At 61.6% G+C, this 115,343-nt stretch carries 93 protein-coding genes, 2 tRNA genes and 9 pseudogenes (2 of these 104 cut by a window edge); 72 read left to right on the forward strand and 32 right to left on the reverse strand.

The features are described from left to right. On the forward strand, window positions 1-79 hold the 3' portion of the coding sequence (locus BM438_RS46660) for a hypothetical protein (RefSeq protein ID WP_266210658.1). Its footprint begins 53 nt before the window's first position; the window shows 79 of its 132 coding nt (coding positions 54-132); its start codon lies beyond the left edge, outside the window; its stop codon occupies window positions 77-79. A 50-nt stretch (window positions 80-129) separates the two neighbouring features. On the opposite strand, the gene serB is transcribed toward BM438_RS46660, so the two are convergent. After that, window positions 130-969, reverse strand: coding sequence for a phosphoserine phosphatase SerB (gene serB / locus BM438_RS02085; RefSeq protein WP_093632778.1), 840 nt, complete (start codon window positions 967-969; stop codon window positions 130-132). A 393-nt stretch (window positions 970-1,362) separates the two neighbouring features. On the opposite strand from serB, the gene BM438_RS02090 reads away from it, so the two are divergent. The 4 genes from BM438_RS02090 (at window position 1,363) to BM438_RS02105 (ending at window position 7,160) form a co-directional block, all read left to right on the forward strand. Beyond that, window positions 1,363-2,619, forward strand: a complete 1,257-nt coding sequence (locus tag BM438_RS02090; RefSeq protein WP_093632664.1) for a cytochrome P450 — start codon at window positions 1,363-1,365, stop codon at window positions 2,617-2,619. Between the two features lie 224 nt (window positions 2,620-2,843). Continuing rightward, a complete protein-coding gene (ku, locus tag BM438_RS02095) occupies window positions 2,844-3,842 on the forward strand; it encodes a non-homologous end joining protein Ku (protein ID WP_093632665.1) in 999 nt (332 codons plus the stop codon). A gap of 55 nt (window positions 3,843-3,897) precedes the next feature. Continuing rightward, the gene (ligD, locus tag BM438_RS02100) at window positions 3,898-6,813 is read left to right on the forward strand and encodes a DNA ligase D (protein WP_093632666.1); all 2,916 of its coding nucleotides are present in this window, start codon (window positions 3,898-3,900) and stop codon (window positions 6,811-6,813) included. A 44-nt stretch (window positions 6,814-6,857) separates the two neighbouring features. Further along, window positions 6,858-7,160, forward strand: coding sequence for a hypothetical protein (locus BM438_RS02105; protein WP_093632667.1), 303 nt, complete (start codon window positions 6,858-6,860; stop codon window positions 7,158-7,160). Between the two features lie 121 nt (window positions 7,161-7,281). Here the strand turns inward: BM438_RS02105 and BM438_RS02110 are convergent, their stop codons facing one another. Beyond that, window positions 7,282-8,289: a LysR family transcriptional regulator gene (locus tag BM438_RS02110; RefSeq protein WP_093632668.1), complete on the reverse strand. Its 1,008-nt coding sequence runs from the start codon at window positions 8,287-8,289 to the stop codon at window positions 7,282-7,284. 163 nt (window positions 8,290-8,452) lie between these two features. Here BM438_RS02110 and BM438_RS02115 point away from each other — a divergent pair, with 163 nt between their 5' ends. Both BM438_RS02115 and BM438_RS02120 read left to right on the forward strand, forming a co-directional pair. Then, window positions 8,453-9,469, forward strand: coding sequence for a zinc-binding alcohol dehydrogenase family protein (locus BM438_RS02115; RefSeq protein WP_093632669.1), 1,017 nt, complete (start codon window positions 8,453-8,455; stop codon window positions 9,467-9,469). Between the two features lie 289 nt (window positions 9,470-9,758). Then, window positions 9,759-10,322 (forward strand): DUF6013 family protein, encoded by a 564-nt coding sequence (locus tag BM438_RS02120; protein ID WP_093632670.1) that lies wholly within the window; start codon window positions 9,759-9,761, stop codon window positions 10,320-10,322. A 110-nt stretch (window positions 10,323-10,432) separates the two neighbouring features. Here the strand turns inward: BM438_RS02120 and BM438_RS02125 are convergent, their stop codons facing one another. Beyond that, on the reverse strand, window positions 10,433-11,239 hold the full coding sequence (locus tag BM438_RS02125) for an ABC transporter permease (protein WP_093632671.1): 807 nt from the start codon (window positions 11,237-11,239) through the stop codon (window positions 10,433-10,435). Then, window positions 11,236-11,946: an ABC transporter ATP-binding protein gene (locus BM438_RS02130; RefSeq protein ID WP_093632779.1), complete on the reverse strand. Its 711-nt coding sequence runs from the start codon at window positions 11,944-11,946 to the stop codon at window positions 11,236-11,238. The genes BM438_RS02125 and BM438_RS02130 overlap by 4 nt, the downstream gene beginning before the upstream one ends. Window positions 11,947-12,132: 186 nt before the next feature. On the opposite strand from BM438_RS02130, the gene BM438_RS02135 reads away from it, so the two are divergent. After that, complete coding sequence (locus tag BM438_RS02135) at window positions 12,133-14,571, forward strand: AsmA family protein (protein WP_093632672.1); 2,439 nt, start codon at window positions 12,133-12,135, stop codon at window positions 14,569-14,571. Between the two features lie 138 nt (window positions 14,572-14,709). On the opposite strand, the gene BM438_RS02140 is transcribed toward BM438_RS02135, so the two are convergent. Further along, on the reverse strand, window positions 14,710-15,204 hold the full coding sequence (locus BM438_RS02140; RefSeq protein ID WP_028196609.1) for a hypothetical protein: 495 nt from the start codon (window positions 15,202-15,204) through the stop codon (window positions 14,710-14,712). Between the two features lie 397 nt (window positions 15,205-15,601). On the opposite strand from BM438_RS02140, the gene BM438_RS02145 reads away from it, so the two are divergent. From BM438_RS02145 to BM438_RS02155, 3 genes are all read left to right on the forward strand, one after another. Then, the gene (locus BM438_RS02145; RefSeq protein WP_093632673.1) at window positions 15,602-17,212 is read left to right on the forward strand and encodes a sensor histidine kinase; all 1,611 of its coding nucleotides are present in this window, start codon (window positions 15,602-15,604) and stop codon (window positions 17,210-17,212) included. A gap of 78 nt (window positions 17,213-17,290) precedes the next feature. Next, on the forward strand, window positions 17,291-17,770 hold the full coding sequence (locus BM438_RS02150; protein WP_054039505.1) for a response regulator: 480 nt from the start codon (window positions 17,291-17,293) through the stop codon (window positions 17,768-17,770). A gap of 79 nt (window positions 17,771-17,849) precedes the next feature. Further along, on the forward strand, window positions 17,850-19,841 hold the full coding sequence (locus BM438_RS02155; protein WP_093632674.1) for a hybrid sensor histidine kinase/response regulator: 1,992 nt from the start codon (window positions 17,850-17,852) through the stop codon (window positions 19,839-19,841). 171 nt (window positions 19,842-20,012) lie between these two features. On the opposite strand, the gene mscL is transcribed toward BM438_RS02155, so the two are convergent. The 4 genes from mscL to mfd form a co-directional block, all read right to left on the reverse strand. Further along, on the reverse strand, window positions 20,013-20,462 hold the full coding sequence (gene mscL, locus BM438_RS02160) for a large conductance mechanosensitive channel protein MscL (protein ID WP_054039506.1): 450 nt from the start codon (window positions 20,460-20,462) through the stop codon (window positions 20,013-20,015). 87 nt (window positions 20,463-20,549) lie between these two features. After that, window positions 20,550-21,584, reverse strand: coding sequence for a pyridoxal-phosphate dependent enzyme (locus BM438_RS02165; RefSeq protein WP_093632675.1), 1,035 nt, complete (start codon window positions 21,582-21,584; stop codon window positions 20,550-20,552). A 55-nt stretch (window positions 21,585-21,639) separates the two neighbouring features. Continuing rightward, a complete protein-coding gene (gene argE, locus BM438_RS02170; RefSeq protein ID WP_093632676.1) occupies window positions 21,640-22,878 on the reverse strand; it encodes an acetylornithine deacetylase in 1,239 nt (412 codons plus the stop codon). A 212-nt stretch (window positions 22,879-23,090) separates the two neighbouring features. Then, window positions 23,091-26,573, reverse strand: coding sequence for a transcription-repair coupling factor (mfd, locus tag BM438_RS02175; protein WP_093632677.1), 3,483 nt, complete (start codon window positions 26,571-26,573; stop codon window positions 23,091-23,093). Window positions 26,574-26,694: 121 nt separating this feature from the next. On the opposite strand from mfd, the gene ispD reads away from it, so the two are divergent. Together ispD and ispF are read left to right on the forward strand one after the other, a co-directional pair. Beyond that, window positions 26,695-27,411, forward strand: coding sequence for a 2-C-methyl-D-erythritol 4-phosphate cytidylyltransferase (gene ispD / locus BM438_RS02180; protein ID WP_093632678.1), 717 nt, complete (start codon window positions 26,695-26,697; stop codon window positions 27,409-27,411). A 46-nt stretch (window positions 27,412-27,457) separates the two neighbouring features. Then, window positions 27,458-27,937 carry a 2-C-methyl-D-erythritol 2,4-cyclodiphosphate synthase gene (ispF, locus tag BM438_RS02185; RefSeq protein ID WP_093632679.1) on the forward strand — a complete coding sequence of 160 codons (480 nt, stop codon included), beginning with the start codon at window positions 27,458-27,460 and terminating at the stop codon, window positions 27,935-27,937. Between the two features lie 120 nt (window positions 27,938-28,057). Here ispF and BM438_RS02190 read toward each other — a convergent pair whose 3' ends face one another. The 3 genes from BM438_RS02190 to ompR all read right to left on the reverse strand — a co-directional run bounded on the left by BM438_RS02190 (window position 28,058) and on the right by ompR (window position 31,070). After that, complete coding sequence (locus BM438_RS02190; RefSeq protein WP_093632680.1) at window positions 28,058-28,606, reverse strand: peroxiredoxin; 549 nt, start codon at window positions 28,604-28,606, stop codon at window positions 28,058-28,060. 186 nt (window positions 28,607-28,792) lie between these two features. Further along, window positions 28,793-30,142 (reverse strand): ATP-binding protein, encoded by a 1,350-nt coding sequence (locus BM438_RS02195; RefSeq protein ID WP_093632681.1) that lies wholly within the window; start codon window positions 30,140-30,142, stop codon window positions 28,793-28,795. A gap of 193 nt (window positions 30,143-30,335) precedes the next feature. Further along, entirely contained in the window at window positions 30,336-31,070 is a 735-nt protein-coding gene (gene ompR / locus BM438_RS02200; protein WP_006048917.1) for an osmolarity response regulator transcription factor OmpR, read from the reverse strand. Between the two features lie 229 nt (window positions 31,071-31,299). Between ompR and BM438_RS46065 the strand changes: the two genes are divergently transcribed. From BM438_RS46065 to BM438_RS02215, 3 genes are all read left to right on the forward strand, one after another. After that, on the forward strand, window positions 31,300-31,632 hold the full coding sequence (locus BM438_RS46065) for a hypothetical protein (RefSeq protein ID WP_093632682.1): 333 nt from the start codon (window positions 31,300-31,302) through the stop codon (window positions 31,630-31,632). Window positions 31,633-31,826: 194 nt separating this feature from the next. Next, window positions 31,827-33,467, forward strand: coding sequence for a DUF1800 domain-containing protein (locus tag BM438_RS02210; protein ID WP_244179218.1), 1,641 nt, complete (start codon window positions 31,827-31,829; stop codon window positions 33,465-33,467). A 127-nt stretch (window positions 33,468-33,594) separates the two neighbouring features. Continuing rightward, on the forward strand, window positions 33,595-34,812 hold the full coding sequence (locus BM438_RS02215; RefSeq protein ID WP_093632683.1) for a DUF1501 domain-containing protein: 1,218 nt from the start codon (window positions 33,595-33,597) through the stop codon (window positions 34,810-34,812). Between the two features lie 53 nt (window positions 34,813-34,865). Here the strand turns inward: BM438_RS02215 and BM438_RS02220 are convergent, their stop codons facing one another. Continuing rightward, window positions 34,866-35,690, reverse strand: a complete 825-nt coding sequence (locus BM438_RS02220) for a squalene/phytoene synthase family protein (protein WP_093632684.1) — start codon at window positions 35,688-35,690, stop codon at window positions 34,866-34,868. Window positions 35,691-35,909: 219 nt separating this feature from the next. Here BM438_RS02220 and BM438_RS02225 point away from each other — a divergent pair. After that, window positions 35,910-35,996: transfer RNA gene (locus tag BM438_RS02225), tRNA-Leu, on the forward strand. Between the two features lie 97 nt (window positions 35,997-36,093). On the opposite strand, the gene BM438_RS02230 is transcribed toward BM438_RS02225, so the two are convergent. Beyond that, the gene (locus tag BM438_RS02230) at window positions 36,094-36,387 is read right to left on the reverse strand and encodes a hypothetical protein (protein ID WP_093632685.1); all 294 of its coding nucleotides are present in this window, start codon (window positions 36,385-36,387) and stop codon (window positions 36,094-36,096) included. A gap of 514 nt (window positions 36,388-36,901) precedes the next feature. Between BM438_RS02230 and BM438_RS02235 the strand changes: the two genes are divergently transcribed. Beyond that, on the forward strand, window positions 36,902-40,318 hold the full coding sequence (locus tag BM438_RS02235; protein ID WP_093632686.1) for a DUF2339 domain-containing protein: 3,417 nt from the start codon (window positions 36,902-36,904) through the stop codon (window positions 40,316-40,318). Then, window positions 40,315-41,841 (forward strand): DUF3999 domain-containing protein, encoded by a 1,527-nt coding sequence (locus BM438_RS02240; RefSeq protein ID WP_093632687.1) that lies wholly within the window; start codon window positions 40,315-40,317, stop codon window positions 41,839-41,841. Before BM438_RS02235 ends, BM438_RS02240 begins: the two co-directional genes overlap by 4 nt. Window positions 41,842-42,001: 160 nt before the next feature. On the opposite strand, the gene BM438_RS02245 is transcribed toward BM438_RS02240, so the two are convergent. After that, window positions 42,002-42,454, reverse strand: a complete 453-nt coding sequence (locus BM438_RS02245) for a MarR family winged helix-turn-helix transcriptional regulator (protein WP_093632688.1) — start codon at window positions 42,452-42,454, stop codon at window positions 42,002-42,004. 64 nt (window positions 42,455-42,518) lie between these two features. Next, the gene (locus tag BM438_RS02250) at window positions 42,519-43,664 is read right to left on the reverse strand and encodes a glycerate kinase (protein ID WP_093632689.1); all 1,146 of its coding nucleotides are present in this window, start codon (window positions 43,662-43,664) and stop codon (window positions 42,519-42,521) included. 575 nt (window positions 43,665-44,239) lie between these two features. Here BM438_RS02250 and tig point away from each other — a divergent pair. The 8 genes from tig (at window position 44,240) to BM438_RS02290 (ending at window position 53,332) form a co-directional block, all read left to right on the forward strand. Further along, on the forward strand, window positions 44,240-45,586 hold the full coding sequence (gene tig / locus BM438_RS02255) for a trigger factor (RefSeq protein ID WP_093632690.1): 1,347 nt from the start codon (window positions 44,240-44,242) through the stop codon (window positions 45,584-45,586). Between the two features lie 206 nt (window positions 45,587-45,792). After that, window positions 45,793-46,446 (forward strand): ATP-dependent Clp endopeptidase proteolytic subunit ClpP, encoded by a 654-nt coding sequence (gene clpP, locus BM438_RS02260; protein WP_007182010.1) that lies wholly within the window; start codon window positions 45,793-45,795, stop codon window positions 46,444-46,446. A gap of 197 nt (window positions 46,447-46,643) precedes the next feature. After that, the gene (clpX, locus tag BM438_RS02265; RefSeq protein WP_007182009.1) at window positions 46,644-47,915 is read left to right on the forward strand and encodes an ATP-dependent Clp protease ATP-binding subunit ClpX; all 1,272 of its coding nucleotides are present in this window, start codon (window positions 46,644-46,646) and stop codon (window positions 47,913-47,915) included. 202 nt (window positions 47,916-48,117) lie between these two features. Then, the gene (gene lon, locus BM438_RS02270; RefSeq protein ID WP_054039529.1) at window positions 48,118-50,544 is read left to right on the forward strand and encodes an endopeptidase La; all 2,427 of its coding nucleotides are present in this window, start codon (window positions 48,118-48,120) and stop codon (window positions 50,542-50,544) included. A 252-nt stretch (window positions 50,545-50,796) separates the two neighbouring features. Further along, a complete protein-coding gene (locus BM438_RS02275) occupies window positions 50,797-51,159 on the forward strand; it encodes an HU family DNA-binding protein (RefSeq protein WP_266210673.1) in 363 nt (120 codons plus the stop codon). Window positions 51,160-51,303: 144 nt separating this feature from the next. Beyond that, window positions 51,304-51,379 (forward strand) — tRNA-Val (locus BM438_RS02280). A 205-nt stretch (window positions 51,380-51,584) separates the two neighbouring features. Next, window positions 51,585-52,925 carry a tyrosine-type recombinase/integrase gene (locus tag BM438_RS02285; RefSeq protein WP_167378283.1) on the forward strand — a complete coding sequence of 447 codons (1,341 nt, stop codon included), beginning with the start codon at window positions 51,585-51,587 and terminating at the stop codon, window positions 52,923-52,925. Between the two features lie 206 nt (window positions 52,926-53,131). Continuing rightward, entirely contained in the window at window positions 53,132-53,332 is a 201-nt protein-coding gene (locus BM438_RS02290) for a hypothetical protein (protein WP_093632692.1), read from the forward strand. A gap of 954 nt (window positions 53,333-54,286) precedes the next feature. Here BM438_RS02290 and BM438_RS02300 read toward each other — a convergent pair. Next, entirely contained in the window at window positions 54,287-55,099 is an 813-nt protein-coding gene (locus BM438_RS02300; protein WP_093632694.1) for an RraA family protein, read from the reverse strand. Between the two features lie 162 nt (window positions 55,100-55,261). On the opposite strand from BM438_RS02300, the gene BM438_RS02305 reads away from it, so the two are divergent. From BM438_RS02305 to BM438_RS02335, 7 genes are all read left to right on the forward strand, one after another. Beyond that, on the forward strand, window positions 55,262-56,860 hold the full coding sequence (locus BM438_RS02305; protein WP_093632781.1) for an IclR family transcriptional regulator domain-containing protein: 1,599 nt from the start codon (window positions 55,262-55,264) through the stop codon (window positions 56,858-56,860). Between the two features lie 30 nt (window positions 56,861-56,890). Next, the gene (locus tag BM438_RS02310; protein WP_093632695.1) at window positions 56,891-57,787 is read left to right on the forward strand and encodes an aldose epimerase family protein; all 897 of its coding nucleotides are present in this window, start codon (window positions 56,891-56,893) and stop codon (window positions 57,785-57,787) included. A gap of 179 nt (window positions 57,788-57,966) precedes the next feature. Then, window positions 57,967-58,455: a nuclear transport factor 2 family protein gene (locus BM438_RS02315; RefSeq protein ID WP_093632696.1), complete on the forward strand. Its 489-nt coding sequence runs from the start codon at window positions 57,967-57,969 to the stop codon at window positions 58,453-58,455. Window positions 58,456-58,460: 5 nt separating this feature from the next. Next, window positions 58,461-59,906: an aldehyde dehydrogenase (NADP(+)) gene (locus tag BM438_RS02320; protein WP_093632782.1), complete on the forward strand. Its 1,446-nt coding sequence runs from the start codon at window positions 58,461-58,463 to the stop codon at window positions 59,904-59,906. Further along, a complete protein-coding gene (locus BM438_RS02325) occupies window positions 59,903-60,196 on the forward strand; it encodes a Dabb family protein (protein ID WP_093632697.1) in 294 nt (97 codons plus the stop codon). Before BM438_RS02320 ends, BM438_RS02325 begins: the two co-directional genes overlap by 4 nt. Window positions 60,197-60,215: 19 nt before the next feature. Next, window positions 60,216-61,016, forward strand: coding sequence for an NAD-dependent epimerase/dehydratase family protein (locus tag BM438_RS02330; RefSeq protein ID WP_093632698.1), 801 nt, complete (start codon window positions 60,216-60,218; stop codon window positions 61,014-61,016). After that, entirely contained in the window at window positions 61,013-62,110 is a 1,098-nt protein-coding gene (locus tag BM438_RS02335; RefSeq protein ID WP_093632699.1) for a mandelate racemase/muconate lactonizing enzyme family protein, read from the forward strand. The genes BM438_RS02330 and BM438_RS02335 overlap by 4 nt, the downstream gene beginning before the upstream one ends. Window positions 62,111-62,183: 73 nt before the next feature. Here the strand turns inward: BM438_RS02335 and BM438_RS02340 are convergent, their stop codons facing one another. The 3 genes from BM438_RS02340 to BM438_RS02350 form a co-directional block, all read right to left on the reverse strand. Next, window positions 62,184-63,149 (reverse strand): alpha/beta hydrolase, encoded by a 966-nt coding sequence (locus BM438_RS02340; protein ID WP_167378284.1) that lies wholly within the window; start codon window positions 63,147-63,149, stop codon window positions 62,184-62,186. 71 nt (window positions 63,150-63,220) lie between these two features. Continuing rightward, window positions 63,221-64,507, reverse strand: coding sequence for an MFS transporter (locus tag BM438_RS02345; protein WP_093632701.1), 1,287 nt, complete (start codon window positions 64,505-64,507; stop codon window positions 63,221-63,223). Between the two features lie 192 nt (window positions 64,508-64,699). Beyond that, window positions 64,700-65,863, reverse strand: coding sequence for a porin (locus BM438_RS02350; protein ID WP_093632702.1), 1,164 nt, complete (start codon window positions 65,861-65,863; stop codon window positions 64,700-64,702). Window positions 65,864-66,199: 336 nt separating this feature from the next. Here BM438_RS02350 and BM438_RS02355 point away from each other — a divergent pair. The 4 genes and pseudogenes from BM438_RS02355 to dsdC all read left to right on the forward strand — a co-directional run. Then, a pseudogene (locus BM438_RS02355) lies at window positions 66,200-66,454 on the forward strand (ABC transporter substrate-binding protein); the annotation flags it as partial. A gap of 160 nt (window positions 66,455-66,614) precedes the next feature. After that, window positions 66,615-67,049, forward strand: a pseudogene (locus BM438_RS02360) (LysR substrate-binding domain-containing protein); the annotation flags it as partial. Between the two features lie 775 nt (window positions 67,050-67,824). Then, window positions 67,825-69,177, forward strand: a complete 1,353-nt coding sequence (gene dsdA, locus BM438_RS02365) for a D-serine ammonia-lyase (RefSeq protein WP_093632703.1) — start codon at window positions 67,825-67,827, stop codon at window positions 69,175-69,177. 96 nt (window positions 69,178-69,273) lie between these two features. Then, window positions 69,274-70,209, forward strand: coding sequence for a DNA-binding transcriptional regulator DsdC (gene dsdC / locus BM438_RS02370; protein WP_093632704.1), 936 nt, complete (start codon window positions 69,274-69,276; stop codon window positions 70,207-70,209). A 181-nt stretch (window positions 70,210-70,390) separates the two neighbouring features. On the opposite strand, the gene BM438_RS02375 is transcribed toward dsdC, so the two are convergent. The 3 genes from BM438_RS02375 to BM438_RS02385 form a co-directional block, all read right to left on the reverse strand. Then, on the reverse strand, window positions 70,391-71,890 hold the full coding sequence (locus tag BM438_RS02375) for an aldehyde dehydrogenase (RefSeq protein WP_093632705.1): 1,500 nt from the start codon (window positions 71,888-71,890) through the stop codon (window positions 70,391-70,393). 28 nt (window positions 71,891-71,918) lie between these two features. Next, window positions 71,919-72,830 carry a dihydrodipicolinate synthase family protein gene (locus tag BM438_RS02380; protein ID WP_093632706.1) on the reverse strand — a complete coding sequence of 304 codons (912 nt, stop codon included), beginning with the start codon at window positions 72,828-72,830 and terminating at the stop codon, window positions 71,919-71,921. Window positions 72,831-73,276: 446 nt separating this feature from the next. Further along, the gene (locus BM438_RS02385; protein WP_093632783.1) at window positions 73,277-74,182 is read right to left on the reverse strand and encodes a LysR family transcriptional regulator; all 906 of its coding nucleotides are present in this window, start codon (window positions 74,180-74,182) and stop codon (window positions 73,277-73,279) included. A gap of 280 nt (window positions 74,183-74,462) precedes the next feature. Between BM438_RS02385 and BM438_RS02390 the strand changes: the two genes are divergently transcribed. From BM438_RS02390 to BM438_RS02445, 12 genes are all read left to right on the forward strand, one after another. Beyond that, window positions 74,463-75,416 carry a 3-hydroxyacyl-CoA dehydrogenase gene (locus BM438_RS02390; RefSeq protein ID WP_244179219.1) on the forward strand — a complete coding sequence of 318 codons (954 nt, stop codon included), beginning with the start codon at window positions 74,463-74,465 and terminating at the stop codon, window positions 75,414-75,416. Window positions 75,417-75,484: 68 nt separating this feature from the next. Beyond that, window positions 75,485-76,774, forward strand: a complete 1,290-nt coding sequence (locus BM438_RS02395) for an NAD(P)/FAD-dependent oxidoreductase (RefSeq protein WP_093632707.1) — start codon at window positions 75,485-75,487, stop codon at window positions 76,772-76,774. A 32-nt stretch (window positions 76,775-76,806) separates the two neighbouring features. Beyond that, on the forward strand, window positions 76,807-77,838 hold the full coding sequence (locus BM438_RS02400) for a proline racemase family protein (RefSeq protein ID WP_093632708.1): 1,032 nt from the start codon (window positions 76,807-76,809) through the stop codon (window positions 77,836-77,838). 35 nt (window positions 77,839-77,873) lie between these two features. After that, complete coding sequence (locus tag BM438_RS02405; protein WP_244179220.1) at window positions 77,874-78,401, forward strand: cupin domain-containing protein; 528 nt, start codon at window positions 77,874-77,876, stop codon at window positions 78,399-78,401. Further along, on the forward strand, window positions 78,398-79,177 hold the full coding sequence (locus BM438_RS02410; RefSeq protein WP_093632709.1) for an alpha/beta fold hydrolase: 780 nt from the start codon (window positions 78,398-78,400) through the stop codon (window positions 79,175-79,177). Before BM438_RS02405 ends, BM438_RS02410 begins: the two co-directional genes overlap by 4 nt. Further along, on the forward strand, window positions 79,174-79,983 hold the full coding sequence (locus tag BM438_RS02415; protein WP_093632710.1) for an aspartate dehydrogenase: 810 nt from the start codon (window positions 79,174-79,176) through the stop codon (window positions 79,981-79,983). Before BM438_RS02410 ends, BM438_RS02415 begins: the two co-directional genes overlap by 4 nt. Window positions 79,984-80,275: 292 nt before the next feature. Then, complete coding sequence (locus BM438_RS02420; RefSeq protein WP_093632711.1) at window positions 80,276-81,226, forward strand: branched-chain amino acid ABC transporter permease; 951 nt, start codon at window positions 80,276-80,278, stop codon at window positions 81,224-81,226. A 17-nt stretch (window positions 81,227-81,243) separates the two neighbouring features. Continuing rightward, complete coding sequence (locus tag BM438_RS02425) at window positions 81,244-82,413, forward strand: branched-chain amino acid ABC transporter permease (RefSeq protein WP_093632712.1); 1,170 nt, start codon at window positions 81,244-81,246, stop codon at window positions 82,411-82,413. A gap of 17 nt (window positions 82,414-82,430) precedes the next feature. Then, window positions 82,431-83,204 carry an ABC transporter ATP-binding protein gene (locus BM438_RS02430; protein WP_093632713.1) on the forward strand — a complete coding sequence of 258 codons (774 nt, stop codon included), beginning with the start codon at window positions 82,431-82,433 and terminating at the stop codon, window positions 83,202-83,204. Window positions 83,205-83,221: 17 nt separating this feature from the next. Further along, entirely contained in the window at window positions 83,222-83,926 is a 705-nt protein-coding gene (locus BM438_RS02435) for an ABC transporter ATP-binding protein (RefSeq protein ID WP_093632786.1), read from the forward strand. Between the two features lie 97 nt (window positions 83,927-84,023). After that, a complete protein-coding gene (locus BM438_RS02440; protein ID WP_093632714.1) occupies window positions 84,024-85,175 on the forward strand; it encodes a branched-chain amino acid ABC transporter substrate-binding protein in 1,152 nt (383 codons plus the stop codon). 52 nt (window positions 85,176-85,227) lie between these two features. Beyond that, entirely contained in the window at window positions 85,228-86,382 is a 1,155-nt protein-coding gene (locus BM438_RS02445) for a porin (protein WP_093632715.1), read from the forward strand. A gap of 187 nt (window positions 86,383-86,569) precedes the next feature. On the opposite strand, the gene BM438_RS02450 is transcribed toward BM438_RS02445, so the two are convergent. Then, a protein-coding gene (locus BM438_RS02450; RefSeq protein ID WP_093632787.1) for an IS3 family transposase occupies window positions 86,570-87,780 on the reverse strand; the annotation gives its coding sequence in 2 pieces (ribosomal slippage) (window positions 86,570-87,462 and window positions 87,462-87,780; 1,212 coding nt in all). A gap of 413 nt (window positions 87,781-88,193) precedes the next feature. Between BM438_RS02450 and BM438_RS02455 the strand changes: the two genes are divergently transcribed. The 7 genes from BM438_RS02455 (at window position 88,194) to BM438_RS02485 (ending at window position 96,393) form a co-directional block, all read left to right on the forward strand. Then, window positions 88,194-89,642: a site-specific integrase gene (locus tag BM438_RS02455; RefSeq protein WP_093632716.1), complete on the forward strand. Its 1,449-nt coding sequence runs from the start codon at window positions 88,194-88,196 to the stop codon at window positions 89,640-89,642. Then, window positions 89,639-91,096, forward strand: coding sequence for an integrase (locus BM438_RS02460; protein ID WP_244179221.1), 1,458 nt, complete (start codon window positions 89,639-89,641; stop codon window positions 91,094-91,096). Before BM438_RS02455 ends, BM438_RS02460 begins: the two co-directional genes overlap by 4 nt. A gap of 176 nt (window positions 91,097-91,272) precedes the next feature. Beyond that, complete coding sequence (gene istA / locus BM438_RS02465; RefSeq protein ID WP_093632717.1) at window positions 91,273-92,796, forward strand: IS21 family transposase; 1,524 nt, start codon at window positions 91,273-91,275, stop codon at window positions 92,794-92,796. Between the two features lie 8 nt (window positions 92,797-92,804). Further along, window positions 92,805-93,593 (forward strand): IS21-like element helper ATPase IstB, encoded by a 789-nt coding sequence (gene istB, locus BM438_RS02470; protein WP_091794129.1) that lies wholly within the window; start codon window positions 92,805-92,807, stop codon window positions 93,591-93,593. 105 nt (window positions 93,594-93,698) lie between these two features. Continuing rightward, window positions 93,699-94,148 (forward strand): hypothetical protein, encoded by a 450-nt coding sequence (locus tag BM438_RS02475; protein ID WP_244179222.1) that lies wholly within the window; start codon window positions 93,699-93,701, stop codon window positions 94,146-94,148. After that, window positions 94,145-96,034 carry an integrase gene (locus BM438_RS02480; RefSeq protein WP_093632718.1) on the forward strand — a complete coding sequence of 630 codons (1,890 nt, stop codon included), beginning with the start codon at window positions 94,145-94,147 and terminating at the stop codon, window positions 96,032-96,034. The genes BM438_RS02475 and BM438_RS02480 overlap by 4 nt, the downstream gene beginning before the upstream one ends. Continuing rightward, window positions 96,031-96,393, forward strand: coding sequence for a hypothetical protein (locus BM438_RS02485; protein WP_093632719.1), 363 nt, complete (start codon window positions 96,031-96,033; stop codon window positions 96,391-96,393). Before BM438_RS02480 ends, BM438_RS02485 begins: the two co-directional genes overlap by 4 nt. A 389-nt stretch (window positions 96,394-96,782) precedes the next feature. Here the strand turns inward: BM438_RS02485 and BM438_RS44595 are convergent. Further along, window positions 96,783-96,890, reverse strand: a pseudogene (locus BM438_RS44595) (transposase domain-containing protein); the annotation flags it as partial. Between the two features lie 116 nt (window positions 96,891-97,006). On the opposite strand from BM438_RS44595, the pseudogene BM438_RS46915 reads away from it, so the two are divergent. The 9 genes and pseudogenes from BM438_RS46915 to BM438_RS02525 all read left to right on the forward strand — a co-directional run. Continuing rightward, a pseudogene (locus tag BM438_RS46915) lies at window positions 97,007-97,153 on the forward strand (helix-turn-helix domain-containing protein); the annotation flags it as partial. Between the two features lie 618 nt (window positions 97,154-97,771). Continuing rightward, window positions 97,772-98,041, forward strand: coding sequence for a type II toxin-antitoxin system Phd/YefM family antitoxin (locus BM438_RS02500; RefSeq protein ID WP_093632721.1), 270 nt, complete (start codon window positions 97,772-97,774; stop codon window positions 98,039-98,041). Then, window positions 98,038-98,426, forward strand: a pseudogene (locus tag BM438_RS02505) (type II toxin-antitoxin system VapC family toxin). Before BM438_RS02500 ends, BM438_RS02505 begins: the two are co-directional and overlap by 4 nt. A 241-nt stretch (window positions 98,427-98,667) precedes the next feature. Beyond that, on the forward strand, window positions 98,668-98,874 hold the full coding sequence (locus tag BM438_RS46665; RefSeq protein ID WP_279630519.1) for a phage integrase family protein: 207 nt from the start codon (window positions 98,668-98,670) through the stop codon (window positions 98,872-98,874). Between the two features lie 108 nt (window positions 98,875-98,982). Continuing rightward, entirely contained in the window at window positions 98,983-99,960 is a 978-nt protein-coding gene (locus BM438_RS46670; protein ID WP_279630524.1) for a hypothetical protein, read from the forward strand. A gap of 127 nt (window positions 99,961-100,087) precedes the next feature. Continuing rightward, window positions 100,088-100,324, forward strand: a complete 237-nt coding sequence (locus BM438_RS46675; RefSeq protein WP_279630521.1) for a tyrosine-type recombinase/integrase — start codon at window positions 100,088-100,090, stop codon at window positions 100,322-100,324. A gap of 456 nt (window positions 100,325-100,780) precedes the next feature. Further along, window positions 100,781-101,056, forward strand: a complete 276-nt coding sequence (locus BM438_RS02515) for a plasmid mobilization protein (protein ID WP_093632722.1) — start codon at window positions 100,781-100,783, stop codon at window positions 101,054-101,056. After that, complete coding sequence (locus tag BM438_RS02520) at window positions 101,056-101,250, forward strand: hypothetical protein (protein ID WP_093632723.1); 195 nt, start codon at window positions 101,056-101,058, stop codon at window positions 101,248-101,250. Before BM438_RS02515 ends, BM438_RS02520 begins: the two co-directional genes overlap by 1 nt. Before the next feature lie 9 nt (window positions 101,251-101,259). Next, window positions 101,260-101,595 carry a hypothetical protein gene (locus BM438_RS02525; RefSeq protein WP_093632724.1) on the forward strand — a complete coding sequence of 112 codons (336 nt, stop codon included), beginning with the start codon at window positions 101,260-101,262 and terminating at the stop codon, window positions 101,593-101,595. Here BM438_RS02525 and BM438_RS02530 read toward each other — a convergent pair. The 6 genes and pseudogenes from BM438_RS02530 to BM438_RS02550 form a co-directional block, all read right to left on the reverse strand. Continuing rightward, window positions 101,584-101,964, reverse strand: a complete 381-nt coding sequence (locus tag BM438_RS02530; RefSeq protein WP_093632725.1) for a hypothetical protein — start codon at window positions 101,962-101,964, stop codon at window positions 101,584-101,586. The genes BM438_RS02525 and BM438_RS02530 overlap by 12 nt on opposite strands. 271 nt (window positions 101,965-102,235) lie before the next feature. Further along, window positions 102,236-102,631: a hypothetical protein gene (locus BM438_RS02535; protein ID WP_093632726.1), complete on the reverse strand. Its 396-nt coding sequence runs from the start codon at window positions 102,629-102,631 to the stop codon at window positions 102,236-102,238. Next, window positions 102,612-102,890 carry a hypothetical protein gene (locus BM438_RS02540; RefSeq protein ID WP_093632727.1) on the reverse strand — a complete coding sequence of 93 codons (279 nt, stop codon included), beginning with the start codon at window positions 102,888-102,890 and terminating at the stop codon, window positions 102,612-102,614. The genes BM438_RS02535 and BM438_RS02540 overlap by 20 nt, the downstream gene beginning before the upstream one ends. 312 nt (window positions 102,891-103,202) lie before the next feature. Then, the gene (locus tag BM438_RS02545) at window positions 103,203-103,580 is read right to left on the reverse strand and encodes a helix-turn-helix domain-containing protein (RefSeq protein ID WP_093632728.1); all 378 of its coding nucleotides are present in this window, start codon (window positions 103,578-103,580) and stop codon (window positions 103,203-103,205) included. Window positions 103,581-103,585: 5 nt separating this feature from the next. Next, window positions 103,586-103,723 (reverse strand): annotated as a pseudogene (locus BM438_RS45830) (type II toxin-antitoxin system HigB family toxin); the annotation flags it as partial. A 70-nt stretch (window positions 103,724-103,793) separates the two neighbouring features. Next, window positions 103,794-104,300 (reverse strand): annotated as a pseudogene (locus BM438_RS02550) (LysR family transcriptional regulator); the annotation flags it as partial. A gap of 218 nt (window positions 104,301-104,518) precedes the next feature. Between BM438_RS02550 and BM438_RS02560 the strand changes: the two are divergent. The 3 genes and pseudogenes from BM438_RS02560 to BM438_RS02570 all read left to right on the forward strand — a co-directional run bounded on the left by BM438_RS02560 (window position 104,519) and on the right by BM438_RS02570 (window position 107,949). Beyond that, window positions 104,519-105,883: a 2-hydroxycarboxylate transporter family protein gene (locus BM438_RS02560; protein ID WP_244179223.1), complete on the forward strand. Its 1,365-nt coding sequence runs from the start codon at window positions 104,519-104,521 to the stop codon at window positions 105,881-105,883. Window positions 105,884-105,921: 38 nt separating this feature from the next. Then, entirely contained in the window at window positions 105,922-107,100 is a 1,179-nt protein-coding gene (locus tag BM438_RS02565) for a CaiB/BaiF CoA transferase family protein (protein ID WP_093632731.1), read from the forward strand. Between the two features lie 11 nt (window positions 107,101-107,111). Beyond that, window positions 107,112-107,949: pseudogene (locus tag BM438_RS02570) on the forward strand (HpcH/HpaI aldolase/citrate lyase family protein). 326 nt (window positions 107,950-108,275) lie between these two features. Here BM438_RS02570 and BM438_RS02575 read toward each other — a convergent pair. Continuing rightward, window positions 108,276-108,701 (reverse strand): hypothetical protein, encoded by a 426-nt coding sequence (locus tag BM438_RS02575; protein WP_244179224.1) that lies wholly within the window; start codon window positions 108,699-108,701, stop codon window positions 108,276-108,278. Window positions 108,702-109,002: 301 nt separating this feature from the next. Here BM438_RS02575 and BM438_RS02580 point away from each other — a divergent pair, with 301 nt between their 5' ends. The 3 genes and pseudogenes from BM438_RS02580 to BM438_RS02585 all read left to right on the forward strand — a co-directional run. After that, entirely contained in the window at window positions 109,003-114,453 is a 5,451-nt protein-coding gene (locus BM438_RS02580) for an AAA family ATPase (RefSeq protein ID WP_093632733.1), read from the forward strand. Continuing rightward, window positions 114,437-114,583, forward strand: a pseudogene (locus BM438_RS44600) (IS256 family transposase); the annotation flags it as partial. The gene BM438_RS02580 and the pseudogene BM438_RS44600, both read left to right, overlap by 17 nt. A gap of 374 nt (window positions 114,584-114,957) precedes the next feature. Continuing rightward, on the forward strand, window positions 114,958-115,343 hold the start of the coding sequence (locus BM438_RS02585) for a sigma-54-dependent Fis family transcriptional regulator (protein WP_093632734.1). Its footprint extends 757 nt past the window's final position; 386 of the gene's 1,143 nt are visible here — the first part of the coding sequence; it begins with the start codon at window positions 114,958-114,960; the stop codon falls past the right edge of the window.

Here is a 115,343-nt window from a genome sequence, read left to right on the forward strand (position 1 = left end):
GAAGTGGGCTAACGTTGTGAACGGCACCGTTGCGGTCAGCGTGTTAGGCGTGTTCCTGATCAGCTATCTCAACAAATAATGCTCTTGTCAGCGCTGGCCGCCATCGCATCGGCCAGCGCAAACCCGGCTTCAGAACAGGCGCAGCAAACCATCCAGCCCAACGTGGTTGAACGCCACACTGGCTGCTTCGCGCACTACCGGCTTCGCACGGAACGCTACCGAAAGTCCGGCAGCCGCCATCATTTTCAGATCGTTCGACCCATCGCCCATCGCAATCGCGCGGGTTGACTCGATGCCCAGTTGGGCGCATGTCTCGCGCAACGTGCGTGCTTTCACGTCGGCGTTGACGATCTCGCCGATTACCTTGCCGGTCAACTTTCCATCCACGATTTCGAGCGTGTTCGCGTGCGTGAAATCGAGGCCGAGCCGGGCTTTCAGTTTTTCGGTAAAGAACGTGAATCCGCCCGACACCAGCAGCGTTTTCAATCCGGCCGCTTTCGCGCCGGCCAGCATTCGTTCGGCGCCCGGCGAGAGTTGCAGCCGCTCTTCATAAACGCGTTCGAGCGCGCCGGCGTCGAGCCCCTTGAGCAGTGCCACGCGGCGAGTCAGGCTCTCATTGAAGTCCTTGATTTCGCCGCGCATCGACGCTTCTGTGATCGCGGCGACTTCCGCTTTCAATCCGCAGAAGTCGGCGATTTCGTCGATGCATTCGATCGTGATCAGCGTCGAATCCATGTCCATCGCGACGAGGCCGAAATCACGCAACTGGCGGCCGGGTTCGACAAACGCGTAGTCCAGTTGATGCGTGCTGCAATAGACCTCAAGGTCGCCGCGCTGCGCAACGTTCGCGTCGGCGATACGAATCGCGTTCGCGTCGATAACATTGGCGCGTGAGCCGCGCGCAAGCGCGACGAGCGTTTTGTGGTGGTCGGCGGAAAGAGGCGCGGTGCTTTGGATGACGAGGTTCATGGACGACGCATTGAAGCAGAAAAGGGCGGCCGCGCGAGGCGCGCGGAAAATTCCGTCATTGTAACGGTTCGGCGGCATGCGGCCCGCAGGGGCAGCCGACAAAGGGCGACAGGTATCCGCGGGCGGCACTCGAGCCGACGGGCGGCAATTGGCCAATAGACAAACAAACGACCGGCCAGGAGGCCCATCGCCTGGCGCATCGCGTATCCATTCGGGCAATCCACCGTGCAACGATCAGGCGCCCGCGTCATACTGGCGCTTCGAACGACGCCTCGCAGCCTATCGAACCCGCCAAGCCCGTCGCGCCCAAAAGGCGCGCAGCACACCCGCACGTGGCTAGCCTCGGCAAGGTATCGGCACCCATGACGAGGCGCACTACCACGGAGACAAGCAATGCCCCCTGCGACAGTCAGCGACGCGTCCGCCCTCGCACGCGATTTCGATCTGCGGCAACTGAGCGCCGCGTTCTATGCCGACCCATACCCGGTCTACCACGCGCTGCGCACCCATGAACCGATCAAACGCATGCCGGACGGCTCGCTGTTTCTGACGCGTTTTCGCGACGTGCAGGCGGTCTATCGCGACCCGAAAACTTTCAGTTCCGACAAGACCGTCGAATTCAAACCGAAGTACGGCGACTCGCCGCTCTACACCCACCACACCACCAGTCTCGTCTTCAACGATCCGCCGCGTCACACGCGGGTGCGCAAACTGATCGCCGGCGCGCTGACGGCGCGCGCGATCGCGGCCATGGAGCCGGGGCTGATCCGCCTCGTCGATGGTTTGCTCGATGCAGCCGCCGCGCGTGGCCGGATCGATCTGATCGGCGAGTTCGCGTCGGCGATTCCGGTCGAGATCATCGGCAATCTGCTGGATGTGCCGCACGCTGAGCGCGAGCCGTTGCGCGACTGGTCGCTGGCGATACTCGGCGCGCTGGAGCCGTCGCTGAGCGAGGCGCAGCTCGAACGGGGCAACCGTGCGGTCAGCGAGTTTGTCGACTATCTGCGCGATCTGGTGGCACGGCGCAGGCGCGAGCCTGGCGATCCGCAACATGACGTGCTGACACGCCTGATTCAGGGCGAACAAGGCGAACAGGGCGGCGAGCAATTGTCGGAAGCGGAACTGCTGCAAAACTGCATCTTCATCCTGAACGCCGGTCATGAGACCACCACGAATCTGATCGGCAACGGTCTCGTTACGCTCACCGGCTGGCCGGAGCAGCGCGCCGCGTTGCTGCGCGAACCGTCGCTGATAGAGTCGGCGGTCGAAGAGTGTTTGCGGTTCGAGAGCTCGAATCAGCTGGGTAACCGGATGGCCACCGTCGACACGGAGATCGGCGGCGTCGCGGTGGCGCGCGGTACGCCCGTCACGCTGTGCATCGGCGCGGCCAATCGCGACCCCGAGCAGTTCGCGGAGCCGGATCGCTTCGACATCCGCCGTGATCCGAACCGGCATCTGGCGTTCGGCTTCGGCATTCACCAATGCGCGGGGTTGTCGCTCGCGCGACTCGAAGCGCGTATCGCCATTGGGCGCTTCGTGCAGCGCTTCCCGGCGTATCGGCTCGACGGCGGGCCAACGCGCGGCGGACGGGTGCGGTTTCGCGGCTTCGCTGCGGTCCCGATCGAACTTGAACCGGCAAGCGGTGGTTGAAGATCGGCGCTTGCCGAGCACCGTTAGACGAGCCGACAAGCGCCGTATCTTTTGCCGACATGACGCAAGACTTACAGCCGATGCCGGCGGCAACCTGCACGGCGCCAAGGCGGCAATAGCGCCCAGAACCGTGGCAGCCACCGCCGTGCCGCGCGAGCGAAAGCGCGCAAAACCGTGGCACGCTTGCTGCTTCACCAAAGGTCTCAGGCCTTGGGGAGCGCACGATGGCACACATGATCTGGAAGGGCGCAATCAGCTTTGGCCTCGTCCACGTTCCGGTGCAGTTGTATCCGGCGACGCAGTCAGAGAAAGTCGGCTTCAATCTGCTGGACAAGCGCTCGATCGATCCGATCGGCTATAAGCAGATCAACAAGCGCACCGGCAAGGAGGTGGCGCGCGAGAACATCGTGCGCGGTTTCGAGTACGAAAAGGACAAGTACGTCGTCCTCTCCGACGACGAGATTCGGGCGGCCAATCCCGAGTCGACCCAGACGGTCGATATCCTCGCCTTCATCGACGCACCCGACATTTCGTTTCTCTATCTCGACACGCCATACTTCCTGACGCCTGACCGCAAGGGCGAAAAGGTGTACGCGCTGCTGCGCGAAGCGATGAAAGCGTCGGGCAAGATCGGCGTGGCGAGTGTCGTGCTGCACAACAAGCAGCATCTCGCGGCACTTATTCCGGTCGGGCCGATGCTGGCGTTGAACACGTTGCGCTGGGCCGTCGAGGTGCGCGACTTCGACGAATTCAAATTGCCGCCGGAAGGAATGAAGGCGGCCGGCGTGACCACGCGCGAACTCGACATGGCGAAAAAGCTGATCAACGACATGAGTGACAAGTGGGATCCATCGCAGTATCACGACACCTTCCACGATGACATCATGGCGCTGGTCGACCGAAAGATTCGCGCGGGTAAGACCGAGGAAATCACCGAGGTCGAGGCGCCGCGCGAATCGCGTCAATCTGCCGACATCCTCGATCTGTCCGATCTGCTCAAGCGCAGCCTCGGTCGCGGCAAAGGCAAGCCGGCGGCGGGCGCGCGCAAGCATGCCGCGGACGATGACGAGGAGGGCGACGATGCCGAAGCCGAAGCAGCCGCGCCAGCCCGCAAGAAGCCGCGTGCAGTGCGCTCGGCGGCCACGGGCCGCAGCGGTGGCAAGACCAGTGGCGCCAGCGCCAAGTCAGCCCCGGCTGCACGCAAACGGCGTGCGGCCGCCTGATCGCTCGCTTGATCGATAACACCGCACCAGCTCGATCCACGACGAGTTCATCTCCATGAACGACAGGCTCGATCTCTACAGCCGCAAGCGCCGCTTCGGCGAAACGCCGGAGCCATCGGGCACGGCTGCGCGGAAGAAAGCCGGCCGCAAGAGCGCCGCGCGCATCTCGAACGAGGCGCTGTCATACGTGATTCAGGAGCACGACGCGCGGCGCTTGCATTACGACTTCCGCCTCGAACTGAACGGCACGTTATTGTCGTGGGCGGTGCCCAAGGGGCCGAGCCTCGACCCGTCGGTGAAGCGGCTCGCGGTGCATGTCGAAGATCATCCTGTCGAATACGGCTCTTTCGAAGGTGAGATCCCGCCTGGCAACTACGGCGCGGGAACCGTGATCGTGTGGGATCGCGGGACGTGGGACCCTGTCGGCGGCGCGGCGGAGGCGGAGGAATCGTACAAGGCGGGCAAGCTTAAATTCCGGCTTTTTGGTGAAAAGCTGCACGGTGGCTGGACGCTGGTGCGCAGCCATATGCGCGGCAGTGGCGACAAGGAGCAGTGGCTGCTGATCAAGGAGCGCGACGCGGAAGCACGCGATCAGAACGACTACGACGTCCTGAAGGAGTGCCCTGGCAGCGTACTGGAGGGCAGTGGGTCGGCGGGCAAGCGCGCAAAGGCCACGAGAACCGCGACAAAAACGGCTGCGAGCGAGTTCACACGCCAGAGCGCAAGCAAGACCGGAGCGAGGACTGCAATCAGGGCCGCCAGGACTGCAAACGTCGCCAGTGCCAAAGCAACAGTATCGAACTCGAACATCACTGGCAGGAACCGCGCGAAAGCCAGCTCTTCAAGCCGTCCCGACCCGAAAAAAACCGACATCGTGTCGACCCGCAGCATACAGTCACTGCGCGAGCTTGCCGCATCGCCCTCGATTGAAGGCGCGGTCAAGGCCGCGTTGCCCGCCACCTTCAAGCCGCAACTGGCTACGCTCGTCGACGCCGCGCCACCCGGCGATGAATGGGCATACGAAATCAAGTTCGACGGCTATCGCGTGTTGACCCGTATCGATCGAAACGCAAAGACCCGTACGCTCAAGGTGTTCACGCGCGCAGGCAACGACTGGACCGCGAAGTTCGGCAAGCAGGTGAAGGCGTTCGAACGACTCGACATCGAAAGCGCCTGGCTCGACGGCGAAGCGGTGGTGCTAGACGACAACGGCGTACCGAGTTTTCAGGCGCTGCAAAACGCATTCGACGCGGACCGCCCGCAGGACATCGTCATCTATCTGTTCGACGTGCCGTTCCTTAACGGCTACGACTTGCGAGGCGTGCCACTCGAACAACGCCGCGCGATTCTGCGCGCGTTGCTGGAAGGCACGGATGGGCACGACGACAGCGTACTGCGCTTCTCGAACGACTTCGCGTTCAGCGCCGACGATCTGCTGAAGAGCGCGTGCGACATGGCGCTCGAAGGCATCATTGGCAAACGGCGCGATAGCGGTTACACCTCGGGGCGTTCATCCGCATGGATCAAATTGAAATGCCGACGCCGCCAGGAATTCGTGATCGGCGGCTATTCAGAGCCGGCGGGTAGCCGTGCGGCGTTCGGTGCGTTGTTGCTTGGCATCTACGACGACAAAGGCAAACTGCAATACGCCGGCCGCGTCGGCACGGGCTTCGACGCGGCGTTGCTGCGCTCGCTCAAGAAGGAACTCGACGCGCACGCCACCAGCCGCATGCCGTTCGCCAGCACACCGCGCGAGCGCAGCCGAACGCCGGTGCATTGGGTCGAACCGGTGCTTGTCTGCGAATGCAATTTCGCTGAATGGACGAGCGAGGGCATCGTGCGGCAGGCGTCGTTCGTGAGTCTGCGCAATGACAAACCGGCGCGGCAGGTCGTCAGGGAAGCATCCCGTAAAGGAGCCGATGTGCAGGAGCAAACCGATACCGCATCCGACACCGTGGCGAAGAAGCGCACGACGAAAAAGAACGCTGCGAGTGCCGCATCCGAGTCCGCTAAAAAAGGTGCAGCGAAGACGCCCGCAACAAAAACCACCGCAGCGAAATCAAAAACCGCAGCAACGCCAGCCGAAGTCGCCGGCGTCCGCGTATCCCATCCCGACCGTGTCATCGATAAAAGCACCGGCACCCGCAAAATCGATCTCGTGCGCTACTACGAATCGGTCGCCGACTGGATGCTGCCGCATCTGCAGGACCGGCCGGTGTCGCTGGTGCGCGCGCCCGAGGACATCGGCGGCGAGCTGTTTTTCCAGAAGCACAGTCAGAAACTGTCGATCCCCAACGTCACGCAGCATCCCGGACTCGATCCTGGTCATCCACCGCTGATTACCGTCGATACCCTCAAGGCGCTGGTCGGCGCCGCACAGATGGGCACGATCGAATTTCACACGTGGAATGCCGTGGTGTCGAACATCGAAAAACCCGATCGCATGGTGTTCGATCTCGACCCGGACGCATCGCTCGGTTGGGAGCGGATGATCGAGGCCGCGCAACTGACGCGCTCGCTGCTCGAAGAACTCGGCCTGACCTCGTTCTGCAAGACGAGCGGCGGCAAGGGGTTCCATGTGGTGGTGCCGCTCGCTAAGCATGCCGGCTGGGACGAGGTGAAGACGTTTTCGCAAGCCGTCGCGCAGCGTATGGCGACGACGTTGCCCAAGTACTTCAGCGCGAAGATGGGCGCCCAGAATCGCAAGCAGAAGATCTTTGTCGATTACCTCCGCAACAACCGCGGCTCGAGTACGGTGGCCGCATTCTCGGCACGCGCCCGACCGGGGCTGGGCGTTTCAGTGCCGCTCTCGTGGGATGAAGTCGCCACCACCACGAACGGCGATCAATGGACCATCGAAAACGTACATGAGCGTCTCGCAGACCTCAAGCGCGACCCGTGGGCGAACTACGCAAAGACACGTCAACGCATCACCGCAGCGATGAGAAAGCGTCTGGATGAAGCGGAGTGACCGCGCCCCAGCCGACCTGATTCAATCTGAAAAAGGAGCAAACCATGAAGACCTCAGCGCAATCGTCCGACGGCGAGAAGCAGGCCGACCCGCATGCAAAGATGACTCCGCGTTCACGCGAGGAAGCGTCGGCGCCGCTGCCGCATGAAACCGATCAGGACCCGGAATCGCAACATGAAGACGCTCCGCGTCGTGTCGGCAAGCAGGCGCATCGCGACATCGAGCGCGGACTGAAGGACACGGACCGCCGCGGCGGTGACGAGTATCAGCAAAAGACGCAGAACGATGCGCACGTGGACGTCAACTCCGATGGCAAAGCAAGTGGTGGCAGGCCCAGCAAGCGCTGATGTTAGGTGCGCGCTGAGCCGCGTAAAACGTTGCGTCGTGCTGGTCCGGCGTGTCCGCAATGAGCCGTCGCGGCCGCACTTTGAACCGAATCCTATGCGCTCGCACCGAGGCCATCGGTGATCACTCAGCGCTTTGGTGCGGCCCAGCGTTTGGCCCACCGGCCCACCCCGGCTCCACATCCCAATAAGGCGGATCGCCGAAATGCGCGACAAGGAACTCAATAAACGCGACCGTCTTCGGCGGCACGAACGCACGGCTTGGATAGACCGCCCAGATCGCCACTTGCTCCGCGAGCGGATAGGTGTCGAGCACGCTGACCAGTTCGCCGCTGCGCAGATACGGCGCCACGTCCCAGGTCGACTTGAGCGCGATGCCGAAACCGGCCAGCAAGGCGTCGCGAATCACTTCGCCGTTGTCGACCACGAGGCGTCCGCTCACGCGCACCGTAAGCGGTCCGGCGGGCGTCACGAATGCCCAGTCGCGCTGGTCCGACAGGATGATGCATTCGTGCTGGGCGAGGTCCGAAGGATGGTGCGGCGCCCCACGCGCGGCGAGGTAAGCGGGCGCCGCGCATAGCACGCGGCGGTTGACGGCGAGGCGCCGCGCCACCAGCGACGAATCCTTGAGCACGCCGACACGGATCGCCACGTCGATACCCGCATCGACCAGATCGACCATCTGATCCGTCAGACGCAGATCGACGCTCACGCCGGGATAGCGGCGCAGAAATTCGCTGATTACTGGCGATACATGCTGCCGCCCGAACGACGATGGCATCGACACCCGCAAGCGCCCCTGCGGCTCGGCCTGCGCGCGGCCCACCGAGGCGCGCGCGGCATCGGCTGCGTCGAGCAGCGCCTGAGCGCGTGTCATGAACACTTCGCCGTCCTGCGTGAGACTGATGCGACGGGTGGTCCGATGCAGCAGCCGCGCGCCAAGGAGCCTTTCGAGCTGCGCGATACGCGAACTCGCCACCGCCGCCGACAGGCCGAATTCGCGGCCGGCCGCCGACACGTTGGCGAGCAGGGCGGCCCGCACGAACAGGGCGACGTCTAGCAGATCGAGTCGTTCCCGTTCGCCGGACGAGGGCTTGACGGCGGGTTCCACGGGGTCGGCAGGATGGTTCATTCTTCTGAAATTCAAAAAGATGTTTCAGTCATTATGATGCTTTTATGAGAATAAGAACCGCCTTAGGATGACGGCAATGCGATCGAATAGTCCTGCACGGCGCGAGGCGCTGTCGGCACCGATCACCGGTTTCTCAACCTCATCAGAAAGAACAGGAGCTGTGATGAAAGCTGTAGGTCTCCATCGTTACTTGCCGATCGATCATGCCGAGTCGCTGGTCGATGTCGAAATTCCCAAACCCGAAGCCGCCGGCCGTGACCTGCTGGTGAAGGTGGAAGCCATCTCGGTCAATCCGGTCGACACCAAGGTGCGCGCCCCGAAAGACACCGTCGAGAAAGCGCCGCGGGTGCTCGGCTGGGACGCCGCCGGCACGGTAGTGGCGGTTGGCCCCGACGTCACGCTGTTCAAAGTTGGCGACCCGGTTTTCTATGCGGGCAGCATCACCCGGCCGGGCGCGAATAGCGAGTTCCATCTGGTCGACGAACGCATTGCCGGGCGCAAGCCGGCGTCGCTCGATTTCACACACGCGGCCGCTTTGCCGTTGACCGCGATCACGGCGTGGGAAGCACTCTTCGACCGCCTCGGCGTGTCACCGCAAGGCGCGGATGAAGGCCGCACGGTGCTGATCATCGGCGGGGCGGGCGGGGTGGGTTCGATCGGCATTCAGCTGGCCAAGCAACTCGCGAAACTCAAAGTGATCGCGACTGCCTCGCGCCCTGAATCGGCGAAGTGGGCGACGGAGTTGGGCGCGGATCATATCGTCGATCACTTCGACCATATGCCCGCGCAATTGAAAAAGCTCGGGATCGACCAGGTCGATTACGTGCTGATCTTCAACGATACCGACAATAATTTCCCGGCAGCCGCTGAAGTGGTCAAGCCGCAGGGCGGCATCTGCACGATCGTCGAAAACAGCCAGCCGGTGCCTGTCGAACTGCTGAAGGCGAAAAGCGCCGCGTTCCACTGGGAGTTCATGTTCACGCGTTCGATGTTCGGCACGCCGGACATGATCGAGCAGCACAAGCTGCTCACCGAGGTGGCGCGTCTCGTCGATGCAGGCACGTTGCGCACGACGGTCGGCCAGAATCTCGGCACGATCAACGCCGACAATCTGCGCCGTGCGCATCGACTGCTCGAAGAGGGGCGCGCGATCGGCAAGCTGGTGCTGACGGGCTTCTAGCCAGAGCTGGGGTTGGCGTTCCTGTCACGTCGCACGCGCAGAAAACGCCTCAACGCAAGCGGGGTAACACCCGATTCGTATGAAGCGCGCGCAACGCCGCTTGGCGGTAGACTGGTGGGGCATCATGCTAAAACAGTTGCGCGTCTCGCAGCTCGTCTGGCAGGGCCTCAGCCACGTGTTTACCAGGTGCTACCAGGTATTAACTCGGCGTGAATCAGGCTCCAGTCAGGCAGTGCATTGGCAGTAGCGCTAGAGCGGGCGCGCAGCGGTACAACAACGAGGTGACAGTATGAGCTCAAGCTTCAAACTCTCCGCCGTTTCAGTTGTTGCTTCTCTCGCATGCGCGCTCGCGCCCGGCATGCTCGTGACGACAGCTCACGCAGCCACGCCGATCACAGTGACGTCGCAGTCCGCCCTCGACGGTCCGATCCGCTATACGGTCCGTGTCACGTCGAAGCAGTTCGGCAATTCACAGGAAACGCGTACGATCCGCTCCGGCGAATCAGACGACTTCACGTGGAAGACGGTGCCCCCAGGCGGCCCCGTGCCCGCGACGGATAGCTGCCCGAATTACTCGTCGCTGCCAACCGATACCAACGGCGCGATGATTCGCCAGACGCAGATCCGTTTTGCGCCGGTCGTCGGCAGTGACGGCACCGCGTCAGTGCAATTGAGCTTCCAGGCGCAGACCCCGCATGGCGTCAAGACGGTGACGAGCGGTGGCAAAACGCTCAAGTGTCCGAACAGCGTGGCCGTCAGCCAGATTCTGCGTTTTACGATGCCGACCAACGGCAGCACGAAAACGTTGACGCTTAGTGACGGCACCGAAGTGGCGGTCACCGCGAAACGCTGAAGGCCACGCGTGAGGTCTGCGCGATGAGCGCAGACCTCACGCGCGCGGCCGATGAGGCAAACCGCGAACGGGCGACGCCAGCCGCGTCGCCCCGTGTACTGTTTGCCCCATCAACGCTGCGCCGCGGGCCGCTCCACCAGCCGCGCCGACAGAAACCGGTGCTCCGCCGAGAAGAGCCGCCGATACGTGAGCAGCACCGCGCCCACCGTCCCCAGGGCTGAGGCCGCGGCGATCAGGAACATGATCACGATCTGATAACGCACTGCCTGCAACGGCGACTGACCGGCCAGCACCTGCCCGGTCATCATGCCGGGCAAACTCACCACGCCGACCACGGCCATCTGATTCAAGGTGGGCATCATGCCCGCGCGCACCGCCTGGCGCGCCGGCGCCTGCGCCGCTTCCCAACGGGTCGCGCCGAGTGCGAGCGCCATATCCACACGGTCGCGCCGCGCGGTCAGTTCCTCGGTCATCCGTTCGATGCCGAGCGACACGCCGGTGAGCGTATTGCCGAGGATCATGCCGAGAATCGGAATCGCGTACTGCGGCTCGTACCATGGATGAATGCGGATCACGACGAAGAGTCCGACCGCGGCCACCAGCCACGAACTGACCCAGATCGACAGCACGCTGTCCGCACGCTGCCCGGCGTAGGTGCGGCTGCCGCGCTGTGCGCCCGCGAAGCCGGCGATCAGCGTCATCAAGACCATCAAGGGCAGCACCACGAACCAGTGGTCATAGCGAAACACCCAGCCGAGCACATAGCCGATCGCGAGCAATTGCACGACGGTGCGTACCGCCGCCCACGCGAGCTTGCGTTCGAGATCGAGCTTGAGCGCCACCGACACGGCACCGTTCACCACGATCAGCAATGCGGCGATCGCGACGTCCCAGAGACTCAGATTTTGCAATGTCATTGGCCGAGCTCCTGGTGCGCGGGCGTCACGGGGGATTCGTCGAGCACGCCGGCGCGCATCGTGAGGTGCCGCTCGCTCATGCGCGCGGCTTGCGCGGGATCGTGCGACACCCACATCGACGCATGCCGGCCGGGTTCGGCCGCGAACCACGCGTGCACCAAAGCCTCGATCGCGTGCGACGACTCCGGATCGAGCGAAGCGGTGGGTTCATCGAGCAGCAGCACTTCAGGCGCGAGTTGCAGAACGCGAATCAGCGCGGTGATCTGCGCTTCTCCGCCGGACAACTCGCTCGCGCGCTTGTCGAGAAAATCGTCGCCGCGGCCGGCCTGAGCGGCGAGGCCTGCAGCACGTGCGCGATCGAAGCGCACGTCGCGATAGGTCCGCAATTCGAACGGGTAACGTAGGTTGTCTTCGACGCTGCCGTCGAGCAGCGCGGGTCGCTGCCGGATATACGCGACGTTGCGCCGGTAACGCGGAATGGCGGCGCGCTCGACCGCCGCGCCGTGCCACATGATGCGTCCCGCATCGAGCGGATCGAGCAGGGCGAGGGCGCGCAGAAACACGCTCTTGCCCGAACCTGACGGCCCGGTGACCGCGACGCGGTCGCCGGCGCAAAGGGCGAAGGTCGTCGGCTGCAGCAGCGTTTGTCCGCGCAATGCATCGCGCCGGGCGATGCCTTCAGCGAAGACGAAGGGAACATCTGACATGAGTTGGATCGTGGTGGATTTTTTCGTGGATTCGGAGGCCGCCATGACATTTCCTTACGTTTCCATGGCCGGGAGACCTGTGCCGGCGCTGTGCGGCATGATAAAACGACCCCTATTAGACAATACCACCGGGCACGATACGTGCTGGTCCCCATGCACAACGAAGAAAAAAGACGGAGCTTTTCAATGGCAGTGTCGAGCACGATTGGAAGACGGATAGGAAAAATCATCGCATGGTTGCTGGCGATCATCGTCATTCTGATTGTCGCCCTGGCAATCTTCATCCTGACCTTTGACTGGAACCGGGCGCGCCCCTACATCGACGACAAAGTGACGCAGGCGATCGGCCGGCCGTTCGCGATCAACGGCGATCTGAAAGTAGGCTGGCAGCATCCAGTCGGCGAAACCGGCTGGCGGGGCTGGGTGCCCTGGCCGCGTTTCTCAGCGGCCAATATCACGGTAGGCAATCCCGACTGGGCCAAACAGCCGCACTTCGCGACGCTGGACGAAATCGACTTCCAGGTCAAGGTGCTGCCGCTGCTCGCGCATGACATCGTGATTCCCGCGATCAACCTTGTGAATCCTTCCGTCGACCTCGAACGACTGCTCGACGGGCGCAACAACTGGACCTTCAAACTGGCGTCTTCCAGCGGCCCTTCCGAATGGAAGCTCGATCTGCACGACATCGCCTTTGCCAAAGGCAATATCGCGCTGTCGGATCAGCAGCAGAAGGTCGAGATGCAGATGGCCATCGATACGCTCGGCCAGCCGATTCCGATCGGCGAAGTGATGAAGCAGCAGGAGACGGCGTCGCGCAGCGCATCGGCGGAGGCGGTCGGTAAAGCGGGTGCGAGCAAGCTGACGGCACAGGCTAACGCGCAGGCTGCATCGGAAGCGGCGGCAGCGTCCGCGGCGGCGGCTTCCGGTGCTTCGTCGACCGATATCAACGCGTCGGGCGCGCTGATTGCCGGCGGAGCGAGCGAGGGCGCAAGCGGCGCCGCCGTAGCCTCGGCGCCGAACGCCAGCGAGGCAGGCGGGGCAATCGGCGCAAAGCCGACGATCCCGCCGTACGCGATCGGTTGGACCGTCAAGGGCACCTACAACAAGACGCCGGTTTCCGGCAGCGGCAAGGTGGGCGGCGTGCTGGCGTTGCAGGACGCGAACCGGCCGTTCCCGGTCCAGGCCGACGTGAAGGCCGGCGATCTGCGCGTCGGCCTCGTGGGCACGATTACCGATCCGGCGCATCTTGCCGCGGTCGATCTGCGTCTCTGGCTGCAAGGCAACAGCCTGGCGCGGCTGTATTCGCTGACGGGCGTGACCTTGCCCGACACGCCGCCGTATGCCACCGAAGGGCGCCTGGTCGGCCAGTTCAAGCCCGGCGCCAACGTCTTCAAGTATGAAAATTTTACAGGCCGGGTGGGTGGCAGCGATCTGAATGGCTCGCTGACCTACACGGCGCGTGAGCCGCGTCCGCTGTTGCAGGGCGAACTGGTGTCGCATCTGCTGCAATTCGCCGATCTGGCGCCGGTCATCGGCGCGGATTCGAAGGCCAGCAAGGCCAAACGCGGCGATGCGACCGCGCAGCCCGCCAACAAGGTCCTGCCGGTCGAAGAATTCCGCACCGATCGCTGGAAGGCGATCGACGCCGACGTAAAGTTCACGGGGCGCCGCATCGTCAAGGACGCCAATCTGCCGATTACTGACCTGTACACGCACGTCGTGATGACCGACGGCGTGCTGTCGCTCGAACCGCTGAAGTTCGGCGTGGCGGGTGGCTCGCTGTCATCGGATATTCATCTGGACGGCAGCACGACGCCGCTAAAGGGCCGCTTCGCGACCTCAGCGCGGCATCTGAAGCTCAAGCAGCTGTTCCCGGACTTCAAGACGATGCAGAACGCGCTCGGCGAAGTCAACGGCGACGCCGCGCTCACCGCGACCGGAAATTCGCCGGCGGCATTGGCGGCGACGTCGAACGGCGAGGTGAAAGCCTTGATCACCGACGGCACGGTAAGCCGCCTGCTGATGGAAGCCGCGGGTCTGAACGTGGCGAACGTGGTCTATGAAAAGCTGTTCGGCAATCGCGACGTGAAGATCAACTGCGCGGCGGCGGATTTTGTTGCGACGAACGGTGTACTGGATTCGCGTGTGTTCGCGCTCGACACGGACGACGCGGTCATCAATATCGACGGCAACGTGAATCTGCGCGACGAATCGATGGATCTTGGCGTGCATCCGCATACCAAGGGTTTCCGGGTGTTTTCGCTGCGCTCGCCGCTGTATGTGAAGGGGACGTTCAAAGACCCGCACGTAGGCGTGAATGCCACCGCGCTGGCGCTGCGAGGGGGCGCCGTGATCGGGCTCGGGTTGATCAATCCGTTTGCGGCGCTGATTCCGCTGCTGGCGCCTAGCAATAACAAACCGCTGCCGTGCGGGGAGTTGCTGGCGCAGGTTCGTCAGGCGCCGACCGCGCCCGCGCCGGGTATGAAGCAAGCGCCCAAGCCCGCCATTTCCCTCGACGGCGCGCCGGTGAACAAGTCTTCCGCAGGCGCTTCCTCACCGGCTGCGGGCGACAGGAAGCCTGCGGTCACGTCGCCGCCCACGGGAGCTGAATACAAGGGGAGTTAATGTTTTCTGCTGCGTCGGCGGACTGGTGGAGTTGGTTCTTCGGGTCCGGCCTTGCCTTTATTTTCTTGTGGCTGATTAGCGTTCCCCCAATACGGAGCGAACACTAATCAGTCGCAACAGGCAAAGGAAAGAAAAGAATTACCGTAGCGAGCGCGGAGCAGCATCTCCCGCCGCGTCCTGCCTGCGAACCCCTCGCCGGGCGCCGCCAACGCGGGTGGCGCCAAACTCCGTCAGAATCTTGCCGCGGGCTCGGCTGGCAAAGACCAGGAACCCGAATCCGTCGGCTTCATACCAATACCCGCCGTTCTCGAGACCATCGAGCGGCTGTTCCAATGCATTGGTAATGGATTCGATACAGCGCCGCCGCAATTCGGCGGGCGCGGGATAGGGCGGCTGGGCGCCGCGGACGCTGCACAGAAGAACGTCGAGGCCGGGCAGCACATGCGCATAGAGCACCGGCTCGTCCTGTGCGCGAGCGCGCGCAATTTTGGTGTCGAGCTGACCGAACGGCTTGAAATGCCGTAGTACCGCGAGGAACGACTCATCGCCGTCCACCTTCGCGCGTCTACGCTTTTTCGGGAAGGACATAAAAATTCGCCTGAAAAAGAATTGCAAGAAACGCAGCGTCCTCATGCGACAACTCCCGGCTTCGCGCGCCGCACGTCGATCTTTTATAGCATACGACAAGGCCGGATTCACGATGATTCGGCTTCTACGCCGTTCTCACCGCCTCCCGCACGAATCATGCCGAACCGCCTCGCCGCGCGCTTTCGCTTCCCAGCACATCTGTCTCCATCATAGACGCACGCGCCGCCGAAAAAACAACTCGTATCAATAAAAAAGTCATTTTTATGTGGGCGAGCGCATCTAGCCGCTACGTTGAAATATCTCACATTCACGTCGATAATGGCCCGTCCGGCTGCACCGCGGCGTGCTGGCCAGTCCTGCACCGCAACGGCCCGCCCGCATGCCGAGGCGAGGCGCATGGTCCGTGCGTACTGCCGTGGCTTGAACGACCCTTCGGGCGAACATGAAACTATTCACCAAGGGTCTGCTGCTGATTGCAGTGCCGAGCGCGGTCGAGCTGGCGCTTCTGGGCGTCGTCTTCGATACCCAGGAGCAAACAGCGCAGGCCGCGCGGTGGGTCAGCAACAGCAAGCAGATCCTTTATCAGTCGTCGGCCATTGTCGATCCGCTGCTGCGTCAGGCCGCGCGGGTCCGCACGGGTATGGTCGTCGGCGATCCGTCGTTTGTCGACCGCCATACTGTATGGGTCGATCTCGGCGACCGCCTGTCGAATCTGGAAACGCTGGTGGCCGATACGCCGCAACAGGTCACGCGTGTGCGCAAGATGCAACAGGCGATCGACGCGTATCGCATGCAGGCCACTGAGATCTCGCAGGCGCTGCGTGCCGGACACAACCTGAATTCGTTTGCCGCGCAGGACACGGGCGCGCTGCCCCAGCAGATCGCACTGTTTCGCGATCAGCTTACCGAGTTCGGCAACGAGGCTTCGCGGCTCGACACCGAGCGCGGCGCGGCCCTGGCACGGCGCCGCGAACGCCAGCAATATGCGCTGATCGCCGCGGTGTTGGGCTCGATGCTGATCTGGGCGGCCACTGCGGTCGTGTTCGCGCGCAGTATTGGCCGGCGGCTGGAGGTATTGACCGGCAATGCCGAGCGCCTGGGCAGTGGGCGGCAGCTTGCGGCGCCGCTCTCCGGCAGCGACGAAATTGCCGCGCTCGACGCCGTGCTGCATCAGACGGGTGAACGCCTGCGCGAGGCCGAAGGCGAGCAGGCCAAGCTGAAAGTGCGGCTCGAGGCGCGCGCGCGGGAACTGGCAGGCGTCAACGAGGAGCTGCGTCAGGAGACGCAAGACAACGAAATGTTCATCTACAGCGTGTCGCACGATTTGCGCTCGCCGCTGGTGAATCTGCAAGGATTTTCGAAAGAATTGCAGGTGTCGTGCGACGATCTCGACAGCCTCGTCGAGGCGGCCAAACTGCCGGAAGCCGAACATCGGCGTATGACGCATATTCTTGACGGCGACGTGCGCGAGTCTCTGCAATATCTACGCACCGCGGTGACGCGGGCGGCGGCGATCATCGACGCGCTGTTGCGGATTTCACGCGCCGGGCGGCTCGAATATCAGTGGCAGCGGGTGAGCGTCGGGCGGGTGGTGGGCAAAGTGGTCGATGCATTGCAAGGCGCCATCAGCCAGCGCGGTACGGTGGTGACCGTGCGCGAGTTGCCGCCTGCATGGGGCGACCCGGGTGCGATCGAGCAGATTTTCGGCAACCTGATCGGTAACGCGCTCAATTATCTCGACCCGGCGCGCAACGGGCGCATCGAGATCGGCGCGCTGGAGCCGGAACCGGTCGACGAAACCGAGCCGCGCGCGTTGCGCACGCGCACCTATTATGTACGAGACAACGGACTCGGGATTCCGGCGGCGTATATGTCGAAGGTATTCAGGGCGTTTCAGCGCCTGCATGGCGACGTTGCGACCGGAGACGGCATCGGCCTCGCGGTGGTGCGGCGTATGGTAGAACGGCATGGCGGCCGCGTTTGGGTCGAGTCGGCCGAAGGTGCGGGATCGACTTTTTTTGTCGTGTTACCAGAACAGCCTGCACGCAATTGAACCGCGACCGGCGCGAGAGAAAACGGTGGGGATAGTTAAAAGCATGATGCAAAAACGGATTGTCAGTACGGAGGGCATATGAGTCACGGGGAAACGGTCAGTATCGTGCTGATCGAAGATGACGACGGCCACGCCACGCTGGTCGAGCGCAATCTGCGCCGCGCCGGTATTTCGAATGGTTTCGTGCGCTTTCGCGACGGCCAGCAGGCCCTTGATTATTTCTTTGGCCCTGCGCCGGCGGACCCCGCTGCCAGTCCTTACCCACCTCGCGAAGATCTGACGAATTTCGTCGTGCTGCTCGATCTGAAAATGCCGCGCGTGGATGGCTTCGAGGTGCTGCGGCGTCTGAAGGATTCGCCACAGACAGCCGCGGTGCCGGTGATCGTGCTGACCACGACCGACGATCCGCGCGAAATCGCGCGCTGTTACGAACTCGGCTGCAACGTCTATATCACCAAGCCGGTCGAATATGATGCGTTCATCGAAGCGGTGCGCCGTCTGGGCTTCTTCCTGCAGGTGGTCAAACTGCCCTCGGGCCACCGTCTGGCCGCGCCGTGACAGAAGATTCACATGAAGGCGCTCCCAAAGCGACCCATGACAAGACAGCCACACCAGACCTAGCCAGAGAAGACTCCGCATGACCGAAGACGTGTCCACGCAGCCTGCCGCGTATGTGCTGGTCGTCGATGACGACGAAGGCATCCTGCGGCTCGCGCGCAAGTCGCTCGAACGCGCCGGCTGCCGGGTTGCCATCTGCGCGCAGGTCGAAGCGGCCCGCGCGCGTCTCGCCGCGGGTGCGCCCGACCTGCTCGTGCTCGACTACCAGCTCAGCGGGCCGGAGACCGGCCTCGATTTCTTTCGCCGCCTGCGTGCGGAAGGCGTGCGGATCCCCGCCATCCTCGTGACCGGTTTTACTGACGAATCGCGTGTGATCGAAGCCTTGCGCGCGGGCGTATCCGACGTTGTGCCGAAATCCGGCGACTACCTCGATTACCTGCCCGAGGCGGTGGAGCGGGTGCTTTCCCAGGTGCGTTTGCAGAAGGCCTCGGACGAAGCCTTGCTGCTGCGCGATCGCGAACAGCATTACCGAACCTTGTCAGAGGCGTTGCCGCACCTCGTGCTGACCTGCAACGCCGCGGGCGATTGCGATTTCCTCTCGAAGCAGTGGTTCGACTACACCGGGCTGGCGGAAAGCAGTTCGCATGGTCTCGCGTGGCTCGAAGCGGTGCATCCCGACGATCGCGAAGAGATTCGCCGCACCTGGCTCAAAGCGGTGACGGGCGGCGCCGGTGACTATCGGCACGAACTGCGGATTCGGCGCCACGACGGCGCCTATCGCTGGTTCGACATCCGCGCGGTCGCCATGCGCGACGCCGAAGGCAACGTCAGCAAGTGGTTCGGCAGTTGCACGGACATTCATCCGCAGCGCGAGGCGATCGAGGAACGCGAACGGCTGCTCGCCTCGGAGCAGGCCGCCCGCCAGATCGCCGAAGAAGCCAATCGTGCGAAAGACCGCTTCCTCGCCATGCTGTCGCACGAATTGCGCACACCGCTCACGCCTGTTCTGGCAGGGGCTAGCGTGCTGGAGATGATCCCGGGTCTGCCCGATCAGGCGCGTGCGAGCGTGCGCATGATTCGCCGCAATGTCGAACTCGAAGCGCGCCTGATCGACGACCTGCTCGATCTCACGCGCGTGGCGAACGGCAAGCTGCGTTTGTCGCTTGAAACCGTCGACGTGCACGAAGTGATCGACAGCGTGCTCGAACTGTTTCGCAGCGAGATCCAGGTCAAGCAGCAGGACGTGCACGTCTGCACGAATGCGCAGCACCATTACGTGCTCGCCGACCGCGCGCGGCTGCAACAGATGCTGTGGAACCTGATTCGCAACGCCGCCAAGTTCACGCCGGACGGCGGCCATATCTACGTGCGCACGCACGATGAACGCATGCATGTGCAGATCTCGGTCGAGGATACGGGCATCGGCATCGAGCCCGAGCAGATCGGCAAACTGTTCAACGCGTTCGAGCAGGGCAACCAGAACATGACGCGGCAATTCGGCGGCCTGGGTCTCGGTCTCGCGATCACGAAGGCCCTGACCGACGTGCACGGCGGCACGGTGGTCGCACAGAGCCCGGGCGCACACTGCGGCGCGACTTTCACGATCACGCTGCCGACCGCCGCCGCGCCTGAGGAGCTCACGCCCGTTGCAGCGCCTGATGAGGTGCGTCATCACGCCCAGCTGACCATTCTGCTGATCGAAGACCACGTGGATACCGCCGAGGTGATGGCGCAGCTGATTCGCAGCCTGGGTCACGACGTGACCATGGTGGGCCGTGTGGACGATGCGCTCGCCGCCACCCAGTCGCAGACGTTCGATCTGGTGATCAGCGACGTGGGCTTGCCCGATGGCACGGGCCTCGATTTCGTCAAAGCGTTCCGCGAGCGTTCGGATGCGCCGGCAGTCGCGTTGACCGGCTTCGGTACTGACGACGATGTGCGCCGTTGCCTGAGCGCCGGCTTTACTTCGCATCTGACCAAGCCTGTCAATTTCGGACAGCTCGAGACGATGATCGAAAGCGCGGTGAATCAGAAGGCAGAAAAGAACGAAGGGGACGAAAAGAACGCTTAGTGTATTCGCCACGTCAACTCGACGCAGGTGGCGTAATCTGCGCGCGGTATGAAAAAGGCCTGTAGCGATTTCCTCGCGACAGGCCTTATTTATTTGCGCCGCTTAATGTGTCGACGCGAACGTTTAACGTGGTTCAGGTTGATCCAACTTGGGTGACTTAACTCCAGCGGCTCAACGCGGCGACGAGCTCTTCAGCGAATCGCGGATTTCACGCAGCAGCACGACTTCTTCCGGCGTTGGCGCCGGTTCTGCCGGCGCGGCTTCAGCCGGCTTGCGCAGATTATTGATGAACTTGACCATCAGGAAAATGATGAACGCGAGGATCACGAAGTTGATGGCCACGGTGATAAACGAGCCATAACCGAACACTGCCACGCCTGCCGTCTGCAAGTCTTTGTACGACTCGGGACTGCCTTTGAAGCTGGCGGGAATATCGCCGAGGCGAACGAACTTGTTGGAGAAATCGAGGCCGCCAGTGGCAACGCCGACAACCGGCATGATCAGGTCTTTAACAATTGAATTGACGATGGTGGAAAATGCGCCGCCGATAATCACCCCGACGGCGAGATCCATTACGTTGCCTTTGAGGGCAAATTCCTTGAATTCCTTGATCATGCTCATATACGTTCCTCCCAGAAGTCGATTATCGAATCATACCAATCTGAGAAGGATAGGCTAGTCTTTTGGCACGGAAAGGAAGGATTGCGTTTATTCTGGAAACTGTGACTGGCTATGACGCGCCCGTTCGATATGCGCAGCAAAACTGACCGGATCGGTATTGGTGCCGCACAGCAGCACGCCCACGCGTTTGCCTTGCAGCGTTTCGCGCAGCGGTCCGAGCAGTGCCGCCGTAGCGGCGGCGCAGGCGGGTTCGACAGCTAGCTTCAGTTGTCCGAACAAGGTCAGCATCGCCGCGCGCAACTGGTCGTCGGATACGGTGACGAGCTGGTCGATATGGCGACGGCACAACTCGTAGCTGTATTCCTCGGTATGCGGCGATGCCAATGAATCGGCGATGGTGTGCATATGGCCCATCTTGACCGTGTGATTGGCGGCAAAGCTTTTGCCCATCACATCCGAACCTTCCGGTTCGACACCGTACAGGTGCACCCGCGGATTCGCGAGCCGCATGGCGGTGGCCACGCCGGCAGCGAGACCGCCACCGCCGATCGGCACGATCACCGCTTCGAGGTCGGGCGTTTGCGTGGCCCATTCATAGCCGAGCGTGGCTGAGCCGAGCACGGTGCGATAGCCGTTGAACGGATGCACGAAATAACGGCCTTCCTCCGCCTCGATACGGCGCACAAGCTCGAAGGCTTCGGCGAGGTTTTCCGCGAAGACGATGTCGGCGTGATATTGCCGGCACAAGGCGACGCGTGCCGGATTGGCGGCGCGAAACAGCACGACCTTCGCGCTAACGCCGAGACGCATGGCGGCGTACGCGACCGCCACCGCATGATTGCCGCCCGACACACAGGTGACGCCCGCACTGCGTTGCGCTTCGTCGAGCGCGAGCAGGTTAGTGAACGCGCCGCGCGCCTTGAAGCTGCCACCCGCCTGCAGCAACTCGAACTTGAAGTTCACCACCGTGCCTTCCAGCGACGGAAAATCGAGCCGGTCGAACACCGGCGTTCGCGTTACCCACGGCGTCAACGCAAAATGCTGTGTGGCGATGTTGTCGAGAGTGGGGATCGGCTCGCCGTTGATCGTGTGGTCGGTGTGCTGCGGTGTGGCGGTTGACATGGCGTGGGCGTGTTTTTCCTCGATATGGCTAAGACCGTTTTTACCGCGCTCAGTTTCAGTGCGCGTGCGCTTCCACCGACATGCTGTGGATGAATTTTTGCAGGAAGCGCTCGCATGCCACGAGCTGATCCAGCGCGACGAATTCGTTGGCTTTGTGCGCCTGCTGGATGTCGCCGGGACCGCACACAATGCTCGGAATGCCCGCCAGCGAGAACAGTCCCGCCTCAGTGCCGTACGCGACCTTGCGCTTGTCCTGGTCAGCGGTCAGCGCGCGCACGAGTTGCGTGATCGCGGCTTGTTCAGACGAATCGAGGCCGGGCGCCGCGGCAATCTTTGTGATCTCGATGGCGGCAGATGGATGCTCGCGCAACATTTTCGGCAGCAGCGTTTCGCGTGCGTATTGATCGATGCGCTCGAAGATCGGTTCGGGATCGAGCGTGGGCAGATTGCGGAATTCGAACTGGAACTTGCATTCGGCGGGCACGGTATTGATCGCGTTGCCGCCGATGATCGTGCTGGTTTGCGCGGTGGTGAAGGGCACGTCGTATAGTTCGTCGAACGGGCCTTGTGCGCGGAATTGATCGGCCATATCCCGGATGTAGCAGATCAGGCGCGCGGCGTATTCGATCGCGTTCAAGCCCTTCGGTGTGAGCGACGAATGCGCGGCCTGGCCGCGCACGCAGCACTGATACGCGTTGATGCCTTTGTGCGCCACGATCGGGCGCATGCTGGTCGGCTCGCCGACGATGCAACCGTCCGGCTTCACGCCACGCTTCATCAGATCGGCAATCAGGAGCGGCGCGCCGGCACAGCCCACTTCCTCGTCAAACGACAACGCGAAGTGAATCGGCCTCGCGAGCCTGGTGCGCTGCATCTCGGGCACGAGTGCGAGCGCCGCGCCGATGAAGCCTTTCATGTCGCAGGTGCCGCGGCCGTACAGCTTATCGCCGCGAATTTCCGGTTTGAACGGATCGCTGTCCCATTGCTGACCGTCTACGGGCACAACATCTGTATGGCCCGACAGCACCACGCCGCCGTTGGTCTCGCCGTCGTGTGCGGGAATCGTTGCGAACAGATTCGCCCATTTGCCGCTTTCGTCGTGGGTGAGCGTGGCTTCGATGCCGACTGCGCGCAATTCGTCGCGTACGGTTTCGATCAGGCCGAGATTCGGATTGCGGCTCACCGTGTCCATCGACACGAGACGGGTCACCCACGGAAGCGAGGCAGGCAACGAGGAATTCGATTCAGAGGCGGGCGTTTGCGAGGACTGCGCTGTTTCAGCGACGTGAGACATAACAAGACTCCGGCATTTGAGTCTTTCGATCATACCCAAAAAAAACGCACCCGTATGCTGCGGCGCGCATTTGCGCACCGCAGCATAAACAAAAAAACGGCTAGACGTACCCCGTTTTTTTAATGGTGCCGCCGTTGGTTCCGTTGGCGGCGCCGGTGTTGACACCGGTGTTGCCGCGACACCGGCGTGCGGGTACGCAACGGTGCGCAGCCTTAGCGCGCGGCAGCCGTGGCCGCTGTGCCGCGGCTGGGCGTGCCGAGTGCGCGCAAGGTTTCTTTCACCGTCGCTACACGCACGGCCAGATCCGGGCTGCGCGTTTCAATGCGCAGCTTGTCCTGGCCCGCGAGCTTGATGTGTTTGTGTTTCTGCACCATCTCGATGATCCGCATCGCGTCGATCGGCGGATTGGGGATGAACTGCAAGCCGATCACCGTTTCGCCTGCATCGATCTTCGAAATGCCCAAGGGTTTCGCCGCCAACCGCAGGCGATGCGTCTCGACAAGCGCATGCGCTTGCGGCGGCAACTTGCCGAAGCGGTCGATCAACTCCTCCTGAATGCTGTCGATCGAATCGTTGTGTTCGCAATTAGCGAGGCGCTTGTAGAGCGACAGGCGTTCCTGCACATCGCCGCAATAGTCCGCCGGCAGAATCGCGGGGGCGTGCAGATTGATCTCGGTGGTCGCCGCGAGCGGCGCCGTGAGGTCCGGTTCCTTGCCTTCCTTGAGCGCCTTCACGGCGTCGTTCAGCATGTCGGTGTAAAGCTGGAATCCGATCTCCTGAATCTCGCCCGATTGCTTGTCGCCGAGCACTTCACCCGTACCGCGAATTTCGAGGTCGTGCATCGCGAGATAGAAGCCCGAACCGAGTTCCTCCATCTGCTGGATCGCTTCGAGGCGGCGCTGCGCCTGCTTGGTCAGTCCTTGCGGGTCATGCACCAGCAGATACGAATACGCCTGGTGATGCGAGCGGCCCACGCGGCCACGCAGCTGATGCAATTGCGCGAGACCGAACTTGTCGGCGCGGTGAATCAGAATCGTGTTGGCGCTCGGCACGTCGATACCGGTTTCGATAATCGTCGTGCACAGCAGAACATTCGCGCGTTGCGCAACGAAGTCACGCATCACGCGTTCGAGTTCGCGCTCATGCATCTGTCCGTGCGCAACGGCGATACGTGCTTCCGGCACGAGTGCTTCCAGCATCTGCCGGCGATTCTCGATCGTTTCGACTTCGTTGTGCAGGAAGTACACCTGACCGCCACGCTTCAACTCGCGCAACATCGCTTCGCGAATCACGCTGTCTTCTTCGCGACGCACGAAGGTTTTGATCGCGAGGCGCTTTTGCGGCGCGGTGGCAATCACGGAGAAATCGCGCAGGCCTTCGAGCGCCATGCCGAGCGTACGGGGGATCGGCGTCGCAGTCAGCGTGAGCACGTCGACTTCGGCGCGCAACGCTTTCAAAGCCTCTTTCTGACGCACGCCGAAACGGTGTTCCTCGTCGATGATCACGAGCCCCAGCCGCTTGAACTGCACATCCGACGACAGCAGCTTGTGCGTGCCGATCACGATATCGACCGTGCCTTCGTTGATCTGCTGGATCGCCGCGTTGACTTCCTTGGTCGACTTGAAGCGCGACAATTCGGCGATCCGCACCGGCCAGTCGGAGAAGCGATCGCTAAAGGTTTGCGTGTGCTGTTCGGCGAGCAGCGTGGTGGGCGAGAGCAGCGCAACCTGTTTGCCGCCCATCACTGCGATGAACGCCGCGCGCAAGGCCACCTCGGTCTTGCCGAAGCCGACGTCGCCGCACACGAGGCGGTCCATCGGTTTGCCGCTCGTCATGTCGCCGATCACCGCAGCAATCGCGGCGGCCTGGTCCGGCGTTTCTTCGAAGCCGAAGCTCTCGGCGAACTTCACATAGTCTCTCGGTTCGAGCGCGAATGCATGGCCTTCGCGCAGGGCGCGGCGAGCGTACAGGTTCAGCAACTCGGCCGCGGTGTCGCGGATCTGCTGCGCGGCTCTTCGCTTGGCCTTTTCCCACTGGCCTGAGCCGAGCGAATGCAAGGGCGCGCTTTCCGGATCCGCGCCGCTGTAACGCGAGATCACGTGCAATTGCGCGACCGGCACGTAAAGCTTGCTGTCGCCCGCGTATTCGAGATGCAGGAACTCGGTTTCGCCTTCGCCGAGATCCATCGTGACGAGGCCCATATAGCGGCCGATGCCGTGCTGCGAATGCACGACCGGATCGCCGAGCTTCAGCTCGGACAGATCCCGCACCATCGAATCGACGTTGCTCGCCTGCTCCTGACGGCGGCGCCCGGTGCGGCGCGCGAGCGGGCCGTAAAGTTCGGTCTCGGTGATGATCGCGATGCCGTCGATAGGCACCGCAAAACCGTTCGCCAAAGGCGCGACGCCTAGCGAAAAACGTTCGTCGCTCGTGAGCCAGTCCTGGAAGCTGTCGCTCGATACGGGCCTGAGGTGATTGTCGGCCAGCAGTTGCAAGAGCGTTTCACGACGGCCCGCCGATTCCGTCGCGAACAGCACGCGGTTCGGCGTGGTCTCGAGATAGGTGCGCAAGGCCGAGACCGGATCTTCCGCGTGACGGTCGATCGCCAGATCCGGCAGCGGGGTCGACCAGCCGCCGCCCGCATTGGCGGGCAAGGCGAGCCGCGCGAACGGCTTGGCGAACGCAAAGAAATCCTCGTCCGAGAGGAACAGACGCTGCGGCTCCAGAATCGGCCGGTCGCGATCGTGCGACAGGAAGTTGTAGCGCTGTTTGGTGTCGTTGGTGAAGCGCCGGATCGCCGCGTCCAGATCGCCGACGAACGCCAGTTGCGCGCCTTCGGGCAGGTAGTGGAACAGCGTCGCCGTTTCTTCGAAGAAGAGCGGCAAATAATATTCGATGCCCGCCGACGGCACGCCGTTGCCGATGTCCTTGTAAATCGACGCGCGGCTCGGATCGCCCTCGAAGGTCTCGCGCCAGCGGCTGCGGAAAGCCGTGCGCGCTGCTTCGTCGAAGGGGAATTCGCGGCCGGGCAACAGACGCACGTCCTTCACCGGATAGAGGCTGCGCTGGGTGTCCGGGTCGAACGCGCGGATCGAATCGACCTGGTCGTCGAACAGGTCGATCCGGTACGGCAGGGGCGAGCCCATCGGGTAGAGGTCCAGCAGCGAGCCGCGCACGCAGTATTCGCCCGGACGCACCACCTGGCTCACGTGCTCGTAGCCGGCGAGCGTCAACTGCGCTTTCAGCTTGGCCTCGTCGAGACGTTCGCCTTGCGAGAAGGAGAACGTGTAGCCCGCCATGAATGAGGCGGGCGGCATCCGGTACAACGCGGTGGTAGCCGGCACCAGCAGGATGTCGCAGCGGCCTTCGCCCAGATCGTGCAGCGTGGCGAGGCGTTCCGAGACCAGATCCTGGTGGGGCGAAAAGGTATCGTAAGGCAGCGTTTCCCAGTCGGGCAGCAAACGCACGCGTGCCTCGGGCGCAAAAAAGCTGATTTCCTGCGCCAGCCGCTGCGCGTCGACGGCGCTTTCGCAGACGACCGCCAGGAGCGGCACCTTCTCGTGGTAGGCGAGATGGTAGCGGGCGATCAGCAGCGCGTCGGACGAGCCGTGCGTGCCGTCGAAGGCGAAACGCTGGCCGGCTTTGACGAGCGCGACGGGCGGGGAGTACTGCGATGATGCGGCGATGTCTGGCATAGAAGAGAAAAAGCGGCCTCGGGCTCACACGTGATCGGCAAGTTTACGCGTGTCGGGGCGTAGATGCGAAGGACCTATTATAAAATCCGTCCTTTACTTTGACCTCGCGGCATCCGCACTCGTGACTTCCCGTCTATTTGCCCTGATTCCGTGCGCTGGCACCGGCAGCCGTTCCGGCGCCGCGATGCCCAAACAATATCGCACTGTCGCCGGTCGCGACATGTTGCATTACTCGCTGGCGGCTTTCGACGCCTGCAGCGAGTTTGCGCAAACCCTTGTCGTGATTGCCCCCGACGACCAGCACTTCGACGCCCGCCGCTTCAGCGGCTTGCGTTTCGCCGTGCGCCGCGCCGGTGGGGCGTCGCGCCAGGCGTCGGTGCTGAACGGGCTGCACGCGCTGGCCGAATTCGGCGCGCGCGACGACGACTGGGTGCTGGTGCACGACGCCGCCCGGCCGGGCATCACGCCTGGCTTGATCCGCACGCTGATCGGCGCGCTGAAGGACGACCCGGTGGGCGGCATCATGGCCTTGCCGGTGGCGGACACCTTGAAGCGGATCGACCCAGCCTCGTCGGACGGGCGGATTGCCCGCACCGAGGCGCGCGATGGCCTGTGGCAAGCGCAAACGCCGCAGATGTTCCGCATCGGCATGTTGCGCGAGGCGATTTTGCGCGCGCAAGCGGACGGCCACGATTTGACCGACGAAGCAAGCGCGATCGAGTGGCTGGGGCACGCGCCCCGCCTGGTGCAGGGGAGTTTGCGCAACTTCAAGGTCACTTATCCGGAAGACTTCGATCTGGCCGAGGCGATTTTGTGCCGACCGTCTTCGGCTTCCTGAATGGATAAATCAGATTTTAATCAATGGGCTTGAGGACTTGACGCATATGGATTTCAGAATTGGGCAGGGTTATGACGTGCATGCGCTGGTGCCGGGACGTCCGCTGATTATCGGCGGCGTGACGATTCCTTATGAGCGCGGGCTGCTCGGGCATTCGGATGCGGATGTGCTGTTGCATGCGATTACCGATGCTATTTTCGGCGCGGCCGCGATGGGCGATATTGGGCGGCATTTCTCCGATACGGATGCGAAGTTCGCTGGTGCGGATAGCCGGGTTTTATTGCGGGAGTGTTTTGCGCGCGTTAAAGCTGCCGGGTTTTCCATTGCCAATGTGGATAGCAGCGTGGTTGCTCAGGCGCCCAAGCTGGCGCCGCATATCGAAGGGATGCGGGCTAATATCGCTGCGGATCTTAACCTGCCGGTCGAGCGGGTTAATGTTAAAGCCAAGACTAATGAGAAGCTGGGCTACCTCGGACGAGGCGAGGGCATTGAAGCGCAGGCGGTGGTTTTGTTAATCAAGAATTGATATTGGATTTTGGTTTTGGTGTTTGCGGTGCATCCACAAAAACCATGAGCGCGCAGCGAAAAAACTTAATCCCGCTGCGCGCGAAAAAAACCTGTCCATCTTCAGCAGCAATACGCGGCTTTACAGCGTTGCACCGCCGATCGGGCGATTGCACGGGCACTCTTCGTTCGTTTGAAGAGCGTCGAGAATACGCAGCACTTCTGTCGGGTTGCGGCCGACATTCAGGTTGTTCACGGAAACGTGTTGAATCGTATTGTCCGGATCGACGATGAACGTTGCGCGCAGCGCCACGCCGGCTTCCTGGTCGCGCACACCGAGCTGGTCGATCAACTCACCCTTCACGTCACCAAACGAATAGTGGTTTAGCCTGCTCAGCTCCTTTAGCTCGCGGCGCCAGGCCAGCTTGACGAATTCATTGTCCACACTGCCGCCGAGCAGTACGGCATCGCGCTCTTCGAAGTCCTTGACCAGCTTGTCGAACTCGACGATTTCGGTCGGGCACACGAACGTGAAGTCTTTCGGATAGAAGTAGATGATTTTCCACTTGCCCGGAAACGACTGCTCCGTGATCTCTTCGAACGCGGACACGCCATTTTCTTCATGATTGTTGAAGCCCGGCTTGGCCGCAGTGACGGTGAACGCTTCGACTTTATCGCCAACGGTTTTCATGCAAGAGCTCCTTCGTGAGATTGGAAAGCAGCATGTTCGACGCTATCAGCTCGTCGTAACAGGCACGTTGCACGTTTTCGAGTATGGCCCTATGAGGTTATGCGCTCAATAGTGTTTGGCTAGCGCCTTGGAGCGATATGACTCAACGCGGTCGACCGTCTCACGGGCTGCGCGACGCCCAGCCGGTCAGGCGCCTTTTGCGAGCGGAAACTCGATTGTGACCTCGAGGCCCGGACCTGGTGTGCGGTTGCGCAGACGCAGCGCGCCGCGATAACGGCCTACCAGCCGCTGCACGATGGCCATGCCGAGGCCCGTGCCGTTCGCCTGGGTGCGCGCGGAATTCACGCGATAGAACGGTCGCGTGACAAGCGCCAATTGGTCTTCAGGAATTCCTGGCCCTTCGTCGACCACGGACAACTCGACCCGCGAGTGCGATACCCGGGTTTCCAGAATCACGTGCGGTATGCCGTCGCCGTCGCTCAAACCGTACTTGCGCGCGTTTTCCAGCAGATTGCCCACCACGCGCCGCATGTCGGTCTCATCGGCCTCGATCACCGCCGAGGGCGCGAGACGCGTGATCAGCCGCATGCTGTCCTCGCTTTGCATCCGCGCGGCAAGCTCGCCTGCAATCACCGACAGGTCGACGGGCTCCGGCACCCGCTGCACCGGACGCGCGTAATCGAGGAACCGGCCGATGATCATGTCCATCTGCTCGATGTCGTCGACCATCGCGTCTTTGGTGATCTGGTCGGACGGGCTCATTTCGGTTTCGAGCCGCAGCCGTGCGAGCGGCGTGCGCAGATCGTGCGAGATACCGGCGAGCATCAGCGCGCGGTCGGCCTCGAGCTGTTCGAGGTCCTGCACCATCTGGTTGAAACTGCGATTGGTCTCGGCGGCCACGCCCATGCCGCGCTCGGGCAAGGGCTCTGGCGACTGGCCCGAGCCGACCTTGCGAGCAGCCATGGCGAGCCGGGCGAACGGGCGGTTCACGAGACTGGTGATGAAAGCCGCGCCGAATAGTGATAGCGCCAGCGCGAACACGCCCCAGCCGGCCCATTGCAGGCCCGTCGCGTTGTCGAGTTGATCGCGGTCGAGCGCCACCCAGTAATCGTCGTCGTCGATCTTGAAGCTGATCCAGACGCCGGGGATGTCATTCACGCTTTGTGCAATGACCGTGTCGTCGCCGAGGCGGCCGCGAATGTCGTGTTCGATCAGCCGGTTCAGCGACTCGTCGGGTTGGAGCTTGTACTTGTCGGTGGTTTCGCGCGGATACACGCGCACCCCTTCATTGCTCTCCAGGTCCTGCAGCAAGGCGCGCCGCAGGTCAGGATCGGAATAGAGGAGTGCGGTGCGCGTGAGCTTGACGATGGCGACCAGCTGCAACGCCACGCGCTGCGCGCGCGGCTCGCGTTCGATCACCCGAAAGCTCTGGAACCACGCGGCGAGACTGACTGCGATCAACAGCGCGATCAACAGAAAGGTCCGCCAGAAAAGGCCGCCGAACGCGAGCGTCAGGAGGCGCCGGTCGATCCGCATGGGCCCTTCTTATCTGGAACTAGCTTGTATGGGACCGGAGTAGTCGCGCTGACGCGCGAACTCTGGTCGACCGCTTTGCATAGGACCAGAGATAAGGCGCTAAAGCGCCAACTCTGGTCGACCGCTTTGCATGGGACCAGAGATAAGGCGCTAAAGCGCCAACTCTGGTCGACACTGGGGTGGGAGAGCAAACTCAGGCTGCACCGTCAGGAATGAACACGTAGCCGAGGCCCCAGACGGTTTGGATGAAACGCGGGCTGCCCGGATCCGGTTCGATCAGCTTGCGCAGACGCGAAATCTGTACGTCGAGACTGCGGTCGAACACTTCGTATTCACGGCCGCGTGCCAGTTCCATCAGCTTTTCACGCGACAGCGGCTGACGCGGATGGCGCGCAAACACCTTCAGCACCGAGAACTCGCCGGTGGTCAGCGGAATTTCCTGGCCGGCCTTGGTCAGCGTGCGAGTGGCGAGATTCAGCGCAAACTCGCCGAACTCGAACACTTCGGTGGTTTCGGACGGCGCACCCGGCAGCTCCGACGGCGATTGCCGGCGCAGCACCGCGTGGATCCGCGCGACCAGTTCGCGCGGGTTGAACGGCTTGGGCAGGTAGTCGTCGGCGCCCATTTCGAGGCCGACGATACGATCGACGTCTTCACCCTTGGCCGTCAGCATGATGATCGGCGTGCGGTCGTTGCTGCCGCGCAGGCGGCGACAGATCGACAGGCCGTCTTCGCCTGGCAGCATCAGATCGAGCACCAGCAAGTCGAAGCGCTCACGCACCCAGAGCTTGTTCATGGACGGCGCGTTCTCGGCAACGTAGACATTGAAGCCCTGTTCACCGAGGTAGCGGCGCAGCAGATCGCGCAGGCGCGGATCGTCGTCGACGACGAGGATTTTCGAAGGGTTTTTGGTTTCCATGGTCGGCATCTTAGCGCGATTAGAAAGTAGCGCGCGGTTGCATCATTTATCGGGTTACAGTCAGTTACAAAATTTACCCGCACTGTGGCACGACGTAAAGCATGGGCAGGTAGACTCCTTTACTGAATGCGGCTGTTCGGTGGATACTTCACACGACTAAAACTCTCGCACCCGGCTCGCTACCGGGGTTTGTATACGCATTTGAGGTAGCCGGTTGCCGCGCCACGAAGGGAACAACATGAAGGGAGGGGTTTGGCCGAATGTGCGCCTGAGCGTAATTGCACTGGCGATTGCCGGTACGCTTGCAGGCACACTAGGACCAACGCTCGCCCACGCCCAGCCTTCGGCCGACAGAGCTGCGAGCGAGCGCGGCCCCAAGCCGCCTAATTCCAAAGCGGGCCGCCACAACCCCAGCGTCACTAACGACCGCCCTGCGTCAGACGTGATGTTGCGCACTGCAGTTCCCCCCGATCTCGATCAACGCCGCCGTGATGGTCATATGACGCCCGACGAGCGGCGCCTGTTACGGCAGCACATCGAAGACGCTGTCCGCGAGCTCTATAAGAGGTAGCTATTTTCGTGCCTGCTCCTGGGCACGCTGGTCGTCAGCCGGACCCCGTTTCTCCGCGCATGAAAGATTTCGTTGCACTTCCCCCGTCAACTTTCCCGTTCCATCTGCCGTTGAGTCGCCAGAGCACAGCGCGTGCATAGAGCGTTTTTCCATGCGCGAATGCCTTTCCGTGATGCCCCGCAACCGGATGACCGATGATGAAAGTGCTGACAGGCGGTAAAGATGGGCGCTGGCTGGCAGTCATGGCCACGGCGTTAGTGGTCGCGACGTGGTGCGCACCGGCGCCGGCCGTGCAGCAGGGCGCCTCTATCTCTCATGCTCCCCACAACAAGCATCGCGCGCCGTCTGCCGCGTCAGCCGTTTCCGTGGCCGACCAGGACACCCTCGACGCCGACGATGCCCGCTTTTTCCTGACGCGCGTCGGCTTTGCGCCCGATAGCGGCGAGGTCGCGCAATACGTCGGCCTCACGCGCGAGCAGGCAGTGGACAAGGTGCTCGCAACAGCCCGAACCGAATCTGTCACGCCGCTGCCGGACTGGGTGCTCGAACCCATCCCGACGCGCGACATTCGCAAGACATGGACGGATGATCAACGCCGCGACGAGCAGCGGCTGCGCGGCCAACGTTACGAACTATTACGTGCGTGGTGGGTGCGCGAGATGCTGGGCACGCCGTCGCCGTTGACCGAGCGCATGACGCTCTTCTGGCACAACCACTTCACCTCCGGCCAGGACAAGGTCCAGTATCCGCAGCAGATGGCGCAGCAGAACATACTGTTGCGCCGCGACGCGCTGGGCAACTTCGGCGAGTTGTTGCACGACGTCGCGAAAGATCCGGCGATGCTGCAATACCTCGACGGTGCCAGCAATCGCAAGGGCAAGCCCAACGAAAACTTCGCGCGTGAAGTGATGGAGCTGTTCACGCTCGGCGAAGGGCACTACACACAACGCGACGTATCGGAAGCCGCGCGTGCCTACACGGGGTGGAGCCTCGACCCCGACACCCAGGCTTACGTGTGGCGCGCCAACCTGCACGACGATGGCGACAAGACCGTGCTCGGTCAAACCGGTCCGTTCGACGGCGATCAGGTGCTCGATATCCTGCTTGCGCGACCGGAAACCGCGACATTCGTCACGACCAAGCTGTGGCGTGAGTTCGTCTCCGACACACCGGACCCCGCTCGCATCGCCCCGATCGCCGCGCAGTTCCGCGCGAGTCATTACGATATCAAGGTCGCGCTGCGCAGCCTTTTCATGAGCGACGCGTTCTGGGACGACGGCGATCGCGGCGTGCTAGTGAAATCGCCGGTTGAATTCGTGGTCGGGACACTGCGTGCGTTCGACATTGGCTACGACAACACGGCGCCGTTCGCCGCACAGATCCGCACGCTTGGCGAGAACCTGTTCTACCCGCCCAACGTCAAAGGATGGCCGGGCGGTACGATATGGATCAATAGTTCGACGCTGCTGGCGCGCAAGCAATTCGTCGAGCAACTGTTTCGCGCGACTGAAACTGCCCGTCCGCAGCACATGAACAATCCGGTGGGCCCAAAGATCGCGGCGAGTGGCGCACCAGGCAATATGCCGGCGAGTCAGCCGATGCAGCGTGCGATGGCGCGTGTCGGGCCGGTCAGCCAGGGTGGCGTACGCTTTGATATCGACACGTGGCTTGCGCATTACAACACCGCGCCGACGGCGAAGCCGGGGCTGTCGGCGGAGCTTCAGTTGCAGCACGCGGTCTTGCCGCTCACGCCAGTCGACGCGATCGAAACCGATTCGACCGCCAGCGCTTATCTGGAGGCGCTGCTGATGGACCCGGCTTATCAGCTGAAGTGAGAAAGTGAGCAGCGCGGACGGGCGACGGAATTGAGCCGCTCAACCGTATAACGCCGATGAGCAGCGCAAATAAACGATCCGTCGAAGGCGGCAAGACACGCGCCATGACAATCGAACGAGGTGCAGGATGAAAAGACGCAGCTTTCTCTCGATGGGCGCAGCCGCCAGCGCAACGCTCTGGTTGCCACGCGCGTTCGGTGCGCAGGCGGCAGAAGTGGGCGGCTCAGCGAATCGAGGCTACGGCAACCTGCTGATCCTCGTCGAACTGAAGGGCGGCAACGACGGTTTGAATACCGTGATTCCGTTTGCCGATCCCACTTACTATCAGCTGCGTAAAAACATCGGCATCAAACGTGAGCAGGCGATCCAGCTCGACGAGCGCACCGCGCTGCATCCGTCGTTGCAGCCGCTGATGCCACTTTGGCAGAGCCAGCAACTGGCGATCGTGCAGGGCGTCAGCTACGCGCAACCGAACCTGTCGCATTTCCGCTCGATCGAGATCTGGGACACCGCCTCGCGTTCGGATCAATATCTGCGGGAGGGCTGGCTCACACGCGCGTTCGCGCAGACGCCGGTGCCCGCCGGTTTTGCCGCCGACGGTGTGGTGATCGGTAGCGCCGAAATGGGACCGCTTGCCAACGGCGCACGCGCGATCGCGCTGGTCAATCCGGCACAGTTCGTCAAGGCTTCGCGCCTCGTCACGCCGGTGTCGCTGCACGAGCGCAATCCGGAATTGGCGCACATTCTCGACGTCGAGAACGATATCGTGAAAGCCGCCGATCGTCTGCGTCCCACGCAAGGTCAGGCGCAATTGAAGACGGTGTTTCCCGGCGGCGCATTCGGCGGTTCGATCAAGACGGCGATGCAGGTGCTCGCGGCTGGGAATACGCCGCAAGGACAGCCGAAGAGCGGGCAGGGTGTGGCGGTGATCCGTTTGACGCTGAACGGTTTCGATACGCACCAGAATCAGCCGGGTCAACAGGCGGCGCTGCTCAAACAACTGGCCGATGGGTTTGCGTCGATGAAATCGGCGCTGGTGGAACTCGGCCGCTGGAACGAGACGCTGGTGATGACCTATGCCGAGTTCGGCCGGCGCCCGCGTGAGAATCAGAGCAACGGCACCGATCACGGCACCGTGGCGCCGCATTTCGTCATGGGCGGGCGAGTGCGGGGCGGTTTGTACGGCGTGCCGCCGGTGCTCGCGCGGCTCGATGGCAATGGCAACTTGCCGGTCGGCGTCGATTTTCAGCAACTCTACGCGACCGTGCTCGGGCCGTGGTGGGGGCTCGACGCGTCCGCGATCCTGCAGCAGCGGTTCGAACCGCTGCCGTTGCTACGCGTCTGACGATGGACAGCGTTGCCTCATCAGCATGAGCCAACGGCCGTTGTGTCGCTCGCCTACCTCGCGCGCCACGCGATCCAGAGTTTGCGGATCGGCGTCAACGCAATGCGCTGATGCAGCACGTGATAGCCGTCGCGTTCGATTTCATCCAGCAGCGCCAGGGCGAGCGCTGCCTGCGCCACGAGCGTGCGCTGCGAGCGGCGCTCATTTGCGGGCATGGCGGCGAGCGCTGCTTGCAACGCGTCGCGCGCACGCTTGGTCTCGAAGCGCATCAGCTCGGTAAACGCGTCGGAATATTTCCTGTTGATCAGATCCGCAGCGGTGACGTTAAAGCGCTGCATTTCGTCGATCGGAATATAGATGCGGCCGTGGCGCGCGTCATTGCCGGTTTCGGCGACGAACTGCGCAAGCTGCAGCGCCTCGCCGAGCGCCGCGGACCAGGTCGATGCCTGCGCGCTGTCTTTCGCCGAAGCACGCGCGACCAGCGACGCGAAGGTGCCGCCGACGCCTTGCACATAGCGCCTCAGATTCGGGTAGTCGAGATAGCGCGCCTGGTCGAGGTCCATTTCGAAACCGGCGAGCAAGGCCTGCAACTCGGGATATTCGGTTTCTACGTTGGGCAGATAAGCCGCCAGCGCCTTGGAAACCGGATGTGACGGTGAGCCCGAAGCCAGCGCGGCGAGTTCGTTTTGCCACCACGCGAGTTTGGTGCGGCCGATGGCCGGATCGCTGGTTTCCTTAACGGTTTCCTCGAACTCGCGACGCAGCGCGAACAGCGCGGTCAGGAGCGGTTGGCTTGCCGCGGGCGCCCGCCGAAGCGCATAGTAAGTGCTCGATCCGGGCGGCGCCGCTTTTTGCTGGCAGTATTCGTCGAAATTCACGGGATAGGAATGTGGGGAAGGGCGGGCGAACAAGGGCACGTCGTGCGTGCGTTTAGCCAAAAATTGTAGCATCGACGCCCAATGGGCCGATGCACGAGCAAATGCAGACAACTGCGAATCAATCGGTTAGAATCTCGCGCTTACGCTTTCGGGCGCGGGTTTTAACGCGGCCGTGGGCATGCAGGACATCGGGCACAACGCACAGCGCTTTGCCCGGCTGCGAGGGTGGCGAAATTGGTAGACGCACCAGGTTTAGGTCCTGACGCCCGCAAGGGTGTAGGGGTTCGAGTCCCCTCCCTCGCACCAACAAATATGTAGCAGAGAACCCCGTTAAGTCTTTGGACTGACGGGGTTTTTTGTTTTTCTTGCGACCTGGTGCCAGGCCTGGTGGGCCCGGCAGCGCTCAGGCGTCCGGTGCTGGCGGTTGCGGTTCGGCTTGCGTGCCTGGCAACTCGGCTTGCACGGCGCCTTCGAGAAAGCGGCGGGTCGATTCGAACGCCTGTAGCATCGGATCGGGCCACGGCGTTTGCAGCATGACGGCCTGGTGGTTTTCGAACGCCGACGACAACAGTTTCGCCAGCTCGGGCGAGCGCAGATGACGCAGCACGACACTGACGGCGATCGCCGTCGCCTGGCTCGCGCCGGCGGTTTGAAGTTCTGAGGCGGTGAGGGCCGCTACCTGTTTGTTGATGTCCACTGAAGCTTCCCTGGATGAAATGGGGGTGACTGAAGGCCTGGCGGCCGATTCCGAATTTTGACATGGTTGACGGGTTGCCGCGAACGCGGCTGCCTCGCCGGGGCTGCCGTGTTCGCGGCGGGACGATGGTTTTCAGCGCGGTCAGTCTATTGAGCAATATGGAGTCGGACACCGCTGCTGGATTTGTCCAGGTAATTGGTGTGCCCGTCGAACTGCGCCCGAGATTGGGTGGTATCCGTTGTCATCCATATTGCGTAGATTGTTAATGCACGCGATGCGCTCATGCCTACCCGCCGGCGGATTAATCTCTGGAAATAAGCGCGCAAAGTTGGGAAAAATCGATATGCATCAGCAAATAAGCGTCACGATCCGACAGCGCTCGCCCGATGGCTCAAAAGCGCGATTTACGTGGTATTCTGCGCGCCGATTTTCGCTGTATTGCCGACGCGATATTCTCGGATTAATTCGAGCGACAAAGGGATCTCGCAACAGAAGACAATAAAAGAGGGATGCGATGAGCGTGATATTTGCCGTGATCGGCGTGGTGGTCGGGATAATCGCCGCCGTGTCGAACGATTTCTCGATCGGCTTCGGTGCATTGGTGGGTGGGGTGGCCGGCGTTGCGATTGCACGGCTGTTGCAAAAGAAGCGTCCGGGTGTCGCGAACGAACCCACATCCAAGCCGGCTGCGGCCTATAGCTTGAGCCAACCCGGCAGCCCATCCGGCACATTGGCCGAGCGCGTCGAGCAACTCGAGCGCGAGATCGTCGCGCTGCGCGGCGAGATCCACGAATTGCGGGCCAGCGTTACAGGCGTATCGGCGACTGAAAGCGTGGATGGCGAGCCTGCGACGTTCAAACTGCGTCCGGCCAATGTCGTGCCGCGTCCATACGCGATGCCGCCTGCAGTGCGGCAGAAGTCGCATCCCGAGCCTGAGGCAATGCCGGCGCAGCCAGCCGCTGTGCGCCCGACGGCGAGCGCCACTGCGGTCACGCCACCCGTGTCGGCCGGCACGCCTGCATCGAGCGCTTCAGGTGCATCAAGCACGCTGAGTGCTCCGCCAACCAGCCCGATGACGCTGTCGCCATCCGCCGGGCCCGCGCTTTCCACCGAACAACTGCCAGCGCAAACCCCGCCCGCACCACCGTCTCCGCCGCGCGGTCCCAATCTCGCCGAACGCCTCTTCAAAAGTGGCCGCGATTGGCTATTCGGCGGCAACACGGTCGTGCGGGTCGGCATCATCGTGCTGTTCTTCGGCATTGCGTTCCTGCTCAAATACGCAGCCGACAACAGCCTGCTGCCGATCGAATTCCGCCTTGCCGGCGTCGCGCTTGCTGCAACCGTGCTGATCGGACTCGGCTGGCGTATCGGTGAACGCCGCGGCGCGTACGGGCTGATTCTGCAGGGCGGTGGCGTCGGTGCGCTCTATCTGACCGTGTTCGCCGCAACCAGGCTCTACCATCTGCTGCCGGCGGGCGCCGCCTTGCCGCTGATGATCGCGATCTGCGGCTTGAGCGCGTTTCTGGCGGTGCGGCAGAACGCGTCGTCGCTGGCCTTCATGGGCAGCGCGGGCGGCTTCCTCGCACCGGTGCTTCTCTCGACGGGCGGCGGCAGTCACGTGATGCTGTTCAGCTACTACGCGCTGCTCAACGCGGGCATCTTCGCGATTGCGTGGTTCAAGGCGTGGCGGCCTCTCAATCTGCTCGGCTTCGTGTTCACGTTTTCGATCGGCGCCGCGTGGGGCGTGACGGCCTACCGGCCCGAGCTGCTTGCCAGCACCGAACCGTTCCTGATCCTGTTCTTCCTGATGTATGTCGGCATCGCGCTGCTCTACGCGGTGCGCCGCGAAGTCGCGCTCAAGCATTACGTCGACGGCACCCTGGTGTTCGGCACGCCACTCGTCGCGATCGGTCTGCAAGCGGCGCTGATGAAAGGCACCGAATTCGGTCTCGCGTGGAGCGCGGTGGCGCTGGCCGCGTTCTACCTCGCGATCGCGGGGTGGCTCGCGCGGCGGCGCGCGCACCTCGGCATGATGTTCGAAGCCATGCTCGCGCTGGCCGTGATCTTTGCAACGCTCGCCGTCCCGCTCGCTTTCACCGGACCGACCACGAGCGCGACCTGGGCAATCGAAGGCGCCGCGATCACCTGGCTCGCTGTGCGTCAGCGGCGCCTGATCGCTTTCGGCTTCGGCTTGCTGATGCAACTGGCCGCGGCGGGTGCGTATGTGGTCGGCACGCTTGCGCAGATCGATGCCGCGCATGCCTGGCCGGTGCTCAACGGTGCGTACATCGCGAGCGTGCTGATCGCGGTCGCGGGCATCTTCACGGGATGGCGGCTGCATGGGCGCAGCGAGGCGGGCGCGTGGCACGCGTGGATGCCTCAGATTGGCCTTGTCGCCGGCGTGTGGGGGCTGTCGTGGTGGATATTGGGTGGTCTCAGCGAAATTAACACGTATGCGCAGACCCATCTTGCGTATGACCGCGATCGCTTCGAGACTGCCGTCGTCGCGTTGTTCGCCGTTTTGACAGCGTGGCTCGCGCACGGCACGCGCCGCAAGCTGCGTTGGCCGCTCGTCGAACTTCCGGCGCTCGCGCTCGTGCCGGTTCTCGCTCTGCTGACCTTGGGCCTGTTCATGTTGAGCATGGCGCCGGTCAGCGGTTACGGTTGGCTGGTTTGCGCGGTCGCCGCCGCGTCCACCTACTTGCTGCTGTGGCGTCAGCAACGCGATGTCGGCGATCGTGTGCTTGCGCCGCTTCATACGCTGATGTTCTGGACCGCCGGCGCGCTCGTCGCGCTCGAAGGCTATTGGGGCCTGCGCGCCTACGTGCCGGAAGGCGCATGGAGCTGGAGCGCGTGGGCTTATGGCTTCGGCATTCTGCTGCTGTTGGTGGCGGGCGTCGGGCATCGTTTGCGCTGGCCGGTCGCGCGTTTCGTAATGGCCTATCAGGTGTGGGCCGCGGCGCCGCTCGCCGCCTTGCTGTGGGCCTGGAGCATCGCGAGCGTGACGAGCGACGGCAGCGCCGCGCCGCTCTTCTGGCTGCCGATTCTGAATCCACTGGATGTCGCGCAGATCCTCGCGTTCATCGCCTGCGCCGTGTGGCTGCGGCGGTTGCGCGCACTCGGTGTGCACTGGCATCCGCGGGCCTTCGACTATGCGGTGCTCGCTACGCTGTTCCTATGGTTCAACGCGTTGCTGCTGCGCACGCTGCATCATCATTTCCATGCGGCGTACGATGTCGATGCCGTGCTGGCGTCGTTCAATTTCCAACAGGTGTTTCTGGTCGGCTGGAGCGCGTTTGCATTTGCCGGGCTGTGGCTCGCGCGTCGCGACAGCATCGTGCGCTTGTGCGCGATTGCATCGACGCCGCTCGTTCTGGTGATGTGGGTGTGGACGTTCTACGCGAACCTGACACAGGACGGCGGCGCGTGGGCGCAGCTGCCGCTGCTCAATCCGCTCGACCTGGTGCAGGCGGTGATTTTTGCGCTGGCGGCGTTGTGGCTCGTGCGCATCAGCCGTCTGGGTGTGCCGGTCGGCGAATACCGTGTGCCCTTGCAGGTGGCGGTCGGCGTGACCGGATTTATCTGGCTCAATGCGATGCTGCTGCGCACGCTGCATCATTGGATTGGCGTGCCGTATCAGCTCGACGAGATGTCACATTCGATGCTCGTGCAGGCCTCGGTATCGGTGTTCTGGACAGTCTGCGCATTGGCTATGATGATCTGGGCAACGCGCCGGGCCAGCCGGATATTCTGGTTCATCGGCGGCGGCCTGCTGGCGGCGACCGTCGTCAAGCTGTTCCTGTTCGATTTGTCGCACGTGACGGGTATCGAACGGATCGTGTCGTTCATCGGTATCGGCCTGATGCTGCTGCTGATAGGCTACTTCTCGCCGTTGCCGCCGAAAGCGGCCGTTCTGGAATCTGAGCAATGAAGCGTGTCCTGATAGCGACGGGGTGGTGTCTCGCGATCTCGTCTGTGTGGGTATCGACGGCGACCGTAGCGGCCGATCGTTTTGCCCAGCGTTTTGCGCTCGAACTCGAAAGCGGCGCCGCCTATTACAGCGTGCCGTTGCCGGCAGCCGTCTACGCTGCCAGCCAGCGCAACGATCTCGGCGATGTGCGCGTATTCAATGGCGCCGGCGAGCCTGTGCCTTATTCGCTCGACGCGCCACGTGAGTCGGCCCGCGCGCCGGCGACATTGCGAACGGTGCACTGGTTTCCCTTGCCGCCCGCCGCTTCCGGCGGCACCGGTGCGCCACTCGGCGTGACGATTGCTGCTGACGGATCGCTGCGAGCAACCTCAGCGCCGCCTGATCGCTCGCAACATGACACGGACCTGATCGACGTCGCGCGCGAGGCGCGGGGCGAAGCGCGGGTCGATGCATTGGTCGTGCATGTGCGTGACGACAATTACCAGGGGCGCGTCAGCGTCGAGTCGAGTGACGATCTGCGCAACTGGCAACCCGCGGGCGAGGCGCAACTGCTCAAGGTCAGCTACAACGGCAGCACGCTGAGCCAGGATCGCATCGAGCTCAATGGGATGCGCGCACGCTATCTGCGCTTGCACTGGCTCGACGGTGCGCCGTATGTCGAATCGATCGACGCTCAGGTGCAGGTGGCCAGCGCCGGCGCGGCGCAGCGCGCGGATATGCAACGGCAATGGCGCGAAGGGATCGTCGCCCATCCGGGGCCGAAAGCCGGCGAGTATTTCTTCGAGAGCGGTGGGCCGTATCCCGTCGATCGTTTGCGCCTGAATCTCCCGCAGCCGAATACGGTGGCGCCGGCCGTCGTCTATTCGCGCTCGGGTCTGGAGACGGCGTGGCGAGAGGTATCGAGCGCGACGCTGTTCCGCTTGCATAACGGCACGGTGGAACAGAGCAATCCATCGCTTGAAATGGAGCCCGACACGGATCGCCACTGGCGCGTGGTGGTCGACACGCGCAATGGCGGTTTGGGAAGCGGTGCGTTGACCGTCGCCGCGGGCTGGCGTCCGGCGACGCTCACCTTTGTCGCGCGCGGCGCGGCGCCGTTTACGTTGGCGGTGGGGAATGCGGCTGCGGTGTCGTCGGCGGTGAGCCGCGCGGATCTGCTGATGGGCGCTTCGTCAGTTGCGGTGATGGCGCGGGTGGGTGAGGAATTGCCCGTTGGGCCGGAGGCGGATGCGCAGTTGTCGGGCAAAGACCCCGATGCAATGCGGCGCTATATGTTGTGGGCCGCTTTGTTGTTGGCCGTTGGCTCGCTCGGTGCGATTGCCTGGCGGCTTGCGCGTGGCGCTCAGGGGCAGGCTGCGGCTCAGGCTCACGGCGTGGCCGACGGCGGCGGTGGAGTGGCCGGCGCGGCCGACGCTGGCGGATTGGCCGGCGATGGCCTCGGCGGCGGGTCAGGCGCGGCGAGCGCTGCAGCTAAGGACGCAGGCACCGCTAGCGCTGACGGTCAAAGCACGGAAAAGAAGTGACTTCAGTGCGAGCGTACCTCGGCGTAAAGGATTGCAGGAAGTCGTGCTATTGGAACGTGCCGAGGGGCTGCGCTGTAGCGTGGCAATCGCGCCGAACAGAGCGATCGCGGCGCCAGAGGATTGCCCGTCACGGGCGCCCCGCGCCTGCGCACGCCGTTGCTTACTCCTCGCGCTCCGACATCGTGTTGATGATCTTGTCCAGCGCTGCGCCGAACGCGAGTTTTTCCTGTTCGTCGAGGCAGTCGAACATATCCCCGTTCCACTTGCGCGCGATCGGCATCACCTTGCGATAGAGCGCGCGGCCTTCAGGGGTCAGCGACACCAGCACGACGCGCCCGTCTTCGGCGCTCGGCTCGCGCTTGACGAGTCCTTGTTTGATCAATGCCTCAGCCGCACGGCTCGCCTGACTCTTATCGAGGTTAGCGTGCCGCGCCAGTTCCATGATCGAAAACGGTCCAAACGAGCCCACCGACGCCACCACTCTTGCTTCAGGTAATGTCACGCCCAATTTGTCCTGATAGCGCTCGCTGATGCCACGCTCGGCGAGTTTGTTCAGGACGTGCAGACGGTACGTGAGGAACTGTTCGAGTCCGGTTCTGGCGGATGCCTTCATTGTCTTCCCGTTGTGAGTGGGTGCGGTCGTGGCGCTGTGATTGTTGCCGCAACCGTTCCGCCGGTCAACGCGCGCCGTATTTCAGGCGCGTCAACTGTTCGGCCGCGTCCGCCAGCAGACGCGCTGCGTCGCGAATCGCAACCTCGAGCGTGATCGGCCCCGGGGCCGGAGAGAAGCAGCCACTGAAGTATTCGGCGAGACGCGGTAGCGCCGCGGAGTCGACCGCGCCGGAAAGCAGCGTGGCCGGTACGCCCGCCGCCTGCGCATGACGGCACGCGATGAACGGCGCCTTGCCGTGCAGCGTTTGCACGTCCGAGCGGCCTTCGCCGGTGATCAGCCAGTTCGCGCCCTCGAGCGCAGCGTCCAGACCGATCTGGCGCGCGACGGTTTCCGCACCCGGCTCGAACTGCGCGCCGAGCATGTGCAGCGCAAAGCCGAGACCGCCGGCCGCACCCGCGCCGGGTTGGTCGCGGGCTGTGCGCCCGAGCGCTGCCTCGAGCAGATCGGCGAAGCGGGCGAGGGCGGCGTCGATCGCAGCAACCTGTTCCGGCTTCACGCCCTTTTGCGGACCGAACACCGCGGTTGCGCCGTGATCGCCGGTCAGGGGATTATCCACGTCCGACATGCCGACGAATTGTGTGTCCGCGAGGCGCGCATCAAGTTGCGACACGTCGAGACGCGCCACGCGCGCGAGTTGTTCGGGTGTGGCGTCGAGTTCTTTGTCTTGTGCGTCGAAAAGTTTCAGCCCGAGGCCGGCCAGCAGGCCGGCGCCACCGTCGTTCGTGCTGCTGCCGCCGAGCGCGACGAAAAAGCGCCGCACGCCTGCATCGAGCAGCGCGCGAATCGCTTCGCCCATGCCGCGCGTGCTGCGCGCCTCGACCGGTACACCCATGCCGACCGGATCGGTAATGCCGACGATTTCCGCAGTTTCGATGATCGCACTGCCGTCTGCCAGCAGGCCCGTGAGTGCCTCGCGCATCGGACCGGCCGCGCCGCGCACGCTCAGCTTGCGGCGTTCGCCGCCACTCGTGAGCATGGCGTCGAGCGTGCCTTCGCCACCGTCGGCCATCGGACAGATGCGCACGCTGGCGTCCGGCCGGGCGCGCTGGATGCCGGACGCAATCGCCTGGGCGACCTGTTCCGCGCTGAGCGAACCTTTGAAGGAATCGGGGGCGATGACGACGACAGGCGAGGACGGCAAATTCGGCATGGTGTCTCTGAATGGTTGGAGTCGTTGCGAGGGCGGGTGAATTGACCAGATGCGTGCGCAGCCCCGAGCGCGTCCGTAAGCTTATCAGCATGGGCGCGCCGACTGAATATGTCGAATGGCATAGCCGGGATTGTCCGTGGAGGCGCGCGCGAGATCCATCCGTATGAACGCGGGCGGCGGGCGCGAGGCATATCGGTCATGCGGGCGCTTCCGACACAGGCGCGGCAGGGAAAGGGGTCGTTAACACGCCGTAAGCGAGCTGAAAACTGGCAGGGGATGGGCGTGAAGCGTTCAGCGAACCGCCGCCAGGCAACCTGCAAACAGGCGAAAAACAGCGCGGAAAACGGCTCGAACACCGATAAAAGCGCACGCAATCATCGAATCCCGGCTAAGCGCGCAAATAGTTTGCTAAAATATTCGGCTCTTTGGACCCAACCGTGCTGCCGGCGGCCTGCAAGCCCGCGGCGCAGGCGCGCAATCGATGCCAGACGACGCAAATGCGACATCGGCGACATCGAAAAGCGGCACGGAGAAGATAACTGATTCGCTCGAATAATTTTAGGACGATTGAAGCCATGGCTAACGTTGTTGAAAACCTCGGCAAGCTCGAACGCCGCGTAACGATTTCCCTGCCGAAGGACACCGTGCAGAAGGAAGTGGACTCGCGTATCCGCCAACTGGCAAAGAACGTGCGCATGCCGGGTTTCCGGCCGGGCAAGGTGCCGCTCAAGATGGTGACGCAACAGTATTCGGGCCAGGTTGAAGCTGAAGTGCTGAGCGACAAGGTCGGCAAGGAATTTTTCGACATCAGCCGCGCCGAAAACCTGCGCGTTGCCGGTCAGCCGAGCTTCGCGCCGAAGGCCGACGCTGCTGAAGGCGATTACGCGTTCGACGCGACGTTCGAGGTGTATCCGGAAGTGAAGCTGGGTGACGTCGCCACGGCTGAAATCGAACGCACCACGACCACCATCAGCGAAGCGGAAATCGACCGTACGCTGGACATCCTGCGCAAGCAGCGCGTGCACTTCCACGCTCGCGGCGAAGCCGGCGAGCACGGTGATGGCGGCGCGGACACGGCGGCTAAAGACGGCGACCGCGTGACGGTCGACTTCGTCGGCAAGATCGACGGGGAAGTGTTCCAGGGCGGCAGCGCTGAAGATTTCGCTTTCGTGCTGGGCGAAGGCCGCATGCTGCCGGAATTCGAAAAAGCAGCGCTGGGCCTCGCGGTCGGCGCATCGAAGGAATTCGACCTGGCTTTCCCGGCTGACTATCACGGCAAGGATGTCGCTGGTAAGACTGCGCAATTCACGATCACGATGAAGAAGATCGAGTGGCCGCATCTGCCGGAAATCGACGCCGAATTCGCCAAGTCGCTCGGTATCGAAGACGGCGATCTGGTCAAGATGCGCGCTGAAATCAAAGACAATCTCGAACGCGAAGCGAAGCGCCGCACGCAAGCCATCGTCAAGAATCAGGTGATGGACGCGCTCTTGAAGATTTCGGAACTCGACGTGCCGAGCGCCTTGATCGCACAGGATCAGGAACGCCTCGTCGGCATGGCGCGTCAGGATCTCGAGCAACGTGGCGTGCCGAACGCCGCCGACGCACCGATCCCGGCTGAAATGTTCAAGGAACAGGCTGAGCGTCGCGTGAAGCTGGGCCTCGTGCTGGCCGAACTGGTCAAGGCCAACGAACTGCAAGCCAAGCCGGAGCAGATTCGTGCCGAAGTCGACGAATTCGCGAAAAGCTACGAAGACCCGAAGGAAGTCGTCCGCTGGTATTATTCCAATCAGCAACGTCTTGCAGAAATGGAAGCGTACGTCGTTGAAGCCAACGTCGTCGATTTCGTCCTCAGCAAGGCCAAGGTGACGGACAAGGAAGTAAGCTTCGAAGAACTGGCAAGCGCAACGGCGCAAGCGTAAGCGTCGCTGCAACGGCGTGCCGGCTGTCGGAGCGACGGCCCGCACGCCGTTTTTTTGTGCTGTGAAAGTGCGGTGCGTTTTGCATGGCGTGTTTTACACTGCGTCGCACGCCGCGCTCGCACTGATCGGGCACTTGAATACGGGCTCGTCGGCCACACCTGTCTAGCATCTAATATTTAGAATATTTCCAGACAAGGATCCATTGCATGACCTTTCGCGCCCAAATGCTGGACACGTTGACCTCCCAGTCGTCCCGGGATCTCGAAGCGCAGGCGCTCGGACTGGTGCCGATCGTCGTGGAAACGAGCGGCCGGGGCGAGCGCTCGTATGACATCTATTCGCGTCTGCTGAAGGAACGCATCGTGTTCCTGGTCGGTGAAGTGAACGACCAGACGGCCAACCTCGTCGTCGCGCAGATGTTGTTCCTTGAAAGTGAAAACCCGGACAAGGACATCAGCTTCTACATCAACAGCCCGGGCGGTTCGGTTTCGGCCGGGATGGCGATCTACGACACGATGCAATTCATCAAGCCGGACGTGTCCACGTTGTGCATGGGTCTCGCGGCTAGTATGGGCGCATTCCTGCTGGCAGCGGGCGCGAAGGGCAAGCGTTTTGCGCTGCCGAATTCACGGGTGATGATTCACCAGCCGCTGGGCGGGGCGCGCGGCCAGGCGTCGGACATCGAAATCCAGGCGCGTGAAATTCTGTACCTGAAGGAACGTCTGAATCACCTGCTCGCGCACCACACCGGCCAGCCGGTCGAGCGTATTGCACGCGACACCGACCGCGACAATTTCATGTCCGGCGATGACGCGCAAGCTTACGGTCTGGTTGATCAGGTGGCGCACAAGCGTCCTTGAAGTGTCCTTGAAACGCCGGTGCGGTCTTGCCCCAAAATGGGGCGAGGCCGTCGTCGGATCGGTTGTGAAATAATCAAGACTCGTCCGAGTGCCTGCGGCAAACGCCGTCACCTTGGCTCAAGCCCTGCCGCGCCCAAACTGCGAGGCCGGGGCAAACGGCGTATCATGTAATCGAGTGTCCGGAGGCTCACACATCTATGGCGGACAAGAAAGGTTCTAACAGCGAAAAGCTGTTGTATTGCTCGTTCTGCGGCAAGAGCCAGCATGAAGTCAAAAAACTGATTGCCGGCCCGTCGGTGTTCATCTGTGATGAATGTATCGACCTGTGCAACGAAATCATCCGCGATGAGGCTGCAGGTGCGGGCATCGAGGCGGGCTTGTCCAAGTCCGATCTGCCGAGTCCGCAGGAAATCCGTGAAATCCTCGACCAGTACGTGATCGGTCAGGAACGCGCGAAGAAGATTCTCGCGGTCGCGGTGTACAACCACTACAAGCGCCTCAAGCACCTCGACAAGAAGGACGAAATCGAGCTGTCCAAGAGCAACATTCTGCTGATCGGCCCGACCGGTTCCGGCAAGACCTTGCTCGCACAGACGCTCGCACGCCTTCTGAATGTCCCGTTCGTCATTGCCGATGCAACGACGCTGACGGAAGCCGGCTATGTCGGCGAAGACGTCGAGAACATCATTCAGAAGCTGCTGCAGAACTGCAATTACGAAGTCGACAAGGCCCAGCGCGGCATTGTCTACATCGACGAAATCGACAAGATCAGCCGCAAGTCCGACAACCCGTCGATCACCCGCGACGTATCGGGCGAAGGCGTGCAACAGGCCCTGCTGAAACTGGTTGAAGGCACGATGGCGTCGGTGCCGCCGCAAGGTGGCCGTAAGCATCCGAATCAGGACTTCATTCAGGTCGACACCACCAATATTCTGTTTATTTGCGGTGGCGCATTCGACGGCCTCGAGAAAGTCATCGTCGACCGTACCGAGAAAACCGGTATCGGCTTCGGCGCAAGCGTGAAGAGCAAGCAGGACCGCGACGCCGGCGAAGTGCTGCGCGAAGTGGAGCCGGAAGATCTGATCAAGTTCGGCCTGATCCCTGAACTGATCGGCCGTCTGCCGGTGGTGGCTACGCTTGGCAAGCTCGACGAAGTGGCGTTGATGAAGATCCTCGTCGAACCGAAGAACGCTCTGGTGAAGCAATACCACAAGCTGTTCAATATGGAACGCGTCGAGCTCGAAATTCGCCCGGCTGCGTTGCAGGCTGTTGCACGCAAGGCGATCCGTCGCAAGACGGGCGCTCGCGGCCTGCGCTCCATCCTGGAACAGGCGTTGCTTGATGTCATGTACGATTTGCCGCAGATGAAAGGTGTTAGCAAGGTCATCATCGACGACAACGTGATTGACGGCGACGGGAAACCCCTACTGATCTACGAAGACGCGCCCAAAGTGGCGGGTTCGAACTGATCGGCTTTCGGGTTCTGCAAAAAAAGCCGTTCATGGCAACGTGAACGGCTTTTTTCGTTTATCGTGTGGTCAGGATGGTTGTTTTCACTATGGAGTCACTGAACCTTCGGAGTCACTGAACTTTTCCCACACGCGGAGGCTTGCAATCTTTTCTGCTGGCCTCACCTATCGAACGAACTGATTCCACTCATGGGGAAATGAAATGTCAGGAACCCAACTCCTTCCGCCGGAACGCATTACGCTCCCGCTGCTCCCGCTGCGTGACGTAGTCGTCTTCCCGCACATGGTGATTCCGCTCTTCGTAGGCCGCCCGAAGTCGATCAAGGCTCTCGAAGCAGCGATGGAAGGCGGCAAGCACATCATGCTCGTCGCCCAGAAAACGGCTGCGAAAGATGAGCCGACCGAAAAGGACATGTACGAAGTAGGGTGTATCGCCAACATCCTGCAAATGCTGAAGCTGCCCGATGGCACCGTTAAGGTGCTCGTCGAAGGCTTGCAGCGCGCGAAAACGCTTTCCATCGAAGAACAGGAAACGCAGTTCTCGTGCGAAGTCATGCCGCTCGAACCCGACCACGCCGACAGCGCTGAAACTGAAGCGCTGCGCCGCGCGATCGTGTCGCAGTTCGACCAGTATGTGAAGCTGAACAAGAAGATCCCGCCGGAGATCCTGACGTCGCTGTCGGGCATCGACGAGGCTGGCCGCCTGGCCGACACGATCGCGGCGCATCTGCCGCTCAAGCTCGACCAGAAGCAGCACATTCTTGAAATGTTCCCGGTCATCGAGCGCCTCGAGCATCTGCTCGCGCAACTCGAAGCCGAGATCGACATCCTGCAGGTCGAAAAGCGCATCCGTGGGCGTGTGAAGCGCCAGATGGAGAAGAGCCAGCGCGAGTACTACCTGAACGAACAGGTCAAGGCGATCCAGAAGGAACTGGGCGAAGGCGAAGAAGGTGCGGATCTCGAGGAACTTGAGAAGCGCATCACGGCTGCCCGCATGCCGAAGGAAGCCAAGAAGAAGGCCGACGCCGAGCTGAAGAAGCTCAAGCTGATGTCGCCGATGTCGGCTGAAGCGACCGTCGTGCGTAACTACATCGATACGCTGATCGGCTTGCCGTGGCGCAAGAAGAGCAAGGTCAACAACGACCTCTCGAATGCGGAACGCGTGCTCGACGAAGACCACTTCGGTCTCGAGAAAGTGAAGGAACGCATTCTCGAGTATCTCGCGGTCCAGCAACGTGTCGACAAGGTGAAAGCGCCGATCCTGTGCCTCGTTGGGCCTCCGGGTGTTGGTAAGACGTCGCTGGGTCAGTCGATCGCTCGCGCTACGAACCGCAAGTTCGTGCGTATGGCGCTCGGCGGCGTGCGCGACGAAGCCGAGATTCGCGGTCACCGTCGTACGTACATCGGTTCGATGCCCGGCAAGATTCTGCAAAGCCTGACCAAGGTCGGCGTGCGCAATCCGCTCTTCCTGCTCGACGAAGTCGACAAGATGGGCCAGGATTTCCGCGGCGATCCGTCCTCGGCTCTGCTGGAAGTGCTCGATCCGGAACAGAACCATACGTTCGCCGATCACTACGTCGAAGTCGACTTCGATCTGTCGGACGTGATGTTCGTGGCAACGTCGAACTCGCTGAACATTCCGCCGCCGCTGCTCGACCGGATGGAAGTGATCCGTCTGTCGGGTTACACGGAAGACGAGAAGGTCAGCATCGCGCAACGTTATCTTTTGCCCAAGCAGAAGAAGAACAACGGCCTCAAGGATGGCGAGGTCGATGTGACGGAAACCGCGATCCGCGACATCATTCGTTACTACACGCGTGAAGCGGGTGTCCGTTCGCTCGAGCGTGAAATTTCGAAGATCTGCCGCAAGGTGGTGAAGATGCTTCTGCTGAAGAAGGCGGAAGGCGCGGTGACGGTCGACGGCAGCAATATCGACACGTTCCTCGGCGTGCGCAAGTACGACTTCGGTCTGGCCGCGAAGGAAAATCAGGTTGGCCAGGTCACGGGTCTTGCGTGGACGGAAGTGGGCGGCGATCTGCTGACCATCGAAGCCGCGGTGATGCCGGGTAAGGGCAATGTGATCCGCACGGGTTCGCTCGGCGACGTGATGAAGGAATCCGTCGAAGCCGCGCGCTCGGTGGTGCGCTCGCGTTCGCGCCGTCTGGGTATCAAGGACGAAGCGTTCGAGAAGCAGGACATTCACATTCACGTGCCGGAAGGCGCGACGCCGAAGGACGGTCCGTCGGCTGGCATCGCGATGACGACCGCGCTGGTGTCGGTGTTGACCGGTATTCCGGTTCGTGCCGATGTCGCGATGACGGGCGAAATCACGTTGCGTGGCGAAGTCTTGCCGATCGGCGGCCTGAAGGAAAAACTGCTGGCGGCGCATCGCGGCGGTATCAAGCTGGTGCTGATTCCGGAAGAAAACGTCAAGGACTTGACGGAGATTCCGGACAACGTGAAGAACGCCATCGAAATCATGCCGGTCCGCTGGATCGACAGGGTTCTGGAGCTGGCGCTCGAACGTGTGCCGCAGGCGTTGCCGGACGAAGAGCCCAAGCCTGCTGCGCCTGTCGCGGCGGCTGAGCCGGGCAAAGACGCCGGTGCAACGGAAGTCGTGAAGCACTAAGCTGGTCAGTAGCGAAAGCTGTTTGCTGTACGAAAACCCGCGGCCTCGGTCGCGGGTTTTTTATTGCCTGCGAGATACATGAAATCACGTCTGGAACGCACGCAATCCCACTTTTTGAGTAAAGGACGTTCTGAGCCGGCGACTGGTTGTGCGCACATCGATCTGTAACAAGATTTGGTGACAGAGGGCGCCCTCCAGAAGCGCTTAAATCAGGCTCAACCCCGCTTGACACAAGGGTTTCGGCCAATTCTAATGAGTCGGCTCGGCGTTACCCGCCGGCCGCGTGATGCCAGGCGCTACAGAGCGCCGTCACGGTTGCCACAAACATTCTCGGGGGTTGGAATGAATAAAACGGAATTGATCGATCACATTGCACAGCAAGCCGATATTTCGAAGGCGGCGGCAGGTCGTGCACTCGACGCGGTGATCGGTGGGGTCAAAGGTACGTTGAAGAAGGGCGGTTCGGTGACGCTGGTGGGATTCGGTACCTTTGCCGTGGGCAAGCGTACCGCGCGTACGGGGCGCAATCCGCGCACCGGCGCCGCCATCAAGATCAAGGCAGCGAAGGTCCCTAAATTTAGGCCTGGCAAAGCTCTGAAGGATGCGCTAAACTAATGGGCTTGCTGCTTGAGGAATTGCAGGTTCGTTAGAAAGAAGTGCAACGAATCGTGCGTGATCTGTGTGACTTGGCGTCGCACTAGTTGATACGCAAGTTGATCAATCAGGCAGCAAAAGCAGGAGCACGCTGAATCGCGAAACGGGTGCTTAGCTCAGTTGGTAGAGCGGCGCCCTTACAAGGCGTAGGTCGGGAGTTCGAGCCTCTCAGCACCCACCAGTTTCGTGATTCCCAGTTGTCCAGCACAGTCTGAAAAAGTAGGTTGCAGTCCCTGAAACCCGCGTGGCCATTGGCTTTGCGGGTTTTTTGTTGCCTCCGGCCTGTCCAGGAACGTCCACGGTCGGCTATTAGAACCCGCACTTTTACCGTTGTATTTTCCGATGTATGTTGTGTCCTGTGTCAGTTCCGGATGCGGAATACAACGATGGCTCGATCTCCTCTCCACCAGCTCACCCGGCTCGAGATTGTCAACGCGAAGCCGGCAGCCAAACCTTACACCTTGTCAGACGGCGGGCGGCTCTACGTGCTGGTCAAGCCCGAAGGTGCCAAGCTGTGGCGCTGGAATTACGATTTCGCTGGAAAAACCAGGACGATGGCTTTCGGTAGCTGGCCGGAGGTCTCCGAAAAGGAAGCACGCGCCGCTCATGCAGCCGCACGGGAACTGTTGCGCCAGGGCATTGATCCCATGCAAAAGCGGCGCGAAGACAAGCGTCGTGCAAGATTCAGCGCGAATGCGACCTTCGAAGCTGTCGCAAACGCGTGGATCGCCGAGCAGAAAGCGCACTGGTCCGGCGACTACCTCGACAAGATCGAACGGCGGCTCGCGAAGAACGTCTACCCTTGGCTCGGCAGGCGGCCGATCGCCGAGATCACCACACCGGAATATGTGGAACAGGTCATTCGTCGCGCGCGCGACCGTGGCGTCCTCGACACGGCAAGAAGGGTGAGAGAGACGTGCAATTGCGTCTTCCGGCATGCGGTCGAGAACGGCCTCATCAAATCGTCCGAAAATCCCGCGATCGATCCCAAGGTGGGCGGCGTGAGAACGCCGCCGGTGCAGCACTACGCAGCCATCACGGACCCCGGGGCGCTGGGGCAGTTGATGCGGGCGATTCAGTCATATAAAGGCACACCGATCGTGCGAGCCGCGTTGCAGTTCGTGCCGTTAGTTTTTCAGAGGCCTGGCCAGATAAGAACCGCTAGATGGGAACAGTTCGATCTGGACAAGGCACTCTGGACCTGCCCGGCGGCAATGATGAAGGGAAAGCTGGCGCGTAAGAAGGGTGGTCTGCCTCACCTCGTGCCGCTGTCCCGCCAGGCCGTCTCAATACTTCGGGATCTTTATCCGCTAACCGGCCCGGAAGGCTATGTGTTTCCAAGCCGCAAGGCCGGCCTGCCCATGTCGGACGGCACGATCAATGCGGCTTTGCGGACTATCGGGTATTCGGGTCACGAAATGACAGGGCATGGCTTTCGCGCCACTGGCCGTACCCTGATTCGGGAGCGCCTGGGTTACGACAGGGAAGTCGTTGAACGGCACCTTGCTCATGGCAGCGACGAGGAGCTCGGAGACGCATACGATCGGGCTCAATTCTTCGACCAGCGGCGACGGATGAGCCAGGATTGGGCCGATTACCTTGATCGGCTAGCGGGCGACAACAGTCAGGACGGTCTCGCCCAGTCGGACATGCCGGCCGGGGAAAGGACGGCGTTCCTGGAGGAGGCGACGACGGGCGGGAAGCTGCAATCCACAACTGCACAATGAGTTTCCCGCTAATAGCCAGAGTGCCGACGAGGGGAGGTGGGAAAAATCTGTTCTACTAAATGACCGTCGCCACATGACCACGCGGATCCGCATCCCCCACGAGGGTTTGGTCTCTTGATTGGCAACTTGAGCGGAACGGACTTCGAATTGTTCACGCGCATGATCTGCGAGGAGCGACAAGCACACGCCGGGCAAGATGCGCGACGTTGCCTCAGCAACAGCAGAAACGCGCAAACCTGGCGTTCTCCGGCGACATTCCCGCCGTGGTGCAGCGCATCAGTTGTGATCTGTTTCTGGCCGATTTGGACACGCATGAAGCACGTATTCATGGCGACATCGCTGCCGATTTCGACGAATCGGCCTACGCACAGAGCATCTGGCAGCGCGACCGTGCCGACGTCGCCTGACGTGAGTCCAGAAGCGGGCGCGAGTTCACGTTAGCGCAACTACGCAGGAGGTTGGAACCTTTATGTCCATTCAGTTCGAATCGACCGCGACGCGCGCTCCGGCTATCCGCGCAGCCTCACAATGCCGAGCGCGCCGTGGCGCGGCGTGGTCTCTCACGCAGCGTCTGGATCGCCGGTCTCGCGGCGCTGGCATGGCTCGGCAGCGCCGCGCTGACCGAATGGTGATGAACGCCCGCGTTCCGGCATTCACCCCTGGCTCGGTAGAGATCCAGAGAATCGTCGTGCCAGGCCTGTGTCCAGAGGGGTACATGTCAATCCTATGGTTGCCCGCTTGCGGGTACCTCGAATGGTTTGCCATCACGCATCACGTAATAGGCCGCACGCGCCAGCTTGTGCGCAAGTGCCTTCATCGCGACTACCGGAAGATGCCTTTTCCACTGCGCAAAAAGCCTTGCAGGTCGTGCCACTAGCCGTGTTTTTTGACAACTCACCTGATCGTGAAGACGGGCGGGGCACCCACTGACCTGTGGCCATTATCAAAAACGGCTCGGTACTCGCTCAACACGGCGACATGCCAACGTGGTGGTCGATGATCATGCCATAGCCATAGGGCGTGTGGCCACGCGCATTCGCGCAAAAAGAGTGCACCGGCGATGCGATCATTAGCGCTGGGGAACCGAGTACGGGGATTTGCGAGCGTCCGATGCTGGACGTCCGGACGCTTACACCGTAAGCATTATGGAGTTCCGCAATGGCAAGGTCATTCGCGTGACACAGTATTTCTCGCATCCGTTCGAAACGCCTGCCAGTGGGTTCAGCAGATCGCGTGAAAACGCGTTGTCCGGAGCCAGGAAGCACGTGCTGCGTATGCCGGTTGCCCGAGACGGCGGCCGGTTATCAACCGAACCTTCGAAGGCGTGCAGGTGCACTACCTGCACGCCGATGCGTCCTCGTTCAGACTGAACCTCGCTCGACTTGTGGCAACGGCTTGATCTCCTTGCGGCCACCTGCCGCCCACGCCTCGTAATCGGCATAGGTCTGCTGGCTCGGCGGATACACGCCCCACAGCGCCTCGCCCGCAGCAATTCGCAACCCCAGATAGGTTTCGATGTCGTCCTGCTTTTCGCAGATGTCGGCGAGTTCTTCCGCGAGATGAGCGGGGACGAGAGTCAGTCCGTCTGCGTCACCAACGATGATGTCACCCGGATACACGGCCACGCCCGCGCAGCCGATCGGCACCTGCAGATCGGCAACGTGGTGATACGAAATGCGCGTCGTTGCGGTGATTTCACGCGAGTAGGCCGGCAACGGCATTTTCGCGATTTCACTTCCGTCGCGCAATGCGCCGTCTGTCACGATCGCGCGCGCGCCGCGGGCGAGCAGGCGTGTCACCAGGATATTGCCCGCCGACGCTGCGCGGGGATCATCGCGGCTGTCGATCACGAGCACGTCGCCTTCGCGAACCTGTTCGACACCCTGCCATTGCAGATTGTCGGCGTTCGGGCGCGTCGTCATCGTGCCGTAGGTGTCGATGTCCTCGCGCGCCGGAATGAAGCGCATCGTGAAGGCGCGGCCCGCGAACGGCTTGACCTCGTGATTGACTGCCTTGAGGCCGACCAGCGCCGGTTGGCGAAAACCGCGCTTGAAGAGTTGCGTCGTCAGCGAGCCGCTGCTGACTTTCGCGAGGCGCGCGAGCGTGGCGTCGCTGACCTCGGCGCTGCGTGTCGTTTCACGGTCGAGACCCTCGGCGTAGGCATGAAGTGTCATTGCGCTTTCCTTAACGATGGAAGAGAGAAGTGGCGGGCTGGTTCCAGTATATGGAACTGGAGGCATGTCAGTGCTCCAATGAAGCCGATCCTACTGCTAAAGTCGCAGGTGGAGACGGAGCGCGCGGCACGCGCAGACCCGCGAATTCCAAAAGGTGGAAATATGGCTACAGGAGACGGAACCGCAGCACTCTCGAAGGCGCTCACGGTGCTCGAAATGGTCGGCGCGACGCCGTATGGTTTGTCGAACGCGGATCTGCTCGAATCCGCGGGTTTGCCTAAGACCACGCTGTATCGCATTCTCGCGACGCTGATTGAGCACGGCTTGCTGCGGCGCGATTCCACGCATCGCGTATACCGGCTCGGATTCCGCTATCTGGAACTGGTGCGCAATTCGTATCTGATGCCTGACCTCGTCGCGGCCGCGACGCCGGAGTTGCGCACGCTTCGCGATCTCACTGGCGAAACCACTTACCTTGCCGCGCTCGACGGCAGCGAAGTCATCTCGCTCGAACGATGCGATGGCGCGCATTCGCAGCGCTCGGCGGCGGCGCTCGGCCGTAGCAAGCCGATCTATTGCACGGGGCAGGGCAAGGCGATCCTGTCGTGCATGCCGCGCGACGAACGCGACACGCTGTTGCGCGGCGTAACGATGACGGCGCTCACGCCGCGCACTATCACCGACCGCCGCCGGTTGCAGGTCGAGTTGCGCATCACGGCAGCACGCGGCTACGCAATCGACGACGAAGAGATTGTACTGGGAGTGCGCTGCGTCGCCGCGCCGATCGTCGATAACGAAGGGCGCGTGCGCGGGGCGTTGAGCGTGGCGGGTCCTGCGTTCCGCATGTCGCTCGCGCGGCTCGAACTGCTTGGGCCGGAAATGGCCGACGCGGCGCGCCGCGTGGGCGCACAGTTGCAATCGCACGCGAGCCACGCGGAAGCCGACGAGGTCGGCGCAGTGAGCAGCGGGTGGGCCTTCCATGGCGCGTTTCCGGTCTGGTCGGCCGCGCGCGGCACGCTCTTCTGGGCCGACACGCTCGCGCCCGCGCTTCATGCATTCACGCCCGGGCCCACTAACGCGCGGGAGCGCATGGTATGCGGGCTCGATGCCCCGATCGTCGGCCTGCAACCGCGACCCGAAGGTTTGCTGATCGCGCAGGCGGGCCGCCATCTGATTCTCGCCGACGACGACACGCTCACTGTGCATGAAGGTTCGCGCGTGTGGAACGACCCGGACATCACGTTGCTGGGTACGGACGCCGCAGGCCACACATGGGCGTGGTTCGAGACCGGCAATTCAGGCCATCTCGGCTTCATCACCGACGTCCAGCGCTTCGAGGCCGTGTGGAAGTTCAGCGAAAAGATCGATTCATTGACGTGGTCCGCCGACGGTGTGACCGCCTACGCCGCCGCGTCCGCGTCGGGCACGCTCTACATGCTTCGGCGCGGTTCGTCGAGCGTGCGCCGCTTTGCATCGATGCCACCCGGTTCGGGCCGCCTTTCGGGCATCGCACTCGACGACACCGGCGGCATCTGGACCGCGCTGCGCGACGGCTGGAGCCTTATGCGCTTCGGCGCGGACGGTGCGCTCGAGCGCGTCGTCAGCCTGCCGGTCGCGGCGCCCACCGGCCTTGCATTCGTTCCCGGCGATGCCGGCCGCGCGTCGCTCTACATCACGAGCGACCGCAATCATCAGTCCATCGAATCGCTGGCAGGCGCGCCGCTCTCGGGCCATCTGCTGCGCTTGCAGTTCGACGCCTGACATCACGCATTTCTTTCCAGTCTTTTCGCCATGACCGAATCATCCCGTCTTCTGCTTTCAAACGGCACGCTGCAGGCCGAAATCGCGCCGCACCTGGGCGCACGTATGTGCCGCCTGCAGGCGCTCGACGGCGACATCGATCTCGTTATGCCCCTCGGCGAATGGCGCGCGCCCGAGCATGACTGGCCCAAAGCGGGCGCCTACCCGTTGATACCGTACTCCAACCGGATCGCCGGATCGTGCCTTGCCTTCGGCGGTGAAATTCACACGCTTACACCGCACCCTCTGGATTTGCCGAACGCGTTGCACGGGCACGCGCAAAGCTGCGCATGGCAGGTGCTGGCGCACGATTCCCAGCACGCGAAAATGGCGCTGCGCGAGCGCGCATGCGGGCATTGGCCGTGGCCGTTCGAAGCAGGCCTGAGCTTCGCGCTGCGCGCGAACGCACTCGACGTGTCGTTCACCCTTCGCAATGAGGGCGATAGCCCGATGCCGGCCGGCCTCGGCTGGCATCCGTTTCTTGCGATCGACGCGGATTCGACGCTGCGCTTCGACGCACTGAAGCGTTGGGAACTCGATGCTACCTTCCTGCCGACCGGTCGCACGCAGCGGAACCCGCAATCGACTTCGCTAACGCGCGGCGACTGCGAAACGAGCAATCTCGCGATCTACGCCAGCGAATGGGACGGAACCGCAATGCTGGAGCGCCGCAGGGGCACCTTGCTCATCACGGCTGCCGCGCCGTTCACGCATCTCGTTGCGTTTGCGCCGCGCGGTGCGCCGTATTTCTGCGTCGAGCCAGTGACTCACGTTGCGAACGGTTTCAATCTCGCCGCTCGCGGCATCGAGGGAACCGGCCTGAAGGTGCTCGCGCCGGGCGAAGTGTTCGCAGCGCAGCTCACGCTAGCTTGGGAACCAAATCGCTGACGGGCGCGCGACAGCTGTCCGGTTCCATAAGGTGGAACTCGCGTCGCTGGCGCGTCTCTAGTGGTCCGAAATCCGCATCGATGCGCCACTAAACTGGTGACCACACTCAGTTCAGCGTATCGCACGTGCCATTTCCGGCGCGACTCTGGCGCGAACTTCCCCCAGGAGGAGCATCACTGATGGCCCATTCCGATCAGGACCGCTACGCGGCACTCATTCGCCGCTACTTCGACGCCTGCAACAAAGCCGACTACGACAAACTCGTATCGTGCTTCACGCCTGACGCCGTGCATTATTTTCCCGCCGGCCTGCCCGACGTGCCGTGGCGCAGCGCCGACATGATCGCGCGCAAATGGCAATGGTGCGTCGCCGAGTTGGGCTCGCAATGGACCATCGAGAAAATCCTCGTGTCGCGCGACTCGGATGAAGCCGTGATCGAGTGGACGCACTGGAAGACGAAGCTCGGCACCGCGTTGCGCGGCGATGAATGGTATGTGTTCGATCGTGAGACCTGCCGCATCAAGGAGATTCGTGCTTATTACGCGTCGCCCGCCGACAAGCGCGTCGCGATCAACGAACTCGTTGCATTCGACTACCAGGAACGCGGTTACTACCTGGAGGCGCAAACCACGCCGCCGGCGAACGTGAAAGCGGAGGTGCAGTCGTGAGCGCCATGCTTGAAGCAGGAACCTCTAACTTCGCTGCCATCGATGCCGCCGTCGCGCGCTCATACGGAGCGCAAGTGGACTACGCTGCCGCGCCGCATGCGGTACGCAGCACTCTTCTGCGCGGTCTGGCCGACGCGCTAGGGCGCGACGCCGCGTCGCTCGTCGCGCTCGCCAACGAAGAGACGTCCCTCGGCGCCGGACGTCTAAACGGTGAACTCGCGCGTACTGCGTTCCAGCTGCGCGGATTCGCGGATCGCGTCGACGCAGGCATCGCCGCGCGCACCGTCGACGATGCAGCCGTTGCCGGCGCACCGCCCGCAGGCCGTCCGCATCTGACGCGCGTGTTCGCTCCGCTCGGTCCCGTCGCGATGTTCGCCGCGAGCAACTTCCCATTCGCGTTCTCGGTGCTGGGTGGCGACACGGCATCGGCGCTCGCAGCGGGTTGCGCTGTGATCGTCAAGCCGCATTCGGGCCATCCGGAGTTGTCGCGCCGTGTGCATGCGCTAGCGGCCGGTGTGCTGCGCGAGCAGGGTCTGCCCGAAGGCGTGATCGGCTTCGTCGAGGCGTCGCGCGAAGCCGCAGTGCACCTCGTGAGCCATCCCGACGTGGGCGCGGTGGCGTTCACCGGTTCGTATCAAGGCGGCGTGGCGTTGTGGAAAGCGGTGAATGCGCGTGCGCGCCCGATACCATTTTATGGCGAACTCGGTTCTATCAATCCGCTCGTCGTAACGCCGCAGGCGCTCACGCAAGACGTCGAAACACCCGCCGCCACGCTCGCGGCTTCGATCGCGCTCGGTTGCGGCCAGCTCTGCACCAGCCCCGGCGTGATCGTGGTTCGCGCCGACGGAACCGGCACGCGTTTCGTGGAAGCGCTCGCGCGCTCGCTCGCCGCTCAGAAGACCCACGCGATGCTCACGCTGGCGATGCACCGCGGCTTCGAGAGGGCAACTGAACACATTGCGGCGCAGCCCGGCGTAGTGACACGGCTTGCCGCGCAAGCTGGCTCCGACGACGCTGACCATGCGCCCACGCCGCGCCTCTTCGAGATCGACGCCCAGTCGTTCGTGACGAATGCCGCGTTGCATGAGGAAATGTTCGGCCCGGCCGCGCTGGTCGTGAGGGCTCGTCACGACGCAGATGTGCTCGACGTGCTGACGGTGGTGGAAGGTACGTTGACCGTCACGCTATGGGGCGCCGAGGCCGACACTCCCGCGAATCGCGCGCTCGCCGCGGCGGCACAGCGCATCGCAGGGCGTGTGCTGTTCCGCGGCGTGCCGACCGGCGTGGCTGTGTGCGACGCGCAGCAGCACGGCGGGCCGTGGCCCGCGTCGACGCAGCCGCAGACCACATCGGTCGGTTACGCCGCGATCGAGCGGTTTTTGCGGCCCGTCGCGTTGCAGGACGCGCCCGCCTGGGCGATCGACGCCAACCGTGGAGGAGCCACGGTATGATGCAGCACGTCGTGATGTTTCGTCGCTTGCCCCATATCGCCGAAGACGCGCAGCGCGAGGCAACGCTGGTCGACCGCATGCGCAACCTCGAAGGCGAAATCGACTTCATCCGTGCGTGGCGCGTTTCCGCGAATGAACTGGCGCGGCCGATCTGCTGGGACTATCTGCTCGAAGCGACGTTCGACGACTCGGAGGCGGTCGAGCGCTACCTGTCGCACCCCGCGCACCAGGCGCTCATCGCCGATCTGAAGACCTACTTCGAGTGGGTCGCATGCGATTACACCCGCTGAAACAGGACACTGTACTTCGATGAAAACCCTTCTGGTGACCGGCGCGGCCGGCGGCGTCGCGACCCGCGTGCGCCCGTGGCTGCGCGAGCATTACAACCTGCGCCTGCTCGACCTGCGCGAGGCCACCGACCTTGCGACTAACGAAACCGCGATCGTCGGCAGTATGACCGATCGGGAAGTGGTGCGGCGCGCGGCGCAAGGCGTCGACGGCATCTTGCATCTGGCGTGCGCTTATAGCCTCGACATCGACTTCGAGGCGACCCTTGATGCGAACTATCGCGCGCAGCTGTATCTGCTCGATGCGTGCGTCGAGTACGGCATCCGGCGCTTCGTGTTTGCAAGCAGCCATCATGTGCTCGGTCAGCATCGCGTTGACGGCTTCGCGGGCGACCATGCGAGCGTCGCGCCCGACGGTTTCTATGCGCTCAGCAAGGTGTTCGGCGAGGCCGCCTGCGCGCTTTACGCGCATCGTCACGGCATCAAGGCACTGTCGATCCGCATTGGCAATGCAGATGATCGAGTGAGCGACGGCCGCCGTCAGCACATCTGGGTAAGCGGGCGCGATCTCGCGCAACTCGTGCGTATCGGCTTCGAAAACGAAGACATCACGAGCGACGTCGTCTATGGCGTATCGCGCTGTCCCGCGCCGTTCTTCGACAACGCGCGCGCCGTCGCGCTCGGCTATGTGCCGCAGGATTCGGCGCTCGATAATCTGGCGCCTGATTTCGTCGCTCGTGACGCGATGCCGGCTTCAGCCGGGCCGGACTTCGTTGGCGGCCCTTACGTGCCGCAGCCGCTGACCGTAAAATCGCCGCGATGAAGATCCGCTCGGTCGAGACCCGGATCGTCGACATTCCGTTTGAAGACGGGCGCCATGCGCTCGGAGGCGTTGCTTCGGCGTGGAGGTCGCTGGAAACGGTGCTGGTTCGCGTCGAAGACACCGACGGCAACGTGGGCTGGGGCGAGGCGTTCGGCTATTTTGTCGCCGACGCCGTGCGCAGCCTGATCGACACGCGTGTGAAACCGCTGGCCGAAGGCGCGACGATCGAATCGATTGCCGAATGGACGCGGCAAACCCAGCGTCATTTGCATATCTTCGGCCGCTACGGCATCACCATGTTCGCGATTTCTGGCGTCGACATGGCCTTGTGGGATCTTGCCGCGAAACGCGCAAAGGTGCCGCTGTGGAAGCTGCTCGGTGGCGATGAACCCACGCGTCTATCGACGTATGCGAGCCTCGTGCGTTACGGCAACGGTGCGGCGACGGCGGCGATGTGCCGCCGCGCGCTTGATCAGGGTTATCGCGACATCAAGCTGCACGAGATAGATTTCGCGGTGATCGAAGCGGCGCACGCGGAGATCGCCGGCCGCGCCCCGGTCTCGGTCGACGTCAACTGCGCGTGGGACGATGCGCAAACGCTTCGCGCCATCGCGCGCATGCAGGAGCTGGGCGGATTTTCATGGGTCGAAGAGCCGATCTTCCCGCCCGAGGATTTCGCGCGTCTCGCGGGCCTGCGCCAGCACGGCGTGCCGATTGCAGCTGGCGAAAACTGGTGCACCGCCGTCCAGTTCGCGCAGGCGGTGCACGCCGGGGCCGTCGACTATCTGCAACCCAGCGTGACCAAGGTAGGTGGCATCACGGAGTTCATCGACATCGTCGCGCTCGCGCGCGATGCGAGGGTCGGTGTGCTTCCGCATAGTCCGTATTTCGGTCCGGGGTTCATTGCCACACTGCATCTCGCGACGGCGTATCAGGACATGTTGCAGGTCGAATACCATTACGTCGAACCCGCAGGCGAACTGATCGGCCTCGCGTCGATTCGCGACGGACATGTGTTCATACTGAACGATTCGCCGGGCCTTGGGCTTGCGCCTGACGAAACAGTCGTTGGACGGTTCGTTAGGCCTCGCTGAACACGGTACCTGATCTTTGCGCGGCCAGCAGATCAGCAGGTGAAAAAACGGCGGGCCGCGCGGCTCGCCGTTTTTACTCAGGCTGACGATACGGCGCGACGCCACGTCCGGTCAGAAAGGCTGCAATTCGGTCGTAGGCGATCGCCACTTCGGGCAGTTGCGTCGCGCGCAGTCCTGCATGGACGAGGCCGTCGCCGTGCCACACGTCGACCTCCACGCCCGATTCGCGCAGGCGGGCTGCATACTCGATGCACTGATCGCGCAACACGTCCTGCATCGCCACCATCATCAGCGTGGGCGGCAGGCGCGACAAATCACGGGATTCGAGCGGCATGGCGAGAGAAAGCCGCCGGTCGGATTCGTTCGGTAGATATAGTGCAATCGAATCGGCAAGGCCACGAGCGGAAAGCATGGGCGCTTGGGCGAATTGTTCCAGCGAGGCGAAAGTCTGGCTCGCGCTCACCACCGGATACATCAGCACTTGTGCCTGCGGTTGCGTCTGCGCCTCGGCATCGACACGATCGCGCAAGGCTATGCACAATGCGGCGGCTAGCGTGCCGCCCGCACTGTCACCGGCCACCGCGCGCCGCTCTGGGTCGATCTGAAGCGAGGTGGCCGCGTCGCCCAGCGCATCCCACACGGCAAGACCGTCGTCGAGTGGGGCAGGGAAGCGCGCTTCGGGCGCAAGCCGGTAATCGACGGCCACGATGGCCAGATCGGCGCGTTGCAACAACGCGTGAGCAAACCAGTCGTGCGTCGTATGACTCCCCACGGTCCAGCCGCCGCCATGGAACAGCACCAGCACCGCCCAGCCGTCGCGCGGCGCGCGACGGGCCGGCCGATAGCAACGCGTCATCACGCCACCGATCATCTGGTCGCTGACGACTAACCTATCCGGCGCGTGCGGTGTGAAATGCGCGCATTGACGCACGAAGGCAGCACGTCGGCCCGGCCAGTCGTCGGTCGCGCTCTGGAAGGTAGCGACGGTCCGGATGAACACACGCATACCTTCGCTGATTCCGGCTTCCGCTTCGTTCATAAAGTCCGTTAAACAAAATAGCGCATGACCCGACAGGACATGCGCATAAGACAAGCAGCGCGTGTGGGGCGTTAGCAGACCGAGGCCGGCTCGGGCTCCAGCGCGCGATCCGTGCCGTCGACGAACCATGCGAGAATCAGCGAGCCGACCAGCCCGACCGCTCCCGCGAGCACGAACGCGCTCGCATAGCTGCCGGTGGTCTGAATGAGCATGCCTGTAATTGCAGGTCCTACGATACCCGAGCAGTTCGCGAGCCCGTGCATGAACCCGCTCGCCGTGCCTACCTGATGGCGCGGCACGCTGTCCTGAATGATCGCCCAGTACGCGGGCGCCGCAAGCATCAGCAAGCCGATCGCTACCGTCATCACACCTACCGCCGTCCAGACCGAGTCGACCACGCCGGTCAGTGCAATGCACGCAGCCGCGATCAGAAGCGACGTCACCAGCACGACCTTGCGGGAGAACATGCGCTTGCCGGTGCGCCGATAAATCGCATCGATGAGAAAACCGCCTGAAAGAAAACCGATCGCGCCGGTGATCCACGGCAACGAGCTGACAAGACTCATGTCCTTGAGGCTGATATTCTTAGCATCGACGAGATAACTCGGGAACCACGTGATGAAGAAGAACAGGATGTAGTTGTAGCAGAAGAGCGAGATGCCGGTAGTCAGCACGGCGCGCGTGGTGATGACCTCGCGAATGGAGACCTTCTGGCCTGTCGGCGCTTTTACCGCTTCCTGACCGGACTCTATGTGTGAAAGCTCCGCCTTGTTCACGCGCGGATGCTGTGCCGGCGTTTCGGTGGCGAGGAAGCGCCAGGTGATCGCCCACGTGATGCCAAGCACGGCCATCACGAGAAACGCTGCCCGCCAGCCGAACGAAAGCGCGAGGAAGCCGACCACGGGGCCCGCGAGTGCGCCGCCGATTGGACCACCGGCCTGGCTGATGCCGGCGGCGGTCGCCCGTTCGCCGAGCGGAAACCACGTGTTCACGACCTTGTTGGCCGTCGATGCATTTGGTCCTTCGCCCATACCGAACGCAATGCGGACCAGAAGCATTGACCAGAAGCCGGAGACGGCGGCCGTCAGTCCACACGCAATGGACCAGCCGGCCATGGAGACGGTCAGCACGCGGCGTCCGCCAAATCGGTCGGCGAAGTAACCCCCGAGGAAGTTGAAGACCGCATAGCCGATCGAGAAGGCGCCGAAGATGATGCCTTTCTCGCCTGCCGTGAGATGAAAATCACGCGTGACGAACGGCATGGCAATCGACAACGCAGAACGGTCGATGTAGTTGATGACCGTGGCGAGCAGGAGCATCGCCAGAATGATCGTACGGTATTGTCCGCGGAATTTCATCGCTTCTTGTCTCCAAACTTTTTGTCGTGTCCGGCGCCACGCTTCGCGACGGCTTTGATGTTCATCGTACTGGTTGACCTGAACCGCGGGGCCTGCCGCCCGACGGATCCAAGGGCCTCATTCCCAGGCAGTGGAACTGGCCCGCAACGAGTTGCATCGGCTCGCGCCGTTGGGCGCAGCGGATAATTTCGATCAGAACTTGTGACGCAGCCCGACAACGGCACCAACCTGGCGGTTCGAGGACGACGCGGAAAGCGCCCACAGTTGCGCGACCGCGTTGCGGCCCGTGGAATCTCGCCCTGATGCCTGCTGCCCCATCACCATCGCGTACATGTCGGTTCGCTTCGAGAGGAAGTAGTCGAGCGAGACATCGGCTTCGTGATAAGTCACACGGCCTGAATCGCCGCCGTTCACTGGAGCGCCGTGGATGTACTGATACGAAGCGCCCAGTTTCAGCGAAGGCGTGAACGAGTAGCCCATCGCGACTTCCGCTGTATTGAATGACGCGGTCCCGCGATAGCCGTTCGAGTCGAGCGCGGCTATCGCGCCAAGGCCTTTGAAGCGCACGTTCGTATATGTGGCGGCGAGACTCCACGCGCCGGCCGTGTATCCCGTGGTGGCGGCGAAGGTTTCCAGGGAGCGCGCGGACGCATAGCCGGAAAAGACCCGGTATGACGACATGTTGGATGCGGTCGTGCTCGACGACGGGTTGTTGCCGTAGTACGAGAAGTTCGGATCGCGCGCGTTGAGATAGGCGAGGCCGAAGAATAACGGGCCACGCTTATACGACGTACCGAGCGACCACGCGCGATTGCGCTCGAAACTTCCCGCTACGCCTCCTGCGCTGAACAGCCCGCCGAACTTCAAACCGCCGTAATCCACGCTGGCAAACTTGACGACGTTATTCAGGCGGTAGTCGTTGCCGAGATTGTCGAACTCTGCCGGATGATTGATGAGCAGCGCCGTGCTCGCACGCGCGGGTTCAACATAGTCGACGATGGAATCGTATTGCCGCCCGAGGGTTACCGCTCCATAGGGGCTCGTCACTCCCACAAAAGCTTGCCGCCCGAACATGGAGTTGCCTTGTCCCATCGCGCCGGTCAACGGCGAGAAACCGCTTTCCAGCCGGAAGATGGCCTGGTAACCACCGCCGAGATCCTCGATCCCCGTCATACCCCAACGATTGCCCTGGTACCATCCGGCTTGCGTCGCGTACAGATGGGAGCCGCCGACATTGTTTGCGAAGATGAGGCCGGCGTCCAGTACGCCGTAGAGGGTCACGCTACTCTGAGCCTGAGCGCAGATCGGCAGTCCCAAAGCGAGGGCAAGAAAAACGGTGTTGCGTTGATTGCTCACGGCAGTCTCCAACTGTTCATTTGTAGTCCCAGCCGATCGTCGGCTGGTGATTCATGCTCAGCGCCGCTTTGTGCGGGCCGCAGAGCGACATACGCAGGGGAGCATGCTAGGGACAAGCGCGTGGGAAGGGTATGCAGCGTCGGACCTGCCCAGACAGCGATTTCCACACGTTGGAACTTCGAGGTCAATTCTTGTCCGTCGCGGGTTCCGGTCCAGGATGTAGGTGCCAGCGGGGGTTGACGCGCTACAGTTACAGTGCAGTTCCTTATCCAGACGGTGGACTGCTTATCCGCAATGTGCGGATGCCGACCTCCTCTTGGCAGGTCGCTTGTCGTCCATGCGCCGCTTGCCTGCGACGCCCCGCGAACCGGCGCGATTCGCCAGGTGGGAACCGTGAACGCGGGCTGGCCCGCGAGAGCGGATGTTGCGATTGCAAGGCGCAAGGGTAGCGGACTCGTCGACGGAGTGACACTCGCGACCAACGGTGTGAGCGCCAACAGTACTTACGCGCGCTCGCTCGCGCGCTGGGGGATTCAGGCCGAGGCGCTGAACCGTTCCGAAAGCAACCCGCCGGGCTTACCAAAATTCTGACCCAGCTCCAATGATCTTCCGTTCCGTCCATCCCGGTGCGCCGCTGCCGCGCGTACTGTTTCCCGTTCCGCGCCTCGCCGTCCGCGTGGTTCTGATCGGCGCACAGACGGCCGCACTGCTGCTGGGCGGCATCTCCGTCATGCGGCGCCTGCCGGCATGGATGCGCTATCGATGTGTCGCCACACCCGGTTTCGCGCGCGAACATTTCGCCGGTGGTCTGACCTTGCCGGACGTGCTCGAGGCCACCGCCATCCTGTTTGACCGCAAGGACGCCCTGCACGATGTGTTTTTCGGGCTGCGTCTCGGGGCGGCGGTCGGCCGGTACCCCCGACACTATTTTCCTTCGCCGACTGCGTTGCTCAATGCGATCCTGGACTAGCTCGGTTACGGGCAGGTCCCGGCCATGCAGGTGGAGCCGATGATCCGTGAGGGCAGGCTGGTGGCGCTCGCCCCCGAGCGTGACCTGATGATCGATCTGTACTGGCCTCACTGGGAGCAGGAGCCCGAGCCGCTCGCGACGATTAGCGCACTGGTTATGAATGCGGCGCGGCGGAGCCTGGTTCAGTCGGTTCCGACGGCAGCGCAAGCCGGTTGACGCAGCGTGGCGACTCGCCGACACGATTCTGTGCGTCCAATCTTCTGAGCGCCGTAAGCACGGCGCCCGTCATCGCCGGCATTTTTTACAGGGGCGGTAGCTGACCATGATGCTCGCCGCGCCCTCTGCGATCGAGTGATCCACGGCAGTGATCGCGTCCATTTGAAAATTGTCGTTACGCTCAACATGCTTCTGCGCGAAAAGATGTAGGGTGGCCGCTGGACGACGAGATCGTCCAGCGCGCGGTGGTAGGGACGGGGGCTGAATGTGATCTGCTGAGGACGACTTTCTCGGGTTCGGTCGCTTTCCGCCCAAGGGGTCGTTCGCTACCGCGCTAGCTCGGACATCCGGACGTCAATTCATGACCGCAAGCGGCCGCGTGGCTTCCTTTGTCTTGGTCAATACCTGTGTCAGGCGGCCGTATGTAACGGTTGGACCTCGTTCTCGGTGTCGATTGGCGCAAAGCCGCGCTCGCTGGACTATGACGTTGGAAGTTGCGGACGACAACGACCAGCGGAGCGAAAGATTCGCACGGTCCGACCATTACCGGCTGACTGTCTGTTCGTTGTCAGCGGAACAAAGCGTCGATGACGCGTCGATTTCATCACTGTCCGATGGTTGAGGCTTATTCATCCATCACTTGATGATCGATCTGTTGTCAGGGCCCCGATGTCATGTCAAATTGGCTCATCGGTGACACTCCGTTGAGGGCGGAAAGGGCCACTTCTCCTGCTTGTGACGACAGGAGTGTCATTTATTTGGAAACGAAGAAATTATGATCGCAGGCAAGTCTATTCATGATTGGCAGCAAACCCACCCATTGATTGCGGACCTCATCGCACTAAAGGAGACAGCATGGTTCAACCCTGCCGTGCTTCCTGCGGAACATGCGCTGGCTGACGTCGGGCTCACCGAGCAGGACAAAGACGCGGCCAGCGCGAGGCTTGACCGCTTCGCGCCATACATCGCACGTGTTTTTCCGGAAACTGAAAAAACGAAGGGATGCATCGAATCTCCACTGAAGTCGATCCCAAAATTGCAGATATTATTGGAGAGCCGCTACGGCTTCGAACTTCCGGGGAGCCTGTGGGTCAAGCTCGATAGCCACCTGCCGATCTCCGGGTCGATTAAGGCCCGAGGCGGGATTTATGAGGTTCTGAAGCATGCTGAAGATCTTGCAATCGCGAACAAAATACTCGACCTGGAGGACGACTATGCGAAGCTGGATAACAATGAAGCCCGCGCCTTCTTCAGCAACTACAGAATTGCCGTTGGTTCGACGGGTAACTTGGGCCTATCGATCGGCATCGTTGGAGCAACACTCGGCTTTGAAGTGACCGTTCATATGTCGTCGGATGCGCGACAGTGGAAGAAGGATCGGTTGCGTGAGCACGGCGTCATAGTTGTTGAGCACGCTTCTGACTACAGTGCGGCGGTCGAAGAAGGTCGAAGACAGGCAATGCAGGACTCGAAGTGTCACTTCATCGACGACGAGAACTCTAAAAATCTCTTTCTCGGATACGCCGTCGCAGCGGATCGACTCAAGCAGCAACTAGCGTCGGCCGGGGTGCTCGTCGATAGAGACCATCCACTGTTTGTGTATCTTCCATGCGGCGTCGGAGGAGGCCCGGGAGGCGTCGCATTCGGGCTTAAATTGGCGTTTGGGGACTCAGTACATTGTGTCTTCGCCGAGCCGACCCATTCTCCCTGCATGTTTCTCGGCGTGTATAGCGGCCTGCACGACGCGATATCAGTGCAAGACGTCGGTATCGATAACGTCACTGCGGCTGATGGCCTGGCGGTGGGGCGCCCTTCAGGCTTTGTCGGTAAAGCGATGCAACGCCTTGTCGATGGATACTATACTGTGAGCGACGACGAGCTCTACGCCCTTCTGGCTCTGTTCGACCGGGCAGAAGGTCTCCGACTCGAGCCGTCTGCGCTGGCTGGCGCGCCGGGTATTGCACGAATCCTCTCTCGGGACCAAGACGCTTACCGTACGCGGATGCAGCTGACCCCAAGCGTTTTGCAGAGCGCCACGCACCTTGTATGGGCGACTGGTGGCAGCATGGTGCCGGAGACGGAGATGAACGCTTATCTGTCGCGCGGGAAGGCCATCCTGGCCGCGTAATCATTCATGTCCGCTACGAAATGGTAGCGGTTCTCTAACCGCCTTCGCTGTGAAGGTAACGCAAGTCTGATCGGCGCGTACACTAAACGCATATCAATGTATAACCTGCCGCCGAGGATTGCCGATCGCCTTGACAGTGGGCAATTTGCGAATCTCCACACATTTCTGATCGTGGCTCGCTACAAGAGCTTTTCACGCGCGGCAGATGAATTGTGCTTAACCACGAGTGCTGTCAGCCATCGAATCAAGCGCCTTGAGATCGCGCTTGGCAGGAGTCTGTTTATCAGACTCACCCGAAAAATCGCCCTGACAGCCGAGGGTGAGCGCCTCTTTCTGATTCTGCAACGAACGATGGGTGAACTTGCCGACGCGCTTGAACCAGCGAGCGAAGAACGTGTTGAGGGGCGCATTACAGTTTATGCCCGTCCTTCAGTCGCAGCCTGCTGGCTTGTGCCTCAATTGGCGGGTTTCTCCGACAAGTATCCGGGAGTTTCAGTTGACCTCAGGGTTGGCAATGAGGCGCTCGATTTCCGATCGCAAAACATTGATCTGGCCATTGACTATTCGCACGGACCGTTCCCCGGCCTAGTTAGTCATAGGCTAATGGATGAGAGCACGGCACCCGTATGCAGCCCAGAGTATGCAGAGGCGCACGCTTTGATCGGGCGACCCTTGAACATCGTTCAATGCATTCTGCTCCACGATTCACTGGCCTGGAACCACGCATCGCATGATGCAGAATGGGCACTTTGGTGCACCCAGAACATTCCAGGCACAGTCTTGCCACACCGGACATACACGTTTGACCGGTCCGATCTATGCATCGTCGCCGCAGTCAACCACCTCGGCATTGCCATGGGACGACGGCACCTGGTTCAAAGCCACATCGATAATGGCGGACTTGTTTTGCCTTTCGGATCGTTTTCGCAATCCGGTCCATATAGTTATTATGTTGTGCACCAAGAGGGTGTGTTGCCTCGACGGACTGCGGTGTTTTTGGCATGGCTACGCAGAATCAGCCATAACGAATGATGCTTTCAAACTTTTGAACGGTAAAGAGCCGCTCCGGTGCAAGGCTAGATGCCGGCGGAGAAAACCTCGCCAGGTCTCGCGGTCGAGCAGAAGACAAGGATGTCGGTCGTGTGCCACCAGGGGTGCCTATCGTGCGACCTGCATTTGGGGATGCCTGGCCTGGGCATCCCCGTTCGCTCGTTCAGTGCAGTTGAATCCAGATGGACTTCGTTTGGAGATACTGGTCGTGTGCTGCGATACCCTTATCGCGCCCGCCAAAACCCGACTGTTTGTAGCCACCGAATGGCACACCCATGTCGCCTTCCGAGAAGCAATTGACCGAGACGGTCCCCGCCTTGAGTGCCCGGGCAACCTTGTGGGCGACGTGAAGGTTATCCGTGTACAGCGATGAGGCGAGACCATAGTTCGTGTCGTTTGCAACACGAACGGCTTCGTCTGCATCAGCCACTTCAATCACGGACAGGACGGGTCCGAAAATCTCTTCCTGCGCGATTCGCATATCATTGCGCACACCGTCGAAAATTGTCGGCTCGACAAAGAAGCCGCCTGTATCCGTCAGCGCCCGTTGTCCGCCTAGCAGCACCCGGGCTCCGCCTTCCCGGCCAGCATCAATATAGGAGAGCACGCGTTTCATGTGTGCCTCTTCAATCATCGCCCCTACCCGCGTAGACGGATCGAGCGGATTACCGACAGTCCATTCTTGAAAGGTTTGCGTGAGTGTATCGAGCAGCCGATCCTTGACTCCTTTCTGCACGATGAGCCGAGAGCCCGCGCTGCAATTCTCACCCTGGCAGAACAGAATGCCGGTAGCTATCTGGTTAGCAACCGCCTTAAGGTCACCCACATCCTCCATGACAATCGCCGGACTTTTCCCGCCGAGTTCAAGCACTACCCGCTTTATATTCGATTCGGCAGCGTAACGCAGGAAATATCGGCCGACCTCGCCGGATCCGGTGAAGCTCACGCAATCAACGTCCATGTGGCGACCGATTGCCTGACCTGCAGTTTCGCCGAATCCCGGGACAACGTTGAGCACCCCATTCGGCAGACCTGCTTCAGCAGCGAGCGCGGCGAGCTTGATCGCCGTAAGCGACGTTTGTTCGGCGGGCTTGATGACAATCGAGTTGCCACCAGCGAGAGCCGGGGCAAGCTTCCACATTGCAACGAAAATGGGGAAGTTCCACGGTAGCACGGCGCCCACGACCCCGATCGGCTCTCGCACGATCATCGAAACCACGTCCGCCGACGTCGGCGATACCTGGTCGTAAATCTTGTCGATGGCCTCCGCATGCCATCGTAACGTCTCAATAGCGTCCGGCACGTCCACAGAGCGCGCGTCGGAGATTGGCTTGCCATTGTCAAGAACCTCCAGTAGCGCAAGTTCTTCAGTCTCTCGCTCCATCAAATCAGCGAAGCGAAGCAGTATCTTCTTCCGGGCCTTTGGCGGCATGGCAGACCAGACGCCGCTGTCGAAGGAGCGGCGCGCGGCGATCACCGCAAGATCAACGTCGGCGGCATCACACTCTGCCACTTGCGCGAGTTCCTTGCCGGTAGCAGGGTTGATCGTAGCGAATGTCTTTCCGGAACGCGCGGATACAAACCGGCCGTCAATGAAGGCGCGGGTTTCGGGCTTGAGCTTCGCGGCAGCGGCCGTGAACTCAGAAAGGGTGAACTGTTGCATCCTGGACTCTCCTTTGTCGACGATGGCTTTAGTCGGCTAGCTGTACGATGTTTGCAGCCTTGAAGGCCTCGTATTTCTCGAGGAAGTTAGCCTTTTCCGAGTTAGTCAGGCCGAGGAGCGGGGCGCGGACCTCGCCTACCGGGAATCCTGCCAGTTCAGTACCGTATTTCACGTACTGGTTGAATTTGCCACCCTGTTCCAAGATGTAGGTGAGGGGCATGAGCGCCGACATCATCTTATGTGCGAGATTGAAATCGCGCTTGACGACCGCGACTTTATAGATCGCCACATGCTCGGCTGGCAGGAAGTTCGAAGCGCCGGATATCCAGCTTCGCGCACCCCATAGAAACGCATCAAGCGCCTGGTCGTCCGCGCCGACCACGCGTTGAAGTTCCGGGAAATTCAAGACATGTTCGATCATTCGCGCGAACGATCCGCTCGATTCTTTGATCCCGTTGATATTCTTCAGATCTCCGATGCCTGCGAGGAATTCAGCATCCAGGTCAACACCGGTGCGTGCAGGGAAGTTGTACAGGATGATCCCAAGTTCCGTCGCCTCAGCGATGCGACGGAAATGGGCAATCAGTTCCTGAGTGCTGGGCAGGGAATAGGGAGGGGCAGCCAGCATGACAGCCTGATAACCGAGCTTGGCGGCCAGGTTGTTGAGGGCCAGCGTGTCATCCTGTCGCATCGAATTAGTTCCAGCGATCAGCTGTGCTTTCTTGCCGGCTCGTTCAGCAACAAATTCCAAAACCTTCTCGCGCTCTGACAGCGACTGCGCGTAATACTCGCCTGTGGAGCCTCCCTCAAGCAGCGCTGTGATGCCGTTCGATAGCAGGAAGTCGATGTGGCGACTGAGAGTCGAGAAATCAACGGCACCATTCTTGTCGAATGGCGTGGTAAGTACGGTGATAATGCCTTCGTAATTTGGGAGAGACATGAGGGCTCCAGTCTTGACGGAAAAGTGGCGAATCATCCGCTGATGTTTCGCCGTGGGATGGACGTTCGGTTGGGAAAGAGGCGATGTGGACCTGCAATGCTGTCGTGGCGGTCCGCTGGTTCGGGAACCACACGTCTTTGAGCGCGAGGCCGGATTTGACGATCCTCATGCAGGTCTGTTGATTACCACGTTGGCATTTCGTTTTCCTAATGGAAATCCATGGGGAAGCGTTCGCGACTCTTCCCATATCGCCCGGCTAGTGCGTCTGTTCGCAATCGCAAGTTCAGCGACGACAAGTAACAGTTGTGCGAAGCTGCGGCAGCGCGAGTCTAGTGTTCAGATCCATGCTGCTGATTGTAGATAGCGGAAAGATTACGAACAATTGCCATTTTTTGTTTTAAATTCGTGAAAAAATCCGCGTAATTGCTCCCGCCAGACTGGCACGTTCAGCGCATCCAGGGAGGCATGGGGTCGAATTTCTCGAGCAGATAGTCCACCAGAACCCGACACTTCAATGACCGGTTGTCGGTTGTCATGTAGACGAGGTAAATTGAGCGCCCGTCGTCCGGGGCGTAATCCGCGAGCAGCCGCACCAGGCGGCCTTCCCGAACGTCTTGCTCCACGAGAAATTGCGGGATGCGAGCAATGCCGACCCCGGCAAGGGCAGCCGAATGGATCGCCGTTCCGACGCTCCCCAGGTTTCCCTTCACCCAGACAGAGAAGCGACGTTGGTCCTCACGAAACATCCACTCCGCTTGTGTGATACCCCGTCCGTCCATGGTTAGGCAATTGTGCCGCCCAAGATTTTCTGGCCTGTCCGGCTTCCCGTTCTTTTCCAGATATGCTGGCGACGCGCAGATTACCAGGGGATTGGCCGCAAGTTTGATGCTCAAATGATCTTCAGAGGGCGCGAGGCCCGAGCGGAACGCGAGGTCGACGCTCCGGTCGTCCGGTTCAATTGGCACGTCCCCAACAACAATCTCCACTTGAAGGTCTGGATACCTGGCAAGAAACTCCGGCATGAGCGGCACAAGCTGCCTGTCGACAAATCCTGCGGCGGCTCGGATACGCAGGACGCCGTGCGGGACCTGAGGCCTCTGTGCAGTGGCCGCTTCAGCCGCCTCGATTTGTTCGACCATGGATTTGATTTTCGAATAGAAGAATTCGCCCTGTGCGGTCAGGGAGAGCCGCCGCGTTGATCGAACAAAGAGCTTGGTACCCAATCGATCTTCCATCCGCGAGATTACGCGGCTGACACCAGAGGGTGTCAGGCGGCATTTCTCTGCTGCTGACACGAAATTGCCGTGAGCGACCACTGCCGTGAACACATAAAGCTCGCTACTCTTATCCATCTGCGCTCCAAGATCCTGCCCTGTTTTGAAAACAGCTTTGATTGCCGACATATTTTCAGGAATATAAGTCAAAAAACAGGAATTGTTTGCAAAATTTCTGCTATCTACAATTCAGTTCAATGTTCGACCGTTTGTGCAGGAGGTATGCGCTCTCTTCCTGGGCCTTTGGCTCGAGTGTTTAACGCCGACGGCGATAGAGGTCAGGCTTCGCGCTCCGTCGGTCCGCAGCTCGCTTCTCAACGGTCACATAACGCGATACCGTTCTTACTTTTTTGCAGCCATGCAAGTGACCAAGCAAACATTGACTGTTGGGATTGTCGGCGCGGGCATCATAGGGTGTTCATGGGCAACGGTCTGGGCGCGTGCCGGACACCGCGTTGCGATTTTCGATTCGAACGCCGCTGTGCTTGAACGCGTCTTTGAGCACCTGACGCGGCACATACGTGACAGCGAGCGCGTTGGACAGGAGTTCCACCCTGGCCTGGAGTCGCGCGTGACATTGCACCTCGAATTGAAAGATGCAGTGGCACACGCGGATTTCGTACAGGAGTCGGTGGCTGAAGACCTGGAAATCAAGCGGGATCTGTTTCAGCGATTGGATCGCCTGACCCGGCCTGAAGCAATTCTCGCAAGTTCGACGTCGGCAATCCCGATGTCGAAGTTCACAGAAGACCTGGAACGGAGGCAACGTTGTTTGATCGTTCACCCGGCGACGCCTCCTCACACCCTACCGGCGACGGAGGTTGTACCCGCGCCATGGACGGATCGTGCCGTGGTTGAACGGACCCTAGGGTTGCTAAAAGACGTGGGCCAATCTCCGGTGCTGGTGAAGAACGAACATCCAGGCTTTGCAATGAACCGCTTGCAGGGAGCGTTGCTTATCGAGATGTTCCGACTGATCGAGGCCGGTGTCATCACTGCCTCTGATGCCGACACGCTGGTCACCGACGGTTTCGCCCTCAGGTGGGCCGTGTTGGGACCGATCGAAGCAATAGATCTCAACGCTGACGGAGGCATTGAAGAATATCTAGGTCGGTATGGTGATATCTACGACCGTATGGCTCAGGAAAAGCATGAAACGGGGCGGCTCATGGCCCCTTCGCTGGTTGATGGACTTGTCAAACAACTACGCGAGCAACTACCACTCGAGCAGATCGACATCAAGAGGTCGTGGCGCGATCAACGGATCGCGATGCTAAAGCGGCTTCTGACGAAAAAGGGCAACGACGCATAACTGCGCAACCCGCTCGGCAAATGCTGAATCTGAGCCGGCTGCTCCGACAAGAAACTTGGGACTTATAGATGAGCGTTGTAAATGATTCTCTGCCTGCGAAGGCCATTGACCAGGGCCTGGTCGGCACCATAGCTGTCATTGGCGGTGGCGTGGTCGGCGTCTGCTGCGCCCTCTATCTCCAACGGAGCGGTTACAAGGTCACGCTGTTCGATCCCGCGAAAGCGGGCGAGAGCACCGGAAAATGGAGTTGCGGACAACTGGCGGTCGGAGAGGTCATGCCCCTTTCGAAGCCGGGCATCCTGAAGAAAATCCCGGGTTGGTTGATGGATCAGGAGGGACCGCTCGCACTGAGGCCACTTGCTCTTCCTCAGATGTTGCCATGGATGATTCGCTTTCTTTTGTGCGGCCGGCAGTCGCGACTTGTCGAGATATCTCGCGATCTTGCGTCGCTCACCCGGCGGGTATTGGAAGATTATCGGCCGCTTCTTGACGCGTGCTCCAGCGAGGCGCTGCTCACCCAACGCCCGGTGATGCAGGTTTTTGACAGTGCGAAGGGCCTTGAGCAGGACTTGCATCAGGCAGACCTGCCGCGCTCGCTCGGCTTTGCTTTCGAGAAGCTCAGCGCAGGGGAGATCGGCGAGCTAGAACCAACGCTTGCTGGCAAGTTTTCGCACGGCATCCTCCTGTCAGACTGGCGTTTCGTGACCGACACGGAGAGATTCATCGTGGCGCTCACTGAAAGCTTCGTGTCGCTCGGGGGACGTCGGTTGCAGGCGGGAGCGAATCGGATCAATGAGGAAAACGGCCGGGCGACGGGTGTCCAGCTTTCCAATGGCGAGTCCGTTGCAGCCGACCACGTCGTTGTAGCCGCAGGTGTTGGATCACGAAAATTCTTCCCTCAGCTGGACGTCAACATTCCACTTGAGGGCGTAGCGGGCTACCAGGTGCTTCTCAAAGACCCGGGCATCGCGCTCAGGCATTCCGTGATCTATGCAGATGGTGGCTTCTGTCTGGCGCCGATGACCCGTGGCTTGCAGGTCGGAGGCACGATTGAATTCGCGCAACGAAGTGCCGCCCCCAACTTTCACCGGGCACAGATCATTCTTGACAAGACGAAAAGGATCTTTCCGGAACTACAAACCCAGGAACAGGAACTCGGTGTTGGGTATCGCCCCTTGCTACCCGATACCAAGCCGGTCATTGATCGAACGCGCAAGCTGCCGAACGTGATACTCGCAACCGGGCATGGACAACTCGGGCTGACGCTCGCAGCGACAACCGGCAGGCTGGTCACCGATCTGGTGTCGGGAACAACCCCCCCGGTCGATCTGGCTCCGTTCAGTGCGTACCGGTTCTGACCGGAACGAAAATCAACATCTGGAGGTCACTCATGCGCTGGAAAAAGACATTGCAGGTAGTTGGCGTCCACGCCGAAGGTGAAATTGGCAAGGTCATTACGGGAGGAGTCGGAAAAATTCCGGGTGACACCGTTCTCGACAAGATGAACTACATCAATGAGGTGGACGACAGCCTTCGCCGACTCGTCGTGTTTGAACCACGAGGTGCGCTCGCAATGTCGTTCAATCTACTGCTCCCGCCAACCCGGCCCGAAGCGCATGCGGGCTTCTTTGTGATGCAAGCCGATAAGGCGCATCCAATGTCGGGCAGCAACTCGATCTGCGTGGTCACAGCTCTGCTGGAGCTAGGCATCGTTCCAATGCAGGAGCCAGAAACGACAGTCGTGCTCGATACGGCGGTCGGGCTTGTGACGGCGCGTGCGCGTTGTAGCAATGGACGCTGCGAAAGCGTATCGCTGGAAATGATGCCAGCTTTCGTTGAGCTACTCGACCTTGAGATCGAGACGCCCGAGTTCGGGAAGATCAAGGTCGACATTGCGTTCGGCGGTGTCTACTACGCGCTCATCGACGTCGAACAGGTCGGAATGGCCATTAACGCAGAAAACGCACGTCGATTGGCTGATCTTGGTGTGAAGCTTGCGGACATCGTGAACGGACTGGTTCGCGTCCAGCATCCGCTTTATCCGGCAATCAACAAGATCGCATACGTGATGTTCCGCAATCGTGTTGCCAGCGACGTCTATCAGACCTGTACGACTCTGGTGCCAGGACGAATCGACCGTTCACCTTGCGGAACCGGTAGCTCCGCTAACCTGGCCACGCTGGCTGCCCGCGGTTTGGCCGATGTTGGCAGTCGCCTGGTTTCGCGGTCCGCGATCGGAAGCGAATTCAAGGTGGAAATGCTCGGGCGAACCGAGATAGGCGGACGGCCGGCGGTACTTCCAAGGATCGAAGGACGGGGCTGGGTATTCAGCGTGGAACAGCTCGGCGTGGATCCGACCGACCCGTTCGGCAATGGGTTTATGGTCAGCGACACGTGGGGTGAGGGGTTCCCTCAGGGCTAACGTAAGTCGTTGTTGAGCCAATTGAAGGAGGACACATGAGTATGCCTGACCCAAAGAAAAGCATCAGAGGCGAAAACTTTCTGATCACGCGCCCTGAGGACGCGGAGAGCTACTGGCAGCCACTTCCAGCAAATGGATTCGTGGCGGTCCACGTCGCGCCGCATCTAACCAGGATGGACGCGCCAATGGCAGCAGGCACGCAAACGCTCGGCAAAGGCTCGTACGTGCGAGATCATAGCCACGATAAAAACGAAGAAGTGCTTCACTTTTTGCGCGGCAAGGGCAAGGTGGTCATTGACGGAACCGCGACCTATGAAATTACCCCCGGTACGACGCTTTTCCTCGGGAAAGGGTGTACGCACACCTTCATCAACGAAAGCGAGACTGAAGAGATGCACTGGGTCTGGTTCATGAACCCAGCCGGACTCGAATCGTTTTTCAGGCAGATTGGCCGTCCCCGGGTTGATGGCGAACCGCAGCCGGAACCTTTTCCGAGGCCCACGAACGTTGCCGAGATCGAAGCAAACACGGTTTTTGCCGCACCGAAAAAGGAACGGGAATGAGATCGTTCCTGACCGATGCCGGAGTGGCAGGCGCGACCGCCGGGAATGGCTCAGCGATACTCTTCATCTCCGGTCTCGGCGGACGCGGCACCTTCTGGCATCGGGTTATGGATATCCTTTCCCCGGATTATCAAACGATCACTTTTGATCATCCAGGAGTTGGCGCCAGCGAGCGGGTTGATGAACAAAGCATTCCCAACGTCGTCGCTGCGGCGTTAGACGTGCTCGACACCCTCGGAATTGATCGAGCCACGATCGTGGGCCATTCGACGGGAAGCCTTGTAGCCCAGGCGATCGCACTGGAGTTCCCACAGCGCTGCGTGCAACTGGTGCTGAGTGGCGGATGGGCTCGCCCGGACGGAAGATTTCGTGACTGCTTCATCTTGCGCAAACAGGTGCTCATGAAGGCAGGAAGCGTCGCTTACGACCTGCTATCCGATCTCCTCGGCTATCCCAACGCTTGGTACAACAGCGCGATCGCACGATCACAGCAGCCGGAATTCGATGGGCCGCATCAGACAGATGATGCGATCGTGGCGGATCGGATTGACATGCTTTTGCATTATTCGCGTAGCGATGAGTTACACCGGCTTGACCTACGAACGCTGGTCATTGGGGCGCGCGATGACATGGTGGTGCCGATTGAACATAGCAGGGAGCTTTCGTCACTTATCCGGGGCTCGGTGCTGGTCGAGATGGACGGCGGTCACTTCTTTCCGAAGGTCGAAACGAGCAAATACGCTCGTCACCTTCTCCAGTTTGTAGGTCAAACATGAGAGATAGTCGCTTTTTTCGCGTCGCCGTGATTGGCGCGGGTGCGATCGGTCAGAGCTTTGCCGCGTCCCTGTTCAAGGAACACATCGATGAGATCTCCTTCCTTGATTTGCGCGAGACGCCCGGGTTTCTGACGGATGAACGATACGGCCGGTTAAGCCGTATTCATGAACTGGTCGCTTGGCGCCCGGACGTAGTAGTCGAATGCGCCGGCCATAACGCCGTGGCAACAATCGTTCCACAGGTGCTAAGGGAAGGATTCGATGTGGTTCTCTCATCAGTCGGGGCGCTCGCGACACCGGACGTCCGTGCCTCGCTCAGTAGTAGTGCCCGTGTGGGCGGCTCGCGCCTGATTCCGATCGCTGGGGCCGTCGGCGGCATCGACGCACTGTCCGCCGCCGCGCGAAGCGGACTTGATGTGGTGACATACACGGGCCGGAAACCTCCGATAGCTTGGAGCGGAACGGCGGCAGCGCAGGAAGTCAACCTTGACGAACTGACAAGTCCACAGGTTATTTTCGCCGGTACAGCAGAAGAAGCTGCGATCAAGTATCCAGCGAACGCAAACGTCGCCGCCGCCGTTGCTATACATGGATTGGGCTTCGAGAAGACGACCGTAACGCTGATTGCTGATCCTACAATTCGATTGAACTGCCATGAAATCTACGCGAAGAGTAAAAGCGGCGAACTGCGAATCAGCATGTCGAATGAGCCATCGCCTGGAAATCCAAAGACGTCATGGCTCGCTGCACTGAGCCTGCAGCAAACTGTAGTCAACAAGGTGTTGGGCGTGCAATGGGTTACTTAGTGCGAGCCGAAGGGGAAATTTAGGTAATTGTTGAAGACGGCGAACATATCCAGAAATGTCATTTAGGATAGCAAAATGAAAAATGGCCTGAATAGGGCGTCCTGGGGACGCGGATCTGAAGAGCAGGCGCCATTTCCGGACGACGACCGAAAGCACGGCCCTCTGCTTGCGATTGCCGACAAATGAAAATTTGCAGCGGCCACTAATCAGCAAGCATCGGGGGTCTCATGTGAATGAGACCTCAGTGTGACGAGTGGGGCAGAACATCTTTAGTAGCTCTAGGAGGAGACAAATGGATATTTTTATCCAGCAGGTCATCAACGGACTTGTGCTTGGAAGCGTGTACGCCATCATTGCCCTCGGGTACACGATGGTCTATGGGATTCTCGGAATTATCAATTTCGCTCATGGCGATGTGTTGATGGTTGGGGCGATGGTCGCGCTTTCCGCCATAGGCGTGCTTCAGAACCACTTCCCCGGCCTTGGCAACGTGCCGACGCTCATCATTGCGCTGATCACCGCAGCTGTGGTTTGCGCGATCGTCGGTTATACGATCGAGCGCGTGGCTTACCGGCCGTTGCGCAGGGCGCCGCGTCTCGCCCCGCTCATCACCGCAATCGGCGTGTCGATTCTGCTGCAGACGCTGGCCATGATGATCTGGTCGCGCAATCCGCTGCCGTTCCCGCAGTTGCTGCCCACCGATCCTTTGAGCGTGGTGAATGCCACCGACACGACGCCGGGTGCTGTGATTTCGATGACCGAGGTCGTGATTATCGTCGTCGCGTTCCTCGTCATGGGCGGCCTTCTGCTGCTCGTGCACAAAACCAAGCTCGGCCGCGCCATGCGCGCCATCGCTGAAAACCCGGGCACTGCGTCGTTGATGGGCGTGAACCCGAACTTCGTGATCTCGGCCACCTTCATGATCGGCTCGGCGCTCGCCGCTCTCGCCGGCGTGATGACCGCATCGGAATATGGCAACGCACACTTTTATATGGGCTTTATCCCAGGTCTGAAGGCCTTTACCGCGGCGGTGCTAGGCGGGATCGGCAATCTCGGCGGGGCCATGGTGGGCGGCGTGCTGCTCGGCCTGATCGAACAGCTGGGGGCGGGTTATATCGGCAACCTGACGGGTGGTGTGTTCGGCAGTAGTTATCAGGACGTGTTCGCGTTCATCGTGCTCATCATTGTGCTCGTGTTCCGCCCGTCTGGCCTGCTCGGCGAGCGTGTCGCCGATCGTGCCTAAATCAGGAGACACGAATCATGACTTCCATCCAACGGATTGAACCGCCGGTGACCGCTATCCCTGAACGGCACCCCGCCAAGACGCTGACGGTCGGCGTCATCACGGCGGTCTTCGTGATCGCGGCGCCAATGATCATTGGCGCCGCTGGCGGCAACTACTGGGTCCGCGTGCTCGACTTTGCGATGCTTTACGTGATGCTAGCGCTGGGTCTTAACGTGGTGGTCGGCTTCGCCGGCTTGCTCGACCTGGGCTATATCGCGTTCTACGCGGTCGGCGCCTACACGTCCGCGCTGCTGAGTTCGCCGCACCTGTCGTCGCAGTTCGAGTGGATCGCACACCTCGCGCCGAACGGGCTGCATGTGCCGTTCCTGCTGATCGTGCCGTGCGCGATGGCGGTCGCCGCGTTCTTCGGTGTGATTCTCGGTGCACCGACGCTGCGTCTGCGGGGCGATTACCTCGCCATCGTGACGTTGGGCTTCGGGGAAATCGTGCGGATCTTCCTGAACAACCTCGACCGCCCGGTGAACATCACCAACGGCCCGAAGGGGATCACGGCGATCGACCCGGTGCACTTCGGCGACTTCAGCCTCGCGCAAACGCACACGCTGTTCGGCTTCCAGTTCCCCACGGTGTACTCGTATTACTACCTGTTCGTGATCGCGGCGTTGGCCGTGATCTGGGTGTGTTCGCGTTTGCAGCACTCGCGTATCGGCCGTGCATGGGCCGCGATCCGCGAAGACGAAATCGCCGCCAAGGCGATGGGCATCAACACCCGCAATGTGAAGCTGCTGGCGTTCGCGATGGGCGCGTCGTTCGGCGGTCTGTCGGGCGCGATGTTCGGCTCGTTCCAGGGCTTCGTGTCGCCGGAATCGTTCACGCTGCCGGAATCGATCGTGGTGCTGGCGTGCGTGGTCCTGGGCGGCATGGGCCACATTCCGGGCGTGATTCTCGGCGCGGTGCTGCTCGCGGTGTTGCCGGAATTCCTGCGCGCGACCGTAGGTCCGCTGCAGCACATGCTGTTCGGTCATGAAATTGTCGACACGGAAGTGATCCGTCAGCTGGTCTACGCACTCGCCATGGTGCTGATCATGCTGTATCGCTCTGAAGGTTTGTGGCCCTCACCCAAGCATGAAGACAAGATTGCGAAACTGACGAAGCGTGGCGGCAAGAAGCCGGTTCGCGCCTAAGCCGGGGAGAGAAAAAAATGAGCGACAACATTCGACTGTCGGTGAAGGGTGTCAACAAGCGCTTCGGCGGCTTGCGGGCGCTGTCCGACGTCGGGCTTGAAATCAAGTCCGGCCAGATTTACGGTTTGATCGGCCCGAACGGCGCCGGCAAGACGACCTTCTTCAACGTGATCACGGGCCTGTACACGCCGGATTCGGGCGAGTTCAAGCTCGACGGCACGCCGTACACGCCGACCGCGGTGTACCAGGTGGCGAAGGCCGGTATTGCGCGGACGTTCCAGAACATCCGTCTGTTCGGTGGCATGACCGCGCTGGAAAACGTGATGGTCGGCCGTCACGTGCGTACCAAACACGGCCTGCTCGGCGCGGTGTTCCAGACGCCGTCCGAACGCAAGGAAGAGCGCGAGATCAAGGAGCGCGCGATCGAACTGCTGGAGTATGCGGGCATTGCGCAGTACGCGGACTACACGTCGCGCAACCTGTCGTACGGCCACCAGCGTCGGCTGGAAATCGCCCGTGCGCTGGCAACCGATCCGAAGCTGCTCGCGCTGGACGAACCGGCGGCCGGCATGAACGCGACCGAAAAGGTCGAGCTGACCAAGCTGCTCGACAAGATCCGCGCCGACGGCAAGACGATTCTGCTGATCGAGCACGACGTGAAGCTCGTGATGGGTCTGTGCAACCAGATGACGGTGCTCGACTACGGCAAGGTGATTGCGCAAGGGCTGCCGCAAGACGTGCAGAAGGATCCGAAGGTGATCGAAGCTTATCTGGGTGCGGGAGTCCACTGATGTCCACGACGCAAGCAATGTTGAAAATCAAGGGCCTGCAGGTCAATTACGGCGGCATCCAGGCTGTGAAGGGCATCGACCTCGAAGTTGGGCAGGGCGAGCTGGTCACGCTGATCGGCGCGAACGGCGCGGGCAAGACCACGACGATGAAGGCGATCACGGGGCTCAAGCCGTATGCCGCAGGCGACATCGAGTACATGGGTCAGTCGATCAAGGGCGTGCCTCCGCACGAGCTTCTGAAGCGCGGCCTCGCGATGGTGCCGGAAGGTCGCGGTATCTTCGCGCGCATGTCGATCGTCGAGAACATGCAGATGGGCGCGTATCTGCGAAGCGACAACGACGGCGTGAAGGCCGACGTTGATCGCATGTTCGGTTTCTTCCCGCGTCTGAAGGAGCGCGCCACGCAGTACGCGGGCACGCTCTCAGGCGGCGAACAGCAGATGCTGGCGATGGCGCGTGCGATCATCTCTCGTCCCAAGCTGTTGCTGCTGGATGAACCGTCGATGGGCTTGTCGCCGATCATGGTCGAGAAGATCTTCGAAGTGGTGCGCGCAATTTCCGGCGAAGGCATGACCGTGCTGCTCGTCGAGCAGAACGCGCGTCTTGCGCTGCAGGCGGCGAATCGCGGTTACGTGATGGACTCGGGTCTGGTCACGATGTCGGGCGACGCGAAGAAGATGCTGGATGATCCCAAGGTACGGGCGGCGTATCTCGGAGAGTAGGGCGAGCAAAGCGTTGAAACAAAGAGAAAAGCAGCACCGAAGCCTGAGCGATGTTTTAACCGGGATTAACCCGAACCTCACGTCAAAGGAGTAGCACATGCGTAACTTCAGTAGCCTGTTCGTGCGTAGTCTGTTCGCCGCAGGGATTATCTCTGCGGCTCCGAGCCTTGCATTTGCCGACACCACGGTAAAAGTAGGGTTCGCGGCACCGTTGACAGGTCAATATGCCGCCTATGGAAAGGACCTGCAGTATGGTGTTCAACTTGCCATTGAAGACGCCAAGGCAAAGGGCATCAGGATCAATGGCCAGCCGGTGAACTTTGAATTGGTCGCCGAGGATGACCAGGGCGATCCGCGCGTGGCGGTGCAGGTGGGCCAGATGCTTATCGACAAGGGTTGCAACTTTATTGTCGGGCACTTCAACTCCGGTGCAACGATTCCGGCTTCAGCTCTATACGAAAAGGCCGGTATCCCGGACGTCAATCCGACTTCGACCAATCCGTCTCTGAACCAGCGCGGGTTCAAGAACCTTTTCTCAACGATTACGAATGACGCCCAGAACTCGGGAGCAGCTGCGCGCTACGCGGTCAATGTGCAGAAGGCCAAGCGCATCGCCATCATCGACGACCGCACAGCGTTCGGACAAAACCAGGCAGACGACTTCGAGCGTATTGCGAAGGCTGCAGGTGGCAATGTCGTAGCTCATGAGTATACCTCGAACACGGCCGTCGATTTCCGGCCGCAATTGACGAAGATCAAAGGACTCACCCCCGATCTCTTTTATGTGTCGACCAGCAATCCGCAGGCAGCGCTGATCTTCAAGCAGATGCGCTCGCTCGGCCTACGGGCAACGTACGTCGGCGGTGGCGGCGTGAATACGAGCGAATTCGTCAGCCTCACGGGAAGCAGTTCGGAAAGCGCCTATGCATGGGAGCCCGGCCGTCCGCTCGAGTCCAACGCGGCAGGTAAGGACTTCGCTGCTCGCTTCAAGAAGCGCTTTGGAGTAGACGTTCTGGCGTACGCGCAATTTGGGTACGACTCTGCCTCGGTTGCAATCAAAGCCATGCAGGAAGCTAACGACACATCGCCTGCTGCCATTCGCGGCAAGTTGCAGACCGTTCAGTATGAAGGCGTAACAGGGCCGATTAGCTTCAGTCCAGACGGCTCCCGAAAGGATGCCGCATCGACGCTGTACCAGGTGAAGAACGGTAAGTGGGTGCCGGTTCATACCGAAACGGCTGGATCCTAAGAAATACGCGATAGTCACCATCGCATGACATCATAAAATTAAGGATAACAAAATGAAAGATTTCAGGTTTGGAACCTGTGTCGCCGGCGTGGCCATGTCGTTGATTGGCAGCGTGGCCCATGCACAATCGTCCGTTACACTCTACGGCGTTATCGACGAAGGCATTGACTACGTGAGCAACAGTGGCGGCCACTCGCTTTGGCGTATGCGCGACGGCACATACGACGGTGTTTTCGGGAGCCGTTGGGGTTTGCGGGGCACCGAAGATCTCGGCGGCGGCCTGAGTGCAATTTTCAAGCTGGAGAACGGTTTCAGCTTGGAGAACGGCCAACTAAGACAGGGTGGGCTTGAGTTTGGCCGACAGGCATACGTTGGTCTATCGCACGCAACATATGGTACTTTGACCATGGGCCGTCAATACGATTCGGTTGTAGACTTCCTTCAGCCAGTCACCGCGCCAGGCACCTTCGGCGGCTACTTCTGGCACTCGGGTGATATTGACAATACGGCCAACTCGTTCCGGGTGAACAACTCCGTGAAGTACGCCAGCCCAACTTTCGCCGGACTCCAATTCGGAGGGATGTACTCATTCACAAACACAAACGCCCCTGGCCGAGGCACTACCGGCATGTGGAGCATTGGCGCCACGTACTCACTTAGCGGTTTGACTATTGCCGGTGCTTACGAGTACGCCAAGAATCCGGCGGTTTTGTTTGCCGATGGCAACTTCGTGGCCAACACGACTGGTGCCGCCATCGGGGCTGCCGGGCCTTTCAGCTATGTTGGCAATCCGGCAAACGAACAGATCTTTGGCGCTGGTGCAACATATAAACTGGGCAAGGCCTTGCTTGGCCTTGACTATACGAACACCAAGTTCAATGACGCTAATGGCTCGACAGCAATTGTAAGGTTTGAAAACTATGAGGCGTTTGCGCAATACAACCTTACTCCTGTCTTATCGGTAGGAGGAGCATACACTTACACTCATGGTAGTGTTGGCTACAACCAAACCGTTCCTGTCTATCACGAGGTCGCTTTGACGACGACGTACTCGTTGTCGAAACGCACTAGTTTCTATGCGATGGCAGCGTGGCAAAAGGCGGCCGCTGGGGCTACACAAGCGGCCCTGTTCGACGGGGTCGTTGGGGACGCGTCGACCAATAACCATCAGATTGCCGCACGTATCGGGATGTACACGAAGTTTTAAATTCATAGCGATTGTGATCGGCCGGTCCTGCATCGGCCGTCTTCCTTGACCGGACGTTGTCCGACGGCAATGAGAGAATTCACGTTTGTGCATTTCCAGTTCGGGGTACGGATGAATCGCCATTTCTTGTTGGCGCGTTGGTTGATGTGATCCCGGTGGATTTGCCCCCGTACTTCCGGACACCACCTCACACTTGAGTTGATGAATCGGTTCTGCGCCTGAACTCGCGTGGCGAGCGATATTTCAGTGCACTGTGGGGATGCTGCTCGTTGTAATGCTCGAACGCGACGGCGAGGTTGCGCGCTGCGGTCGCGGCGTCCGGCTTGGGCATGAATGCCACGTAGTCACGCTTCATCGTCTTCACGAAGCTTTCTGCCATGCCGTTACTTTGCGGGCTGCACACCGGTGTAGTCAATGGCTTCAGGCCAATGCCAGACGCGAAGGCCCTGGTCCTTTCCGCCGTGTACCCCGAGCCGTTGTCCGTCAGCCATTCGATTTCCGACGGCGCCTTAAGGACGTTGCCAAAGCGGTTCTCGACGGCAGCCAGCATCACGTCACGCACCACATCGCCGCTGTGGCCGCCGGTCGTCGCCGCCCAACTCATTGCTTCACGGTCACAGCAATCCAGCGCAAACGTCACGCGCAATGGTTCGCCGTTGTCGCAGCGAAACTCAAAGCCGTCAGAACACCAGCGCTGGTTGCTCTTCGCCACTGCGACCTTGCCATCATGCCGACGTTCAGGTCGTGGGGGAGCGGGTCTGCGTTGTAGCAGCAAGCCGTGAACGCGCATCACCCGATACACACGTTTGGCATTGACGGGAGCAGCACCTCGGCCCTCCCGCTGACGACGCAACATGCCCCAGACTCGACGATAACCATAGCTCGGCAGGTCAGTGACGGTCAGCCGTATATCTTCGACCAGCCCGGCATCGTCCGTCTTCCTTGCGCTGCGTCCATCCTGCCAGTCGGCAGGACGTGCAAGCCTCGCCGTCACGTTTGAGCGCGCTACACCGAGAACGTCGCAGACCTGCTTCACTGGTCGTCCCCCGGCAATGATGGTGAGCACGCAATCCATTTTCGCGACTTCGCTACCTCCACCGCTTCACGAAGAATCTCGTTCTCCATGGTCTTCTTTCCTAGCAAGCGCTGCAGTTCCCTGATTTGTTTCAGCGCATCGCTCAACTCGGACGCCGGGACCACTTCCTCGCCGGCGCTGACTGCCGACAGGCTGCCGTCCTGATACAGCTTGCGCCAGTGAAACAGCTGATTCGGATTGACGCCGTGCTGGCGTGCAACCATCGAGACCGATTTGCCCGGCTCGAAACTCTCTCGTACCATCGTCAGCTTTTCTTCCGCTGACCATCGCCGCCGGCGCTCCGGCCCCGTCAACACTTCCATCACTTCTTGCTTGTTGTTAGTCAAAAACACAGTCGTATGCCTACCCGCTATTGTAAGTGGGAGACTGTGTCCGGAGTTTCAGGGGGCCGCTCCACCCGGGGGGGCAGTGGGTCAAGCAATGACTCTCCGCAGCCAATAGGCGTGTAACGATCGGGACCGAACCTCGAGCGGTTCTCATAGACTGCAGACCTTGTTTTGCGCATCGGCGCGAGTTCTCGGGTGCCAGCAATGCGATCCACGAACGACGCCCTTCAGAGGCTGGTGGCGGGGGGCGTGAGTTGTGATAGTGATGCGGGTCAGCGGAGGTCCGCCGGCATTTTCCAGGGAATATGCGCAAGTAAAGAACGATTTCCTGATACTCGCAGGCTGTGTTAAAGCGGACACCCGCACAAACACAGCAGAGGATCTGGACGATGACGGCAAGACGAACGACCATCCGGCAATTGCCGCTGACCGAGGTCGTTGACCGCGACACGCCCGGCGCGACGCCGGTCAGTATCACCACACCCGAGGGCGGCACCATCTATCACACGGTCCCGCTCGCAGACTTCTACACCGGCAAGCGACGCGACGCCCGCCCGCAGTGGGTCGCAGGCACCTTCCCTCTCTTTCCTGTTGTCCGGCTCACTGACGGCGCGCCATGGGCCGAGGCGAACATCTGGCTCATCGATATGATGGAGTTGAAGGCGTCGCCGAACATGCTGACGTTCGCCAGCATCGCTGACGACCTGGTGGCGTTCCGTCGTTATCTGGATGACGAGGGCATCGACTGGCTGACGTTCCCCGTGAACAAGCGGCAACGTCCGACCTACCGCTATAGCGCCTCGATCAAGCTCGCCGTGCAGGCAGGCGAACTGTCTCCTGGCGTCGCCAGGCGTCGTATGGGCGCCGTGGTGCGCTTCTATCGCTGGCTCGTGACCGAAGCAGCCTTCCGCCCGGCGAACGCGCCGTGGGTCGAATCTGACCGGCTCATCGAGTTCAAGGACAGGAAGGGCTTTAGCAGCGTGATCGAGGTCAAGACCACCGACCTGTCGATCAGTGGTCGGCGCGCAGAAGACCCGTGGGACGATCACATTCAGGATGGCGGCCGTCTGCGCCCGCTCCCCGCGTCCGAGCAGTCAGTGCTGCTTGAGTCGTTAGCCGCTCTCCGCAACACGGAGATGACGCTTGTTCATCTGTTCGCGCTGTTGACGGGCGCTCGCACCCAGACTGTACTGACCGTGCGTGCGAAACACGTGGCGCGCAAGCCGGGCGAGTTTCATGGCGACGACGTCCGTCTCGCCTGCGGGCCGGGCACAGGCATCGACACGAAGGGCGCGGTCAAGGGCGTATTGCACCTGCCGCGCGGTTTCTATGAGCGGCTGTACATCTACGTGCATAGCGATCGTGCACGCAGGCGTCGCCAACTGGCAAACGGCGGCGATCACTTCGACCAGCCACTCTTTCTGAGCCATCACGGTGCGCCGCTCTACGAGCATCGCGAGTCGCGCGCCCCGGTCAGCACTGGCCCGCAGGTGCGTCGCCACGTCAAGACCGGGCAGGCCGTGCGCCAGTTCATCAGGGACGAACTGTTGCCCATGATGCGCGTGCGGCTCGCCAACCCCAGGTACGAGTTCAGCTTCCACGACCTGCGCGCGACCTTCGGGTTGAACATGGTCGACGCCATGACAGCGAACGGGACGAAGTACACGCGGGCGCTCGATCAGTTGCGGCAGTTGATGTGGCACGTACAACCGTCAATGACCGAGCGCTATCTCGCTTACCGCGAGAATCGCAAGCTGTTCGACGCAGTGCAGGATGGCTGGGGCGCACACCTGTCGACGCTGGTCGCGCGCACGCTCGACACTATGGTGGCAGCATGAGCCGCCAGTACGAGGAAGTGCGCATGCCGCTCGCGGAGGGCGCGACGCTGCTGCACCCCGAGCGCGCGCTGCTCAGGTGGGAAGGCATTGATGGCCGTGCCGATATCGGGCAGATCTGCTACCTGAAGCGTGACACGTCGAGGCCGCAGCGCTCGCGACGCATTTTCGACGTTACAAGCTTCAGTAGCGAACGCGCCAGGGTCGTACGCCTGCTGGTGGCGCAGCTTTCCGGGCGGATGACACTTGGCGCGATGCGTCCGAAGACAGTTCACCGCGCTCTGCGCGTCGTGCTTGATTTCGCGAACTGGTCCGACAGGCAGGGCTTGCATCAGGTACTCTGTGACGAGAAGGCTACCGCGGAGGCGGTTCATCGCTACTTCCGTGAGAAGCGAGAACAGGTCTCGCTGAGTAACGTGAACCGCAATTCCGTAGCCATCGATCAGCGTAATCTGTTGTCGATGCTACGTGAGTTCTTCAGCAATGACGACTTCTGTGCCAATGTGTTAGTGCTGCGCCAGCAACGGGAAGCTTCTGTGCCGACCGCTGTGCCTGACGCTCAAGCACAAGCCGACCTGCTCGCGTGGGCTGACGCGCTCTTCAGCAGCATCAGCAGGTTGGTGCTCGACTTCAAGCCATACCCGGTGCGCGTGACCACGGTGCGAGGTGAGAATCTTTGCCTTGTTCCGCACATCTACGGCCGTAGTGACGGAGACGACTCGCGCGGCCTCTTTGGCTGGAATCTGGAGACAGGAGAGCCGCGCACACGGGAGGAACTCAGGACGCGTATGGCTGGGGCAGGAGCTAAAACTCCTCGCGAGAGTTCGTGGAGCATCGCCAGGCTAACGGCTAAAAATCTTGCGGCAGCGAACGCGGACGCGCAGTCGCCGATCCGACGCTCGCACGCTTCGATAGCGGCATCTTGCTTCGCCGCGCTGTTTCTGGCCGAAACGGGCATCAACCTCGCACAACTGCTGGCCATGAAGTGGAGCCCGGAGCTTGCCGCGAGCCTTATGGATGCGTCGATTGCGCGTCAGAAGTTTCGTGAGGTCAAGTATCGGGCAGGCGGGAAGGAAGTGACGTTCACCGTCTCGCTGGGCTTCATGCCAAAGCTCAAGGCGTATCTGGCGTTGCGCGAGTATCTGGTGCAGGACGCAGACTGCGACGCGTTGTTGGTCGTAGTCGGGCATCATGCCCAGTTGCGGCGGCTAACTGGTCTCTCAACACAATTCCTGGAACGGCTTTACCGTCGACTCGACACGCTCGGGATCGTGCTGCCGCGTATTAGCGCACGTCAGTGGCGTGCGGCAAAGCAGGATTGGGCGGTGAGCAACCACGACCCTCTCGTCGCAGCCAGGCTGATGGGGCACTCGCTGGCCACGGCGCTGCGCTCATACTCGAACGGCACGGATGCTGTGAATTTCCGGCATATAGGCGCCATTTCGTTTTCGGCGTAATGGCGCCACCGGATTTCCGGCGTAATGGAGCCACGGCGTTTTCGGCGTAAAGGCGCCAGTAGTTTTCCGGCGTAATGGCGCCACCCAGATGACGAGCAGCGAGGGTTCGAACTTCATTGATCGGCTAGACTCCCGGCCTTTTGCCGGGAGAGGCCGTGGCCAATCGGAGGTTCGAGATGTACCAATACCGACAGATCCTGGTGCGCATGCGCCGAGGCGACTCTGACCGGGATATCGCACGATCGAAGACCATGGGGCGCAAGAAGATCGCGCAGGTGCGGGAGATTGCCGCCAGGAACGGATGGTTGGCGCGTGAAGCGGTTTTGCCCGACGAACACGTAATGGCCGCTTTCCTGGATCGCAAAGAGGCTCCGCTACCATCGAGCTGCGTCTCAACATTGGAACCGTGGCGGGAGCAGATCACCAGGTGGCGGGCAACCGGAGTTCAATGCACGACGATCCACGCCACGCTGGTTCGCAACCACGGGTACGGCGGCAGCTATTCGTCGGTCTATCGTTTCCTTCTGCATATAGACGCATCGCGCACGCCCGACGTGCCGCTGCGCCTGGAATTCAAGCCGGCCGAAGCGGCACAGGTTGATTTCGGCGCCGGTCCGATGATGACCGACGCGCTCACCGGCGAGATCCACAAGACGTGGTTCTTCGTCATGACCCTCGCCTGGTCGCGCCACCAATATGTTGAGTTTGTCCGAGACCAGACGGTAGCGACCTGGCTGGGATGTCACCGGCGCGCCTTCGAGGCATTTGGTGGTGTGCCGGCTCGGGTCATCATCGACAATTGTAAATGTGCGATCACGCGCGCGTGCTATTACGAGCCCGAGGTGCAACGCGCGTACGGCGAGTGCGCAGAAGGATACGGTTTCAAGATTGATGCTTGTCCGCCAAGGGATCCGCAAAAAAAAGGAATCGTGGAATCGGGCGTCAAATTTGTGAAGCGAGGCTTCTTGCCCTTACGCGAGTTTCGTGGCGTGGCTGACGCCAATCGCCAGGTACACGCGTGGGTAATGAACGAAGCCGGCAACCGCATTCACGGTACGACCCGCGAGATGCCCCTCAAGCGCTTCGCGGAAGTCGAACGAAGCCTGCTGATCAGCTTGCCGGACGTGCCGCCGGAGCTCGTCGTGTGGGCGAAGGCCAAGGTGCACCGCGACGCTCATGTCCAGTTCGAGCAGAGTTTTTATTCGGTCCCGTATAGGCTGGTCGGCGAGGAACTGTGGCTCAAGGCGACCGACACCATGGTGACGCTGTATCGCGGGCAGGAATCGGTCGCAGCTCACGCCCGCCTTACTCGCGCAGGCGGCCGTCGCACGGTAGACGATCATCTGCCATCCGCTGCCCAGGCGTGGCAACTGCAGGACACCCAGTGGTGCCTGGCAGCTGCGGAGCAGATCGGGCCTGCCTGCTATGCCCTGGTTCAGGCGCTCTTCGGCGATAAAGTCTTAATCAAGATGCGCTCGGTGCAAGGCGTTTTGCGGCTTAAACAGAAGTATGGAGCAGTCCGCCTTGAAGCTGCCTGCTCGCGCGCCAACCACTACGGAACGCCGCACTACACGGCCGTTAAAACCATTCTGCAAAAGGGATTGGATCAGCTGACGCTGTTAAATGCCTTTGATGCGCTGGCGAGCACCTACACCGAAGGGGGCCGTTTCTGCCGCAACACACAAACCATTCTCCAATAAGGCCGGCCATGCATCCCATTCCTGAACTGACTCCACTGCTTAAACAGCTGCGCTTGTCCGGCATCCTCGATTCGCTGGAAGCGCGAAACCGCGAGGCCATCGATCGCAAGCTCGCCTTCACCGAATTCCTTTCGCTGCTCATTCACGACGAAGTAGCCAGGCGCGATAACAAGAAGCTCAGCCTGCGCATGCGACGCGCCAACTTCCGCAGCCAGAAGACGCTTGAAGGATTCGACTTCGACCGGCTACCAGGGCTGAATCGATCCGCTATCCATGATCTCGCCACGTGCCGATTTATTGACGAGAAGGTGGCGGTCCTGATTGCCGGGCCTTGCGGAACGGGGAAAAGCCATCTTGCGCAAGCCCTCGGACACGCTGCAGCTCGGCAAGGACACGATGTGCTGTTCTCAACACAAAGCCAATTATTAGCAAGCCTGCGCAGCGCGGCAGCCGTGGGCACTTACGACCGTCGTTTCCAGTATCTCGCCAAGCTTCCACTTCTGATCATTGACGACTTTGGTCTTAAGCCGCTGCGTTCGCCAGACGATGAAGACTTCCACGACCTGATCGCCGAGCGTTATGAGCGCGCAGCAACAATTTTAACTTCGAATCTGGACTTTCCAGAATGGGGGGAAGCATTCCCAGGTAACAAGATGATCGGCGCGGCAACCCTCGACCGCCTGCGTCACGGCGCTCACAAAATCGTCCTCGACGGTGAGAGCTATCGCGGACTAAAACCGGGCGTCGAAACACTCAGAACCGAGCTTGCAAAAGGAGGCAAAATCAAGCAACCTTGATCCCCGTTCGAGCCCTCGAATTGCGCGTTTCCAGTGGCGTCATTACGGCGAAAATGCCCGGCGCCATTACGCCGAAAGGTGACAGATGCCGCGCACAAGGCCGAGATGGGCGCGTTCCTCGCTTCGGTCGAGAGGACCGTGCTCAAGCCCGGCAACGACCCGGCGGGCAGCATCAGGAGCGCGGTGGGCGTCTGCATCGAGTTCCACAAGCCTGCGCCGATCGCCGCATCGGTCTCCGTCCAGCCTGACTGCCGCTCGACCGAAGGGTGTCTCTTCTGCGACCAGTACCGCGTGCACGCTGACGCCGCCGACATCCGCAAGCTGCTGAGCTGCCGTCACTGCGTCAGGCTCGTGAGCGGGCGTGCTGACTCGATCGAGCAGTACGACACATCGTTCGGCGCCGTGCTGCGGCGCGTTGACTTCCTCCTGTTTGAACTGCGCAAGCGCGACGCCGCGCTGGTCGATCACATCGAGCAGGACGTTGATGTCGCAGGGAATCTGGACGCTTTCTGGTCGGCCAGGCTCGACCAGCTTTTCGAATTGGGAGTGGCATGAACAACACACTGATTGTGCCGATCGCTGACCGCCCCGACTGGTACCGTGTCGAGGACGATACGGTCGTCACGCGCGATACGGCAGGGAAGACTGTTTCGCTGTTTGGTGACGACGCATGGAACGTCCGTGCATACGCGGTTGGGCTGCGCTGGACCCATATCTATTTCAGAGGCCACCTGCCTGACGGCGCGAGCCGTGCCCTTTCAGAGGCGACGACGCGTCAGTGGAAGCAGGTCATGTACTTTCTGATGCACGAAGCGACCGATACGGTACCTGCGTCCAGTACGCTTCAAGTTCGTTCAGCATACCTGAGGGAGTTCACGTTCTTTGCCGCCGTACGTCAGCTAACGCTCTACGAGGGTTTGTGCAACGTCGCCGTTGTTCTGGACTATGCGGCGCGACCCGCGATGGAGGCGAAGGCCGTGCGCCTTCATTCGATCCTGGTGAAGCTTCACCGTCTGGGCGTCGAGACGACGGGGCTGCGCGTACCATTGGCCCAACTGCACAAGCCGCTGCTCGAACGCTTCGCGCAACACGCTGGATACTCGCAACACCCTGTCATCCCGACGCGGATCTACCAGCATTTCCTATCAACCTGTGAGCATGACCTCGGCGTCGCTGAGGGTGTCGCTGACGTGCTGTCGGACCACCTCGCACGACTATACGGCGGCAAGCGTCCCGGCGTGCCTGCGGCGCTGGCAACTGCTGCTGCGCACTTCGGGTGCAAGGACTCCCCTTACGTCATGCGCGCGCTTGTGGCGTCGATCAGGGCGTTATGTCAGCTTGTCATCCTGTCATTCACCGGCATGCGTGCGATGGAAGCGGAGAACCTCCCGTACGACTGCCTGAGCGAGACCCGGCTGGATGGCGTGACCCACTACGCCATCGAGGGCATCACGACCAAGCTGTCGGGCGGTCGTCCCAGGCGCGCATGCTGGGTGACCAGTCCGCTCGCTGCCCGTGCTATCAGGCTCGCGCAACGGCTGTCGGGCGAGGCGCACCGTGCGCACGGCGCACACGGCTATGCCGAATCGACGGACGGTTCGCACCTGCTGTTCTGCCGGATGGGTCTGAGTCAGAGTTATGGGTACGTGGCAAACCGGGCGGCAAGTAATGTACATGACGATATCGAAGCCTTTCGTGAGCGCGTCTTCCCGACGATCACGGCCGAGGACATCGCAGAGCTGAAGCGTGTCGACATGCACCGCGCGTGGGAAGACGAGTCGAAGTATGCGCTTGGGCAGCAGTGGCCGTTCACGCGCCATCAGCTTCGCCGCGCGCTCGCGCTGTACGCGCACCGCAGCGGACTCGTGACGCTGCCGACGCTCAAGCGTCAACTGCAGCACATCACGCAGGAGATGAGCATGTACTACGCTCGTGGCTCGGCATTCGCGAAGGGCTTCATCGACACCGACAAGACCCACTTCGCGAAGGAATGGGCCGGGGCACAGGGCCTGTCCGAGTACCTTGCGTACGCCGAGCAGGTTCTGTTCTCTGACGAGCGGCTGTTTGGCGGGCACGCCGCGTGGACACAAAGCCGTGCCGTGCAGGCCTCGCCTGTGTCGGTCTACTCGCGCGAGCAGACGGTCAGGATGTTCGAGAAGGGCGAGCTGGCGTACCGCGAGACAGTGCTGGGCGGCTGCGCCAGTGTCGAGCAGTGCAAGTCGACGCCGATCGACTGGATCCGTCTGGATTGCCTTGAATCGAACTGCCGTAACCTCGTGGTCGTGCCGTCAAAGCTTCAGCGCGTGATCAAGGCGCAGCAGACTACGGTCGAGAAGCTGCGCGCGGTCGATGATGCGAGCGTCGAATACCGTATCGAGGCCCAGACGCTGCAACGACTGCTTGACGCGCAGAAGAAACTGATCAAACCGGAGGCGGCATGAGCGACGCCGTGACCGACTACTACGCGGCCCTTGAGCGGCTGAAGAAACGCAAAGGTGTGCGTATCAACAATGACACCGTGGCGATCGAGGCGGGCCGCAAGAAGGGCAGCATCAAGAAGTCGCGCGCGCAGTTCACCGAACTGATCGCAGCGATCGACGCGGCCAGCGCCGTAGCCGAGCGCCCGAAGCTCGAACTGACCGACCGTCTGAACCGCGCGAAGGGTGACGCGAAAGATCTGCAGGCACAGCTTGACGAGTCGCTGGCTCGTGAACTCTCACTGCTGCGCCAGGTGTTCAGCCTGCGCAAGGAACTGGACGCACTGCGTGGCGGTAGCGTCCTGCCCTTGCAGCCGCGCTAGATCGGGGGCGGGCGTCTTCGCTTAAAACGGGCGCCTGGGCTGCTTCGTCGGCAACGACTTGATGTTCGGGAAGGTTCCCGGTACGGCTCACCTCACGTAGTGACGCATCAAATTCCATTGCGGTTCTGTGATGACACCGCTGAACCGGTCAAGGGCGGGCGCAGCCCGGCGAAGTGAACCCTTGACGCGCGATGGTTTGACACGCTCTAGCATGGTCGGACGTCCGGCTTTATCGGGCTTCCGACCATGCGAAACTTGCGGCGGAAGATGGACACTCCGACAGTCGTCGCGTCCACTTTTTTGGCTGATCTGATGGACACTCCGCAGACGGCGGATCCCAGCATCGTCAAGGCTCCGGCTGATGTCCATTGTTTTTTTCTTGCGCGTAAAGGGAGCAGCGCGCCGTATTCATCGACGGTTTTCGCCAGAGGCAGGCGTTGGAACAGACAGGTGAGGTAGCGATAGGGATCAATGCGGTCGGCGCGAAAGGTCTCCACGTAGCGATGTGGCAACAAACGCATCTCGATTCCAGGCCGTTTAGCCGAGTAATTTTTAAATAGAGCAGGTGTTTCGGATGAAGAGGTTCTGCCGCTGAACGCGGTGCGGGCGTTCCGTGCAGGTTGCGCGCGAACGCCGTGTGACGCGCACCGCCAGGAGTCCGGGCATCACGCAGGGTTCGGTGAGCCGTCATCTCGCCGTGCTGGGAGCGTATCTGGGCGCGAAACTGATTGAGCGGCGCGGCAGGTTCAGTGAACTCACCGAATTTGGCCGTCTGTTTGGGGAAGCCGCGACAGAGCCGCTGGACACGATTCTCTTTACAGCCCAACGCATGCGACGACGCGATGATCGGCCCCGTGGAGCTGGAATACCTGTTTGGCGAGATCAATGCTGAGAATATAGATTTCCATGATGAACCTCCATTCAGACGTCTAATTGACGTCCGTCAGTGTCGCCCGAAGGGAGGCGTCGAGTCCATCTCAGTAAAATCTGGCGGTTTGTTTCTAGAAATCCTTATCGAGCAATGGCTTGAAGAATCGCACTTCAACACGATCAGGTGATATCGCAAAGCCTTGCTGGACGCGGTTGGGCGGGAGGTGACCGCCAGGTTTCGCACGAAAAGTACGACGACCCCATCAGCGCCTGGCGAGCCCGTCTCGCAGCAACAGGCACTTCGGGTGGGGCACCTCTGCCAGACGCGCCGTGTCTGATGAAGTCACACGTGGCTCGCCGGACCCTGAAAAGACGGGCGCACACCATTTCAATGCCGCTAACTGCTGTTAGCGGCATGGCGGGTAATGGATAAAATAGCGGAAAGCCGCGTTACGCATTGCCTTGAATAAGGGATAACCCTTTACACTTAGCTAACTGGGAGAGGCGGATGCTCACGGTCAACATGCACGATCCCAAGTCGAAACTCTCGAGCCTGGTCGAGCGGCTCGAGGTCGGTCAGGAAAACGAGGTCATCATCGCCCGCAACGGCACGCCGGTCGCCTGGCTGGTGCCGTTTGCCGCGCCCCGGCGCATCGGTGCCGCGCGGCATCTGCTCGCCGGCCTCGCGGTGCCGGCCAGCGTCGAGGCGTTCAACGCCGGTGACGACGCGGTTGCCGCCGATTTCGAGGCCAGCGCGCAGCAGGGACTGGCGCCGTGAGGGTGCTGCTCGACACACACATCGCCCTGTGGGCCGCCGAAGGCGCGTCGCTGCTGTCATCCCAGGCAGCCCGCCTGATCGAGGATCCGTCCAATATGCTGCTGGTCAGCGCCGCAGCGATCTGGGAAATCGCCATCAAGCACGCGAAGGGCAACCTGCGCGTGCATCCGCGCGATGCACGCTCGGTGTTCGCCTCGCCGGTTTCGTCGAACTGCCGGTCACCGGCGACCACACGCAGGCCGTGGCGCTGCTGCCGTCCCACGCGGATCACGCCGATCCCTTCGACCGGCTGATGATCGCCCAGGCGCTGCACGAGGGGATGGCGCTGCTGAGCGCCGACCCGAAGGTCTGGCGCTATCACCCGACACTGATGCTGCCCGCCTGACGGCCCCGGATCCGCGTCATGGCCAACCGTCCTTAGCAACTGACCGTGCCGCCGCCGCGCACGTATTCGCGCACCGAGTTTGCGGCGCTACGTGCGTGCAGGGCATCCCCATCGCGAAAATCGCGCGGCTGTATTTCGACAGCGACACCACGCCGTATCCCGACGACCCCGAGCAGATCGAGCGGTTCCTGCGCACGATGCGCGACGATCTCGTGCAGCTGGCCGTCTCCATGGCTCGCCCGTGCTGGCCGCCCACCTGCGCGCCTCGATCGCAAAGCACGGCAGTGCGCGCCTCGCTCGTGCCTCGCTGCAGATGGTCGAGCAGGCAGCCGGACTCGCCGTCGCGGCGCCGCTGACCGGCCACGCCCTCGGCCTGTGGTTCCACCCGCTGATCGCGCGCCATTTCACCGTCGCGGGCATCGGCACGCTCGCTGAGCTGGCGACGTAAGCGACCGCCGCGGCGGCAGCCGGTGGCGATCAGTGCCGCGCATCGGCTTCGGCCGCGCGCGCGTGATCGTCGCGTGGCTGCGACGGCACGCCGGGACTGGAGGTGACGGTGGCGGCCGACGTCGATGCCGCGGAGCCCCTCGTGGCACCGGGCGATACCGTGGTGATCGGACCGGCCAGCGGGCAGCCCGTGCCACTCGAGCGTATGGCCCTGCCGCACCCGCTGTCCGGCGCAGACGGGCCCCACCTCGGCGCCGACCGTGCGCCCGTGTTCCCGTACAACCGGGCCCGCCACGACCTCGACGCGGTGCGGGCGTATCTCGCCGGCTATGCCGGACAGACGGCCACCCAGCGCGCGTATGTGCGCGAGCTCGAGCGGCTGGTGCTGTGGGCGACGCCGAAGCGCGGCGTGGCGCCGTCGTCGCTGACGGTTGAGGACTGCGAGGCCTACGAGGCCTTTCTGGCGGCGCCGGCGGCCCCCTTTACCGGCCCGCCGGTGTCGCGCCAATCCGGCCGGTGGCGTCCGTTCGCGCCGGGCGGCCTGTCGGCGGACAGCCAGCGGTACGCGGTCCGTGCGATCCGGGCCGCGTTCGACTGGCTGGTCGACGTCTGGTATCTGGCCGGCAATCCGTGGCGGGCCGTGAAGGATTCGCGGGCCGTCCGGCGCGCGCAGAAAATGAAGACCGATCGCGCGCTGCCGATCGACCTGTGGACACGCGTGCGCGTCCTGCTGGCTGACCGGAGCAATGACCTTGGGCCCCAGGCGGAGCGCTGGCCCGCGGCGCGCGCGCTGCTGCTGCTGCTGATGGGCGATGCGGGCCTGCGGATCGCCGAGGCTGCGGCGACCCGGCGTCCGGCGCTCGGGTGGCTGCTGGCCGACGTAGAGGTGCCCGCAACGTGGCTGCCGCAGGTCATCGGCAAGGACGACCGGGAGCGGTTCGTCCCGGTGAGCGAATGGGTGCGTCGCCGCGCAGCAGGCGCACTGGCGCGATCGCGGACTCGACTTCGGTGCGAACCTCGATGCGCCGGACGCGGACGCCGCGCTGGCCGCGCCGCTCGTCATCCCGGGGACGACCCGGACCCGTAGGAAGTTCGAACTGGAAGCGGGCAGGGAGGAGGGCCCGGGTGGTGACCCAGGCGCCGCTGGCGGACCGGTATTCCGTGCGCGGCGCAAGGGGACTCACCAGCAGGGAGATCCGTCAGGTATTGAACACCTGACGGATCTCGACGAGTGCGGGCGCCGGCAACTCGCCCGCACGTCACCGCATGCGCGGCGGCATACGTTCGACACGCAGCCGGTTGCCGCCGACGTTCCGTTCGATATCGTGCACCGGATCACGGGGCACGCGTCACTGCAGACCACCACAATCTACGTGACCGCCGAGCAGAGGCGGATGCGCGCGGTGGTCGCAAAGTATCATGCGCGGCTGACCGGCTCCGGACAGAAATAACCGGCCCGGTGGGTTTTGCCAGGGTCACCCGGCCGGGGTGCCCTTTCATGATGCGTGAGCCAGTTCGTCAAGGACCCTGACGATGCTCTGCTCATAGGAAGGTATTCCGTATCCTTCGCGCGGGTTATGGTACGGAAAAGTACAGGCGCAGATTGATCACCTGCTCGTCGATAATGACCAGTACCGTCGAACCCTTACGCGTGGTACGCGGCGCGGAGGACCATCCCGGCAAGTCCCGTGGCCCTCATCTCCTTGCCCGGGGCCCGGCAAGGCGACGGTTAGCCAAAGTCAAACCGTTTTACCAGGAACACCTGTCCGTCACGAGGTCAAGAACCTGACCAATGCAGCCGATATCAGGCTCATGCGTTTCACGAAGTGCCCTCATCCGAACGATTGACTTTACAACAGATGCGCCTAGAATGTACATAACATGTCCATGTACATAGGAGCAAAGAAATGGCAACTGCAACAGAGCGGATCGTCGTCCAGGTGACGGCGGTTCAGAAGCGGGCGATTGCGAATACCGCGAAGCGCCTCGGGCTTAACGTAAGCGAGTTGATGCGCCAGGCGGCACAAGGCTTCACACCGTCCGAGGATGAGCAGGATATGCATGCGTTGATCGCGCGCGTGAACGCGTCCACACGCGAAGCGAACGAAGCGCTGGACGACGCGCTTGCGTTCGTCGCGGAGTCGAACAGACGAATCGCGGCGATGGCGGAAGGCGAGCACTGATGGGCGTGACAGACAAGGTGTGGGACGCGCTCACAACCGTTATCAAGATGAACGACAAGGTGGTGTCGCTGGCTGGCACGGTAAAGGATCAGCAGGCCAGGATTGAGGGCCTGACGGAGCGGGTTATCCGACTCGAAGCAACGTTAGAACTCATGATGCGCGCCGGCGGCGACACGAAAAAACTGCCACGCTGACAGGAAAAGATGAAAGCACATAGCAACGCTGAGAAGTTGGTTCGCTGGCTGCGGCAGCATCAGCCTGCCACGGTCGCGCAGATCGCAGCTAACCGCGTGCTGAATTCGCGAGACGCCTCGGATGCGATCCAGTACGGCTTGCGTCATGGCGTGTTCGAGCGTACGGCGCGGCCAGGCATGCGAGCGAACGAGCGTGTCCAGTACCGCTTGACGGGACAACCGTTGCCGGCACGCAAAGCAGCGCCGGCTCCTTCTTTCGATGGATTGCTCGAAGCGTGGGGCATTGCCAGCACGCCGCCGCGCCTGGCAGCCCCCACTTCCCGGAAGCTGCAGTTAACCGACTAACACTGACTGGAAAGGAGCGATCGACTCGACTGAACCCGGCACCGTTGTCCCTGCCGTTCTGCCATCGATTCGGCCCTTTCGATCCCACAGATCAACTTTGGTCCAGTGGTCGTCGTCGAAGTCGAAGTACGCCATACGTATTTCCGGATGCGCCCCGGCTACGAACTTCTGTTGACTGTTTAGCACGCTCGCGTGTGCGGTTTGTTCGTTGGCGGGATCCTTGACCGTCTTTATCTCGCTCGAATGTTCCGGGAATTCAGCCTCCAGCCATTTGTATGCCGTGGTCGATGCCTTCTTCGCGTCATGTTTTTTGCCGCTCGCCAAATCATCGAAATAGATGGTCGACGTGAACAAGGGAGAATGCAGCATGTGCAGTCGATTCCAAGAAGTAGCGCAGATTCATCTTGGCCTGAATCCGATGCTGACGATGACGTAAGGCCAAGGGTATGGTACGTCGTCATCTGCGACAGGAAACGAATGAAGATTCACATTTTTTCGTCGGCCACTGCATGATGTTCGACAGCAGATACGTAGCATCGCGGGCGTTCGCGAAGGAAGCGCCGTAACGCGTTTCCGCCTCCGTGACCATCACATGTTCCCGCTCCGAGTAACTTTCGATGCCCATGGTCTCGTCGTCTTCCTACACAAAAATACACAGATCTGTCTTCGGGAAGTCGAGTCCCAATGCCTCGCGGAAAGCCGCCACGGCCGCAGGTTTATCGGATCCCACATCCTGGATCCGCTGCGTCATCTTCTCGGCGGCTGAGTACCAGCCGTTCGTGTGGAGGGCGTCACGGTAGGTCTGCGCGACCTGTGACTGCGACAGCGCGACCGGTAGCACCATCCATCCTCTGGGAAGCGTCAGCTTTAACTGCAGAACGCCGACCGGGACGTTCGTCATTCCAAGAACAGCGGGGAATCTTCCGCCGAAGTCACGCTTCCAATAGTCCCCCACCTCTGGGTAGGCGGCTATTTCTCGCGGGACAACGTGTGCATGGTCGAAATCGTTGTTTAATTCAGTGATATTGCTGGTCATGCGCGTCGGCATCTGCCCGGGCGGAAAGACTCGGTGCGTTCTCTAAGTGACGCCAGCGCACGTGCAGCAATTCGTGATAGACCTGATGAGCGTCGCAGCGAGCGGGATAATAAATCTTCCCGATCTGCTCGTTGTGGTGCCAATCTGCGGTCGCGAGTTGATCGCCGTTCCCCGTATATGGGCTGGTTTTACCCGGAAAGCACTCCACCCGTGCGCCGGCCGCTGAGATCTCCGTGAAGCGCGACAGCACAGGGTCCATTCGGCCCGTCAACCCATCCCCGAGTTGATCGATGTCAATGTTCTTCCTTTGGAGTTTTCCGGCTACGAACGATGTACCTTGAAGCGGCTGAGCGACCCCCTGAGGCGGCGTCTACCAAAGTCAAGGACGTGCACGCGTTCGCCTTTGGTCGCGACATGTCAAAATCGTCTCAGGTGGACGCCCCGGCTTTCAATGTTAATCGCCTGTTCTTCAAAGACTAGCTCGTACACCGCCACGTCACCGATCGTAAAGAGCGGTGTGTCGCCCACAGCCACGTAGAATCCAAGAACGTTCTGTGGCCAATCTAAGAGTTCAGGTTTCTGCATCGTTTTCCGATCCAATAAGTACTTCAGCGCGAATTTTCAATTCGCGATTCAAGCGGCGAATCATCGAGAGGCTTAGTCCGCGTTTCCGACCGAGTACTTCGTAGACCCGATTCAGGTTGCCTATAAAGGGTTGCATGTCGCTGGCCGAGAGCCAAGCCTGCTCCATGCGAAATTTGATGGCCTCGATAGGATCGGGAAGATCAAGCGGAAAATGCTCAGCCTCGTAACGCTCGACCCGGGTCGCCAGAATTTCGAGCCGATCTCCATCTGGCGTACCAGGTGCGGGGTCGGCGTCGACCAGGTCAGATACGATCTGCAACGCGTCCTTGTAGTCGCGTTCGTTATGGATTGGGCGGATTTCCATCTTGGCTACTCCGGTTCAACAGTTTCGGCATCGATCCTGTCGTACTCACCGTGCGTCCCAATAAACTTGATGTAGACGACACCGATGCGATAAGCGACTGCGACGATGAGCCTGTAGTCGTTTCCCTTGATGTTGAATATCACGTCCACGCCGCGTTGGGCATCGTTTCGAGCAGATCGCCTCGTCGTATATCTCCGGGCACACCAGATGCCCGCCGGTCACATACAGCTCCTCGTCGAACAACGGCATAACCGAGATGCCGCGCGTTTCCGAATCGCGGAACAGCATCGCGAGATCGAGTCGGCCGTTGGCGAGCAATTCGCTGATGTAGCCGCTCATGCTCTCGAAGATCTGCAAGCGGATGCCGGGATACTGCTCGCGCACGCGTTGGAACAGAGGCACGGCGAGGATCGCGGCAATCGTTGTCGGAAAGCCCACCGCGACCGGCCCTGCCTCGCTGCCGCTGCCGTCGCGCACCTCTTCGCGAATCTGCTCCATCTGCCGCAGCACGAGGCGCGCATGGCGATATAGCGTCTTGCCGGCCGCGGTCGGCGTCACGCCCTGTGCGCTGCGAATCAGCAACTGCGTCTGCAATTCCTCTTCGAGCGTGCGTAGCTGCTGACTGAGCGACGGCTGTGCGATCAGCACCCGCTCGGCCGCTTTCGACAGGCTGCCGTTATCGACGATGGCGACGAAGTTGCGCAGTTGCCGGATATCCATGAGCGAAGGGGCTAAAAGAGAAAGTCATAGCGTACTGCTATACGTGCCGCGACGGAACGCCGAAATACGCGCATTTTTTTGGCCGATGAGAACATCTCCAGCACCGTCCCATAGGTCATCCATATACCCGTATCCGAATTCACTATTTCCTCTTGGACGCTTTGCGCGCCTATAGTTAGCGCCAGAAAATGCATAAATCGGAGGCAAAGCAGATGCAGATGCGCGAACGCACCCGGCTCGGCGCGACCGAGCATGCGCCCTCGAGCGACTTCCCCTCGACCGGCACGGCGCGCCCGTTGCGCCATGCGTGGTGGCGACTGATGGATATACGCATCGGCATTGTGCCGCTGCCCGTGCACATGGTGCTGGCCCTCGCTCTGATCGCGACGGCGATATCCGGCAAGCTCTCGGCCGAACTCTCGCCGATCATCGCGTTGCTTGCAGTGTGCAGTTTCACGTGCATGGAGATCGGTCAGCGCATTCCGGTGTTCCGTAGCATTGGCGGCCCGGTGATTTTGGTGACGTTTCTGCCGTCTTACCTGGTCTTCACGCACGCCTTGCCGACGTCAGTGGTAAAGCCAATCGTCGACTTCTGGAAGGCAGGCAACTTCCTGTACCTGTTCATTCCCGCGATCATCGTCGGCAGCATTTTGAGCATGGACCGCAAGGTGCTGATCGACGGCTTCGTGCGTATCTTTGTGCCGCTGGGGGTAGGCTCGCTGGTCGCAGGTGTAGTCGGCACAGCGGTCGGCACGATGCTCGGCATGGACGTATTCCATACCGTCTTCTTCGTCGTGATCCCGGTCATGTCAGGCGGTCTTGGCGAGGGCGTGATTCCGCTCACGCTCGGCTATTCGGAAGTGCTGCACCAGCCGGCTGGCGAGTTGCTTGCGCAGGCGTTGCCGGCCGTGATGCTCGGTAACGTGTCGGCGATTGTGTTCTCGGGCGTCCTCAATGCGATCGGCAAGCGCTATCCGTCGCTGACCGGCAACGGCCAGCTGATGCGCTCGGGCAACGACGGCCTGCCTCAGGCCGCAAAGTCCACCGCGCCGATCGATGTGACCGACATCGCCGCGGCAGGCATGATCGCCGTGTGCCTGTACTTCGTCGGCACGCTCGCGCAGAACACGCTGGGCCTGCCGGGTCCCGTCTTGATGCTGGTGCTTGCGGTTGCGGCAAAGGCGTTCTTCGTTTTTTCGCCCCGCCTGGAACAGGGCTCGGGCGTGGTCTACAAATTTTTCGCGACGGCGGTAACGTATCCGCTGCTGTTCGCAATCGGCGTGGTCATCACGCCATGGCAGAAGATCATCGCTTCGTTCAACGTGCCGACGCTCGTGACGATCGTCGCGACCGTGGCTACGCTGATGGCGACCGCTTTCGTTATCGGGCGCCGCATGAACATGTACCCGATCGACGCTGCCATCGTCGTGGGCACACACAGCGGCATGGGCGGCACCGGCGACGTCGCCATCCTCACCTCCGCTAACCGCATGCGCCTAATGCCGTTCGCCCAGATTGCCACCCGTATCGGCGGCGCAATCACGATCACGCTGAGCCTCATCGTGCTCGCCAAGATCGTCTGAGGCCGCCAGTCTTTCACTCTCATCCGGAGATTGTCGTCATGAGGCCCCTCGATGGCATCAAGGTCATCGCGCTCGAACACGCCATTGCGGCGCCGTTCTGCACCCGTCAACTGGCCGACCTCGGCGCCCGCGTAATCAAGATCGAACGCCCCGGCGTGGGCGACTTCGCCCGCGCGTACGATGCGCGGGTCGAAGGTATGTCGTCGCACTTCGTGTGGACCAACCGTTCGAAGGAAAGCCTTTCGCTCGACCTCAAGCAGCCGGTCGCGCAGGACATGCTGCACCGCCTGCTGGCCGACGCCGACGTGCTCGTGCAGAATCTCGCGCCGGGCGCCGCCGACCGGCTCGGCTTGTCGTACGAAGCGCTGGCCGAGAAGTATCCGCAGATTATCGTTTGTGGCATTTCAGGCTACGGCCCCGACGGCCCTTATCGCAACAAGAAGGCGTACGACCTGCTGATCCAGAGCGAATCTGGTTTCCTGTCGGTGACCGGCTCGCCCGAAGCATCGGCAAAGGCCGGCTGCTCGATTGCCGATATTGCGGCCGGCATGTACGCGTACACCAATATCCTGTCCGCGCTGCTGCAACGTCAGAAGACCGGCCGCGGCTGCCGTATCGACGTATCGATGCTCGAATGCATGGTCGAGTGGATGAGCTTCCCGCTGTATTATGCGATCGACGATCAGACTCCGCCGCTGCGCGCAGGCGCCTCGCACGCGACGATCTTTCCGTACGGGCCTTTCCCTGCCGGCGACGGCAAGACCGTGATGCTCGGCTTGCAGAACGAACGCGAGTGGAAGGTGTTCTGCGAGAAGGTGCTCGAGAAGCCCGAACTGGCCGACGACGCGCGCTTCCGCTCGAACCCGCTGCGGATCGATAATCGCGATACCTTGCGCAGCATCATCAACGACGTGTTCATGCATCTGAGTGCGGCACAGTTGGTCGCGCGTCTCGACGCGATCGGCATCGCCAACGCCAATCTGAACTCGATGCACGACGTGTGGCAGCACTCGCAGTTGGCAGCACGCGGCCGCTGGGCACAAGTGCAAACGCCAAACGGTCCGGTCGCTGCGCTGCTGCCGCCAGGGATACCGGCGTCGTTCTCGCCTCGCATGGATCCGATTCCCGCAGTGGGGCAACACACCGACGCGATTCTCGCCGAGCTGGGCCTGACAGCCGCACAGATCGCCGCGATGCACGCAGAGCACACGGTCTGATGCCGAAACAGATGCCGACCATGTCATACCGTTCTTGGTTGTTCGTGCCGGGTAATCGCCCTCAGCGTTTCACGAAGGCGCTCGCCGCCGGCGCAGACGCGGTGATTGTCGATCTCGAAGATGCCGTGCCGCCCGCCGACAAAGTCGCAGCACGCGCGCAAGTCCACGAGTGGCTTGCTGAAAACGCGCCCGACGACCCGGCATCGGCCACGCCAGTGTATGTGCGTATCAACGCGGTCACGACCGACTGGTTCGTCGACGACGTGCAGCGCGCTTGGCGCGCTGCCGCGCGTGGCCGGTCTGGTAGTGTCGAAAGCGGAGGATGCCGCCACGCTGATTGCTGCGCTCACCGACGCCCACGACGCCTTGGGTATCGTGCCGTTAATCGAGACCGCGCGCGCGTTTGCCGCGCTCGATGCGATTGCGGGCGCGCCACGTGTCGAGCGCCTGATGTTCGGCACGATCGATTTCCAGCTCGATATAGGCGTCGAAGGCAACGGCGACGAGTTGCTCTACTTCCGTTCGCGACTGACGCTTGCGTCGCGAATCGCTGGCATTGCCGCGCCCGTCGATGGCGTTACCACCGTGTTCGATGACGTGACCGTCATCGAGCAGGAAGCGCGGCGCGCGAGACGCTTGGGATTTCGCGGCAAGCTATGTATACATCCGAAGCAGATTGCCGCTGTGCATGCCGCGTTCGCGTGGCGTGACGACGAGGTGGCGCAGGCACGACGTGTGGTCGAAGCGGGCGAAGCGAGCGGCGGTGCGGCCGTCGCACTCGACGGTAAGATGATCGACACGCCCGTCCTTATAAAAGCACGCGAGATTTTGGCGAGCTTGCCGCACTGATTCGCTAACCTATCCACCGGAGCTGCCCCCGGCCCGCAGACTGAGAAGACTTTCGGCCGACTCGACGCGTATGGATCTCAGCGCCAAGGACCGGTGTGCTCCTTCTTGCTAGGGTCAACTCGGGACTGAACGGAAGGCGGCTTGGGGTCGAACCCAGCCTTTCGGCAAATATTGAGCACTAGAACCGAACGACTTCAGTGCTACGCCGTGTCCGGCTGGCGTGCAAGCGTTCGATAGATGGTCGGGCGCATCCCGTCAACATGCCAGCAACGTGACAGTACCGTTGGCGCACACAACGCGCTTTTCCACCAACCTTGGCAGTCGATTCAGCGGGCTGCGCAGGCCGCAGCCAAGTCTTCCAAGGCAGTCCCTACCGCCTTGTACACCGTGATTTCGTTTGCCGACTTGCGACCGATGCTGCTTTCTGCAAAGTTGCTCAAGTCGCGCGAGAATTTTTTCTGCACCGAAGACGCCGGCATAAGAGGCTCAGGCAGGTCACCGGCCTTAGCGAGGGCCTCGTCCGTGTCAATGAAGACGGATGTGCCGAGGTAGCAGTCGTTGTCGCTTTCCCGCATGGCAGGTATAAAGGCGCCGATCAGGTCGAGGTGAGTACCAGGGCGCAACCAATTCCCGTGAATCAACGGACTGGTCGAAAGCGTGGCGCAGGAGACAATGTCAGCTTGAGCTGCTTCAGAACAAAGAGCGCCTCTGCAGCGAACCTCCGCGGCACGGTTCGGGCCGGGTTTAGCCACGGCGCCGAAGCCGCGTCGGTGGCGCGCCAGGCCCCACCCATTCGACGGCACAGCCCGGGTAGCGTGCAGGTCCTCACCGCGCCCGCCGACCCAATCCCAATGGCGGCAGGTCGCCGAGGTGTATCCTGACGAGACGCTTGCGGCGGTAGAACGTTGCAGCCCATAGCGATGCCCTCGCACCACTTGCGTTTCGAGCGCACTCGGTCCGTTTACGCGGACATTAACGTCCGCTTAATCATCAATAGGCGGCAGTCTGACGGCAGAGTGCGACAGATAAACGCCTACGTACGGTTCCGACGCGATGCATAACAGCTTTCAGATCCTGTGGGACGATGGCGAGCGCGTCTTCACTCGAGGACGCCGGCGCCCGGACGATGGCGATGGCGGCGGCGACGACAACGTCCTGATTGCGCGGCCCGCCGCCGAACATCCTCCACTCGGCGTCCTCGAACGCCTTGCGCACGAGTTTGGATTGAAGGGCGAACTCGACGGCGGGTGGGCAGTGCGGCCACTGGAGCTCGTGCGCGAAGGCGGCCGGACTCTGCTGGTGCTCGAGGATCCCGGCGGTGAGCCGCTCGCGCGGCTGCTCGGCGCGCCCATGGAAGTGGGAAATTTTTTGCGGCTCGCCACCGACATCGCTGTGGTGCTGGGCAAGCTCCATCAGTGTGGCCTCGTCCATAAGGACCTCAAGCCGGCCCATATCATGGTGAACTGCGCGGACGGCCAGGCGCGGCTCACCGGCTTCGGCATCGCCTCGCGGCTCCCGCGCGAACGACAGGCGCCCGAGCCGCCCGAGACCATCGCCGGCACGCTCGCCTACATGGCGCCCGAGCAGAGTGGCCGGATGAACCGCTCGATCGATTCGCGCAGCGACCTCTATTCGTTTGGCGTCACGCTCTATCAGATGCTCTCCGGCGTGCTGCCATTTGCGGCCGCCGACCCCATGGAATGGGTGCACTGCCATATCGCCAGAAAGCCGGTGCCGCCCAGCGAGCGGTCGGAGAGGATCCCGGCTCGGGTCTGCCAGATCGTCATGAAGCTGCTCGCCAAGACGGCCGAGGCGCGCTACCAGACCGCGGCCAGCGTCGAGCGCGACCTGCAGCACTGCCTGGCCGATTGGGAGCGTCAGCACCGCATCGATGACTTCCCGCTAGGCGAACACGACACCCCCGACCGGCTGCTGATTCCCGAGAACCTGTATGGGCGGGCGCGCGAGATCGAGAGCCTGCTCGCGTCCTTCGACCGCGTCGTCAGAGGCGGCGCTCCGGAGTTGATACTGGTGTCGGGCTATTCGGGAATCGGCAAATCCGCGCTCGTTCATGAGCTGCACAAGGTGCTGGTGCCGTCGCGCGGGCTCTTCGCCTCCGGCAAGTTCGACCAGTACAAGCGCGACACTCCCTATTCGACGCTGGTGCAGGCTTTTCGGAATCTCGTAAGGCCTCTTCTCGGTAAGAGCGACACCGAACTGGCGAGCTGGCGTGACGCGTTGCTGGAGGCGCTGCGCCCGAATGCACGCCTCATGACCGACCTCATCGCCGAACTGAAGCTCATCATCGGCGACCCACCGCCGGTCCCGGAGCTTGAGCCGCAGCAGGCGCAACGCCGTTTCCAGCTCGTGTTCCGGCGCTTCATCGGCGTCTTTGCCCGACCGGACCATCCGCTGACGCTCTTTCTCGACGATCTGCAGTGGCTCGACGCGGCGACGCTCGACCTGCTCGAGGACCTGCTGAGCCGATCGGACCTGCGACACCTGATAGTGATCGGTGCTTTCCGGGACAATGAGGTCGATGCCCAGCATCCGCTGATGGGCAGGCTCCAGGCGATCAGGAGCACGGGCGCCAGGGTCGATGAAGTCGCGCTGGCGCCGCTTGCCCTTGAGCACATAGAGCAGTTGATTGCGGATGCCCTTCACGGCGAGCCCGAGCGCGTCGCACCGCTGGCGCAGCTGGTGCATGAGAAGACCGCCGGCAATCCGTTCTTCGTGATTCAGTTTCTGCACGCACTTGCGGACGAGGATTTGCTCACCTTCGATTATGACGCGGCGTGCTGGTCCTGGAATCTCGATCGCATTCACGCCAAGGGTTACACCGACAATGTCGTCGACCTGATGGTTGGCAAGGTGACCCGCCTGCCGGCCGACACGCAGCAGGCGTTGCAGCTACTGGCCTGCCTCGGCAACACCGCCGCGATCGCGATGCTTGCGATCGTTCTCGGGACTTCGGAGAAGCAGGTGCATGCGGCGCTGTGGCCGGCGGTCCGTGAGGAACTGATCGAGCGCCTGGAAGGTTCATACCGATTCATCCACGACCGGATCCAGGAAGCTGCCCATTCGCTGATCCCGGAAGCATCCCGCGCCGAGGTCTACCTCCGGATCGGTCGCTTGCTCGCGGCGCACACACCTCCCGAGAAGCGGGACGAGGCGATCTTCGACATCGTCAGTCAGCTCAACCGCGGCGCCGCGCTGATCACCGGGCAGGAGGAACGGGACCAACTCGCGGAGTTCAACCTGATCGCGGGCGAGCGCGCCAAGGGGGCCACTGCCTACGCCGCGGCGCTCGTCTATCTCGTCGCGGGTGGGGCGCAGTTGGCGGAGGATTGCTGGGCGCGACGGCATGCACTGATCTTTGCGCTGGAGCTGAACCGGGCCGAATGCGAATTCCTCACCGGCCAGTTATCGGTCGCGGAAGAGCGATTGGCGGCGCTGTCTAGTCGCGCCACGACTACGGTCGAACAAGCCAAGATTGCGTGCCTGCGCATGGATGTCTGCGCGACCCTCGATCAGAGCGACCGCGCGGTCGCTGTGGGTCTCGACTACCTCCGGCATGTCGGTATCGAGTGGTCCCTGCATCCGAAAGAGGACGCGGTGCCAGGCGAATACAGGCGCATCGGGTCACTGCTAGCGGGCCGGACCATCGAGTCTCTGATCGATTTGCCGCTGATGGAGGACGCGGCAACGCTTGCGACCGTCGAGGTTCTGGGTAAGCTCTTGCCGCCGGCCTTGTCCGCGGATGCGAACCTGGCTTCCCTGACGATCTGCAAGGCGGTCAGTCTGAGCCTTGAGTGTGGCAACTGCGATGCTTCATGTGTCGCCTATGTTAGGCTCGGCATGGTCGCCGGACCGCGTTTTGGCGAGTACCAGGCCGGAGTCCGTTTCGGCCAGCTCGGCTACGAGCTCGTCGAGCGCCGCGGGCTAAAACGCTTCGAGGCGAGCACCTATCTTTGCTTCGCGCTTTTCGTCGTGCCCTGGATGAAACACGTGCGGGCTTGCCGCGATCTGCTGCGCCGCGCGTTCGAAGCGGCGAACCGGATCGGAGACCTCACGCATGGGGCCTACACATGCAGCAATATGAACACGGACCTGCTCTTCGCCGGCGCGCCGCTGCCGGAGGTGCAAGGCGAAGCCGAACACGGCCTCGCATTCGCCGAGAAGGCGCGGTTTGGCCTTGTCATTGATACTATCACCACGCAACTCGCGCTGATCCGGATGCTGCGCGGCTTGACGCTGAAATTCGGCTGCCTTGACGACGCGCAGTTCAATGAGCTTCGTATCGAACAGCATTTGTCCAGCAATCCGGCCTTGAAGCTCGCTGCGTGCTGGTACTGGATCCGGAAATTGCAGGCGCGCTATACGGCGGGCGACTATGCGACCGCCCTGGACGCCGCATCGAAGGCGCAACGGCTGCTCTGGACCTCAACCTCAAACTTTGAGGAAGCCGACTTTCACTTTTACGCCGCACTGGCCCGAGCCGCCAGGTGCGACTGCGCACCAGCCGAGGAGCGACTGCAGCACCTGGACGCTGTGGCTGTGCATCACAGGCAACAGGAGATCTGGGCGGAAAACTGTCCGGAGAATTTCGAGAACCGCGCCGCGCTGGTCGGTGCCGAGCTCGCCCGCCTGGAGGGGCGCAATTTCGATGCTGAGCGTCTGTACGAACAGGCTATTCACTCGGCCCAGGCAAACGGCTTTGTTCACAATGAGGCGCTCGCCAATGAACTCGCGTCCCGCTTCTACGCGGCACACGGTTTTGAGAAAATTGCCCGTGTGTATTTGCAGGACGCCTGCTACTGCTACATGCGTTGGGGAGCCGACGGGAAGGTACGGCAACTTGAGGAAGCGTATCCGTACCTTAGGACTGAAAAGTCCGCGCCCGCCCCGACGAGCACAATCGCGACGACGGTTGAACAGCTCGACCTCGCCACTGTGATCAGGGTGTCGCAGGCTGTGTCGGGCCAGATCGTGCTGGAGAAGCTGATCAAGACGCTCATGCGCACGGCGATCGAACAGGCCGGCGCCGAGCGCGGCCTGTTGATTCTGCCACGCTGCGGTGAGCAGCGCATCGCCGCAGAAGCTACGACCGGAGGCGACACGTTCAACGTGCAACTGTACGACGACCCCGTCACCGCGACGGTGCTGCCGGAGTCGGTCCTTCACTATGTCCTGCGCACCCGGGAGAGCGTCATTCTCGACGATGCCACAGCCGAGCCCCCGTTTGCTTCGGATCCTTACATCCGTGGGCAACGCGCCCGTTCCATTCTCTGCCTGCCCCTGATGAATCAGGCGAAGCTCATCGGTGCGCTGTACCTCGAAAACAATCTGACCACGCGCGTCTTCGCGCCTGCCCGGATTGCGGTGCTTCGGCTCCTTGCTTCCCAGGCGGCGACTTCGCTCGAGAATACCCACTTGTACCGCGACCTCGAACAACGCGAAGCGAAGATCCGGCGCCTCGTCGACGCCAACATCATCGGTATTTTCATATGGGATTTCGACGGTCGCGTTCTAGAGGCCAACGACGCGTTTCTGCGCATCGTGGGATACGAGCGCGAGGACCTCATGGCGGGCCGGCTGCGCTGGACGGATCTCACCCCACCGGAATGGCTCGACCGTGACTTGCGCCAGTGGATACCAGAACATAAAGTGAACCGGCGCCTGGAACCGTTCGAAAAGGAGTATTTCCGCAAAGACGGCAGCCGCGTGCCCGTGCTGATTGGCGTCGCCACGTTCGAAGAAGGCGGAAAGGAGGGCGTCGCTTTCGTGCTCGATCTGACGGACCGCAAGGAAGCGGAGCACCGCTTGCAGGAGTCCTACGAGATGCTGCGGGAGCTCACCTCCCGTCGCGAGACGGCTCGGGAGGAAGAGCGCAAGCACATTGCTCGGGAAATGCACGACGAACTGGGACAACACCTGACCGCGCTTCGTATGGGGGCGTCGGTATTAGCTATGCGGTTTGGCGACGGCCACCCCCAGCTCGTCGAACAGGTCCGGGCATTGACCTCCCTCGTGGACACCACCATGCAGGTTGTCCGGGGCGTCATCGCGTCGCTACGCCCTGCTGCACTCGACGCAGGCATTGTGGCTGCGCTCGAGTGGCTCGCTGCCGAGTTCAACCGCAATCCGTGCACAGTGTGTCGCCTCCACTTGCAGGATGAGACTCTCGTGCTGAGCGAGGACCGGGCTATCGTGCTGTTTCGCGTCGTCCAGGAGGCTCTGACCAATGTTGCCCGTCACGCTGCGGCCACGCAGGTCACCATCACGCTCGAGCGAACGCCGGATGCCTGTCTGCTGGAAGTACGGGATGACGGAAAAGGATTCGATCCTCTGGAGATCAGAAAAAGATCGTTCGGGCTGGCGGGGATGGGGGAGCGCGTCCTGATGCTGGGTGGTCAAATCGATCTTGTCAGTTCGCCGGGAAACGGCACCACAATCAAGGTATGTCTTCCCTTCAATAAGGGTGTGCTCGTTCCCGACCGATGAGGCCGTCACCAAACTGTTTTACCTGGCCCTGAACAACATCAGCAAGAAGTGGACGATGCCGATCCGCGACTGGAAGGCCGCACTGAACCGCTTCACGATCCAGTTCGAAGAGCGGCTGGTGCCGGGTTAAACCTCAACCCGTTTACACAAAATTCCGGACACCTCCACGAGAAATGAGGATCGCCTTGCCCAAGTTCACCACTTCGCCGATCGTCACAACTCGATAACGTCGTGCCAACTCCCGCGCCCTGATCCAAAACAAGACTTTTTCAACACAATCCAACCGGCAACTGCCTCTCGTCGCTTCGTTAAACGACGTCGACCTTCGAGCATCGGCCGAAGGTTTGCAGTCGATCTCCTCATCTGAGACGAACGTCTCAATGAGGTCGATGGTGCATTGCGGTGTGATCTCTGCGAAAGCGCGTGGTACAACACTTGAACCAACGAAGTATCGATGTGCCGCGCAAAATGCGCGCGCCGCTATCGGACCGCCGGAGACTCGCCATGCCCTATGTTCCGCAGACCCGACATATCGAACGCGTGCGCAGTGCAATCGAGGCGCGTGCGCCCCGCCCGGGCGACGGTGCGTCGCCCCGACTCGTGTCATCGTACCGGCGTTCGCTCGAACAACATCACCTCGATCCGGGTGCCACGGTCGGGCCCCGTATCCTCACGACGCCGGAGCTTCGCGATGTTCGCCAACGCGAGGAACGGGTGCTGCGCGCATCGGGGCAGTGCCTGTCGCAGCTGCACGAGATGGTGCGAGAAGCTGACTATTGCGTGATGCTTACCGACGCGGCTGGAGTGACGATTGACTATCGCGTCGACCCTGACCGGCGCAACGCGTTCAAGCGCGCGGGGCTGTACCCGGGTTCGTGTTGGTCGGAGCG

The sequence above is a fragment of the Paraburkholderia aspalathi genome, from assembly GCF_900116445.1.
Taxonomy (GTDB): Bacteria; Pseudomonadota; Gammaproteobacteria; order Burkholderiales; family Burkholderiaceae; genus Paraburkholderia; species Paraburkholderia aspalathi.

Excerpts from the sequence above, each read along its gene's own strand:
- serB (WP_093632778.1), bottom strand. The coding sequence starts at position 969 with ATGAACCTCGTCATCCAAAGCACCGCGCCTCTTTCCGCCGACCACCAC.
- BM438_RS02090 (WP_093632664.1), top strand. The coding sequence starts at position 1,363 with ATGCCCCCTGCGACAGTCAGCGACGCGTCCGCCCTCGCACGCGATTTC.
- ku (WP_093632665.1), top strand. The coding sequence starts at position 2,844 with ATGGCACACATGATCTGGAAGGGCGCAATCAGCTTTGGCCTCGTCCAC.
- ligD (WP_093632666.1), top strand. The coding sequence starts at position 3,898 with ATGAACGACAGGCTCGATCTCTACAGCCGCAAGCGCCGCTTCGGCGAA.
- BM438_RS02105 (WP_093632667.1), top strand. The coding sequence starts at position 6,858 with ATGAAGACCTCAGCGCAATCGTCCGACGGCGAGAAGCAGGCCGACCCG.
- BM438_RS02110 (WP_093632668.1), bottom strand. The coding sequence starts at position 8,289 with ATGAACCATCCTGCCGACCCCGTGGAACCCGCCGTCAAGCCCTCGTCC.
- BM438_RS02115 (WP_093632669.1), top strand. The coding sequence starts at position 8,453 with ATGAAAGCTGTAGGTCTCCATCGTTACTTGCCGATCGATCATGCCGAG.
- BM438_RS02120 (WP_093632670.1), top strand. The coding sequence starts at position 9,759 with ATGAGCTCAAGCTTCAAACTCTCCGCCGTTTCAGTTGTTGCTTCTCTC.
- BM438_RS02125 (WP_093632671.1), bottom strand. The coding sequence starts at position 11,239 with ATGACATTGCAAAATCTGAGTCTCTGGGACGTCGCGATCGCCGCATTG.
- BM438_RS02130 (WP_093632779.1), bottom strand. The coding sequence starts at position 11,946 with ATGTCAGATGTTCCCTTCGTCTTCGCTGAAGGCATCGCCCGGCGCGAT.
- BM438_RS02135 (WP_093632672.1), top strand. The coding sequence starts at position 12,133 with ATGGCAGTGTCGAGCACGATTGGAAGACGGATAGGAAAAATCATCGCA.
- BM438_RS02140 (WP_028196609.1), bottom strand. The coding sequence starts at position 15,204 with ATGAGGACGCTGCGTTTCTTGCAATTCTTTTTCAGGCGAATTTTTATG.
- BM438_RS02145 (WP_093632673.1), top strand. The coding sequence starts at position 15,602 with ATGAAACTATTCACCAAGGGTCTGCTGCTGATTGCAGTGCCGAGCGCG.
- BM438_RS02150 (WP_054039505.1), top strand. The coding sequence starts at position 17,291 with ATGAGTCACGGGGAAACGGTCAGTATCGTGCTGATCGAAGATGACGAC.
- BM438_RS02155 (WP_093632674.1), top strand. The coding sequence starts at position 17,850 with ATGACCGAAGACGTGTCCACGCAGCCTGCCGCGTATGTGCTGGTCGTC.
- mscL (WP_054039506.1), bottom strand. The coding sequence starts at position 20,462 with ATGAGCATGATCAAGGAATTCAAGGAATTTGCCCTCAAAGGCAACGTA.
- BM438_RS02165 (WP_093632675.1), bottom strand. The coding sequence starts at position 21,584 with ATGTCAACCGCCACACCGCAGCACACCGACCACACGATCAACGGCGAG.
- argE (WP_093632676.1), bottom strand. The coding sequence starts at position 22,878 with ATGTCTCACGTCGCTGAAACAGCGCAGTCCTCGCAAACGCCCGCCTCT.
- mfd (WP_093632677.1), bottom strand. The coding sequence starts at position 26,573 with ATGCCAGACATCGCCGCATCATCGCAGTACTCCCCGCCCGTCGCGCTC.
- ispF (WP_093632679.1), top strand. The coding sequence starts at position 27,458 with ATGGATTTCAGAATTGGGCAGGGTTATGACGTGCATGCGCTGGTGCCG.
- BM438_RS02190 (WP_093632680.1), bottom strand. The coding sequence starts at position 28,606 with ATGAAAACCGTTGGCGATAAAGTCGAAGCGTTCACCGTCACTGCGGCC.
- BM438_RS02195 (WP_093632681.1), bottom strand. The coding sequence starts at position 30,142 with ATGCGGATCGACCGGCGCCTCCTGACGCTCGCGTTCGGCGGCCTTTTC.
- ompR (WP_006048917.1), bottom strand. The coding sequence starts at position 31,070 with ATGCCGACCATGGAAACCAAAAACCCTTCGAAAATCCTCGTCGTCGAC.
- BM438_RS46065 (WP_093632682.1), top strand. The coding sequence starts at position 31,300 with ATGAAGGGAGGGGTTTGGCCGAATGTGCGCCTGAGCGTAATTGCACTG.
- BM438_RS02210 (WP_244179218.1), top strand. The coding sequence starts at position 31,827 with ATGATGAAAGTGCTGACAGGCGGTAAAGATGGGCGCTGGCTGGCAGTC.
- BM438_RS02215 (WP_093632683.1), top strand. The coding sequence starts at position 33,595 with ATGAAAAGACGCAGCTTTCTCTCGATGGGCGCAGCCGCCAGCGCAACG.
- BM438_RS02235 (WP_093632686.1), top strand. The coding sequence starts at position 36,902 with ATGAGCGTGATATTTGCCGTGATCGGCGTGGTGGTCGGGATAATCGCC.
- BM438_RS02240 (WP_093632687.1), top strand. The coding sequence starts at position 40,315 with ATGAAGCGTGTCCTGATAGCGACGGGGTGGTGTCTCGCGATCTCGTCT.
- BM438_RS02245 (WP_093632688.1), bottom strand. The coding sequence starts at position 42,454 with ATGAAGGCATCCGCCAGAACCGGACTCGAACAGTTCCTCACGTACCGT.
- BM438_RS02250 (WP_093632689.1), bottom strand. The coding sequence starts at position 43,664 with ATGCCGAATTTGCCGTCCTCGCCTGTCGTCGTCATCGCCCCCGATTCC.
- tig (WP_093632690.1), top strand. The coding sequence starts at position 44,240 with ATGGCTAACGTTGTTGAAAACCTCGGCAAGCTCGAACGCCGCGTAACG.
- clpP (WP_007182010.1), top strand. The coding sequence starts at position 45,793 with ATGACCTTTCGCGCCCAAATGCTGGACACGTTGACCTCCCAGTCGTCC.
- clpX (WP_007182009.1), top strand. The coding sequence starts at position 46,644 with ATGGCGGACAAGAAAGGTTCTAACAGCGAAAAGCTGTTGTATTGCTCG.
- lon (WP_054039529.1), top strand. The coding sequence starts at position 48,118 with ATGTCAGGAACCCAACTCCTTCCGCCGGAACGCATTACGCTCCCGCTG.
- BM438_RS02275 (WP_266210673.1), top strand. The coding sequence starts at position 50,797 with ATGAGTCGGCTCGGCGTTACCCGCCGGCCGCGTGATGCCAGGCGCTAC.
- BM438_RS02285 (WP_167378283.1), top strand. The coding sequence starts at position 51,585 with ATGGCTCGATCTCCTCTCCACCAGCTCACCCGGCTCGAGATTGTCAAC.
- BM438_RS02300 (WP_093632694.1), bottom strand. The coding sequence starts at position 55,099 with ATGACACTTCATGCCTACGCCGAGGGTCTCGACCGTGAAACGACACGC.
- BM438_RS02305 (WP_093632781.1), top strand. The coding sequence starts at position 55,262 with ATGGCTACAGGAGACGGAACCGCAGCACTCTCGAAGGCGCTCACGGTG.
- BM438_RS02310 (WP_093632695.1), top strand. The coding sequence starts at position 56,891 with ATGACCGAATCATCCCGTCTTCTGCTTTCAAACGGCACGCTGCAGGCC.
- BM438_RS02315 (WP_093632696.1), top strand. The coding sequence starts at position 57,967 with ATGGCCCATTCCGATCAGGACCGCTACGCGGCACTCATTCGCCGCTAC.
- BM438_RS02320 (WP_093632782.1), top strand. The coding sequence starts at position 58,461 with ATGCTTGAAGCAGGAACCTCTAACTTCGCTGCCATCGATGCCGCCGTC.
- BM438_RS02325 (WP_093632697.1), top strand. The coding sequence starts at position 59,903 with ATGATGCAGCACGTCGTGATGTTTCGTCGCTTGCCCCATATCGCCGAA.
- BM438_RS02330 (WP_093632698.1), top strand. The coding sequence starts at position 60,216 with ATGAAAACCCTTCTGGTGACCGGCGCGGCCGGCGGCGTCGCGACCCGC.
- BM438_RS02335 (WP_093632699.1), top strand. The coding sequence starts at position 61,013 with ATGAAGATCCGCTCGGTCGAGACCCGGATCGTCGACATTCCGTTTGAA.
- BM438_RS02340 (WP_167378284.1), bottom strand. The coding sequence starts at position 63,149 with ATGAACGAAGCGGAAGCCGGAATCAGCGAAGGTATGCGTGTGTTCATC.
- BM438_RS02345 (WP_093632701.1), bottom strand. The coding sequence starts at position 64,507 with ATGAAATTCCGCGGACAATACCGTACGATCATTCTGGCGATGCTCCTG.
- dsdA (WP_093632703.1), top strand. The coding sequence starts at position 67,825 with ATGATCGCAGGCAAGTCTATTCATGATTGGCAGCAAACCCACCCATTG.
- dsdC (WP_093632704.1), top strand. The coding sequence starts at position 69,274 with ATGTATAACCTGCCGCCGAGGATTGCCGATCGCCTTGACAGTGGGCAA.
- BM438_RS02375 (WP_093632705.1), bottom strand. The coding sequence starts at position 71,890 with ATGCAACAGTTCACCCTTTCTGAGTTCACGGCCGCTGCCGCGAAGCTC.
- BM438_RS02380 (WP_093632706.1), bottom strand. The coding sequence starts at position 72,830 with ATGTCTCTCCCAAATTACGAAGGCATTATCACCGTACTTACCACGCCA.
- BM438_RS02385 (WP_093632783.1), bottom strand. The coding sequence starts at position 74,182 with ATGGATAAGAGTAGCGAGCTTTATGTGTTCACGGCAGTGGTCGCTCAC.
- BM438_RS02390 (WP_244179219.1), top strand. The coding sequence starts at position 74,463 with ATGCAAGTGACCAAGCAAACATTGACTGTTGGGATTGTCGGCGCGGGC.
- BM438_RS02395 (WP_093632707.1), top strand. The coding sequence starts at position 75,485 with ATGAGCGTTGTAAATGATTCTCTGCCTGCGAAGGCCATTGACCAGGGC.
- BM438_RS02400 (WP_093632708.1), top strand. The coding sequence starts at position 76,807 with ATGCGCTGGAAAAAGACATTGCAGGTAGTTGGCGTCCACGCCGAAGGT.
- BM438_RS02405 (WP_244179220.1), top strand. The coding sequence starts at position 77,874 with ATGAGTATGCCTGACCCAAAGAAAAGCATCAGAGGCGAAAACTTTCTG.
- BM438_RS02410 (WP_093632709.1), top strand. The coding sequence starts at position 78,398 with ATGAGATCGTTCCTGACCGATGCCGGAGTGGCAGGCGCGACCGCCGGG.
- BM438_RS02415 (WP_093632710.1), top strand. The coding sequence starts at position 79,174 with ATGAGAGATAGTCGCTTTTTTCGCGTCGCCGTGATTGGCGCGGGTGCG.
- BM438_RS02420 (WP_093632711.1), top strand. The coding sequence starts at position 80,276 with ATGGATATTTTTATCCAGCAGGTCATCAACGGACTTGTGCTTGGAAGC.
- BM438_RS02425 (WP_093632712.1), top strand. The coding sequence starts at position 81,244 with ATGACTTCCATCCAACGGATTGAACCGCCGGTGACCGCTATCCCTGAA.
- BM438_RS02430 (WP_093632713.1), top strand. The coding sequence starts at position 82,431 with ATGAGCGACAACATTCGACTGTCGGTGAAGGGTGTCAACAAGCGCTTC.
- BM438_RS02435 (WP_093632786.1), top strand. The coding sequence starts at position 83,222 with ATGTTGAAAATCAAGGGCCTGCAGGTCAATTACGGCGGCATCCAGGCT.
- BM438_RS02440 (WP_093632714.1), top strand. The coding sequence starts at position 84,024 with ATGCGTAACTTCAGTAGCCTGTTCGTGCGTAGTCTGTTCGCCGCAGGG.
- BM438_RS02445 (WP_093632715.1), top strand. The coding sequence starts at position 85,228 with ATGAAAGATTTCAGGTTTGGAACCTGTGTCGCCGGCGTGGCCATGTCG.
- BM438_RS02455 (WP_093632716.1), top strand. The coding sequence starts at position 88,194 with ATGACGGCAAGACGAACGACCATCCGGCAATTGCCGCTGACCGAGGTC.
- BM438_RS02460 (WP_244179221.1), top strand. The coding sequence starts at position 89,639 with ATGAGCCGCCAGTACGAGGAAGTGCGCATGCCGCTCGCGGAGGGCGCG.
- istA (WP_093632717.1), top strand. The coding sequence starts at position 91,273 with ATGTACCAATACCGACAGATCCTGGTGCGCATGCGCCGAGGCGACTCT.
- istB (WP_091794129.1), top strand. The coding sequence starts at position 92,805 with ATGCATCCCATTCCTGAACTGACTCCACTGCTTAAACAGCTGCGCTTG.
- BM438_RS02475 (WP_244179222.1), top strand. The coding sequence starts at position 93,699 with ATGGGCGCGTTCCTCGCTTCGGTCGAGAGGACCGTGCTCAAGCCCGGC.
- BM438_RS02480 (WP_093632718.1), top strand. The coding sequence starts at position 94,145 with ATGAACAACACACTGATTGTGCCGATCGCTGACCGCCCCGACTGGTAC.
- BM438_RS02485 (WP_093632719.1), top strand. The coding sequence starts at position 96,031 with ATGAGCGACGCCGTGACCGACTACTACGCGGCCCTTGAGCGGCTGAAG.
- BM438_RS02500 (WP_093632721.1), top strand. The coding sequence starts at position 97,772 with ATGCTCACGGTCAACATGCACGATCCCAAGTCGAAACTCTCGAGCCTG.
- BM438_RS02515 (WP_093632722.1), top strand. The coding sequence starts at position 100,781 with ATGGCAACTGCAACAGAGCGGATCGTCGTCCAGGTGACGGCGGTTCAG.
- BM438_RS02520 (WP_093632723.1), top strand. The coding sequence starts at position 101,056 with ATGGGCGTGACAGACAAGGTGTGGGACGCGCTCACAACCGTTATCAAG.
- BM438_RS02525 (WP_093632724.1), top strand. The coding sequence starts at position 101,260 with ATGAAAGCACATAGCAACGCTGAGAAGTTGGTTCGCTGGCTGCGGCAG.
- BM438_RS02530 (WP_093632725.1), bottom strand. The coding sequence starts at position 101,964 with ATGCTGCATTCTCCCTTGTTCACGTCGACCATCTATTTCGATGATTTG.
- BM438_RS02535 (WP_093632726.1), bottom strand. The coding sequence starts at position 102,631 with ATGACCAGCAATATCACTGAATTAAACAACGATTTCGACCATGCACAC.
- BM438_RS02540 (WP_093632727.1), bottom strand. The coding sequence starts at position 102,890 with ATGGACCCTGTGCTGTCGCGCTTCACGGAGATCTCAGCGGCCGGCGCA.
- BM438_RS02545 (WP_093632728.1), bottom strand. The coding sequence starts at position 103,580 with ATGGAAATCCGCCCAATCCATAACGAACGCGACTACAAGGACGCGTTG.
- BM438_RS02560 (WP_244179223.1), top strand. The coding sequence starts at position 104,519 with ATGCGCGAACGCACCCGGCTCGGCGCGACCGAGCATGCGCCCTCGAGC.
- BM438_RS02565 (WP_093632731.1), top strand. The coding sequence starts at position 105,922 with ATGAGGCCCCTCGATGGCATCAAGGTCATCGCGCTCGAACACGCCATT.
- BM438_RS02580 (WP_093632733.1), top strand. The coding sequence starts at position 109,003 with ATGCATAACAGCTTTCAGATCCTGTGGGACGATGGCGAGCGCGTCTTC.